Origin of the sequence: Nocardia colli (genome assembly GCF_008704205.1) — a bacterium.
Classification (GTDB): domain Bacteria; phylum Actinomycetota; class Actinomycetes; order Mycobacteriales; family Mycobacteriaceae; genus Nocardia; species Nocardia colli.
Map to the genome: position 1 here is coordinate 1 of NZ_VXLC01000016.1, position 115,343 is coordinate 115,343.

Below are 115,343 nucleotides of genomic sequence, written 5' to 3' on the forward strand. Positions count from 1 at the left end.
CATCGACCGCGTGAATCCGCCCGAGAGCCCACCTGCACCAGTTCCCTGTCGACCAACCATGTCGGTGGTTTCCGGGATAGTGCGGGTATGGGGGTCTTGGATGAACCGTTTCCTGGGTCTTGGGCGAGGGCAGCGGGGCTGGTCACGCGATGGGAACTCCAGCACAACTTCGTGCGGGTGTTCCCCGATGTCTACTTGCGCAAGGGGTGCACCCTCGACGCGGAGGGACGCGCCCGCGCCGCGGCGCACTGGGCGAAGGGCTCCGGTGTACTGATCGGATACTCGGCGGCAGCTTTACATGGCACTCGCTGGCTTGATCCGGACTATCCGGCGGAGATCGCGCGGACCGAACATTGCAAGCCGCCCGGCGGGATTCGCAGTGTGTGCACCGTCATCGAATCAGCCGAATGTTGCGAGATCGATGGATTCCGCGTGACAACGCCCGCGCGCACCGCGTTCGATCTCGGCCGGCGGTTGCCTCGTGCGCAAGCCGTGCCGATCCTGGACGCATTGTGCGCGGCCACCGGCCTGGATCCGCAGCACATCGAAAACGTGGCCCGCGTGCATCCCGGAACGCGTGGAGTCACACGCCTGTCGGCCATCCTCCAGCTGATCGACGCAGGCGCCGAGTCCCCGCCGGAATCGCACACACGACTCCTCCTGACCGACGACGGGTTACCCAGACCCACAACTCAACTGGTCATCCGCGATAGTTTCGGCGGGTTCGTTGCCCGTGTCGATATGGGCTGGGAAGAATGGCGCGTCGCCGTCGAATACGACGGCGCCCACCATTGGACCGACCCCACCCAGCGCACAAAAGACATCGACCGCATCGCAACCCTGGAATCACTGGGCTGGCGAGTAATCCGCGTCAACGCCACCCTCCTCCACCACCGCCCCCACGTAATCCTCGACCGAGTCCGCACCGCCCTCCGTGCTCACGGTTGGACAGATGATCACAAGGAACTGGTGTCGGTAAATCGCGAGAAGCCAACAGCATCAGTTCCTTGTGATCACGTGTCCAGAAGGAACCTGGCGAGGCGGGGGAGTGGACGTGGACGGGTTGGGTGATGTGCGGCTTACCAGCCGCCGGCGAAGAAGGCGGCGAGGGCGGGGGCGGGATTTGCCGCGGTGCCTGTGTTCGCTACTGCGACAACGAGTGTGGCGAGTGCCAGCACCGCCGTGAGGGTGCCGAACGACGCGAGCAGGCGCCGGGGGCGGCGGTCGGCGAGGCTGGTTCCGGCGAACCTTCTCCAGCACAAGACGCTCAGGGCGAGGAGGATGAGCGCGACGGTTGCGGCGATCACCGCCATCGCTGCGTGGTATCGGGCGAAGTCGCTGATCATCAGGTCGAGGATGAGGGATAGTCGGCCGCCGGCATTCGGGGAATCGGCTAGTTGTTGCCGGATCTGTTCGAGTGCGAGGGAGAGCGCGCTGTCGGCAGTGCCGTCCGTCAGCATCGGTAGTAGCGAGGCGAATGGTGCTACCGCGCCTTGAATATTCGCCATTACCAAGACTGTCGAGCCCAGTGCCAGCATTGTGGTGAAACCGGCCGCCGCTCCGAGGACGGCTCGCCCGAGCTCTGTGTGCCCGTCGGTGCGCAGGAAGGCTCGCCAGAGCCGAGCACCGAGCGCGACAAGGACGATCAGTAAGAGCGCCGCGATCGCGGCTTTGGCGATGTGATAGCGAAACCAGTAGTCCACCACCCGCGCCATGCTTGGCGGGAAGTCCCGTGCGCCTGCACTCCAGTACTCGACGAACGCCACCCGAAGCGCATCGCGGAGGTCGCCCTCCTCGGTGAAACCCCCGCCCGGCCCGTTCGCCGCCAACGTTCGCGGAGCGCGGACGAAGGCGGCGGCCAGGGCGATCGCGAGGATGCCGAGCGCCGCGGACGCGCGACCGACGCCACCTGCGGATCGTGTGGGGGGCGTGGAACTGCGCACCGGAACTCCTCGGTTCGATCCCTGCTGACGTTTCAGGCCAGCGCGGGCGCGACTTCCTTCTCGAACAGCTCGATGCCCGAGGTGTCGTAGGCGGCTTCGGGGAAGTTGAAGATGGCGTAGCCGAGGCCGAGCTCGCGGATCGGGGTGAGCCGTTCGATGATCTGTTCCGGGGTGCCGACGGCGAGGGACGGGCGGAACATGTTGTCGACGTAGGTCGTTGCCTGGTCGTCGCCGATCACCGAGGCCAGTTTCGCCTGGATCTCGGAAAGGCGTTCCTGCACTTCGGCTTCGGTGGATGCGATGACCACGTTGAAGTTCGAGGAACGCACGATGGCGTCGAAATCGGTGCCGACGTCGGCGCAGTGCGCGCGCAGGATCTCCGACTTGGCCGCGAATTCGTCCGGCGCACCGCTGAAGTTGGTGTACTGGGCGTACTTCGCCGCGATCTTCAGCGTCTTCTTCTCGCCGCCGCCGGCGATCCACAGTGGAATCCCGCCGTCCTGCAACGGAAGCGGCCGCACGATGGCCCCGTCGACCTGGTAGTGCTTGCCGTCCAGGCTGGCCTTGCCCTCGGTCCAGGCCTGCCGGAAGATCTGCACGCCCTCGTCGAGGCGGGCCAGCCGCTCACCCGCGCCGGGGAAGCCGTAACCGTAAGCGCGCCACTCGTGTTCGTACCAGCCGCCGCCGATGCCCATCTCGACCCGGCCGCCGGAGATCAGGTCCACGGTCGCCGCGACCTTCGCCAGGTAGGCCGGATTGCGGTAGCTCATCGCGGTGCACATCTGCCCGAGCCGGATTCGCGAGGTGGACGCCGCGAACGCGGACATCAGGGTCCACGCCTCGTGCGTGGCCTCCTCGGTCGGCACCGGGACGGTGTGGAAGTGGTCGTACACCCACAGGGATTCCCAGGTGTCGTTGGCATCCGCGCGTTGCGCGAGATCCCGCATCACCCGCCACTGGTCCGCCGGGTCGACGCCGACCAGGTCGAGCCGCCAGCCCTGCGGAATGAAGATGCCGAAGCGCACAGATCTCTCCTTCGTTGTTTGCCCCAAACCTAGTCAATCATCCCGTGATGGGCTGATCGAGGCGTGGCGCAGCGCAGTGCCCGGCCGAGCGTCGCCCGGCCGGGCACCTACCTGTCTACTCTCAGTTGCCGGTGAAGTGCGCCCCGGCGATGGACGTGGACGGCGCACCGTCCACCCCGACCGGGATGTCCCCCTCCAGCGTGGTGCGGTACAGCACCCGGGTGACGTCGAGATGATCGAGGTCGCTCGGCGCGAGATGCGCCGTCACCCGGTTGTCCCAGAACGCGATGCTGCCCTTCGCCCAGCGGAACCGGACGGTGTAGGCGGGGTTGGCCACCTCGTCGAACAGCAGCTTCAGCAGCGCGTCGCTCTGGTTGGGGCTCAACCCGATGATGCGGGTGGTGAAGCCCGGGTTGACGAACAGCGCCCGCTCGCCGGTCACCGGATGCACCCGGACCACCGGATGCTCGGTGACCAACGGCGCGGCGGCCACCTTCTTGGCGTAGTCGCTGTCCTCGTTCCAGACCGGCCTGCGCCCGCCGAACCGGTGCTCGGCGCGCAGCCCCTCGACGAACCGCTGCAACGATTCCGGCAGGTTCTCGTAGGCGGCGACCAGGTTCGTCCAGCCGGTGTCACCACCCTGTTCCGGCGCGATCTCGGCGCGCAGGATCGAGGCGGCGGGCGGGTTGATCAGCGGCGAGACGTCGGTGTGCCAGAAGTTCGTGTAGCTGAACTTCCGGACGCCGAAGCGCTTCTCGTACAGCCGGCTGTCCACGGCGAGGATCTCCGGGAACTCGGTCGGCGCGTCGGTGTCGTACGGGTGCGACGGGGTGACCGCGCCGAAGCGCCGGGAGAAGGCGATCTGCTCGGCGTGCCCGATGTGCTGGTCGCGGAAGAACAGCACCTTGTGCTCGAGCAGCGCCGCGGTGATCTGCTCGACCTGCTCGTCGGTCAGCGGCTCGCGCAGATCGACACCGGAGATGTCCGCGCCGATGTAACCGGCTACCGGGGTGACCTGGAGGGTGATCGTGGATGGTTCTTGCACCGTGGTCATGGGGACCTCGCTAGGGAAAAGTGATGTGGGGTAGGCGGGTTCGATCGTCGCGGCGACACGCGCTGCGGCACGTGCGCATGAAGTCGACCACCCGCCGTTTCGTCAACGGCGTCATGGCAATTCGGGTCCGATCGCGTAGCGCGCGCCCAGCGGGCCGCCGCCCCAGCCGAGCGACCTGCGGTAGCTGCCCAGCAGGCCGTGCTCGATCAGGTATGCCTCGTCGCGTTGAACATCTTCCGGCGCAAGGGGTTCCGTGCGTGCGGCAACGAACAGCGCGTCGGTGGGGCAGTACGCCTCGCACATGAAGCACGTCTGGCAGTCGGATTGCCGGCTGATCAGCGGGATTCCGTCCGCGCCCCGATCGAACACGTGGGTGGGGCAGACCTCGACGCACTTGTCGCATTCGATGCAGCGGTCGACCGAGACCAGTTCGATCATGCGGGCACCAGCCTCGACCGGTCGAGGAATGCCGGTTCCGGCGCGGTCCATACCTCGTCGAGTCCGCCGGTGATCAGCCGATAGTGTTGCGCCGGATCGGCATCGGGGAACTCCTGCCGGCGCGCCATGCCACGCGACTCGGTGCGGGCCAGCGCCGCCGTGTACATCCACCGCGCGTGCGCGGTCATCGCGGCCGCCGAGCGAACCTTGGACGGATCCGACCGGGCGAGCGTCAGACTCGTCCTGGCCTGCTGCCACATCTCGTCCAGCGTCGCCAACGCGGGCCGCAGCCGGTCGCCGTGCCGGAGATAGTTCTTGTCGTACGGCAGCACCTCCCGCTGGACCACCGCGACGATATCGGCGGGCAGCAGCTCGGTGTCCGGCTTTCCGGTGGGCCGCAGACCGACGCCGCCCGCCCCGAACCGTTGCCGATCATCGATCGAATCACCCTGCCGCCGGGCATATTCGGCCGCACCCGCGCCGGCCCAACTGCCCGACGACATCGCCCACGCGGCGTTGTGACTGCCGCCGCCGGTGAAGCCGCCGCAGATCAGCTCCCGAGTCGCGACGTCGCCCGCGACATACAACCCGGGCACGCTGGTCGAGCAGTCTTCACCGGCGACGCGAACCCCGCCGGTGCCGCGCACGGTGCCTTCGAGCAGCAGCGTGATCGGGAACCGATCGGTGAACGGGTCGATGCCGAGCCGGTCGAAGGTGAGGAAGAAGTTCGGCTGCCCCAGGCGCATCGCCCGGCGTTGCTCGGCGTCGGCCCGATCGAGCGTGCAGTACACCGGCTCGGTCAGCAGCGCCCGGGCGATGGGGGAGCGGCTCTTGCCCGACGCACCCGCCAGCACCGCACCGTTGCCCAGGTAGAAGGTGGCGAAGGAGTAGTAGGCGGTCTTCGTCACCGAGGTGAACTCGGGCGCGATGGCATACGCGTTCGAGAACTCCATCCCGGACAGTTCGGCGCCCGCCTCGACCGCCATCAGCGCGCCGTCGCCGGTATTGACGTTGCAGCCCAGCGTCTTCGAGAGAAACGCGCATCCACCGGTAGCGAGCACCACCGCGCGAGCGGTGATGTCGATCAGTTCACCGGTGGCCAGCCGTTGCAGGCGCGCACCCGCGACCGAACCCTCGGCGTCGGTGAGCAATTCGATCGCCGGCGCATGGTCGAGGATGGACACCCCGGCCCGCTGCACCCGAAGCCGTTGCCGCCGCATGTATTCCGGGCCCTGCACCCCGGTCCGCAGCGAGCGACCCTCGCGATCGGTCGGAAAGGGATACCGCCCGACCTCGGCGAGTTCGTTGACCCTGGCGTAGGTCTCGTCGAGTACCCGAGCCATCCATCCGCGATCGGCGAGATACCCACCCAGCGCTTCACGGCTCGCCATCGCCTTTTCCCGCAGTTCCGGCTCCGGCTGGACGTACCAGATCCCGGTTCCAGCTGCGGCCGTAGCGCCACTACTACCGCAAAAACCCTTGTCGGCCAGCACAACCGAGGCCCCTGCCGCCGCGGCCTTCAACGCCGCCCAGGTACCTGCCGGGCCGCCGCCGAGTACGAGGACGTCCACGGTCATGCGCTCGCCTCGGCCCGTTCCTGCGTGTGCCGGCTCGGCACCGCCCCGAGCCCGTAGTGCCCACGCAGCGTGTCCGCCTCGTAGTCGGCGCGGAACAGCCCGCGCTCCTGCAGGATCGGCACCACCCGATCGACGAAGTCCGCCAGTCCGCCCGGCAGATACGGCGGCATGATGTTGAACCCGTCGGCGGCGCCGTTGTCGAACCAGCTCTGCAATTCGTCGGCGATCTGGGTCGGCGTGCCCGCGAACGTCCGATGCCCGCGCCCGCCGCCGAGCTTGCCGATCAGCTGCCGGATGGTCAGGTTCTCGTTCGCCGCCAGCTCCTTCACCAGGGTGAATCTGCTCTTGTGCGTTTCGATCTCGTTCTCCGACGGCAACGGCGGCAGCGGCGCGTCCAGGGCGTGCTCGGTGAGGTCCACGCCGAGCATGGTGGACAGCTGACGCAGCGCGTAATCGGGCGAGATCAGATCGGTGAACTCCTGCTCGAGCGCCTGCGCCTCCTCGGTGGTGTCGGCGATGAACGGCACCAGCCCGGGCAGCACCTTGAGCTCGTCGGCCGAGCGACCGTACTTCGCCAGCCGCGACTTCAGATCGCGATAGAACGCCTGCCCCTCAGCCAGCGTCCGCTGCGCGGTGAACACCGCCTCGGCATGCCGCGCGGCGAATTCCTTTCCGCTCTCCGAGGATCCGGCCTGCACCAGCAGCGGCCTGCCCTGCGGGGTGCGCGGCGAGTTCAACGGTCCGCGGACCCGGAAGCGCGGCCCGTCGAAGTCGACGGTGTGCACCTTGTCCGGGTCGGCGAAGATGCCCGCCTCGGTGTCGAGCACGATCGCCTCTTCCTCCCAGCTGTCCCACAGCTGGTTGACCACGTCGACGAACTCCTGCGCCCGCTCGTAGCGCCGCGCGTGCTCGGGGACGCCGTCGTAACCGAAGTTGAACGCCTCGTCCTCGCCGGCCGAGGTGACGATGTTCCAGCCCGCGCGGCCGCCGCTGATGTGGTCGAGCGAGGCGAACTTGCGGGCCAGGTTGAACGGCTCGTGGTAGGTGGTGGACGCGGTCGCGATCAGCCCGACGTGCGTGGTGGCGGCGGCGATCGCGGCCAGCAGCGTGATCGGCTCGAACACCGCGAGGGTGTTGCGCTTGATCCGCGGGCCGACCGCCAGGCCGTCGGCGAAGAACACCGAATCCAGCTTGCCGCGCTCGGCGATCTGCCCCAGCTCCTGGAAGTGCCGGACGTCGAGCACGCGGTGCGCCTCGGTGCGCGGATGCCGCCACGCGGCCTCGTGATGCCCGACGCCCATCAGGAAGGCATTGAGGTGGAACTGTTTACCAGACATGGTTCTTCCTTGCGTTACGAGTGGACGGTCAGGCGTTCGGTTCGGTGCGCCAGCGGGAGAACCGGCGTTCCAGGGTGACGAGCAGGCCGTTGAAGGCCAGACCGAGCAGCGAGATGGCGATGATCCCCGCGTACATGTTCGGGATCTGGAAGTTCTGCTGCGCCGCGGTGATCAGATAGCCGAGTCCCGCTCGGGCGCCGAACATCTCGGCGGCGAGCAGCACCAGGATGGAACTCGCCGCGGCCATCCGCAGGCCGGTGAAGATGGACGGCAACGCGGCGGGCAGGATCACCTTCTGGAACAGTCGCAGCGGCGAGAGGCCCAGTGACACAGCGGATTTGATCAGCAGCGGGTCGACGGTGCGCACGCCGGTGATGGTGTTCAGCAGGATCGGGAAGGCGCTCGCGTACACCACCAGGGCGACCTTCGAGGTCTCACCGATGCCGAGAATCAGGATGAAGACCGGCAGCAGGGCCAGCGCCGCGGTGTTGCGGAACAGCTCCAGGATCGGGTTGAGGAAGTCCGCCACCGGCTTGTACCAGGCGATCGAGATGCCGAGCGGAATGGCCACGGCCAGCGCGATCGCGTAGCCGGCCAGCGAGCGGCTCAGACTGGCCGAGATGTGGGTCCACAACTCGCCGCTCACCAGCAGGTCGACGAAGGCCTGCGCGACCACCGAGAACGGGGGCAGGAACACCTCGTCCACCAGGCCGAGGGCCGGGGCGAGCTGCCACAGCAGCAGGAACAGCCCGATCACGATCGTCGGCTTGAACACCCGCCAGGCGAGGCGGCCGATCACCCGCACCGCCCGTGATCCGGCGTCGAACGACCGCCCCGCGGTGGGGCGCTCGACGGCGGGGCGCTCGGGTGCGGCCACGCTCACCGCGATGGTCCGCTCGGTGAAGTCCACTGCACTAGACATGGGTCAGCCTCTCGACATGTGCTTCGGTCGGGTTGTCCGACAGCGACTCTCGCTCCAGCGACGCCGCGCGCTGGACTTCGCTCTGCAGCAGCGTCCAGATCTCGTGCCGGTAGTCCCGGAACCGTTCGGAGGACCGGATGTCGCCGCCCGCCTCCCGGTCGATCTCGACGTCGACGACCGCCTTGATCCGCCCGGGCCGCGAGGTCAGCACCGCGACCCGCTGCCCGAGGTACACCGCCTCATCGATGCCGTGGGTGATGAACAGCACCGTCTTGCCGGTCGCCCGCCAGATGCGTAACAGTTCGTCCTGCAACGACTCCCGGGTCTGCGCGTCCAGCGCCGCGAACGGCTCGTCCATCAGCAGCACCTCCGGATCGAAGGCGAGGCTGCGCGCGATGGCGACGCGCTGCTTCATCCCGCCGGACAGCTCGTGCGGGTAGCGATCGCCGAATCCGGTCAGCCCCACCAGCTCCAGGTAGTGCTCGGCGATCGCGCGCCGCTCCTTGCGGCGTAATCCCTTGGCTTCCAAGCCGAATTCGATATTGCCGCGCGCCGTGCGCCACGGCAGCAGCGCGTACTGCTGGAACACGATGCCGCGGTCGAGACCGGGCCCGGTGATCGGCTTTCCGTCCAGCAGGATCTCGCCGGAGGTCGGCTTGCTCAGGCCGCCGAGCAGATCGAGCAACGTCGACTTGCCGGAGCCGCTGGGTCCGACCAGCACGAGGAACTCACCGTCGCGCAGGTCCAGCGAAACGTCTTGAATGGCAGTGAATTTCTCGTTCGACCCGCGGATGGCGAACTGCTTGTGCACCCCGGTCAGCGAAAGTTTGGCGCTCATTTCGCGGCCACCGCCTCGCCGGTCGGACCGCTCTGCGGGGTGTATGTGCCGTTGGCGTACGGGTTGTCCTTGTTGGTGAACAGATCGGTGGCCTTCAGCTGGCCTTCCTTCAGCTCACCGTTGCGGACCAGCCAGTCGATCCAGATCTGCAGCTCCTTCTGGTCGATCACCGCGCCCGGCACCGGGATTCCGGAGCTCTTCCAGTACTTGATCAGCCCGGTGTTCTCGTTGCGCCCGCGCTTCTCGATGATCGAGGTGAAGCGCGCTTGCACCTCCTCGCGCGGAGTCACTTGCAGCCACCGGGTCGCGCGGGCGGTGCCCTGCACGAAATCCTTGACCGCGTCCGGGTTCTTGGCGATGAAGTCGTTACGGAAGACGTAGGTGCCGTAGTCGAAGGTGCCGAACAGGCCCTTGTCGGTGAACAGCGGGTGGATGCCGCCGCGCTCGACCGCGGTCTCACGGAAGACGCTGCCCAGCGTGCCGACCTCGATCTGCCCCTTGCGCAACGCGTCCTCGGTGTTCGCCGGCGGCACCACCGTCAGCTCGACCTGCTTGATCTCCTTGTCGGACAGGCCCTGCTGGTGCAGCCACTCCCGGGTGATGAACTCGTGGTGCGCGCCGAGGGTATTGACGCCGACCTTCTTGCCGATGAGATCGCGAGCGGAATTGATGCCGGAATCGTCGCGGACGAAGTAGCCGGTGAACGACTGTTCGTCGGAGCCATAGGAACTGAGCACCGCGGTGACCTTCGCCCCGCCCGCGATCAGTTTCACCACCGCGCCGTTGAACGCGCTGCCGAATTCCACCTGATTCGTCGCTGCGGCTTGAATATTGGCCGGGCCGCTGGTGGTATCACCTTCCCAGCGCAGGGAGATCTTGCTGAAATAACCGAGATCCTCGGCCAATTCATAGGGCGAGACCTGACCGGTGGCGCCCTGATAGCGCAGCACGGTCTTGCCGTCGGCGGTGCTGCCCGGCTCGGACTTGCCGCAGCCTGCGAGCACGGAGACGCTGGTGAGCAGGGTGAGGGCCGCGGCGACCGCGCGGAGGGCGCGCCGTGGGGGAGTGGAGGTGGGCATGGTGGAAGTCCTTCGAATAAAAGCGCGTGCGGAAACGAAAACGGCACGGCAACAACAGAAGAGAGATATCGCGGCGAACAGGAATGCCGGAGTGGGTGAATGCCGGGAACGGCGTCAGTGGCGACAGATCCCGTGCGGCACCCGCATCAGGTCGATCGCGCGGCGGCGAATCAGCGCGGTAGGTATCAACTCTTCGAGACTTCCGTGAACTGTGGCGGGCGCCGGATTCGGTGCCCGTGGCCTTCTATGGTGTTGCCCGGCGCTGCCGCAGACAACGGCCATTCCACATTGTGAAAACCGCGGTGAGTTTAATTACGGCGTGTATATCGCCTGGGCGGAGCCGGTTTGCACGACGCCGCCGATGCGCACGGCGATCTGGCGCATCGCGGGCAGGATCTCCCGCATCAGCTCCTCGTTCAGCCGCGCCGACCGTGCCTGCACGCTCAGCGCGCCCCACACCTGCTTGTCCGCGCCGAACACCGGTACCGCGACCGATCGGATCGGATCGTCTTCGCCGTCGAACTCCTCGACCGCGAAACCCTTGCGGCGCACCAGATCCAGGTCGGTGGCCAGATAAGGCGCGCTGGGCAGATGGGCGAGCAGCGCCCGCCCCGACGCGCTCGAGCCCAGCGGTTGCCGCGACCGCGGCAGCTGATGGTTGCAGAACCGCACCGGCGGCCGCGCCTGCAACACCGTCACCGCGTCCCGGGCATCCGCGACGCTGAGGCTCGTCGTGATCCGGATTCCCGCCGCGAGCGCGTACATATGCGGTGCGGCCGAGTCGATGCCGAGCCTGGTCAGCGCGGGCCGCGCCAACGTCGCCAGCCCCTGCCCGACCCGATACCGATCGGTCGCCGGATCCTGCTCCAGCAACCGCCCACGCACCAGCGCCTGCGCCAGCCGATGCGCCGTGCTCACCGGAACTCCCGCTAGATGCGCGAGCTCACTGATGGACAGCTCCGGATCGTCACCTTCGAAGCAGTTCAGCAAATGCACCGCCCGCTCAACGGCCTGCGACCCCGAACGTGGTTGATCGGCAGTAGCCATAGTGCCCTCCTGGCTGTCCCACTCCAACCAACCCACTCTCCGCCCGCCCCACCCCTCCGAACAACCCTTCGACGCCGCCTGCGCCTAACCCCCCTCGGGCTTCGACCAGATCGAGACGTGTTTGCGGCTTTCGTTGGTGAATGGGGTGCGGGTCCAGTCGGACCAGCGGTTGTGTAGGTGCAGGCCGGCTAGCTGGGCCATGAGGTCCAGTTCGGCGGGCCAGACGTAGCGGAAGGGGATGGAGCGGTAGTCGCCGCGGCCGTCGGCCACGTCGATGTAGTTCGAGCTCATCTGCTGGGTGGCGACGTCGTAGCGGTCGAAGGCCCAGCGGGTGGGGCCGTCCTGGAACGGGACCATGGTCTGGCCGGGCGGCAGGCTGCGCAGGTCGGGGACGCCGACCTCGATGACGAAGCAGCCGCCGGGTTCGAGATGCGTTGCGGCATTGGCGAAACAGGCGACCTGCGCGGCCTGGGTGGTCAGATTCATGATGGTGTTGAAGACCAGGTAGGCGACGGAGAACGTGCCGTCGACGCGGGTCGTGGCGAAGTCGCCGATGGTCGTGCCGATCGCGGCGGCGTCGGGTTTGGCGCGCAACCGGGTGACCATCGCCGTCGACAGATCGATGCCGTGCACGGATATGCCGCGGCGGGCCAGCGGTAGGGCGACGCGGCCGGTGCCGATGCCGAATTCCAGAGCGCGGCCGCCATTCGCGAGTTCCGCGAGCAGATCGACCATCGGCCCGACGACGTCCGGCTCGAACAATTCCGCGTACGACTCGTCGTACTCGGCCGCTACCCGTTCGCCGAAGTGATCGTCCATCGCCGGAACGTATCGCGCCGAACCCACACGGCGCACCTGCTTTTCAGCGGTCGCGGCGCTGCCAGGTCGTCCAGTAGGGGTCCTCGGTCGGCGGAGAGTCGTTGGGCGGCAACACAACCGGATCCGGCTCGCCCTGGGTGATCTCCGGCGCGACCTCGTTGGTCGGATAGGGATGCGAGCTGTGCACCGGCGTGACGCCGGTCTTGGCCGCATGCCCCACCGGGTGCCCGGCGAAATGCTGTTCCAGCAGCTCCGCGCCGCGCAGCGTGCCGCCGGCCGCGGCGAACCCGGCGGCCACCGCGGCCGCACCCGCCCGGCAGGCCATCGCCTTGTCGATGCCGGTGCGCAGGGCCCGCACGGAGAGCCGCTTCGCCGGCACCCAGCTGCCCGCCTCGTTGCCGACCACCCGCCGCGCGACCTCGGACTGGCTTCGCCCGAACGGCACCACGCACACCGGAACGCCTGCCGCCAAAGCCTTTTGGGTGATCCCCATGCCGCCGTGCGAGACGACGACGGCGGCCCGATCGAGCAGCAGCTGGTGCGACAGGAACTCCTCGACCCGCGCGTTCGGCGGAACGGTGAAGGTCGCGGCGTCGATCGCGCCCGCGGTGACCACCGTGTACAGCCCGCTGTCGGCCAGCGCGTCCATCGCGGTCTGCGCGAGCCGGCCGTCGTCCTGGAACTCGGTCGAGCAGGTGACCACCGCCAGCGGCCGGTCGATCTCGTCGAGCCATGCGGGCGGCTCGTCCTCCGGCGCCCACAGTCCGGGCCCGATCTGCTGCACCGTCAGCGGCCAATCGGTGCGCACATCGTCGAACGGCGGCGCGGTGAAGTTCAGCGTCAGCGGCGGTTGCCGCAGGTAGTCGACGGCGTTCTCCAGCTGATCGAGTCCGTAGTACTGGCGCATGTGATTGAGCTGCGGCAGCACCTCGTTCCACCGGCGATCGAGGAACCAGTGCAGGCAGTTGTCGCGGACGCGGCCGATCAGGTCCGCGCGCGGGCGCAGCCCGGGCCCGAACGGCGGGGCGTCGCGGGACGGAATGGGCAGCAGCATCGAGGCCCACGCCGCCCACGGCAGCCCGCTCGCCGTGGCGAGGATCTGCGCGCCCGGCGCGGTGATGTCGATCAGCAGCGCGTCCGGTCGCTCGGCGATGATCGCGCTGCGCAGGGCCTGGATCTCGTCCGGGATGCGGGCGACCGACGAGCGGACGGCCGCGCGCAGCGTGGCGATGCGCGAGGTGGTCGCCCAGTCGTTGAGCCGGTCCTGGGTGAGTGTCGGCGGCAGCGTTCGCGCGGTGATGCCGAACTGCTCCAGCTCCTGCTCGCTGCCGGGCAGCGTCAGCATGGTCACGTCGTGGCCGCGCGATACCAGCTCCGCCAGCACCGGCGCGACCGGATACAGGTGTCCTTTTGCCGGTGAGGTGAATGCCAGTATTTTGGTCATGCTGACAGGCTAACTTGTGGCTAATGATCATGTCTGATGTCTGCCGATTCGTTATCGGCGGCTTATTACTGGCACGGCATATGGTTGGCCTGCTCGTTGTGCCTGATGTATGCGGATAACCCGAGGAATGCCGCGATGTCCAGTCTGGCGGGCAGGTAAGAATCGAACTCGAGGTTCGAAAAAGACGCATACGCATAGTTCGCTTCCGGCAAATGGTCAGCTGACTGTGTGGCGCGGCACAGCCCGGAAATTCACTCGCGCCTGCCCGGTCATCCGCGTCATCCTTGGATGCAAATGAATACGGATAGACAACATCGACTCGGTGTCGACTTCGGCCGAGTCATCCAGGGGGCGGCTTTGCAAGCCGGGGACGCGGACACCGTGTTCCTCGCCGGCGGACTCGACGAGGCCCTGCGCACCCCGCCCAGCCCCGGCGCCTTCGACGTCCTGCCCAGACTGGTCCGGCTCTTCGAGGGCCGGGCATGGGTGATCTCCAAGTGCGGGGAACGGATCGAACAGCGCACCCGGCAGTGGCTCGACCACCACGACTTCTTCGACCGCACCGGCATCCCGCGCGAAAACCTGCGCTTCTGCCGCAAGCGCGCGGACAAGGCCGGGCACTGCGCCGAACTCGGCATCACGCACATGATCGACGACCGGATCGACGTGCATCACGCGCTGCGCGACCTGGTGCCGCACCGCTATCTCTTCGGCGCGCAGCCCGATCCGGTGCCCGACTGGGTGCGCCACGTCCCCACTTGGCGCGACGCGGAGACCGCCGTCACAGCCACCATCAGGCCGCGGATGGTCGACTGACCAAGAAGCCCCGCTGTGGTGAACACTTCGCCGAAATGCCTGTATCCTGCACAGGGATGCTTTCGCGTCCGATCAACGTTTCAGTGATGGCGTGGGCTCGACCGGTCTGCGGCAGCGACGAGTAGGAGGTGGGGTTGTCATGCGCAACGAACCTCCCAGTCGAAGGCCGCGCGGCGTCGCCCCTTCGTATTCCTGAGTAATCAGCGACGGTGGGGACCGGCGCCCGCGGTGTGAATTTTCGCGCTCCCATTCACGCACGCGTATTTGCTGAGGACATCCCATGTCGCAGATCATCGAAGTACGTCCGTCGCTGTCCGAATCGCTGCAGGACATCGCCGACTGCCACCGGGTCGACGCCGCGCTCGCCTGGCTCGACAACCACCCGCCGCACGTCATCGCCGACCAACTCGCCCGGATGGACGCCGTCCAGGCCGGCATGGCGTTCCGGCTGCTGGACAAGGACTTGGCGCTGGCGGTCTTCGAAGAACTCGAACCGGTGGACCAGCAGCAGATCCTGCAGGGCCTGCGGGACCAGAGCTTCCGCGACCTGATCGAGGGCATGGCCCCCGACGACCGGGCCCGCATGCTGCGCGAAGCGCCCGCGAAGGTCGCCAAGAAGGTGCTCGCCGGGCTGAGCCCGCGCGAACGCCGGATGACCGCCGCGCTGCTCGGCTACCCGGAGGGTTCGGCGGGCCAGTACATGACCCCCGAGGTCGTCGCGCTGCCGCAGAACCTGACCGTCGCCGAGGCGCTGGCCACGGTGCGGGCCAAGGGCGCCAACGCCGAAACCGTCTACACGCTGCCGGTAGTCGACGCGGGCCGGCGGCTGACCGGCATCGTCGAACTGCGCGAACTGGTGCTCAGCAAGCCGGACACGATGATCGCCGAACTGGTCGTCACCGAACCGGTCTGCGCCCGCGCCACCGACTCCGCCGAGAAGGCGGCCCGGCTGATGCGCGAGACCAACGACCTCAACATGCCCGTCGTGGACAGCGAGAACCGGCTCGTCGGCCTGCTCACCATCGACGACGCGGTCGAGGTGATCGAGGCCGCGGACAGCGAGGACGTGGCCAGGCAGGCGGGCTCGGCGCCGTGGGCGGGCCACTACATGGCGGCCGGCGTGTTCCAGCTGGCCCGGTATCGCGCAATGTGGTTGCTGCTGTTGCTGTTTGCCGCGACCCTGACGGTCAGCGTCACCGACATGTTCGAGGGCACGCTGCAACAGGCCGCGCATCTCGCGCTGTTCATTCCGTTGCTCATCGGCGCGGGCGGCAACGCGGGCGCGCAGGCCGCGACGTCCTGTGTGCGGGCGCTCGCCGTCGGCGAGGTGCGGGTCACCGACCTGTTCAAGGTGATCTGGCGCGAGTGCCGGGTCGGCCTGGTGCTCGGATCCATGCTCGCCGCAGCGGGATTGGTGATCGGCGGCCTGTTCGTCGGGCCGCGCGTCGCGGTCGTGGTCGGCATCACCCTGGTGCTGATCTGCGGCTGGGCCGCCACCATCGGCGGCACCATGCCGTTGCTCGCCAAGAAGCTCCGGATCGATCCCGCGGTCGTGTCCGCGCCGATGGTCACCACCCTCGTGGATGCCACCGGGCTGATCATCTACTTCACCACCGCGAAGCTGGTTCTCGGCATCTGAGCCGACGCCACTGCCGCGGCCGCCCTCCGGGAACGGCCGCGGCAGTGCTGTTTAGCGGAACTACACGACACCGCATGAATCACTTCGGCTTGCTAACGTCGGGGCAATTCGCGAGGACGATGGTTGGTTGGTGGATGGGCAGCGGTGCGGACAGACGTCGGGAACAGATCGACCCGGGCAGTGAAAAGGTGCCTGTGCGTTGATGTTTCAATTACCCGACTTTCCGATGACGGCCGCGTGAGGGGCGAATGAGACAGATCTTGTTCTCGGCGATGATCGCGCTGGTGGTCTCCATCACCCTGACGCCATTGCTGATCAAACTCTTCACCAGGCGAAAGGTCGGCCAGGAGATCCGGTCTGACGGACCGGCCAGCCACCAGGCCAAGCGGGGCACACCCACGATGGGCGGCATCGCGATCCTGATCGGCATGTGGGCCGGGTATCTGGGAGCACATCTGCTCGGCGCCCGGCACGACGCGGAGGGGGTGTCCGCGTCCGGGCTGCTCGTCCTCGGCTTGGCCACGGCACTGGGCATCGTCGGCTTCCTCGACGACTTCATCAAGATCCGCAAGCGGCGCAATCTCGGCCTGACCGCGACCGGTAAATACATCGGCCAGCTCGCCGCCGCGATCGTCTTCGGCATCCTCGCCTTGCGTTTCCCGGCCAGCACCGGGCTGACGCCGGGCAGCCGGCACATGTCCTACGTCCGGGACGTGGAGACCGTGTCGTTCGGGTTGATCGGGTTCCTGCTCGTCGTCAGCTTTCTGGTGGTGGCCTGGTCCAACGCGGTGAACATCACCGACGGACTCGACGGACTCGCCGCCGGGTCGATGAGTTTCGCGCTCGGCGCCTACGTGATCATCACCTTCTGGCAGTACACCAACGCCTGCGCGGTGACCCCGGGCGCCGGTTGCTACGACGTCCGCGACCCGCTCGATCTCGCTGTGGTCTGCGCGTCCGGTGCGGGCGCCTGCATCGGATTCCTCTGGTGGAACGCGGCTCCCGCCAAGATCTTCATGGGCGACACCGGTTCGCTGGCGCTCGGCGGATTGCTCGCCGGCCTGTCGGTCACCACCCGCACCGAACTGCTCACCGCGGTCGTCGGCGCGCTGTTCTTCGCCGAGATCCTCTCGGTGCTGCTCCAGATCGTCGTCTTCCGCACCACCCGCAACCGGCTGTTCAAAATGGCCCCCTTCCATCACCATTTCGAACTCAGCAAGTGGGCCGAAACCACCGTCATCATCCGCTTCTGGCTGCTGGCGGGTATCTCCTCCGCGGTCGGCCTGATGCTGTTCTACGGCGAATACCTCGCCGCCATCGGCTGATCGACGGCGGCGAGGCGGGCTAGACCGTCACTCCGGGATGGCGACGCTGAGCGGGATGTTCAACCAGCTCGGCCGCTCCGGATCGAGCCGCAGGTGCTGCGGTGCGAGTTGGCTGTCGGCCAGAACCGGCATGGGCGGCAACCCTTTCGGGAGATTGCTGGCGTAGATATCGACGCGAAGCCGGTGCCCGGGTTGCAGCACCGCGTCGGTCGGATCGACGCCGATGTCCAAGGCCAGCGGCTCTCCGGGCGTGACGAGTTCGCGCCGGTCGAGGTCGAGGTAGTACTCGGGATCGATGTAATCGCCGTTGGGTGACCGGGTGCTCCTGGTGTCGTCGATCTGGCGCAGCGACGAAACCAGCTGTCCGGCACTGATTTCGCGCGAGCGGCCGTCGGGGAAGACGTCGTTGACGGTGACCACCCAGTAGCCGTCCGGATGGTCGAGGACGGTGTTGAGGTGGGCATTGATCGGGCCGGAGATCACCGTCGGTTCGGTCACCGGGTTGCTGGTGAAGGTGAGCCCGTTGAGTTCCCAGATCCGCGAATCCTGGTCGCAGGCCATGATGACGGACGGAACGCCCGCCCAGATGCGGGAGGTGTCGCGCGAGCACAGGCTCAGCAGGCCGGGTGCGACGGTCAGATCGGTGACGCCGGCTTGCCCGGGTGTGGCCGACAGGCTGCCGTCGTATTGCGCGTTCGTGGTGCCGGAATGGCGATCCTCGAGATACATCCGTCGATGTGTGCTTTGGGTGCGCGGAAACGATGGTGCCGAAGTCCATTGACCGCCTTGCTGTTTCAGGGTGATCGGATTGAACTTGTCGATCCCGTTGTCGATTCCCTTGAGCCACTTGTCGAACCACGCCCGCTGCAACACATCCAGGCGTGGCGGCATGCCGCTGTGCCCGAATCCGGCGAGACCGCCGCCCGAGTGGAATCCCTCGCCGACGATCAGCTTCTTGCGCTCCAGGGTCTGCGCGAGCTCGTTGTACGTTTCGGTCGGTGTGCTGCCGAAGACATCCCACCAGGCGCTGACCATGAAGGTCGGCGCAGCGATCTGGCTCATGTTCGCCTGCAACCCTTTTCGCCGATCCGAGTCCGGCTCGAGCAGGGCGCGGGTCTTCGGCGTGAGCTGACCGGTGTCCATCGCGGTGAACGCGTTGGCGACCACGTCCATGAAGGTGAGCGGGTCGGCCAGCCGGTCCTGGAACCAGCGCAGCTGCTGCGCCGGGTCGAATCGGCCGGCGATGATCGCCTCGACGTCCGGCGCGAACTTGGCCAGGTTCACCGCCAGCGGCCAGAACGCGGCGAAGCCGAATCCCACCGCGCCACCGGGGATCACGATGTCGTCCACCAGGTCGCCGCTGGCGATGTAGCTGAACACGGCCTTGATCGCGGGGTTGCCCCGGTCGGCGGCGCGCAGCCCGGCGATGCCGGTGGCGGAGGTGCCTTTCACCCCGACGGACCCGTCGCTCCACGACTGCCGGGTGATCCAGTCGATCACCTCGGCGGCGTCGTCGCGTTCCTTGCCGCCGAACAGCTGCCACTGTCCCTCGGAACTCCCGGTGCCGCGAATGTCGACATGCACCAGGTTGTAGCCGCCCTTGACCAGGTCGAAGTTGTGCGCGGCGGTCTGGAGCAGGCCGGCATCGAGTTGCCTGCTGAAATCGGTCAGGCCCTCCAGCCCGGAGCCCGGCGGCGCACCGACGGAGGCCAAGGCGGGCAGGAGCACGTCCTCGATGCCCGGGATCTGCAAGAGCGCGGAGGCCAGGTTGACCGCCATCTTGTTGTAGGTCTCGAATTCGACGATGGTCGGCAGCTTTTCGCCGGTCGCCCGTCCGTCGTTGCCGGGACGCTGGACATCGAGCTTGATCACGGTGCCGTCGCTCATGGTGACCGGTATCGCGAGATCGGAGAGGATACCGGAGTACGGCTGCGGCCCGTCGACCGCGGCCGTCCAAGCCGGCGCGTACTGCCCGCCGTCGATATCGGTGAACCCGTCCGGTGGCTCGGCCGTAGCCAGTGGGGTGAGGAAGGGCGCGCAGGTGATGACCGCGACGATCATCGTCGCTAGTGGGGCGAACCGCTTCGTTCTGGCGCGCAAGCTCATCTCGATCCGTTCCAAGTCGACGTTGAATCCCGGTGCTGGATCGCTGGTCTGCGCGGTCGCACGCCGTGACCCGATCTCGAGCCGCATGAGTATGTCCGGGTCGGCGGGGCGTGGAATTGCTCTGTGGCGACAAAGTTTTATCTTCCGCCGACAGCACCGGCTCCGCTACGCTCCAGCAATCGGGTCCGCCGGCCTCCTGCTGAGGTCGGCGACTCGGTCGGACCTAGGGGAGTCAGCGATGATGGTTATGACACGGGCCGCTGCCCTGCGCGGCTACCAGACGCTCGTCGATGAGCTCGGCGGCGACGGCGCGGGCCTGCTCGAGCGCCTCGGCATCGAGGCCGCCGGGGTCGACAGCGACGACGCCGTGATCTCCAGCGAAGCGGTGGGCTGGGCGCTGGAGCTGGCCGCGGCCGAACTCGGCTGTCCCGACTTCGGCTTGCGGCTCTCCGGTCGTCAGGCCGACACCGTGATCGGACCGCTGGCGGTCGCGCTCGCCAATGCGGCGACGGTCGGCGCGGCCATCGACTGCGCGTCGCGCTTCCTGTTCACTCAGCACACCGGTATTTCCCTCGCGCTGATCGACGATGCCCGGCCGGGCATCGTCGCGATCAACTTCCGCGATCCGGCCGAGTCCAACGGATTCGCCCAGGGCATCGATCTCGCTGCCGGGACCATCCATCGGATGCTGAGCCAAGCCGTCGACGGCGACTACGGCTTACGTTCGGTCCACCTGCCCCATCCACCGCTCGCGCCGGCCGCGCGCTACGCCGAATTCTTCGGCGCCGAAGTGCGATTCGACGCCGATACCACGCTGCTGCGGATTCCGGCGGAGTTGCTCGCGCGGCCGACCGTGGGCGGCGACGCCACCGTGTACACGATGGCCGTGCACTTCCTGACCGAAAAGTGCTCGGAGCCGGGTAACTCGATGGCGACCAAGGTCCGGGTCGCGATCGACGGATTGATCACCCGGGGCAGACCCGACATCGAGGCGGTCGCACGCACGCTGTCCATCCATGAGCGCACGCTGCAACGTGCGCTCGCGGGCGAGGGGACGACGTTCACCGAAGTCCTCGACGGCGCCCGCCGGGATGCCGCGCGTCGGTTGCTGTGCGAGACCGACATGCCGATGTCCCAGATCACCACGCTGATCGGCCTGCGTGAACAATCCGCATTCACCCGCGCCGCGCGCCGCTGGTTCGGCGCGACCCCGCAGCAGATCCGCCGCGCCGCCCACGACCGGCGCGGCGGTGCGGCGCGAGTCACGGTGCGGCGCAAGGGCGATGTCGTCGCGCTGACGAACAAGCCGGGCGTCCGGCCGGAGCCCGTCGCGCACGCTTGACCGTGTCGCCGAGACGCATCGTGGCACCAGAGCTTCGGATGTGCTGGGTCAGCCGCGTCGTGCGGCGAGCGCGGTCGCGCCGCCGGCGATCAGGATGAGGCTGCCCTCGATGGTGTGCACGATATTGCCGAAGGTGTCGACCGCCATCATGTGCAGGACGTGGTCGCCGCCGGTGAAGCCCAGCGCGGCGACGAGTAGGTAGAACGGGCCGCAGGTCCAGGTGTAGCCGGCGGCGCGGGCGCGAACGGGCGCGACGGCGAGCCCGGCCAGGCCGGTGAGCAGGTGGAACAGCGCGTGCCAGCCGTTGACGGTGACCGGGATGAAGCCGAGGAACTGGATCGTGCACGAATGCATGCTGCCGCCGAACGCCATGTCCGGATAGATGCCGAAGGCGATCACACCGTTGGTGGTGAACCAGGCCCCGGCCAGGAAAACGAAGAACTGCAACGGGGTTTCCAGCACGGCGGTGACATAGCGCAGGACCAGCAGACGGAAGGCGGCGAACGACACGGGGCGGTCCTCTCGGTCGGGTGTCCGGGAGTGCCGCGCACGCCCGCATTTCTAAGCCAGTCGTCCTAGAAAGTGGTTGTGAGTATGTTCTAGGACTACTGTCTTAGTCAATGGCCGAATCGGGAGGCAGCTAGTGGCGAAGGACACCCGGGCGCGGATGATCCGGCACGCGACGTTGCTGTTTCGCGGGCAGGGCTACGCCGCGACCGGCTTCCGCGAGGTGGTGGCGAAGGCCGGGACGCACCGCGGCGTCATCTATCACCACTTCCCGCGTGGCAAGACCGAACTGGCCGAAGAGGTCTTGGCGTTCATCGATGGTGTGGTCGGCCCGGCCATCGAAGCGGTGTGCGCGACCCAAGCGCCCATCCCCGCGATGCACGCGATCCTGGGCGGCGCGAAGCTGGCCATGACCGGGGGCGGTCATCCGCCGGGCTGCCCGGTCGCTGCCGTCGCGCTCGGCGCGGGCCCCGACGACGCCGAGTTGCTCGCCGCCGCCGGTGCGATCTTCCGGCGATGGGCGCGCCCCTTCCAGGAATGCTTGCAGCGCAACGGAATCGACGAGGCAGACGCCGCGAATCTGGCGACTCTGCTCATCGCCGGGCTCGAAGGCGCGCTCGTCCTGTGCCGGACCGAGGGCAACACCGATCCGTTGGACCGGGTCGCCGCCGGATTGGAACTGGCACTGCAGGCGTGAGGACCCTATGGGGTGATTTCCGCACCCTCCGGCGGCCATCTGGCCTCCTCAGGGTGCCTATCTGGTCGGTCGCGTTTGCTCGAACATTGGTTCGGCAGGCACCTTCCACCAGAGAGATCCGACCTTGACACACTTCATCAGCCGCACCGCAGCAGGATTGTTCTTCGGCGCCCTCACCGCCGTCGCCGCCGTCGTTCCCGCCACCGCGCACGCCGCGCAGCCGGACGACATCGTCACGATCCAGCAGGTGTCGAGTGGTCGCTACCTCGACGCCTGGAACGACGGGACGCACGACTACAACGTGGTCACTCGGCCGAAGCAAGGCGACACCAGCCAGCAGTGGCGCATCCACTGGGACGACAGCGGCACCGGCACCGGCACGGTGCAGCAGGTGAGCAGCAAACGCTACCTGGACGCCCACGAGATCGAGTCCCTCGACTACCACCTGGTCACTCGGCCCGCCCAGAACAACTCCACGCAGGTGTGGCACTTCAATTCCCTCGGCGGCGGGAAGTACACGATCCAGCAGGCGTCCAACAATCGGTACGTGGACGCGCACGAGTACGACGCGAAGGACTACGGGGTGGTGAGTCGTCCGGCGCAGAACAATCCGACGCAGCAGTTCGTGCTGGTGGTCGTCGGCCACTGAGATCGCCGCTGCGCCGCCGCATCTCCCCTCGGGTGCGGCGGCACAGTCGTGTGTCAGGACTTGGTGGGGTGCACGTGTGACCGCACGCCTTGCAACCCGAACAGGATGAGCAGTTCGACCGCTTTCCCGTCGGCGCTGCCGAGCCAGTGCGGCAGGGACGTGTCGAATTCGGCGGCTTCGCCGGGCGGCAGGATCAGGTCGCGCTCGCCGAGCACCAGCCGCAGGCGGCCGTTGAGCACATATAGCCATTCGAAGCCGTCGTGGGTCTGCGGCGTCGGTTCGAGCGGTTCCGGGACGGCCGGGATCATCATCTTGAACGCCTGCGTGCCGCCCGGTCGCCGGGACAGCGGGATGAAGACCATCCCGTAGCGGCGGATCGGTTTCAGGTGGATGCGCGGGTCGCCGGTGCGCGGGGCGCCGACGAGATCGTCCAGCGGGACGTCGTAGGTGCGGGCCAGCGGCAGCAGGAGTTCCAGGGTCGCGCGGCGCTGACCACTCTCCAGGCGGGAGAGGGTGCTCTCCGATACGCCGGTCGTCGCGGCGAGGTCGGCGAGGGTGATGCCGCGGTCGCGGCGCAGCGCGCGCAGTCGTGGTCCGACCACATCGAGCACGTCTTCGGTTTCCCGGTCCATCGGACCATCTTGCCGGAACCGCAATTTTTCGTGCCAGATCGAGGTGTGGCTGGCGAGACTGAACGGGTCTCGACAGTAAGGAGTCTCGATGAGCAGCACCGATGCGGTCGCGTTCTGGGACGGTGTCTACGCGGGCCGTCCGGCCGCCACCGATCCGCGGCCGAATGTCCGTCTTGCTGAGCTGGTTTCGGGTTTGCCGACCGGCGATGTGCTGGATCTCGGGTGCGGTGACGGGGGCGATGCGCTGTGGTTGGCCGGTCAGGGATGGAAGGTTGTCGCCGTTGACATCTCGGCCGTTGCGGTCGCGCGGCTGACCGGTCTTGCTGACGCCCGTGGCCTGGGTGAACTGGTCGGCGCCGAGCAGCATGACCTGCACAAGTCGTTCCCTCAGGGACAGTTCGACCTGGTCAGTGCCCAATATCTGCACACCGCGTTCGACCTGGACCGGGCGACCGTCCTGCGCGCGGCGGCGCACGCGTTGCGTCCGGGTGGGCGGTTGCTGGTCGTGGACCATGGTTCGACCGCGCCGTGGTCCTGGAACCAGGATCCCGACCTGCGGTATCCGAGTCCGCGGGAGATCGCCGCGGGTATCGATCTGGATCCGTCGGAGTGGCTGGTCGAACGGGCCGACGCGCCCCGCCGGATCGCGACGGGGCCTGGCGGGCGCACCGCCGAGGTCACCGATCACGTCCTGCTCATCCGCCGCGGCATCGGAGGTGACCATGCCGGCCACCTCGCGCCGTAAGCGCCGTGATGCTCCGCCGCCGCGGACCGGGAGCAGCGAGATCGACACTCTCCGTGGGTTTCTCGACTACCTCCGGGACTCGATCGCCGCGAAGGTCGACGGCGCTCCCGAACCGCAAGTGCGAACCGCCGCAGTGCCGTCGGGTACGAACCTGCTCGGTCTGCTGAATCACCTGACGTTCGTCGAGCGCTCGATGTTCCTGGGGGACAACGTGACCGACTGGCAGGCGACGTTTCGAGCAGCGCCGACCGACTCCGTGGCCGATGTCGTCGCCCGTTATCGGGAAGCGGTCGACCGAGCGAACGAGGTCCTCGATAGCTGCACCGATCTCACCGCACCCATCCCGCGACCGGGACGCCCTGCGCCCAGCGTCCGCTGGGCTCTCGCCCACATGATCGAGGAGACCGGCCGGCATGCCGGTCACGCCGACATCATCCGTGAGCTGATCGACGGCGCGACCGGGCGCTGAACCCCCAATCACCCTCTCCAGGAGAGAATTCCATGCGCACCGCACTACAGCCGCGCCAGTTTCGCCGATCCGCGCAAGCGATGGCGACCGTCGCGCTCACCCTCCTGCTCGCGGTCGGCGCCGGAGCCTGCGCCACGACGACCGCCGCCGAGGTTTCCGCCTACGCCGCCGCCACCCAAGGCGACTCGAAGTTCGAGCAGACCTTCGAGCACGAGTTCGCCGACGTCGACGGCGTCCGGATGCACTATGTGAAGGGCGGCACCGGCACGCCGGTGGTGCTGATCCACGGCTGGCCGCAAACCTGGTTCGGCTGGTGGCCGATCATGCCCGCGCTCGCCGAACAGCACACCGTCTACGCCGTAGATCTCCCCGGTCTCGGCGACAGCACCGGCTCACCGACCGGCTACGACAAGGCCACGCTGGCCCGCTACGTGCACACCCTGATCGCCGACCGTCTCGGCATCCGTGACGCCCGCGTCATCGGGCACGACTTCGGCGCTGCGGTGGCCTTCCAATACGCCGCCCAGTTCCCCGCGGATACGGCACGCCTCGGGTACCTGGATCTGCCCCTGCCCGGCCCGGCGATCGACGCGTCCACCTATCGGACCCTGAGCTGGCACATCGCCTTTCACGCTCAACCGCGGGTTCCCGAGGCGGTGGTCAGTGACGACGTCCGCGACTACCTGGCCCTGTTCTACCCCCAGGTCTCCTACGGCGGAACAGCTTTCGGCGGCACCTCGGACCACTCCCCGTTCACCGACACCGAAATAACCGAGTACGCCCGCACCTACAGCCGCCCCGAAGCCCTCACCGGCGGCTTCAACCTCTACCGCACCCTCGACAAAGACGTCACCGACACCATCGCGGTCGCCCCGACATCCGTCCCGACGCTGCTCATGGCCGCCCAAGGGCAGGTCGCTGCGATCCAGGCCACCGCCGCCCCGCGAATGACCAATATCGTCCGCGCAGTGGACGTTCCGCACGCCGGTCACTGGCTGGTCGAGGAAAACCCTCAGTTCGTCACCGACGAACTACTGAGGTTCCTGAACGGATAGCCGGGTTCCTGAATGGACGGGCGGGTTCCAGAGTGGACTGCCGGGTTCCTAACTGGACAGCCAGTTTTCGGCAATTCGCGTGATTTCCCGAATCTCTCGCCCAGACCGCCCGGTGGTGTCGGTGCGCGAGGATACGATCTGTCCGAACATCACGATGCGGTAACGGACGAGGGGAGGCTCGACCCATGGGTAGCAGCGGGAAGTCTTTGGAAGAGCGGGTGCACGAGCTGGAGATCTGGCGAGATCAGCAGATCACGCGCGATACTGTCACGGTGACCCGATTCGAGGACGAGTTCGGCGCCGTGCACTCGAGGTTGGATGACCTCGATGCCGGTATGGCCGGGATCCGCGCGAGCATCGGCGACCTCGATGGTCGGTCGGTGGCGTCGCGGTTGATCTCCATGAGTGTCGACATCGGCAACCTGGCAACCAGTCAGGAGTTGTTGAGCTGTCGTATGTCGACGGTGGAGTCGGATATCGGCACCATGAAGTTGGACATCGGCGGCATGAAGTTGGACATCGACGGCTTGAAGTCGGATGTCGGCGGCATGAAGTCGGATATCGCCCAGATCCTGGGCATCTTGCGGAAGCCCAACGGCAGCAGGTAGTTCGAGCGGGCAGATGGGTAGATAGAAGTGAGACCCCCACGGGTAGTGGGGGTCTCACGTATTCAATGGGTGTTAGGGGCGGTTGAACTCACCGTCGGTGACGCCTGCGGTGAAGGCGTCCCATTCTCCGGGGGTGAAGACCAGAGCTGGGCCGGTGGGGTTTTTGGAGTCGCGGACTCCGACCATGCCGCCGTCGAGATGTGCTATCTCGACGCAGTCTTTCGTGCCACTACTGCGCGTGCTCTTGAACCACCGTGCCTCGGTCAGGTCAACATTCATTTGTGTACTCCTTTGCAATATCGAGAATGAGTGCCTGGCTCTCCCTGTCACCAAGCGCCAGGCGTTTGATTTCCGTACATGCGTTACGATACGCGATGATCTCCTCTGAGCGCTCCAAATACATATCTCCGGTGAATCCTTGTACGTAGACCACGGGAGGCTCGGTTAGATATGCCGTCGAGTGCGGCGGGAACTCCAAAATTACGAACATTCCAACCAGTAGGCCTTGATAGAAGCCGGCCGTTGCGGGAACCACTCGCACTGAGACATTCGCGAGTTGCGTGACCTCGGCCAATTGATGCAACTGGCCTACCATGACGTCTGCACCACCGGTTCGGCGACGCAGCGCGGACTCGTCTATGAATGCATCGAGAGTGATTGGTTTGATGCCGGTCAGTCGAGCTTGCCGTTGGGTTCCAATCTGTACCGCGGTCTCAGCTTCTTCTGGCGACATGGTCGGGTATGCGGTCCAGATCAATGCTCGGCGGTATTCGGCGGTCTGCAACAGCCCCGGTATGAGCGCCGTTTGATACGAAACCACGTGGTGGGCGGCGTCTTCCAAGCTGACGAACAGCCCGAAGCTCTTGGGGATCGCGCTGTCGAACGCATGCCACCACCCCTTGGATTTCGTTTCCTCGGTGAGCGTCAACAGCACCTGCGTCAGCTCCGTCGACGCGTCATAGATCTCGCACAGCCGCTTGATGAACAACGGGTTCAATCTGATCGGGATCCCGTTCTCCATCCGCCAGAATGTCTGTTTGCTGACGCCGATCGCGCTGCGTGCGGCTTCCGCGCTCACACTCGCCGCTTCGCGGGCTCGGCGGAGCTCGCGGGCCAGTAGCCTGCGGGGAAGGGTCGAACCAGTTGTCATGGCTGCATCTCCGAAGGTCGCTAACGATGAGTTCATTCTGGAACCTCTGTATGGCAGCAACTTTGGAACCTTCCCGAATATTCGCCTGGCTCCGCCCCGGAAGGGTTCCGTCGGTGTGGCTGCGATGGTGCACTTGTATGTCCGGACCGCCGAACCGAATCGGCTTCCGGGGACATACAACCAGCTGACTGTAATGGAAGTTCGCCGATTGACCGAATTGCTCGGAAATGCACTACAACAGGAACATTCCAGAATGGAGTTCCCTTTTCGGAAGGGTGTTATTGAAAATGGATGAGGATTTGAAATGGCAGCTGGATGCCATGGAGAATCGGGACGCCCACCTGGAGTTCGGACTGTCGGTGCTCGCGGATCGAGCGCGGACGATCGATGAGCGACTGCGCTCGCTGGAGCGCGTGGTCGGTGCCGTCCGGTTCGATGTGGGCGGACTCGCGGCCGACAGTGGGGAGGTGCTGCGCCTGCTCCGAAAGGTCTTCGGCGAGGAGTAATTCGGCGGGCGACCCGCATGCGGGCCCCGGCACTGAAGGGAGTGCCGGGGCCCCGGGTAGATCAGTCGCCGAGGCCGAATCGTTCGGCGAAGCGGGACATCTCGTCGAACTGGTCCTCGGGATCGATGCTGCCGATGACGATCCGGGTCACCCCTTCGGCGGCCAGTCCGGCGACGCGCTCGGCGGGCATGTCGATCGATCCCCAGCGGGTGTATTCGAGCGCGTCCGGATCACGGCCTGCGGCAACGGCTTCCGAACGGGCGAGGTCGAGTTGAGCGGCGCGTTCGGCAGGGCCGAGCATCCCGCCGGGGAAGTAGCCGTCGCCACGTCGGCCGGCTCGGCGGGCGGCGGCTCGGCTGGAGCCGCCGACGTGGATCGGCAGCTGCGGCACGCCAACGGGTTTCGGGAAGCTGACCAGCGAGTCGAAGGCGAAGAACTCGCCGTCGAAGCTGACCCCTCCGCATCGCCGGACCACAGCAGTCGCAGCACGTCGATCGCTTCGTCGGTGCGCCGCCCGCGGGTGGCGAAGTCGACGCCCGTCGCCGTCGCTTCGCCCGGCAGCGTGCCCAACCCGACGGTCAGCAACCGCATCCGCCCGCGCGAGAGCACATCGATGGTCGCGAGACGTTTGGCCAGCAGCACCGGGTGCCGGTAGGGCAGCAGCAGCACGCCGGTGCCGAGCAGGAGCCGCTGGGTTGCCGCGGCGACGAAACTCAGGCAGTCCAGCGGATCGGGATAGGGGAGTGTGGCAGGCATCTCGAAGTTGCCGACCTTCGCACCCGGATACAGCGCGATGTGATCCGGGAGATACAGCCCCTCGAATCCGCAGGCCTCCGCATGCTGGGCGAAGGCGATGATCCGGTCCGGGTCGGCCCCGTAGAACGGTGTGCTGTAACTGATCGCAAACTTCATCGGTGTTCCTCGGCTGACGTGGGCAGCGACGATCGCGCAACCGGCCCATCGAGACCGGTTGCCGGACAGGAGGTCAGGAGAACTGGCAGGCAGGCGGCTGCTCGGCGCCGGCGATCCGGTCCTGCAATTGCCCCCGCAACGCGGCCAGCCGGGTGAGTGCGTCGTCCACCTCGTCGAGCTTGCGCCGCAGCACCGCGACCGAGTCCGGGCACACATCCCCGGAGCTGTGGCCGGCCCGCAGGCAGGTGATGAAGGGGTGGATGTCGTCCAAGGCGAAGCCGTCCGCGAGCAACGTCCGAATCTTGCGCACCACCGGTAGTTCCGTCGCGTCGTAGACCCGATATCCGTTGGTGGAGCGGCTCGCCCGCACCAGCCCGTGCTGCTCGTAGTACCGCAGGGTGCGGGTACTCGTGCCGGCCTGTTGCGCCAGCTCACCGATCAGCATCCGACCTCCTCCGAGCGACCGTCACGGCCACGCTAAACGTTGTCGCCGGTGTCAACGCAAGACGGCGGCGGAAGAATCCGCCGCCGTCTCAGCCGAGAGGTTCGCTCAGAACTCCCAGTCTTCGTCTTCGGTGTTCACGGCCTTGCCGATCACGTAGCTCGAACCCGACCCGGAGAAGAAGTCGTGGTTCTCGTCCGCGTTCGGTGAAAGCGCCGACAGGATGGCCGGATTCACCTCGGTCTCGTCCTTCGGGAACAGGCCCTCGTAGCCGAGGTTCATCAGCGCCTTGTTCGCGTTGTAGCGCAGGAACTTCTTGACGTCCTCGGTGAGGCCGACCTCGTCGTAGAGGTCCTGGGTGTATTCGACCTCGTTGTCGTACAGCTCGAACAGCAGCTCGAAGGTGTAGTTCTTCAGCTCCTCGCGCTCGGCCTCGCTGACCAGCTCCAAGCCCTTCTGGTACTTGTAGCCGATGTAGTAGCCGTGCACGGCCTCGTCGCGGATGATCAACCGGATCAGGTCGGCGGTGTTGGTGAGCTTGGCCCGCGACGACCAGTACATCGGCAGGTAGAAGCCCGAGTAGAAGAGGAAGCTCTCCAGCAGCGTCGAGGCCACCTTGCGCTTGAGCGGATCGTCGCCGTTGTAGTAGTCCAGCACGATCTCGGCTTTGCGCTGCAGGTTGCGGTTCTCCTCCGACCAGCGGAACGCGTCGTCGATCTCCCTGGTGGAGCACAGCGTGGAGAAGATCGAGCTGTAGCTCTTCGCGTGCACCGATTCCATGAACGCGATGTTGGTGTACACCGCCTCCTCGTGCGGGGTCAGCGCGTCCGGGATCAGGCTCACCGCGCCGACCGTGCCCTGGATGGTGTCCAGCAGCGTGAGGCCGGTGAAGACCCGCATGGTCAGCTGCTTCTCATCGGCGGTCAACGTGCCCCACGAGGGGATGTCGTTGGACACCGGAACCTTCTCGGGCAGCCAGAAGTTGCCGGTCAGCCGGTCCCAGACCTCGGCATCCTTCTCGTCGGGCACCCGATTCCAGTTGATGGCCGATACCCGATCGATCAGTTTCATCCTGCCTCCACACCTTTCCCGAGCCCGCTGCCGTGACGGATCTTCTCTCCCCGGGACACTACTCCTTGGGGGTGACAAGTCCGTGCAGCACAACACCTTGTGTCGCAGCGATGCATGTCACCGAGGCGAGAAACGCCGGGAGCCATCGCGTGCGGCCCCCATTCTGCGCCACGATCGCCCGAACAGCCACATCGGTGCGGGCGCGCCGCGCGAGATCGCCGAATGTTTGCTTGATCAGCCGCTACGTTGGGCCGAAAGGTGTACCCGCGTCTCGGAAGGAGTGTGTCTCATGACCAGTCCCGGACCCGTCCGGACCGGCCCGGTGCTCAACGACATGACCATCTTCGCCGGCGTCCTCATCCTCATCACCGGCCTGCTGCACCTATTGACCGCGATTGCCGCCATCGCGGGCCGCGACATCTTCGTCGTCACCAAGGACCAGGTCTTCCTGGTCGACGTTACCGCCTGGGGCTGGATCCACCTCGCGATCGCCGCCCTCGTCCTGATCGCCGGCTTCGCCATAGTCACCGGCAAAACCTGGGGCTACCTGGCCGGCATCGTGATGGCCGCGATCAGCATCCTCGACAACTTCCTCTTCGCCCCCATCTACCCCTTCTGGTCCCTCGTCATCATCGCCATCGACATCCTCATCATCTGGGCCCTCGCCCGCCAGTTCGCCATCCAGTAACCCGAACCCTCGGCCCCGGCAAGGCCTTTGACCTGCCGGGGCCGAGTCGTGTTCCTACCCCCGTGACGTGGCACGCCGCGCGGCGCTGGAGACTTGGCAAGACTTCTGAAAAAGTTCAGAATAGAGCCATGGTTACTGAGGTGCAGTGGAGCGAGCTACAACGCGACCCCAAGGCGGTCGCCAAGCTGGCCGATCAGGGCGACGTCCGGGTGCGGCGTCGTGATGGTGCGCCTTTGTTGCTGATTCGGGAAGACCGTGCTCAGGAGACGTCCGAAGGTTCGATCACCGCCGCACGCGCGCTGCGTAACGTACTGATTCACTTGCCTGCCGATATCGCGGCGCGTGCCCTGCTGGACGAGTTTCCGTGGGTCGACGTGCTTCCGCTGGAAGCCCAAGCACGGTTCGTCAAAGACTTTGCCCGTGCTTTCCAGGCCTCGGCGGAGCTGGGCCAGTGGTCCGTGCTCGCGCAGGCAATCGTGGAATGGCGAAGCACCGCGGCGATTTACGCCGACCCGGTCCTCGCTGAGCAACTGTCCGGTCCGTTGGACGACGACTTCGGTCCGGTGACCGAACCAGTGGGGGATTGAAGATGCCGGCCAAGCGGGGTGATCGGGTCGCGCCACCTGCGCGGCCAGGTGGGTGGGAGGCGCGTTTCGCGACCTCGGAAGCCGCGAAGGGGTGGGAAGACCTATGCCGGGCAGCACGATCCAACACGTGGGAGGCATGGATCGTGCTGACCGAGCGCCCGACTACACCAGAGAACTCTGCGCGCCAACATCGGCTCCGAGATCGCTTCGCTACGCGGGCAATTGGTGGACGAACCCTGGAACAGTGGCAATACGAGGTCACCGCCGGTGGCCGGATCTGGTACTGCCCAGATCCTGACGCGCGCATCGTATGGGTGGTTCTCGCGGGGTTGAGCCATCCCAAAGGGACCGAGTAAGTAGGTGGATCTGGCCGGCGCTACCTCCGGCTGGCGCGGCGGTAGCCGATGGTGGCGGGGATGGCGAAGAGGACTATGGCGCCTAGGGACCAGGTGAGGGTGAGGGTCAGGGGGCGGGTCAGGGGGCCTTCCAGGGCTAGGGCCTTCATGGCGTCTACGGCTACCGACATGGGTTGGTTGCGGACTACGGGCTGGATCCATTGGGGGTAGGCGGCCAGGGGGACGAAGCCGGTGCTGAAGAACATCATCAGGGAGGTGAGGATGGTGATGCCTTCTACCAGGGCGGCTTTGGCGGTGAAGACGGCTACCGAGGTGACGACGGTGGCGAAGGCCAGGCCGAAAAGCACTGGGATGAACAGGAATAGGAGGGTGGCGGGCAGGCCCTGGTGGAAGCGGAAGCCGAGCAGGTAGCCGACCAGGATGATGGCCAGGGTGCCGGCGAAGATGCGGCAGCCTTCGGCGAGGATGCGGGAAGCGAGGCCGGAGGCGCGGTGCACCGGTAGCACCCAGAAGCGAGCGAGTAGCCCGGCCTCCCGTTCGCGGCCGAGCAGGACCCCGCAGGAGATGGCGCCGGAGACGGCGCCGGTGATGGTGACCATCGGTACGGAACCGTAGAGCGCGCTCTCCCCGGTGAACTTCCGAATCTGCCCGCCGACAACGGTTTCCAGCATGATCAGCAGCAGGCACGGGATGATCAGGGCTTCCAGCAGGGTGATCGGGTTACGCACCCAGCGCAGCAACAGGCGTTGGGTCTGAATCAGCGTGTGCCGCACCAGCGATGCGGACGACACTTCGGAAACGGAACGAACATCTTCGGAGCGATCGGCCAGCAATGCCATTACGCCCTCCCCGAACTCAGACGGATAGTCAACGGCACACACACGACGAGAATGGCGACGGCCCAGGCCAGCGACGGCCCCATCAGCGACCACGTCACCTGCCCCGCGTTCCCGAGTGTGTCGCCTGCCAATGCGCGCAACGCGAGCACGAACTGCGACACTGGCTGATTGCGCACGAACGGCTGCACCCACGCCGGAAACTGATGTGCCGGAGCCAGGCCCGCGGACAGCATGCCGAAGATCAAGGGCGGCAACACAAGCGCCTGGGTGACCGCCTCCGGACTCCGCGACACCGTGCCGATCACGTCCGCGCCGAGCGTCAGCGCGGTCCCGATGAACATCGACAACAGCAGGAACCCGATGGTGTGCGCGGTATCCAGATAGAACCGGAACCCGATGACATACCCACAGGCGATGGCCGAACACAGCGACAGCGCCAGCCGGAAGATGTTGCCGGACATGCGCGCCGACGCGGGCACGAGCCGCCCGACCGGCATCGATCCGAACCGCCGATTGAGCCCGGCCACCGAGTCGGTGGCCGCACGGAAGGCCGCCGAGATGGCGGTGAACGCGGCCGCCTGCAACACGACGAGCGGCATCATGAACTGCGCGTAACTGCTGAACCCGGTGCCCGCGAACGTCATCACCGTCTTCAGCGGAATGTAGAAGCCGGCGGTGAACGTCGCCGGCGCCAGCAGCGAGGTCAGCACCTCACCGGTCTTGATCGACGGAACGATCAGCCGCGAGGTGAGCACCCACCACTGCCGCGCCTGGTCCGGTGTGGCCCGGACATCGGCCAGCCAGGAGCCGGTGGTCATGAGACCACCTCCACGTCAACAGCTTTCGCCTCGGCCCCATCGGCGGACGCGAGATGACCGGTCAGCTGGAGGAACACATCGTCGAGCGACGGCCGCCGCAACGCGATGTCGACCAGCTCCACCTCCGCCCCGTCCAACCGCCGCAACGCTTCGGCCAGTGTCTTCGCCCCGTCCGGTGCCGGAATGGTGATGCGGTCGGAGTCCGGGGTCAACGCGGCGCGATTGTCTTCCGGCAGTAGCGATCCGAGCGCGGCGGCGATGACATCCAGATCCTTCAGATCCAGCGGCACCACCTCGCAATAGCTGCCGCCGGTTCGCGACTTGAGTTCGTCCGCGGTGCCCTGCGCGATCACCACGCCGTGGTCGATGACGATGATCCGATCACTGAGCGCGTCCGCCTCTTCCAGGTACTGCGTGGTGAGCAGGGTGGTGATGCCCGCCTTCTTGAAGCTGCGCACCAGATCCCAGACACCTTGCCTACTGCGCGGATCCAGCCCTGTGGTCGGCTCGTCGAGGAACACCACGTCCGGCCGGACGACGAGACCACAGGCGATGTCGATGCGCCGCCGCATACCACCCGAGTAGGTGCCGACCCGGCGTCCTGCCGCGCCGACGAGATCGAACTCGGCGATCAACTCGTCCGCCCGAGCCCGTGCCGCCCGCTTGCGCAAGCCCATCAACCGGCCGAACATCACGAGATTCTCGTAACCGCTGAGCATGTCGTCGAGCGCGGCGTACTGCCCGGTCAGCATGATGGATTTGCGCACCGCCGCCGGATCGGTGACGACGTCGTGCCCGGCGACCAGCGCCCGCCCCCGGTCCGGCGCGATGAGCGTCGACAAGACGTTCACCATGGTGGTCTTGCCCGCGCCGTTCGGTCCGAGGATGCCGAGGATCTCACCCGGCGCGGCGACGAAATCGACTCCGCGCAAAGCTTTTACCGCGCCGAACGACTTCTCGACCCCTTCGACGACAACGCCCTGTTCGGAATTCATGCCTGTCCCTTCAAATGTTCATCGAGTACGCGCGCGATGATCGGCAGCACGTGCGGTGCGGTCAGCTCGTTGTGCGTGACTTCGACGTCGTAGTTGACGACGGCGCCGGTCGCGTACGGCCGCCAGCCGTCCGGACCGACGACGTCGGAGCTGTCCACGGTGGCGCTGAAATACAGCAGGTCACCGTCGAATACCGGCCGCTGGTAACCCGCTCGGGCCCGCGCGGCGGCGTTGTAGGACTCGGTCAGGCGCTCGATCATGTCCGCGTCGACGACCGTCAGCCCGCCGAGCCGGTCGCGGATGAGCTCCGCCGCCTCGCTCGCGGTGGCCTCGGCGGGCACATCGTGGATCCCGAAGATCGCGCCGAAACTGCTCACGAACGCGCCCGCCGTGAGCTGCTCGACCTCGGCACTGTCGACGTCGGCGGTATCGGAATCCAGCAGTGCGACAAGGCCGACGGAGTCGCCGGACGCTTGCAGCTTCGCCGCGATCGCGTGCGCGATCAGCCCGCCGAAGGACCAGCCGAGCAGGTGGTACGGCCCGGACGGCTGGAGGACGCGGATCTCGCGCACGTACCGATCCGCGAACTCCTCGATCGAGCTCAACGACGGTTCACGGCCGCTGAGGTCCGGTGCCTGCAAGGCGTAGATCGGCCGACCGGGCCGCAGCTTCTGCGCGAATCCCAAGTAGCTCCAAGAGATTCCGGAGGACGGGTGGATGCAGAACAGCGCGGGTTCGGTGCCGTCGGATCGGATGGGCAACACCACATCCAGTCCGAGGGTGGCCGCCAACGGTGGTTGGCCGGCCGCGACCGCCGCGACTTCCTCGGCGGCAGCTGCTGCCGCGGCCGGAGTGTCCGCGAAATCCGCTGCCGCGCGAAGCACATCGACCCAGAGACCGGCCAGCTCGGCGATGTCGCCGCGGTCGAGCAGGGTCTTCGGGAAGGTGAAGTCCGCCCGCAAGCGACCACCGACCACCTCCGTGCTCACCTCGAGGGCCGAAAGCGCCGGAGTCTCAGGATCTTCGACAGCGGACAGATCGCCGAACTCGTCGGTCAGTGTCCAACCGAGTCCGTGGAGTCCGGCAGGGACGTCGCCCGCGGTGTTCCGGGCCCGGTAGGTGAAGCTGACCTGTCCGGGAAGTCCCGTGCTCAGTTCCGGTGCCGTATCGGGATTGAGGTAGCGCAGCAACCCGAACCCGATCCCGTTGTCCGGCACCGACCGCAGTTGATGCTTCACCGCGCGGATCGCCGCGCCCATCGCCGGACCGCCCGCGAATGCCTCATCGAGGTCGACTCCCAGTTCGAGTCGCATCGGATAGACAGCGCCGAACGCGCCGATCGTGCGGTCCAGTGCAGTGCCGGGAATCGCCTGCCTGCCGTCACTTTCGAGCCGGACCACGACGTCGGTGCCACTATCGCCGGATCGGCGTGCACGCCAGCGCAACAGCGCCAAGGTGAGGGCAGCGAGCAGGATGTCGTCGGCCTTGCCCGCGAACTTGGCGGGCAGGGTGGTCACCACCGCAGCGGTTACCTCCTTCGACACCTCGCACCGCACGATGCGCAACGCGCGTGCCTGATCGACAGCCGGGTCGAGTGCCCGTGCACCGATGAGCGGATCCGCACCGGCGAGCACACCCTGCCAGTGTCCGAGTTCGAAAACCCGCTCGGCCGTGCGCGATTCGTCGACCAGCGCGTGCGCCCAGCGACGCATCGAAGTACCGGTCTCGGCGAGCACCGGGGCGTTACCGACCGAAACTTGCGCCCAGGCAGCCACCAGGTCCGGCAAGAGGATGCCCCAGGAAGCGTCATCGATCAGCAGGCGATGCAGCAACACGACGATCCGCCCCGCCTTGTTGCGGGTGCCGGCATCACCCATCGGATCCAGCCAGATGAACCGCAGCACAACACCGTTCGCCGGATCCAGCCGGTTCGACTCGGAATTCAGTTCCGCGACCAGGTATTCGCGCAGATCGACCGGATCGGCGGCGGCGTCGAACTCGATGCGATGCACCAGGGCGTCGACATCGACCGACCCCGGCTCCCGCACCACCAGTCGCCCGTCGTCGGTCAGCTGCGCGCGCAGCATGTCGTGCCGGTCGACGGCGGCCGCGAGCGTGGCCACCAGCTGCGCCCGTTCGATGCCGACCGGAAGCTCGAGCACCGCCGTGCGAGCCGAACGCAGCCGTCCGCCGCGCTCGAGCAGGTACCGCATCCGCGGCGTGAGCGGCACTTCGCCGACGCCACCGCCGGGCAGCTCGGGCAGTGCGGTCACCGCACCGTCGGCGTCCACCGCGGCGGCCAGCGCGGCCACGGTGCGATGCTCGAAGACCTGTAGCGGCGTGCAGCCGATGCCCCGCTGCTTGGCCCGGGTCACCAGCTGGATGGCGAGAATGCTGTCGCCGCCGAGCTCGAAGAAGGAATCGTCGACGCCCACCTTGTCGCGGCCGAGCAACTCGGCGACGATCTGCGCCAGCGCTTCCTCCGTCGCCGTCCGAGGCGCCCGGTACTCGGTCTCTTCGGCGCTGAACTGCGGCGCCGGCAACGCTTTCCGGTCGAGCTTTCCGACCGCGGTGAGCGGGATCTCGTCGAGGACGACAAAGGCGGATGGGACCATATAGCCGGGCAGGCTGTCCGCGGCGATGGCGCGCACCCGCGCGATATCGAGCTCCACGTTCGGTTTCCGCACCAGATAGGCCGCCAACGCGGTCGATCCGGACGGACCGGTGACACCGAGGGTGAGCGCGAAATCGACACCATCCACCCGGCCGAGCACCGCGTCGATCTCACCGAGCTCGATCCGCTGACCGCGCACCTTGACCTGGAAGTCGGTGCGGCCCAGGTATTCCAGCGTCAACGCGCCGGCCGGGGCTTGCACCCACCGCACGAGGTCACCCGTGCGGTACATGCGTTCGCCGGGCGCACCATAGGGATTCGTAATGAAGCGACCCGCGGTCAGCCCCGGCCTGGCGTGATATCCACGGGCCAGCGCATGCCCCGCGAGATACAGCTCACCGGCGACACCGACCGGAACCGGCTGCAACCGGCCGTCGAGCACCATGGCCGCCGCGCCGCGAATCGGCGGGCCGAGCGTAACCGGCGCGCCTGGGCTCAGTGCCGAACCTGTTGCCACAACCGTGAACTCAGTCGGCCCGTACAGGTTGACCATCCGACGGCGTCGTGCACCGCGCCGGCGCACGACGTTGCCTTGCTGGTCAGTGGCACCGGTGCCACACCAGCGCTCGATCAGCTCGGCACCCACCGCCTCACCACCCACGGCCAGCACCTGCACCCCCGAGACCTCCGCGGGATCGATGGTGGCCAGCGCGGACGGCGTGATCATCACGTGCGTGACCCGCTCCGCGTCGATCAACTCGGCGAGCGCGCTACCGCCGAACACCTCGGCCGGCGCGACGACCGAAGCACCGCCCCACCCGAACGCCATCAATGCCTCCAGGATCGACGCGTCGAAACTCGGTGAGGCAACATGCAACACCCGGGAGAACTCGTCGAGTTCGAGCAGATCACCTTGCGCGGCAACGAAGTCGGCGATGCCACGATGCGACACGGAGACACCCTTGGGCGTGCCGGTCGACCCGGAGGTGTAGATCAGCCAGGCCGGGTTGTCCAACCGGACCGGTCGCGGCAACTCCTTGTCCCGCAGCGGGCGTGGGCTCGCGGCCGACCAGCGTTCGACGAACCGCAGGTCGTCGAGCACGAGCCACTGCGTGCTGTCCGGCAGCGACGGCCGGTAGGCGACCGTCGTGAGGCCGACCCGCGCACCCGAATCGGTGAGCATGTGGTCGATCCGCTCGATCGGATGCTTCGGATCGACCGGCAGGAACGCCGCGCCGATCTTCGCCACCGCCCAGATGGCGGTGAGCAGATCGGACGAGCGCGGAAGACCCAGGGCCACTACCGTTTCCGGACCGGCCCCCGCGGCGAGCAGGAGCCGGGCGAGCCGGTTGGCGTACGCGTCGAGCTCGCGATAGGTCGTCGTATCGCCGTTGGCCACCACGGCCGGATGATTCGGATACCGGGCCACCGTCGCCGCGAGCAGATCGGGAAGCGTTGTCGTGCCGACGCTTTCGAATCCACGCACCGGGACCAGCGTCGCACGCTCACGATCATCGAGGATGTCGATGTCGGCGAGACGCACGCCGGGCTCGGCCAGCACGCTCGCGAGCACCCGCCGCCAGCGAGTGGCGAACGAGGCGACCGTGGCCGCGTCGAACAGGTCCGTGGCATAGGTCAGCACGCCGGCCAGCCCGGCCGGGCCCGACTCGTCGAACCGTTCCCGCAGGTCCAGCGTCAGATCGAATTGCGAAGCGCGCCGGTCGAAGTCCTCCACCTCGAACCGTAGTCCGGGCAGCTCCAGCACCGGCTCGAGGAAGTTCTGCAGCGACAGCGACACCTGGAACAGCGGATGGTGCGCCGTCGACCGGGTCGGATTCAACGCCTGCACCAGGCGTTCGAAGGCCACGTCGGTGTTGGCGAACGCGTCGAGATCCGCCGAACGGACCCCGGTGAGGAAGTCGAGGAAGCCGGCGTCCGGATCGACCCGCGTGCGCAGGGCGAGGGTGTTGACGAACATGCCGACCAGCTCGTCGAGCACCTGCTCGCCGCGGCCGGCCACCGGGGTGCCGATGACCACATCGTCGGTGCCGCCGAGCCGGGCCAGCAGCACCGCGAGCGCCGCGTGCACGACCATGAACACGCTGACGTTGTGCGCCGCGGCGAATGCCACCAGGCCGCTGTGCAATTCGGCGTCGACGGCGAACTCGACATCGTCGCTGCGCATCGACTGCACCGCGGGCCGCGGCCGGTCGGCGGGCAATTCCAGCACATCCGGCGCGTCGGCGAGCGTATCGGTCCAGAATCGAACCTGCTGTGCCGCCAGCGATTCCGGATCGTCCTCGCTGCCGAGCACCTCGCGATGCCACAGCGCGAAATCGGCGTACTGCACGGCCAGCGGAACCCTGGTCGTCTCCGCACCGGACGACCGCTCAGAGTAGGCGGCGACCAGATCGGCGGCCAGCGGCGCCATCGACGCGCCGTCCGCGCTGATGTGATGCACCACCAACACGACAACGTGCACCGAACCAGCCTCGGTGGCCGCCTGAGGGCCGCCCGAGAGGTTCGAATTCACGGAGTGTCCGGACGAGACGGCGGCCATGCCGGCCGATGGGCTCGAGGAGACCGCCGGACCGCCGCCGAACGGCCCGGACGACACCGGTCCGGAACCTACCGTGCGCGCGGACGGTACCGGCACATCTCGGCCTGCCGCCCCGTTGGCGTCCGTGGAATCGGGACTAGTGGCGATCCGGAACAATCCCACCCGCAGCGGCGGCTCTTTGGCGATGTCGAATCCGGTGCCCGCCAAGGCGCTGATCCGATCACGCAGGGCCGCACCGTCCTCGGTGTCGATCACAGGCATTGCGGGTGCGGCCGATTCGGTGCCCATGATCACCTGCCGCGGTCCCTCCGCGTCGGCCGGGTAAATGGTGCGCAGGCTTTCGTGCCGCTCGACCACATCGGCCAACGCCAGCCGCATCGCCTCGACGTCGAGTTCACCGGTCAACCGCAGCGCGACCGCGATGTTGTACGCGGGCGAGGCCGGGTCGAGCCGGTTCATCACCCACATGCGCTGCTGCGCGGGCGACAACGGCACGCGATCCGGCCGGATCCGCGGTGCGAGCGCGAAGCGTCCAGGCCGACCGCTACTCGCCGGAACCACCCGCGTGGACAACTGCGCGACGGTGGGCGCATCGAACAGATCCCGCAGCGCGATCGTCGAGCCGAGGGCCGAATTGACCCGGGCGACAACCTTGGTCGCGCTGAGCGAATTGCCGCCGAGCTCGAAGAACGACTGATCGACGCTGACCCGCTCGCTGCCGAGCACCTCACCGAACACCGCGGCGACCGCCCGCTCCACCGAGGTGCGGGGCGCGAGATAAGGCCGGTTGGTGTCCGAGAAGTCCGGCACCGGAAGGGCTTTGCGATCCAGCTTGCCGACCGGCGTCAGCGGAATCGAGTCCAGCACGACGAGATAACCCGGCACCATGTACCCGGGCAGCTCGCCCGCGATCTGCACGCGCAACCGCTCGGTATCCAGCTCGACGCCTTCGACCGGCAGCACATAGGACACCAGCACGGTCGCCCCCGCAGGCCCGGCCCGGCCGATCGTCACCGCGTACTCGACCTGCTCGTCCCGCGAGAGCACCGCATCGATCTCGCCGAGCTCGATGCGCAGCCCGCGAATCTTCACCTGGAAGTCGCTGCGGCCCAGGTACTCCAGCTCGTAGCCGTCGCTGCCGACCACCCAGCGCACCATGTCGCCGGTCCGGTACATCCGTTCGCCGGGCGCGCCGAACGGGTCGGCGACGAATCGGCTCGCCGTCATCTCGAACCGGTTGAAGTAGCCGCGAGCGAGCGCGGGTCCGGCCAGATACAGCTCACCGGCGACGCCGACCGGCACCGGACGCAACCAGGTGTCGAGCACCATGTTCGCCGCGCCGCGAATCGGCCCGCCGATGGTGATCGGTTCGCCCGCAACGAGTTCCGCCGGCCCGGTGGCCCAGATGCTGAACTCGGTGGGCCCGTACAGATTCACCATCCGCCGGCCGGCCGACCAGCGTTCGATCAGCTCCGGCGTCGCCGCCTCGCCGGCGACCGAGAGCACCCGCAGGTGATCGAGATCGTTCGGCTCCATGGTGGCCAGCGCGGACGGCGTGATCACCGCGTGGGTCACCCGTTCGGCGCGCAGCAGCCGTTCCAATTCGGTGCCGCCGTAGACATCCGGCGGCGAGACCACCAGCCGCCCGCCGGACCCGTGCGCGGTCAGCAACTCGAACACCGAGGCGTCGAAGCTCGGCGACGCCACCTGCAGCGCGCTGGCCGTCGGGTCCAGGTTGAGCGAATCACGCTGGGTGGAAACCAGATTCGCGATGCCGCGATGACTGAGCAGCACGGCCTTCGGCTTGCCGGTCGAGCCGGAGGTGTAGATCAGGTACGCCGTCTGGTCGATATCGATCGGGCCGCCGCGTTCCTCGTCGGTGATCGGGTCGGCGGAGACCGTCATGACCCGGCGGATGGTGTTGAGGTCGTCGAGCAGCAGCCAGTCGATGCTGCCGGGCAGGGTCTCGCCGGTCGCGGTGACCGTCACCCCGATGGGCGCCTTCGAGTCGGTGAGCATGTGCTCGATCCGCTCGACCGGATAGTTGGGGTCCAGTGGCGCGAAGGCTGCGCCGGACTTGGCCAGCGCCCACACCGCGACCACCGATTCCAGCGACCGGGTCAGCGCGAGCACGACGAACACCTCGCGCCCGACACCGCGGCTCAACAGCAGCCGGGCAAAGCGATTCGACCAGGCGTCGAGTTCGCCGTAGGACATGGTGAGCTCACCGGCGCTGACCGCGATGGCGTCGCCGTCGATCGCCGCACCGGCGGCCAGGATCTCCGGCAGGGTCCGCACCGGCAACGACTCCGGGCCCCGAACCGGAAGCAGCGCCGCACGTTCCGCGTCGTCGCAGTACTGCAACTGCGATACGAGGGCCCGCGGATTGTCCGCGAGCTGGGTGAGCAGCCGCACGAAACGATCCAGCAACGGTTGCGCCGCCGCGGGATCGAGCTGATCGGCCATGAATTTCAAGCTGACCCGCAGGGTGTCGTGCCCGTCGTCGCCGCGCAGCGGAATGACCATGAGGTTCAACGGATATGGCGTCGCGTCGGTGCCTTCGACGTCGAGCACCCGCATACCGGCGATGTCCAGGGCCTGCGAGAGGGCCTCGCGATCGATCGGATAGGACTCGAAAACGGTGAGGGTGTCGAATAATTCGGCGAGCCCGACCGCCTGGTGGATCGCGGCCAGCCCGACGTGCTGGTGGTCCATCAGCCGCGCCTGTTCGGCCTGCACGCGGGCGAGCAGGTCGACCACCTTCTCCGCCGGGTCGAGCCGCACCCGCACCGGCAGGGTGTTGATGAAGAGCCCGACCATCTCCTCGACCCCGGCCAGCTCCGGCGGCCGGCCGGAGACGGTGCCGCCGAACACCACATCGGTGCGCCCGGTGAGCATGGCGAGCAGCATCGCCCAGCTCGCCTGCACGAGCGTGTTGACCGTGGCGCCGGATTCGCGAGCCGTCGATTCCAACCGGCCGACGGTGTCGGCGGACAGATCGATGGACAGCATCCCGGTCTCGGTCGACTCGATGCCCGCCAGGGTGGGCACGGCGCGGGTCGGCGTATCGATCCCGGCCAGCGATTGTGCCCAGGCGGCAATGGATTCGGCGTCGTCCCGGTCGTCCAGCCAGGACAGGAATTCGCGATAGGAGTGCGCGGGCGGCAGCGCGGACGCGTCCCCCGAGGTGACGTAGAGCGCGAGCAGCTCGCGCACCAGCAGCGGCGTCGACCAACCGTCCAGCACCAGATGGTGATTGGTGAGGACGAACCGGTACGCGTCGGCGGCGGTGCGGATCAGGGTGAAGCGCACCAGCGGCGGCCGGGTGAGTTCGAAGCGGGTGCGGGCGTCCAGCGCGATCACCCGGTCCAGTTCCCGTTGCCGCGCTTCGGGATCGGCGAGGCTGGTCAGATCCACGTCCTGCCAGTGGATGTCGGCATCCGCGAGCACCAGCTGGCGCGGGCCGTCGTCGGTCTCGACGAAGGCGACCCGCAGGTTCTCGTGCCGAGCCACCAAGGCCTGTGCGGCGGTGCGCAACCGGTCCGCGTCGACGGTGCCCGCCAGGGTGAGCAGCGACTGCACGGTGTAGCCGTCGGCCGTGTCGGAGTCGTACAGCGCGTGGAAGAGCAGCCCGTATTGCAGCGGCGAAAGTGGCCAGACGTCGGCGAGATTCGGATAGCCGCGTTCCCAGGTGTCGATCTGCTGCTGAGTCACGGGGACCAGATCGAAGTCCGAGGGTGTGCGGCCGCCGGAGCCTGCGGACTCCGCGTGGCCGGCGAGCGCCCGCAGCGCCTCGGTCCAGAGTTCGGCGAGCTGAGCGACGTCGTCCGCGTCGAGCAGCCGTCCCGCGTAGGCCCAGGTGACTTCGAGGCCCGCGTCGGTGAGCACGGCGTTGATGTCGACGACCGCCGCGAGCGGTGCATGATCGTTCTGCGTCGCCGCAAAACGTTGCGGCAGCCAGGGTCCCGTCTCCGCGCCGGTGTTCGCGCGACCGAGGTAGTTGAAGCTGATCTGGGGGGTCGGGCTGTCGGCCAGTGCCGCAGCGGATTCGGCGTCGAGATAGCGCAGCATGCCGAAGCCGATGCCCTTGTCCGGCACCGTCCGCAGCTGTTCCTTCGTGGTCTTGATGGCGGTACCCGCGGCGGCCCCACCGGCGAACGCGTCGGTGAGATCGATCCCGGCCAGATCCACTGCCACCGGATACACGCTCGTGAACCAGCCCACCGTGCGCGCGACATCGGCGCCGGGCAGGATCTCCTCCGCGCGTCCGTGCCCCTCGAGGGTGAACAGTGTCGCGGTCCGTCCGCGCCACCGACCGACCGCCATCGCGAGCGCCGCGAGCAGCACATCGTCTGCGCCGCAATGGAATCGATCGGGCGCGGTACTGAGCACGGTCTGCGCGATCGCCGGATCGATGACGGTTTGATGGTGGGCCATGGTCGCGACGACATCGACGGCCGGATCGGGGAGCTCGGTGCCGAGCGCCGGATCGGGCGTCGCCAGGATCTGTTGCCAGAGCGGAAGTTCGGCGGCCCGAAGGCTCGCTTGCTCGGCCTGTCCGTGCGCCCAACGCCGGAACGAAGTCCCGACCGGAGCGAGCGCGCCACCCATGGCGGCGGTGGCCAGATCCGGCAGCAGGATGCGCCAGGAGACGCCGTCGGTCACCAGGTGATGCAGCACCAGCCACAGGACGGGCTCGGCCTCCTCGATGAGCACGAACCGCGCGACCACCCCGGCCGCCGGGTCGAGCAGGTCTGCGGCACGCTGCAATGCGCGCTCCCGCGTCTGCTCGCGGTCCGCACCCGCCGCGACGGCCTCCACCAGCGATTCGGCGTCGATGGCACCGCGCTGGGCCACCGTCCATTCCCAGCCGTCGGCACCGCGCCGCAGCGCCGACCGCAGCAGATCATGATGGTCGAGCAACGCCTGCACCGCCGCGACGAGCTGCCCCCGCTCGAAGCCGATGGGCAGGCCGACGAGCACCGCCTGGCTGAACCGCGGCCAGCTGTCACCCTGATCGAGCATGGCGTGCACGATCGGCGTCAGCTCGACCGCGCCGACCCCGCCGCCGGGCAGTTCGTGCACCACCTGTGCACGCACCTCGGTGGCGACGGCGGCCAGCGCGGCAACGGTCTTGCGCTCGAACACATCTCGCGCGCTGAGCCCGATGCCAGCGGCCTTCGCCCGCGAGACCAGCTGAATGGACACGATGCTGTCCCCGCCGAGCGCGAAGAAGCTCTCGTCGACCCCGACCGTGTCCAGCCCGAGCACCTCGGCGAACAGCGCCGCGAGGGCCTCCTCGCGCGGGGTGGACGGCGCCCGGCTCACGATCGTCCGGGCGCCGAAATCCGGGGCGGGCAACGCCTTACGGTCGACTTTGCCGAGCGGGGTGAGCGGAACGTGGTCCAGCACCATCACGACCGACGGCACCATGTAGGCCGGAAGCGTCTCTCCAGCAGCGGCTTTCAATGCCTCGGGGTGCACTTCGGCACCGGGCTTCGGCAGTACATACGACACCAAAGCGGTGGCACCAGCGGCGGTCTCGGCACCCAGGGTGATCGCGAAGTCGACATCCGGCTGCCGTTGCAGCGCGGCATCGATCTCGCCCAGCTCGATCCGGAACCCGCGCACCTTCACCTGGAAGTCGCTGCGCCCCTGGTACTCCAGCTCCAGTCGGCCACCGCGAGTGCTCCAGCGCACGAGGTCGCCGGTGCGGTACATCCGCGCACCGGCCTCGTACGGGTTGGCGACGAAACGCCCCGCGGTCAGCCCGTTGCGCCGGTGATAGCCCCGCGCGAGCCCGGCGCCCGCGAGATACAGCTCACCGATCGTGCCGGGCGGCACCGGTCGCAACCACGGGTCGAGCACTACCGCGGAGACGCCGCGGACAAGTCCGCCGATGGTCACCGGAGCGGCAGGCACGAGCGCCTGACTCAATGTCACGGTCACCGTGGTTTCGGTGGGCCCGTAGCCGTTCAACAGCGTGCGGCCGGACCACTTGGCCACCAGCTCGGGCGGGCACGCGTCGCCACCGACGATCACGGTGCGCAAGTCCGGCAGCGTCGCCGGATCCAGCGAACTCACCACCGTCGGCGTGACATTGAGGTGGGTGACGCGATGGGTGCGCAGCACCTCCGCCATCTCCTCGCCCGCGTACGCCGCGGGCGGCACGACGGCGAGCGTGGCACCGCTCGCCAGGGTCACCAGGATCTCCTCGACGGAGATGTCGAAGCTCGGCGATACCGCATGCGCCACAACAGAATCGGCCGTCACACCGAACCCCGCGGCAGAGCCGGTCGCCAGGTTCGCCAGTCCGCGATGCGAAACGAGCACGCCCTTCGGCAATCCGGTCGATCCCGACGTATAGATGATGTACGCGACCTGATCGAGGTGCATCGAAGCGACGGTGACCGCCGCCGCGTCCTGCTCGCTCACCCTGCGCGCGGTCGACTCGTCGTCGAGGATCAGCCAGTTCACCCGATCCGGCAACGACTTCCGCGCCGCGGCGACGGTCACTCCCGCGACCACGCCGCTGTCGCCGACCATGTGCTCGATCCGATCGGCGGGATAGGTCGGATCGATCGGCACGAACGCCGCCCCGGTCTTGGCCACCGCGATCATCGCGAGCACCGACTCGGCCGAGCGCGGAATCGAAATGGCCACGGTGCGTTCAGGTCCGGCACCGGCCGCGATCAGGACCCTGGCCAGACGATTCGTGTGCTCGTCGACCTGCCGATAGGTGAACGAGCTCGCCCCGGCCCGGATCGCCACCGCATCCGGATCGAGCGCCGCACCGGCCGAGAGGATTTCGGGCAAGGTGCGCGGCGGGACACCCGCAGGCCCACGGGCCGGCACCAACTCGGCCTGCTCGGCATCGGACACCACCGGCACCGTCGACAGCGCCGCCTCCGTCCCCGCCGCGAGGAACGCATGCAGGAACGCCAGGAACCGGCGGTGCTGCGCCGCCAATTCGGCGTCGCTGTACAGGTTTCCGTTGCCCTGGAAGTCGATGTGGGTGCTCTCGCCGCCGACCCCGGGATACACATTGACGAACAGGTCATCGATCAACCCGGAGGTGAGCACATGCAGGCGCCCGGTCACCGCACCGAGCTGAATCCTGGTGTCCACCATCATCAGATTCACCGACGGGCCGAACGACGCCGCCTCGTCCATCGGCCAGCCGAGATCGCGGAAGATGTCCTCCTGGCGATACCGCTGCCGCCGCAACGCCCCGGTCAGCTCGCCCTGCGCCGCCCGGATCACATCGCCGACCGTCGTGCTCGGCGTCAATCGCAGCCGCAGCGGCACGACATTGGCGATCATCCCACCGGACCGACGCAGGATCGCCGTGGTGCGCGCCGAAACAGGCAGGCTCAGAACAACTTCCGGCGCACCCGTCATTGCGGCGAGATACGCCCCGAACGCCGCGACCACCGTCGGTGCGACGCCCGAGGACGCCGCCTTCGCGACCCAATCGAGCAACTCCGTGGTCTCCTGCGGCAACGCACCCGCGACCCGGCTCGGATGCGCGTCGACCTCGGCCGTGCGACCGGCCAGGCTCACCGGATCCGCCATCCCGTCGAGATGCTCCAACCAGTGCTCGCGATCGGCCCCGAAGCGATCCGAATTGCGATACGCCAGATCCGCCTCGACGATCTTGCGCAGATCCTCGGCCTTCGCGGCGGGCGGCTCCTTGCCCTCGGCCGCCGCGTTGTACAGCTCACCGGTGCGCTGCACCACGGTCAGCGCGCCCATGCCGTCCAGCACGATGTGGTGGATCCGCGAGTACCAGTACCAGCGGTCGTCGGCGAGTCGCAGCATCGCGACGCGCACCAGCCGGTCTCTGGTCAGTTCCAGCGGCGCGTCGTATTCCGCGCGCATCCACGCGCGCGCGGCGGCCTCCGGATCGCGTTCGCCGCGCAGATCCAGGGTGAGCAGGCTGTCGTCGAGGGTGGTGTCGACGAACTGATACGGCTGGCCGTCGACCTCGAGCAGCCGCAGATATCCGGTGCCGAACTCGCGGCCCGCCTGCCGGGCGGCGTCGGCGAGCAGGTCGAGGTCGATCGGACCGCTCAACTCGACGTACTGGGCGATGGAGATCGGGGTGTCGCCGGCGATGTGCTGGGCGAACCAGATGCCGCGTTGCGCCGCCGACAGCGCGAAGGCGCCTTCGGGCAGAGCTCCGCCGGTCTCGAGGGGCGAGGGGAGAGGCTGTTGCATGAATAGTCCTACGTTCTTACCGCCCGCAGCTGCCGCGGAGTGACCGCCGCCTGCCACTGCGGTAGTGGTAGTACCCCGCCGCACAGCTCGCGACAGGATTCATTCTGAACCGATGACGTGTGCACCGATGCCGATTGCCGACATGTGCGGCAAACATGCCGCTGGGGCGCGCCCGAACGTCGTCGGATGCGCCCAGGGGGTCAGGCGGACATGGGCAGCTGGTCGGCCTCGGTGAGCGGCGCGTCGGAGCCGGCGAGGTAGCGCTGCAGGGTCGAGCGATCGTCGAGCACCAGCCAGGAGATGGCGTCGGTGAGCGCGCCGCGCTGCGCCTTGGTGGTCACGCCGAGCGTGGTGCCCAGCATGAACGTGCCGTCCGCGGCGGCCGGGACCGGCATGCCGCCGAGCTTGACGATGGCGCGCTCGGCGACGACGGACTCGATCTCGTCGTCGATGGCGATCGCGACCCGGGTGCTCGCGTTCGCACCGAGGCCGAGCAGCAGCCGGGCCAGCCGGTTCGACCAGCGATCCAGCTCGGCGTAGGTGAGGACGCAGTCGGCGGTGGAAACCACGACCGCGTTCGGATCGACCTCGGCGACGGGCCGCGCGAGCGGCAGGTGGCGGATGTTGTCGGCGAGCGTATCGGTCAGCGTGTGCATTGTGGTTATCCCTCGAAGTCTCGGTGAAGAGGTTCTCTTGCGTACCTCTAAATCTCGTCTACGAGGGGAAACTTCGACAGCAACCCAAGCGCTGGTGGTGGTACCTCCCAGGGTGGGGAAAATTCACCCCAGGGGGTACGGCGGAGCTAGTCGGTGACGAATCCGTTGAGCGTGCCGTTCAGATCGGTGAGCAGCGCGCGGGCGGCAACCAGGCCGTTGCCGTGCCAGACGGTGTCCTCGACGGCGAAGACGCGTTTGTCGGTCGCGGCGCCGAGATCCTTGAAATCGTCGGTGCGCATGATCTTCTCGCCGTGCTCCTTGCCCGCCGCACCGGCCAGGATCACGTAGATCAGATCGCCCTCCACCTTGGTGGCGAACTGGTCCGGTTCGACCGCGAAGGACGGGCCGCGCTGCGCGGTCGGCCGCTGTACGCCGACATCGCCGACGACCTGGCCCGCGAAGCTGTTGTTGCCCTGAACCTCGTTGGCGTCGGCGGTGAATCGCAGCAGCGAGGCCTGGGTCTGATTGGCGGAGATCGCGTTGCCGATGTCGGTCGCCTCGGTGCGGTAATTCTCCAGCGCGGTGTCCGCGGCCGTCTTGCGGCCCAATCCCGTTGCGAGCGCGGTGAATTCGGCCTGCCAGCTGTTGTTCGCGCCGACCAGCACGGTGGGCGCGATCGCCCGCAGCGCATCGTAACTCGTTGTGGCGGTGGGGATATCGCCGAGGATGAGATCGGGGTGCAGGTCGGCGATCAGCGACGGATTCGGCTGGGCGGCGGTGCCGACGCCGGGGATCTTCAGCACGCCGGTGCCGAGGTACGCGGGCTGCAGGTCCGGTCCGTCGAGGGTGACCGCGCCGACCACGCGCTCCCACAGGCCGACCGCGCACACCGCGTCCAGCGCGGAGGTAGTGAGCACGACGATGCGCTGCGGATCGGCGGGCACCTCGGAGACGCCGGCGGCGTGCGTGACCGTGCGGGTGCTGCCGCTCGCCGGATCGGGCGCGCTCGGCAGGGCGCAGGCCTTGGTGGTGTCGCGCTCGAGCCCGATGACGCCCGCGCCGGCGATGTTCGTGGTGGTGCGCACGATGCTGCTCGCGTCGTCGGGCTTGCTGGAGCAGCCCGCCGCGACGACGGTCGCGCACAACGCGGCCACGGCGACCGTCCGGCGCGCCACGCGGGCGGTGCCGGATCGGGGTGAAGCTGTGCGGTTTCGGGTGCGAACGAAGGCGCTCAGCGGCATGCGGGTGAGGGTACATGCGTGCGTGCCGGCCGAGCGGGACAGGTCAGTGCCGCCGCGTGCCGTTTCCCGCGTCGTGCCCGGGCCGGCGATTCCGGCGGCCGCGGGATCAGGCCTGGTCCCCGCCGATCCGGAACTCGGCGCCGGTGACATCGGTGACGGTCGCCAGCCTGCCGAATTGGCTGTTTTCGGCCGGTCGGACGACCGAACCGCCCAGCTCGACGACCTTGGCGACCGTCTTGTCCACATCGTTCGCGCCGAAGTACACGGTCCAGGCGCCCGGCGCCCCCTCGGGCAGGAACGCCGACGCATCGATGACGCCGCCCAGCATCGGGCTGTCCGAATGAATTGTGGTGTAGCGGAACTCGTCGGCGTCGGAGATGGTGAACGGGTCCTGCCAGCCGAAGACGTCGCGATAGAAGTTCAGCGCGGTGTCATAGGCGCGGGCGTGCAGCTCGAACCACGACGGAACGCCCTCGTTGTCGCCCCATTTCCCGCCGGTGACCAGTGCGTTCGTCTCGATGCCGCGGAACGTGCCCGCCTGCCAGACACCGACGCCCACCCCGCCCGCGTCGCCGAGCACCGCCATGCTGCCCAGATCGCCGACCGGCATCGGCGGCACCACCACGCCGCCGCCCTGCGCGACTGCCTTGTCCGTGGTCGCCTGGATGTCGGTGCTGGCGAGATAGATGGTCCACTGCTCGGGCGCCTCGGCGTCATCTTCGGTGTGCCCCATGGCTCCCGCGACCGCGAGACCGTCCTGCCGGAAGGTGACGTAGCCGCCGAACTCCTCGGCGCGCTCGGCGGTCCAGCCGAACAACTCGCTGTAGAAGGCGATGCTGCGGTCGATGTCGGAGGTGTAGAGGTCGATCCAGCAGGGATCGCCGGGCTTGGGCTGGTTCTGGTCGGTCATCGCTGGTCTCCTAGGCAGGGATGGAACACTGGTCACCGATAGAGACGCCTGCCGCGAACGAAACTCATCGCTGCCGCCGGTCCGTCCTCACCAACGCGGTGTCCGAACCAACGAAATACGACACAGAGTAGGACCCGTGCGGATTGCTGCGGCAGCACGGTTTACGATTCCAGAAGCGCAAGCGAACTGTCGTCTGTTCCGACACGGGGATGGATGCAAGCAGCGGAGCCTGCGGAGCGAACCTAAAGGCACCTTCAGGAGGATCAGTGACTGCGGTAGAGCCCCAGCCAGTCCAGCAGTTGGAAGCGACTCGGCCGTATCCGGCACGGACCGGGCCGAAGGGTTCGTATCTCTACAAGATGGTCACCACCACCGACCCCAAGGTGCTCGGGGTCATGTACCTGGTGACCGCGATGAGCTTCTTCCTCGTCGGTGGCCTGATGGCGCTGATGATGCGCGCCGAGCTGGCCCGTCCCGGCCTGCAGTTCCTCTCGCCCGAGCAGTTCAACCAGCTGTTCACCATGCACGGCACGATCATGCTGCTGTTCTACGCGACCGCGATCGTGTTCGGGTTCGCGAACATCGTGCTGCCGTTGCAGATCGGCGCCCCCGACGTCGCCTTCCCGCGACTGAACGCGTTCAGCTACTGGCTGTACCTGTTCGGCGGCACGATGGCGACCGCGGGCTTCATCACCCCGGGTGGCGCGGCCGACTTCGGCTGGACCGCCTACACCCCGCTGACCGACATCCTGCACTCGCCGGGCGTCGGCGCCGACCTCTGGATCCTGGGCCTGGCCGTGTCCGGTCTGGGCACCATCCTCGGCGGCGTCAACATGCTGACCACCGTCGTCTGCCTGCGTGCCCCCGGCATGACCATGTTCCGGCTGCCGATCTTCACCTGGAACATCGCCGTCACCAGCGTGCTTGTCCTGCTTGCCTTCCCGCTGCTGACCGCCGCGCTGTTCGGCCTCGCCTACGACCGTCATCTCGGTGGCCACATCTACGACCCGGCGACCGGCGGCGTGCTGCTCTACCAGCACCTGTTCTGGTTCTTCGGGCATCCCGAGGTGTACATCATCGCGCTGCCGTTCTTCGGCATCGTGTCCGAGATCTTCCCGGTGTTCTCGCGCAAGCCGATCTTCGGTTACACCACGCTGGTCTACGCGACGCTCGGCATCGCCGCGCTGTCGATCGCGGTGTGGGCGCACCACATGTACGCCACCGGCGCCGTGCTGCTGCCGTACTTCTCGTTCATGACGTTCCTGATCGCCGTGCCGACGGGTGTGAAGTTCTTCAACTGGATCGGCACCATGTGGCGCGGGCAGTTGACCTTCGAGACGCCGATGCTGTGGTCGATCGGCTTCCTGGTGACCTTCCTCTTCGGTGGTCTCTCGGGCGTCATCCTGGCCAGCCCGCCGCTGGACTTCCACGTCACCGACTCGTACTTCGTCGTCGCGCACTTCCACTACGTGCTCTTCGGCACCATCGTGTTCGCCACCTTCGCCGGCATCTACTTCTGGTTCCCGAAGATCACCGGCCGGATGATGGACGAGCGCCTGGGCAAGTGGCACTTCTGGACCACGTTCGTCGGCTTCCACACCACGTTCCTGGTGCAGCACTGGCTGGGTGCCGAGGGCATGCCGCGGCGTTACGCCGACTACCTGCCCAGCGACGGCTTCACCACGCTGAACACGATCTCCACCATCGGCGCGTTCATCCTGGGCGCCTCGATGCTGCCGTTCATCTGGAACGTCTTCAAGAGCTTCCGCTACGGCGAGGTCGTCACCGTGGACGACCCGTGGGGCTACGGCAACTCGCTCGAATGGGCCACCACCTGCCCGCCGCCGCGGCACAACTTCTACGAGCTGCCGCGCATCCGGTCCGAGCGTCCCGCGTTCGAGCTGCACTACCCGCACATGGTCGAGCGGATGCGCGCCGAGGCGCACGTCGGCTGGGGCTCGGGGAAGCACGCCACGGACGTCCACGAAGGCGCAGTGGCCACCAAGTAGGAATTTCAGCTACGACCACGAGTGTGCACCTGCTGGTGACAGCGGGTGCACACTCGTTTGTGCAGTACCGGAGCGACGTGACAACGAGGTCAAGCGCAACTTCTAACCTGGAGTGGATCAGTTGGCCGACACCACCGTTCTCGTCACCGTCACCGGACCCGACCGTCCCGGTGTGACGTCCGTGCTGCTCGCGGCGATGTCGCGGCACCACGTGAGCCTGCTGGATGTCGAGCAGGTGGTCATTCGGGGGCGGCTGACCCTGGGCGTGCTGGTCACCTGCCCGGGTGACCCGGAGTCGTTGCAGGACGAGCTCGAAGAGGCGATGAACACCGTCGGCGTGCACGTCGACGTGGAGGTCGGCGCGGCGATCGGCCGCGAGCCCATGTCCACCCACGCGGTGGTCATCCTCGGCGCCCCGGTGACCGCGCACGCGTTCAGCGCGGTGTCGCGGCAGCTGGCCACGCTCGGCGCCAATATCGACACCATTCGCGGAATCGCGGACTACCCGGTCACCGGGATGGAGCTGCTGGTCACCGCGACCGACACCGGAGCGGACACCGACTCGCGGCTGCGCACGGCGCTGGCCGAGGTCGCGGTCGCCGAACAGGTGGACATCGCGGTGGAGCGGGCCGGGCTGGCCCGAAGGGCCAAGCGGCTCATCGTGTTCGACGTCGACTCCACGCTCATCCAGGGCGAGGTGATCGAGATGCTCGCCGCGCACGCGGGCGTGGAGGAGGAGGTCCGCAAGGTCACCGAATCCGCCATGCGCGGCGAGATCGACTTCGGCGAATCGCTGCGGCAGCGGGTCGCGACGCTAGAGGGCCTGGACGAGTCGGTGATCGAGGAGGTCGCCGACCAGATCGAGCTGACCCCCGGCGCGCGCACCACGATCCGCACGCTGCGCAGGCTCGGCTTCCGCTGCGGTGTGGTCTCGGGTGGCTTCCGGCAGGTGATCGAGCCGCTGGCGCACGAACTCGAGCTGGACTTCGTGCAGGCGAATACGCTGGAGATCAAGGGCGGCAAGCTGACCGGGCGGGTGGTCGGCGAGATCGTCGACCGCGCGGCCAAGGCGACCGCGTTGCGCAAGTTCGCGGCCGAGGCGGGCGTGCCGATGGAGCAGACGGTCGCGGTCGGCGACGGCGCCAACGACATCGACATGCTCAACGCGGCCGGGCTCGGCGTGGCGTTCAATGCCAAGCCCGCGCTGCGCGAGATCGCCGACACCGCACTGTCGCATCCGTACCTGGATGCTGTGCTGTACATCCTCGGCGTCACCCGGCACGAGGTGGAGGCCGCGGACGCGCGCGACGGACTGATCCGCCGGGTGCCGCTCGAGCAGTGACGCAGGCGCGCTGATCGGTGCGCCGGTGTCGATGGCCGAGTTCGTCGGTCGCCGTCGGTAGGCTGGCGCGGACCAGGATCGTCGGGGCGAAATCGGAGGGTGCGTTGCGGAAATCTCTGCTTGTGCTGCTGCTCGGATTGGCTGTTGTCGGGTGCGGCAAGAACGATTCGACCGACTCGGGGGCGAGTTCCTCGGCCGCGCCGACGTCGGCGCCCGGCCCGGCCGCGGTGACCGCCACCGAGGCCGACAACGGGCAGGAGCGAAAGCTCGCCCTCGGGCAGTCGCTGGTGGTGACGCTGCCCGCGAATCCGTCCACCGGATATATGTGGCAGATCACCGAGCTGGACGCGAATCTGCTTCAGGCGCAGGGCGATCCGGGATTCAAGCCGGATCCGAACGTGCCGGTCGCGCCCGGTTCGGGCGGTGGTTCGGTGTGGACCTTCGTCGGTAAGGCCGCGGGCGTCACCAAGCTCTCGATGGACTATCTGCGGCCGTGGGAGCAGGGAATCGAACCCGCGCAAACGTTTTCGATGACGATCAAGGTGGAGTGATGTCGAGCATCCCGGAATGTGGTGCCGGAGTCCGGGACGCCCTGGAAAACCCTGAGCAGCCGGTGGAATTCGATGTGGAAGGGTTCCGCGTCCGGCACGCGGAACTCGCGCAGGGCTATGGCGGCGCGGGCGATCCGGACGACCCGGCCATGGTGCAGGCCATGCAGATCGTGCTGCACCTGCCCAAGGTGGATCCGCCGCCGCGCAGCGCGTTGCTGGCCGCGGCGGCGACCGCGTCGGTGGCGCTGTGCCTGGACCCGCGGGTCGGTCCCGGCGGCGAGTGGGCCGAGCGCTACCTGGCCTGGAAGCGCTCGCGCATCCGCAAGGTGAGCCGGCGGGCCAGGGGCGCGCAGTGGCTCGCGGCGAACGAGGTGGACGGCGTCACCGTCGAGGTCGACGGTGCGCAGGCGCGCGCGTTCGTACCCGGACCGGTGGGCGAGGTCGATCCGCGGATCCGGCGGTTGCAGATCGGCGGCACCGACCTCGAGCACGACGATCCGGGGCCCGCCGACCCGGAACTGCCGGTGCTGTGGGTCGATTCGCGGCTGGGCATGACGCTGGGCAAGGCGGCCGCGCAGGTGGGGCATGCCAGCATGTTGCTGGCGGGCGCGCTCACCGCGGAGCGGGCGCTGCACTGGGCCGAGCAGGAATTCCGTTGCTCCGTAAGGGAAGCCGATGCGCGACAATGGAAAGAGTTGGCCGATGAGGTCGCGCGCGGCACGGCGGTGGCGGTGCGCGACGCCGGGTTCACCGAGGTGGCGCCCGGCTCGATGACGGTGATCGCGGTGCAGGCCCGATCCTCGTAACCGCTGCATAACGCCCGCGCCGAAGGTGCGTTGCGCGGGTCGATTCGGGGTATCTCTCTGAGCAACTTCACCGAGGACGTTGTGCCCTACCCCCGCCGAGTCACCCAGGCGGAGGCTGGATATATCGGCATCGCGGCCTTGCCGACCGAAGGAAGGACCAGCTATGACGACGCTGCTGGTGATTCTCGCCCTGTGGGTGCTCCTGTCGGTTCCCTTGGCACTCATCGTCGCCCGGCTCCTACACAAGTCGGACGACGAGGACCACCACCATCCGGATCAACCCGACGACCAGCGCCTTCGCGATCTCTTCGCGCTGGGCCGCCGCCGCTGACCCGAGCGACACGCTTTTCACACCCGCCCGCGTTGGCGAGTAGCCGGGCCGGTGGGCCAAGATGGACCGCGTGCCGCAACCGGATCCCGATCTGCTCATCGATTTCACCGACGTCACCGTTCGCCGCTCGGGCCATACGCTCGTGGGGCCGGTCACCTGGCAGGTCGAGCTCGACGAACGCTGGGTCGTGCTCGGCCCCAACGGCGCGGGCAAGACCTCACTGCTCCGCATGGCCGCCGCCGAGATGCACCCGACCTCGGGCATCGCCCATCTGCTCGGCGAGGTGCTCGGCAAGGTGGACGTCAGCGAGCTGCGGCCGCGGATCGGCCTGTCCTCGGCCGCGGTGGCCGGGCGGGTGCCGCGCGACGAGAAGGTCAGCGACCTGGTGGTGTCGGCCGGCTACGCGGTGCTGGGCCGCTGGCGCGAACGCTACGACGACGTCGACACCGACCGCGCCATCAACATGCTGGAAAGCCTAGGCGCCGAACACCTTTCGGACCGCACCTACGGCACGCTGTCGGAGGGCGAGCGCAAGCGGGTGATGATCGCCCGCGCGCTGATGACCGACCCGGAGCTGCTGCTGCTCGACGAACCCGCCGCCGGACTCGACCTGGGCGGCCGTGAGGAACTGGTGGAACGGCTCGGCGATCTCGCCGCCGACCCGGACGCGCCCGCCATCGTGCTGGTCACCCACCACGTCGAGGAGATTCCGCCCGGGTTCACCCACGGACTGTTGCTCAACGAGGGCGAGGTGATCGCGCAAGGTTTGCTCACCGACGTGCTGACCTCGGAAAACCTCAGCGACGCCTTCCGTCAGGCGATCGCGCTCGACCGGGTGGACGGTCGCTACTTCGCCCGTCGCGCGCGCCGAGCCGGAAAGCACCGCCACCGCTGAACCGCCGCCCGTGACGGCGCTCACCAAGCGCGCGTTAGGGTGCAAGGGTGAGTGAGACAAAAGCGCCTGGTGACTCTCAGGCTGCGCCGCCCAAGGACGCGTCGACGGTGATGCTGGTGCGCGACGGCGCATCCGGTCCCGAGATCTTCCTGCAGCGCAGGGTGGGCGCGATGGCCTTCGCGGCGGGCATGACCGTGTTCCCCGGCGGCGGCGTCGACCCCTCCGACGGCACTGCCGACATCGACTGGGCCGGGCCCGAACCCGCCTGGTGGGCAGCGCGTTTCGCCACCACCGAACCGCGGGCCAAGGCGCTGGTCTGCGCCGCCGTGCGGGAGACGTTCGAGGAATGCGGCGTGCTGCTGGCCGGCCCGACCGCCGACACCGTCGTCGCCGACACCACCGGCTACCGCGATGCCCGCGGCAAGCTGGAACGCCGCGAGCTGTCGCTGGCCGGTTTCCTGGCCGCGGAGAAGCTGGTGCTGCGCGCGGATCTGCTTCGGCCGTGGGCGAATTGGATCACCCCGGTGGTCGAGCCGCGCCGCTACGACACCAGGTTCTTCGTCGCGGTGCTGCCACAGGGTCAGCTGGCCGACGGCGCCACCTCCGAGGCGGCCGAGGTGCAGTGGCGCACCCCGGCCGAGGCGCTGCAGCGCTGGCGGGCCGGGACCGACATCCTGCTGCCGCCCACCTGGTCGCAATTGGACGCGCTCGGTGAATTCGGTTCCACCGCCGAGATTTTCGCCGCCGAGCCGGTCATCGAGCCGATCATGCCGGTGCTCTCCGCCGACACCGGCGAACGCATGCTGAGTTTCCCGGACGGCGAGCGCTACTTCGCCGGCCTCCCGGATGCGAGCAGGCTCAAGGGATCCGTGCGCAAGTAAGGCGGCGCACGGCCGGTAGCGTGGCGTCCCATGGCCGAATTCGTGACCCTGGATCTGCTCGAGGGTGCTCCCGCGCGCCGCGTCGCCGTCCTCCGGATCGCCCGCCCGCCGATGAACCTGGTGAACGCGCAGCTGGTGCGGGAACTGGCCCGAGCGGCCGACACGGTGGCCGCGGACCCGACGGTGGCCGCGGTCCTGCTCTACGGCGACGAGCGCATCTTCTCCGCGGGCGACGACCTGACCGAGCTGGCCGGGCTGAGCGAAGGCCAGGCCCGCGCGATGGCCGCCGATCTGCAACGCGACCTCGGCTGTCTGGCCCGGCTCCCGCAGCCGACCGTCGCGGCGATCAGCGGCTACTGCCTCGGCGGCGGCCTGGAACTCGCGCTCGGCGCGGACCGGCGGATCATCGGCGACAACGTCAAGCTCGGCCTGCCGCAGATCAAGGCCGGGCTCATCCCGCTCGCCGGGATCCGGCGGCTGTCGCTGCTGATCGGTCCGGGACCGGCCAAGGATCTGGTCTACAGCGGTCGCTTCGTCGAAGCCGAGGAGGCGCGCACGCTCGGTCTGGTCGACGAGGTCGTGCCGCCCGACGACGTGTACACCGCCGCGCTGAACTGGGCCCAGCGGTTCACCGACGGCCCGGCACGCGCCCTCGCCGCCGCGAAGGCGGTGTTCGAGGCCGGGCCGCACGGCCTGGACCGTGCGCAGACCGAATGGTCTGATCTGTTCGGTACCGAGGACCGCCGGATCGGCACCGAGTCCTACCTGGCCGACGGCCCCGGCTCGGCGGCTTTCGTCGGTCGCTGAGCGGTCTCGGCGGTGATCTTCGCGACCCGGTGTGTGCCGGTCTGAGCAGCGGTTTGTCGAAGATCACCTGATCGGAACAGGTTCTTATCTGGCCAGCGGTCCAGCTGTGCTCGGAAACCATGGGCCGACAGCAGGCCGGATCAGCGGGTTTGGGTAGGCTTGGCCTCCATGACGGTACGTCCCGACGACCCCGCGCCTAACCCGCACGCCACCGAGGCAGAGGTCGAAGCAGCTCGCAAGGATACGAAGCTCGCCCAGGTGCTCTATCACGACTGGGAAGCCGAGACCTATGACGACAAATGGTCGATTTCCTATGACGAACGCTGCATCGAATACGCCCGCGGCCGGTTCGACGCGGCCGTCGGCCCGGCGCCGCTGCCGTACGAGCGCGCCCTCGAACTCGGTTGTGGCACCGGCTTCTTCCTGCTGAACCTGATGCAGGGCGGCGTGGCCAAGTCCGGCTCGGTCACCGACCTGTCGCCCGGCATGGTGAAGGTCGCGCTGCGCAACGCGGAGCACCTCGGCCTCGACGTGGACGGCCGGGTCGCCGACGCCGAGACCATCCCGTACGAGGACGACACCTTCGATCTCGTCTGCGGTCACGCGGTGCTGCACCACATCCCCGATGTCGAACTCGCGCTGAAGGAATGCCTGCGCGTGCTCAAGCCGGGCGGGCGCTTCGTCTTCGCCGGCGAACCGACCACCGCGGGTAACTTCTACGCCCGCTGGCTCGGCCGGATCACCTGGAAGGCCACCACCACCGTCACCAAGCTGCCGCAGCTGGCCGGCTGGCGACGCCCGCAGACCGAGCTGGACGAGTCCTCCCGGGCCGCCGCGCTCGAGGCGGTTGTCGACCTGCACACGTTCGATCCGAGCGAGCTGGAGCGGATGGCCAGCTCCGCCGGTGCGGTCGACGTGAAGGCGTCCACCGAAGAGTTCGCGGCCGCGCTGTGGGGCTGGCCGGTGCGCACCTTCGAAGCCGCCGTGCCGGACGAGAAGCTCACCATGGGCTACCGGCTGGCCATGTACAAGGCGTGGCTGCGCCTGAGCTGGCTGGACGAGAACGTCATGCGCCGGGTGGTGCCGCGTCAGTTCTTCTACAACGCGATGATCACCGGCGTGAAGCCCGGCTCGTCTGCCAAGTAGTGGGCTACGGCTTCAGCCGGGAGGATGTCGCCTACCTCGGCAGTCCGGCGGGTATCGCCGCGCTGACCGAGGTGGATCGGCTGGAGCTGACCCAGGCGTCGCACCTGCGTGATCTGGCGCGGGTGCGACGGGAATACGGTGATTCGGCGGCCGCGCTGGTCGAGACGGTGCGATTGCGGCGGAAGGCGGGGGCGAAGCTCGCCGACGCGGGGGACTGGTTGTTCACCGACGATGCGTTGCAGCAGGCGACGCCGACGGTGGTCGCCCGGCAGCGGGCCGCCAGGTTGGCCGGGCGGGCTGTGCACGACGTGACCTGCTCGATCGGCGCGGAACTGGCCGAACTGGCCCGTGTGTGTCCTGCGGTCATCGGCAGCGACTTGGACGACGCGCGGTTGTCGATGGCCGCGCACAACCTCGCCGGCCGCCGAAATGTGTTGCTCGCCAAGGCTGATGCGCTCGTGCCGGTGAGCAGGGGCACCGTGGTGATCGCCGATCCCGCGCGGCGCGCGGACGGCAAACGCACGCACGACCCGGCCAAGCTGCAACCGCCGCTGCCGGACCTGCTCGCCGCCTATCCCGGCCGCGACATCGCCGTAAAGTGCGCCCCTGGACTGGATTTCGATCGGCTCGACTGGTCCGGGGAAATCGAAGTGGTCTCCCTGGACGGCGCGGTGCGCGAGGCGTGCCTCTGGTCGGCCGGTCTGTCCGACCCGGCGGTCACTCGTCGCGCGACCGTATCGTCCTCGGCCGGACCATCTTTCACCCTCACCGACGCCGAACCGGACGACATTCCGGAACAGGAACCCGGCGACTGGATCATCGATCCGGACGGCGCCGTCGTGCGCGCCGGACTGGTCCGCCACTACGCCGCGAAACACGGCCTCTGGCAACTGGATCCGCGCATCGCCTACCTCACCGGCAATGCCGTCCCCCCGGGCACCCGCGGCTTTCGCGTCCTCGATCGCCTCGACTACCGCGAAAAGACCCTGCGCGCCGAACTCCGCCGCCACGACTGCGGCCCCTTGGAAATCCTGGTGCGCGGCGTCGAAGTCGATCCGGACAAACTCCGCCGCACCCTCAAACCCCAAGGCACCCAACCGTTCACCCTGGTGATCACCCGAATAGACCGCACCCCGACGGCCTTCCTCTGCACCGCCATCGCCGCAGCACCCCCGCCGCGCACCCTTTGACCTCCCGCGCACGAAGCAGCTAGCGATTTCCTGCGCGCCGCAACAATCAGTGCGCGGCGTCCATCTTCTTGATGATGCGCTGGATGGTGAGCCAGGTGCGCGTGGTCATGTTCTTGCCGTAGGTTTTTTCGAGCCAGCCCATGTATTCCGGTGTCTTGCCGGATTCGCGGTTGTCGATCACCGCGAGGAACGCGGCGCACGGCTTGTCGTAGCCGACGATTCGGGTGAGCGGGTCGAGCTGGCCGGGCAGTTTGCCTGGCTTCGTCTTGCGATCCTTGGCGAATGTTGCGACGAGGTAGGTGCCGCGCTCGTGAGTGAGGCCAGGAAACGGGTCGGTGTCGAGCAAAGCTTGCAGTTCGTCGCGAGTGCGGATGATCGTGCCGCCGGCGATGCCGAGTTCGGCGTTGAGCGCCTGCTGGATCCGGTCCTCGAGCCCGCTGACGTCGGTGTCCGCACTCTGGAACACTATGTTGCCGCTCGACAGCACCGACGCGACCTTCTCGAACCCTAGCCCCTCGAACACGCCACGCAACTTGTCGTTGGTCATGTTCGGGTTGCCCGGGCCGATCCCGCGCAACATGGCCGCGTAGCGGTTCACGCCGTCTTCGCGCCGTTCTTCTTGCGCTCGATATCTTCCAGCGCCGCAAGGTATTGCGCGCGTTCCTCGGCGCTCGCCTCCCAGGCGGCCTTGCGGTTCTTGACCACCTTGGCGGGCGCGCCGACGGCGATGCTGTAGTCCGGGATCTCCCCCTTGACCACCGCGTGCGCGCCGAGCACGCAGCCGCGGCCGACGCGCGTCTCGCGCAGCACCGTCACCTTGGCCGCGATCCAGGTGTCCGGGCCGATCCGGACGGGGCTCTTCACGATGCCCTGGTCCTTGATCGGCAGGGTGATGTCGTCCATCTTGTGGTCGAAATCGCAGATGTAGCACCAGTCGGCGACCAGCGTGGATTCGCCGATCTCGATGTCGAGGTAGGTGTTGACCACGTTGTCCTTGCCGAACACCACCTTGTCGCCGATGCGCAGCGAACCCTCGTGGCAGCGAATGGCATTGCCGTCGCCGATGTGTACCCAGCGGCCGATCTCCATCCGGCCCAGCTCGGGCGTCGCGTGCACCTCGACCCGCTTGCCGAGGAAGACCATGCCGCGCAACACGATGTGCGGGTTGGCCAGCCGGAACTTGAGCAGCCGGTAGTAGCGCACCAGGTACCAGGGCGTGTAGGCCCGGTTCGCGAGCACCCAGCGCAGCGACGCCACGGTCAGAAAGCGCGCCTGCTGCGGATCCCGGCGGCGCGATCCCCGCCAGCGCGAGCGCAACGGCGCGCCCCACATGCTCGTCACGAACGGATCTCCTGTCGTGGTCCAACGGCTGGTCGCCACGTCAGCGGCGACGGGTAGAGCATAACGGGCGCGGTCCGGCCCGATCCGGCCACCGACCGGGCGCCCGCCGAAGCGCAACGGCAGGACTCGGCACACGCGCGCGGACCGCTACCGTACAGTGACTGCTGCGCCGAGGGCGGCGCCCCCCGAATCCACACGCGTACACCCGAACCGGGTCGCTCCAGAGCTGTGGGTCGGCACGCTTTAGTCTCGTGCGAGCGGAAACGACGACAGGAGTGCAGCAGGTGCGAAGCGGCGTACTGGCTAGTTCCAGGTGGCGACCGTCCCGGGTGCGGGTAGTCGCGTCGCTGGCCGCGGTCGGTGCGCTGGCCTTGACCGGCTGCGGCACCGATGTCGACGACATCGCGGTCGGCCCCGGTAAGGGCTGGCCCGCCGCGTACCACGACGGGCGCAACGGCGGCAGCAGCCCGGTGACCGGCGCCAAGAAGATCGCGTTGAGCTGGACCCGCCCGATCGGCGGGCCGGTCGCCGAACCGGTCACCATCGGCCCCGACGGGCAGATGTTCCTGACCACGAACACGCCGACCTGCACCCTCTACTCCTTCCAGATGGCCACCGGGCGTAAGCGCTTCTGCAGCGGGCTCGGCCCCACCGCGATCGCGACGCCGTCGGTGGTGGACGGCATGACCAATGTCTACGTCGGCGACGACCGGGACAACGTCGGCGCGGTCATCTCGTTCAACTACCTCGGGCAGCCGCGGTGGCGCACCACGGTGGCCGGCGCCCCGGTCTCGACCCAGTTCACCGGCGACGGAAACCTGTTGACCGTCACCCAATCCGGTCAGGTCGACGTGCTGTCCCGGCAGACCGGTCAGCGCGTCGTCTCCACCCTTCAGCTGCTCGGCCAGCCGGACTTCCTGGACAACCCGAACCTCACCTGGCCCGCCGCCGGGCAGGGCCTCGACGAGTGCCGGGTCGGCGAGCCGCAGTGCCCGGTCGCGAACATCTCCGCGGTCGACACCGCGACCGGACGCTTCTTCGTCACGGTATGGAAGCCGGGTCAGCCGAACGCCGCGCTGGTCGCGCTTCGGTACGCGGACAACAAGATCCAGCAGGAATGGAGCGCCGACCTGCTGTTCGGCGGCAGCGCCACCAGCCCGACGTTGTCCGCCGACGGCAAGACCGTCTACGTGGGCGACAACACGAACCGGCTGATGGCGGTCAACGCGGCCGACGGACGCACCAAGTGGGTGCAGCCGCTGGAATTCACTCCGCGCGGGGGCATTTCGGTGTCCAGCGACGGCCTGATCATTCCGTCCGGCGACGAAGGCTATCTGCTCGCGCTGCGGGACAAGGGCGACGCGGCCGAGGTCGCTTGGGAGCGCAAGGATCTCGATCTGCGCGGCACCCCGGTGCAGACCGCGGGCGGCACCGGGTACACCGCGGCGGCGATCGGCGCGGGCCTGAATCTCATCACCTTCGACACCAAGACCGGCACAACCATCGACTCCGATGTGCTCCCCGGCGCGCAGGGCAGCACCACCGGCACGTCGATCGGCGCGCAGGGTGAGGTCATCGTCGCCACCCGCATCGGCGAGCTGTTCGTCTTCAAGCCCGAGCGCTGACCGCCCACGTGTGCCCGCGAGGCTGGCGTTGCCGCGCAAGTATTGGTGCGGCGCACACGAGATTGCCAGCGAAAAGGTGCGCATCGGGCTAACTACTGCGCGGCGTATCGATGACCGAGCCGATGGGGCGCGGACGGTGGGCCGTGCGAGCGATGGCGCGACGGAATCGGGCGTCGAGAGTGGCCGGGGTGTCCAGATCGGACCAGGTCCAGCGGGCGACTTCCCAACCGAGGTCGCGAAGGCGGTCCTCGCGCAGCTTTTCGCGGTAGAGCGTCCTCCCGGGGTCTTCGCCCGGGTTCAACTCACTGCCGTATTTCACCTTGCCGTCGAACTCGCCGATGATGCCCAGTTCGTCGAAGCAAAAGTCGACACGCGCGACGAATCTGCCGGCGTCGTCAAGGATCGTCGTCTGGAGTTCCGGTGATGGTAGGTCGAGGTCATTGAGGACGACCCGGCTGCGCGACTCACCGATACTTTCGCTGCGCCCGTCGAGCATTCCGATCGCACGCAGAGCGGCCCGATAGCCGGGACGTCTCGCCGCGTAAGTGAGTGCCCGACAGAAGGATTCGCGAGTTGATCCGAATTGCCGCGCGGCCGCGTCACCGATCGCTACCGCCTGTTGCAATCCGACGTTGCGTGCGATGTCGGCAATTGTGCGCGCCGGTGACAGAACGAGCAGCGACCCGACCTCGGCGACATCCTCGTCTTCGAACGGAGCGCAATGTACGTGCAAGTGCTTCCCGCGATGTCCACCGCCGCTGCGCTGCCGGGTGACATGCACTGTGTCGAGCGGCAATCCCCACAGCGGTAGCCCGTGGACGGCGGCTGCGGACTGGTGGCTGATCACGGCCGGCGCAGACAGATGCCCTGCCGTCGCATGAACAAGCACGTGGTAACGCGCTTCTTGATCCATCGCCCGGTATGACTCGGCCTCCAGATATGCCCCTGGCCGCAGCCGGAGCAAACCGCATCGAGCAATCAATCTCCGCAACTCACCGTCACTGAATCCCTTCGCCAACGCATCACGTCGCTGTATCGGTGTCGCCTCCATCCGCCCATAGTGCTCCCCCCGCCGCGCCCCCAACCGCCGAAAACCGCCCCCTGTGCACAACCGCCCACCTGTGGATAACGTTGGCCCCGCGCACATTTCGACGTCACGCGCATTCAATTGTCAGCAATTTCGCGCGCAGCGGGACAATCCGTGCGCGGCATCCGCCGCACGCAACGACGTGCGCGTTGCGAGGACGACTCGTGCGCGTCGGGTCCTGGGTTGCAGTCATTCGCCTGCAGCGCGCGGATCGTTCTGTCGCGCACGATTTCGCTAGCAGGTTCGTGCGCGGCGGGATGGAACGTGCGCGGCGGGATGGAACGTGCGCGGCGGGATGGAACGTGCGCGGCGGGATGGAACGTGCGCGGCGGGATGGAACGTGCGCGGCGGGGCGGAACGTGCGCGGCGGGGGTGCTCACCAGCGGTCGGGCAGCGCGGAAGGCGCCGCGCCGTGTTGCGATGTGCCGCGCATCGTTTGTCGTGCTGCGCACGATTTTGCTGGCAAGGACGTGCGCGGCGGGATGGAACGTGCGCGGCGGGATGGAACGTGCGCGGCGGGATGGAACGTGCGCGGGGGGAGGGGGTGTGCGCGGCGGCGGCCTAGAGCGGCTTCGGATCGCGTTCGGGGAGTGGGCGTTCGACGATGCTCGGCCGGCCGAGCGGATTGCGGACGCGGCGCTTGGCGGAGTGGTAGACCTGCGCGGTTTCGGCGGCGACCACATCCCAGGCGAAATCCGCGGTGAGGCGTTCGCGGGCGGCGTAGGCGCGGTCTTGCGCGGCGACCGGGTCGTCGAGGGTGGCGCGGGCCGCCTCGACCAGGCCGTCGACGTCGGCGGGGGCGAACGAGGCGCCGGTGACGCCGTCGATGACCGCCTCGCCGAGTCCGCCCGCGGTCGAGGTGATCAGCGGGGTGCCCGCGGCGGCGGCCTCGAGCGCGACGATGCCGAAGGGTTCGTAGCGGCTCGGCAGCACGATGGCGTCGGCGCCGTGCAGCCAGCCGAGGAGCTGGGCATGGTCGAGTTGCCCGGCGAAGTTCACCGCGCGGGCCACCCGGTGCACGCGGGCGCGCTCGCGCAGCCACTCGAACTGGGTGCCGATGCCGGCGATGGTCAGCGTGGTGCCGGGGTGCGCGCGGCGGATGCGCGGTAGCGCGGCGATCGCGTCCTGCACGCCCTTCTCGTATTCGAGCCGGCCGACATAGAGCAGCCGCGGCGGTCCGGTGCGCGGCGAGCGCGGCCGAAAGGTCCACGCGCCCACGTCGATTCCGTTGCGGATCACCGTCATCGGCACCCGCTCCGGGCCGTAGAGGCGTTCCACCTCGTCCTGCATCGAGGTCGAGCAGGTGATCAGCGCGTCGGATTCGTTGGCCAGCCACCACTCGACCGAATGCACCTGCCGGTTGACCTTGCCCGCGACCCAGCCGCTGTGCCGGCCGGCCTCGGTGGCGTGAATGGTCGACACCAGCGGCACGTCGTAGTACTCGGCCAGCGCGATGCCGGGGTGCGCGACCAGCCAGTCGTGCGCGTGCACCACGTCCGGCGCCCAGCCGTCACCGATGCCCGGCTTGCCCAGCGCGATGCCGGCCCGCACCATCGCGTGGCCCATGGCCAGCGTCCAGGCCAGCATGTCCTCGCCGAAATCGAAGACCGGCGGGTCCTCCGCGACCGCGACCACCAGCACACCCTCGGCGATGAAGGAGTGGGTGGGATGGGTCGAGGAGTCGGTGCCGGAGGGGCGGCGCGCCAGCACGACCACCTCGTGGCCCGCTACGGCCAGCTCGGTCGCCAGGTGATGCACATGCCTGCCCAGCCCGCCGACCACGACCGGCGGGTACTCCCACGACACCATCAAGATCTTCATGCATGTCCTTCTGCGCTGGACGCGGCGTGCTCGGCAGCCGCGGCGAAGCTTCCTCCGGACCCGGCGCTCCCGAGTCGTCGCGCGTCCACACCGGGGAAGAGTCCGTCAGCCGACCCCCATCCTGCCGCCAACTGCTGTGCTTTCGCGAGTTGACCCGCTCCGACGGCGGCCGCGATCTCCCGCACGGCGTGCGCGTGCCGGTGCGCGCGATCGCGCGCGTAGCCCGCGGCGGAGTCCTTGCTGACCATGAACGCCCAGTCGCTGGACACGGTGAGGATGGCCTCGCGCAGCAACTGATCGGCGACGTTGTCGCGCAGCGCGAGCGCGCCGTCGGCCGGGCGCATCTTGTCGACCGTGTCCAGGGTGAGCCGCACGATGTCGTCGTTGAGTTCGACCAGGTCCTGCACCTGATCCCCGGCCCAGACCCGCCAGTCCTTGCCCGAACCCCACGAAGAATCGGCCAAAGGCACCGGCTCCCCGACGAATCCGCGTTCCCGCGCGTCGGCCAGCGTGCCGACATCGACACCGGCTTCAGGCAGCGCCCGCAACACCTGGGCCAACCACTGCGGGCCCTCGTGCCACCAGTGACCGAACAGCTCGGTGTCGAACGCGGCCACCACCAGCGCGGGCCTGCCGATCCGCGCGGATTCGCTGACCAGTCGCTCGCGCACGGTCTGGACGAAGTCGTCGACATCGCGGCCGATCGCCGCGGCCGCGAGTTCCGGGTCGTACGGGGCCTTGTCCGGACCGGCCACGGTCTTGCCGGTGACCCGGGACGGCTTGAGACCCGTCGCGTGGTCGTAGTGATGAAAGTCACGGTAGGCGCTCTGGCCCGGGTAGCCCGATTTCGGCGACCAGACCCGGTAGCTCACCTGCAGATCACGGCCAAAAGCGACCACATCGGACTCGCGGACCGGGCGGCCGAGGGTGGTGTCGCCGCGCAGTGCGGGTCCGTCGACCATGAAATGGGTCACACCAGCGTCGGCGTAACCGATCTCCATGCCCGGTGTGTAGCCGCATTCCGGCGCCCAGATGCCGGTCGGCGTGTGCCCCCAGCGATGACGCGCGTCGCTCAGTCCCTCGGTGAGCTGGAACTGGCGCAGTCGCGGATCGAGCAGCGGCTGGAACGGGTGCGCCAGTGGGCCGCCGAGCAATTCGATGGTCTCGGCGTCGATCAGCTCGCGCCAGACCGGCGCCGCGCCGTGCCGCCAGTGCTGCTCGAAATCCGCCAGAGCCGCTGTGGCCAAACGATGTTCGTGCCGGCCGAGGGCGATGTTGCCGGCCATCGCCGCCTCGTCGGCGCGCAGCTGCCAGTTGCCGAGCCAGTGGTGCATGCCGGCCAGGCAGTGCGGGTCGTCCAGCTGGGCCGCCAGCACCGGCGTGATGCCGAGGCTGAGCAGATGCGAACGCCCTTCGGCGGCAAGCGTTCTCAGCACCTCGGCGACCGGGAGGTAAGACGCCGCCCAGGATTGGTAGAGCCATTCCTCGCCGACCGGCCAGCGGCCGTGGTGGGCGAACCAGGGCAGATGGGAGTGCAGGACCAGGCTGAACTGGCCGGGAACCGCCTTGTTCAAGGCTTCACCGCGATGGCGACCAGATCCAGGCTCGCGTCGATGTCGTCGGCGATCAGGGCGAAGTCGTCGATGGTGACGGCGGCGACGTCGGCGGTGAGGTCGGCCGGCCACGGTTCGCCGGCCAGCGCGCGCTCGATCTGCGCGTCGATGAACGAGCCACCGTGCTTGGCGTCCAACGCTTTCAGGCTCGCGCCGTGGTGCACGCCGGTCATCTGCGCGACCTCGAAGCCCGCGTCGAGCAGCAGTTCGGTCAGCTCGGCGGCGTTGAGCTCACGGGTGTGGAACGGGTTGAGCGGGGTGTCGCGGCCGGGGGAGAAGGTGATCCGGTTCGGCGTGCTGATCAGCAGCTCGCCGCCGGGGCGCAGCACCCGCAGGCACTCGCGCAGGAACTGGCCCTGGTCCCAAAGATGTTCGATCACTTGGAAATTCACCACGACGTCGACCGAGGCGTCGGGCAGCGGCAGTGCGGCCAGGTTGCCCTGGATCATCTCCACCCGCGGGTACCGCGCGCGCACGTGCTCGACCGCGCCGGTGTCGTAGTCCACGCCGGTGACCTTGGTGGCCACCGAGGCGATCATGTCCGCGCCGTAGCCTTCGCCGGAACCGGCCTCCAGCACGGTTTTTCCGGCGCAGCGGTCGAGCAGGCGGGCATAGGCGATCTCGTGTCTGCGGAACCAGTAGTTCTCCTCGGCAATGCCGGGGACGGTCCGTTCGCCGGTCAACGGCAGCGGTTCGACGGCGCCGATGGCGGTCGCCGGGGCGCCGGTCATACCCGTCGGGTCGTCCACTGCGGCAGGGATCACAGCCTCGCTCATCACTCCGACGTTACTGGTACTGAAGGTTTGCGGGATACCCGCACCCGTTCACCGGGATGCCCGTACCCAGTGTGGATGGGCCGTTCGGCGGGGGTCGCGTGGGTGGGCTCCAGCCCGGCACGATATCGCTGGGTCTGGCGTTGTGAGAGAGAAGCGGTTAAGTTACCCACGAGTAACTTAACGTAGGGTAGTGTCACGCCCTGAGCTACTCACACGGACGTACGGCGCCGCCTGTGCGACCACTCCATACGTGTAACCAGAACAGGAGGTCGACGAAGACCGATGCCGAACATCGTCGTACTCATCAAGCAGGTTCCCGACACCTGGTCCGAGCGCAAGCTGACCGATGGTGACTACACCCTCGATCGCGAAGCCGCCGACGCCGTCCTCGACGAGATCAACGAGCGCGCCGTCGAAGAAGCGCTGCTGATCAAGGAGGCGCAGGGCGGCGAGGTCACCGTCCTGGCCGCCGGTCCGGACCGGGCCACCGAGGCCATCCGCAAGGCGCTGTCCATGGGCGCCGACAAGGCCATCCACATCAACGACCCGGCGATCCACGGCTCCGACGCCGTGCAGACCGCCTGGGTGCTGGCGAGCGCGCTCGGCCAGGTCGAGGGTGTCGAGCTGGTCATCGCGGGCAACGAGGCGACCGACGGTCGCGCCGGTGCGGTCCCCGCGATCATCGCCGAGTACCTTGGCCTGCCGCAGCTCACGCACCTGCGCAAGCTCACCATCGACGGCGACAAGGTCACCGGCGAGCGCGAGACCGATGATGGCGTCTTCAAGCTGGAGGCCACCCTCCCGGCCATCGTCAGCGTGACCGAGAAGATCAACGAGCCGCGCTTCCCCTCCTTCAAGGGCATCATGGCCGCGAAGAAGAAGGAAGTGCAGACCTTCACGCTGGCCGATCTGGGCGTCGACCCGTCGACCGTCGGTGTCGCGAACGCGGGCACCACCGTCACCGGAGCCACCCCGAAGCCGCCGCGTACCGCGGGCGAGAAGATCGCGGACGAGGGCGACGGCGGCACCAAGATCGCCCAGTACCTCGTCGGTCAGAAGATCATCTGATTTCGCCGGTCTGAGACTGCTTAGGAGAGAACACAAATGGCTGAAGTACTTGTGCTCATCGAGCACGCGGACGGTGCGATCAAGAAGGTCAGCACCGAGCTCCTGACCGCCGCCCGCAACCTGGGTGAGCCGGCCGCCGTGGTGCTGGGCACCGCGGGCACCGGCGAGAAGCTGGCCGAGGCGCTCGCCGCGGCCGGCGCGGCGAAGATCTACATCGCCGAGTCCGACGACGTGGAGAACTACCTGCTCACCCCGAAGATCGACGTGCTCGCCGCGCTGACCGAGCAGGTCTCCCCGGCCGCCGTCATCGTCGCCGCCTCGGCCGAAGGCAAGGAGGTGTCGGGCCGCCTCGCCGCCCGCATCGGCTCCGGCCTGCTGGTCGACGTCATCGACGTGAAGTCGGACGGCACCGCCGTGCACTCCATCTTCGGTGGCGCGTTCACCGTCGACGCGAAGGCCACCGGCGACGTGCCGGTGATCTCGGTGCGCCCGGGCGCCATCGAGGCCTCCGCGCAGGCCGGCGCCGGCGAGAAGGTCACCGTCGAGGTGCCCGCGCAGGAAGACGGCGTGGTCAAGGTGACCGCGCGCGAGCCGATCGTCGCGGGTGACCGTCCCGAGCTCACCGAGGCGAACATCGTCGTCTCCGGTGGTCGCGGTGTCGGTTCCGCCGAGAAGTTCTCGGTCGTCGAGGAACTGGCCGACTCGCTCGGTGCCGCCGTCGGCGCCTCGCGTGCCGCGGTCGACTCGGGCTACTACCCGGGTCAGTTCCAGGTCGGCCAGACCGGTAAGACGGTCTCGCCGCAGCTCTACATCGCCCTCGGCATCTCCGGCGCCATCCAGCACCGGGCCGGCATGCAGACCTCGAAGACCATCGTCGCGGTCAACAAGGACGAAGAGGCCCCGATCTTCGAGATCGCGGACTACGGCATCGTGGGCGACCTGTTCAACGTCGCCCCGCAGCTGACCGAAGCGGTCAAGTCCCACAAGGGCTGATCCGCGACAGCTTTCCTCGAACGGCCCCGGGCTTCGGCTCGGGGCCGTTCGCGTATCCGGAACCTGCTGTGCGGGAAGGCGTTCCGATTCGCCGCCGCGGGTGCGATAGCCTGCGAGTATGGCTGTTCCTACCACCCGGATGCTGGTGCTCGCCATCGTCCGGCTGCTGCAACCGGTGCACGGATACGACGTTCGGCGTGAGCTGCTGTCCTGGCATGCCGACGATTGGGCGAATGTGAAGCCGGGGTCGATCTACGGGGCGCTGAATACCTTGCAGCGCGACGGGCTGATCGCGATCGAGGGGGTCGCGCAGGACGGGGCCCGCCCGGAGCGGACCACGTATCGGCTCACCGGCGAGGGGGAGAAGGAGTTCGGCGAGATGCTGCGCACGTCGTTGTACTCCGCCGAGCAGCCGAAGAATCCGTACTTCGCCGCGGTCGCGCTGTTTCCGGCCGCGCCGCGCGACGAGGTCATCGCCGCGTTGCACGGCCGGATCCTCAAGTTCGAGGCCGAACTGGCCTTCACCGAGCGGGAGGTGGCCCGGATCCTGGCCGGCAGCGGCAATCCCGCGGAGTCCGAGCCGCACCACGTGGCCGACGCGATGCGCCTGTCCGCCGACCATATCCGGGCGGATCTGACCTGGTCCCGAAAGACGTTGGAGCGCATCGAAACCGGTGAACTCGACGTGTGGGGCGGGGTGAACGGCGCGCTGGGCGCCTGGGAACCACCGATGTGATGATCAAGCCTGAATAGTAAAGCTTGACTATTTGGTCGATCGTTCCTACCGTAAGCGGTGTGGAAACGATCGACACCGTTCGTGGCCGCACACGCACCGCGGTCATCGAGGTGCGTGGGCTCGCCCGAACCTTCAACACCAGAACCGGTCCCGTCGAGGCGGTCAAGGGGGTCGATTTCGCCGTGCACGACGGCGAAATCCTCGGTCTCCTCGGCCCGAACGGCGCGGGCAAGACGACGACACTGCGGATGCTCAGTACGCTGATCGCGCCGACCGCGGGCGAAGCGGAGGTCTCCGGCGCGGATCTACGAACCGAGGCGCGACTCGTGCGGTCGCGGATCGGGTACGTCGCGCAAGGCAACATGACCAACGATCCCGAATTGGTGATCGACGAATTGGTCCTGCAGGCAAGGCTTTTCGGCCTGAGCAAGCCGCAGGCGACGCGCAATGCCGAGGAGCTGCTCGCCGCGCTCGACCTGGACGGACTCGGCGGGCGCAAGTGCGCGCAGCTGTCCGGCGGCCAGCGCAGGCGGGTGGACATCGCGCTCGGTCTCGTGCACGGCCCGAAGCTGATCTATCTGGACGAGCCGACCAGTGGCCTGGATCCGCAGAGCCGGGCCAATCTGTGGGAACACATTCGGGGACTGCGCGATCGGGGCACCACCATCGTGCTCACGACGCACTATCTCGAAGAGGCCGACGCGCTCTGCGACCGGCTGCTGGTGATGGACCACGGCGGCATCGTCGCCGAGGGCACACCCGACGAACTCAAGCGCCGCATCTCCGGCGATGTGGTCAGCATCGAAATCGCCGACGAGCAAGCCGATCTCGCGCTGCGGGTGGCCGAGGCCGTAGTCGACGTGCGGTCCGGGGTCAGAGCCGAGGATGCGGGAGCGACAGTGGTGCACCTGACCGTCGAGCGAGGCGACGCCGCCGTGGTGCCCTTGCTGCGGGCTCTGGACGAACGGGGGATCACGCCGGGCGCGATCACGGTCAAGCGGCCGAGCCTCGACGATGTCTTCCTCACCATCACGGGACGTTCACTGCGCGAAGGGAATCGGTCATGAGGTTCGCACACGACACCGGGCTGATCTTCTGGTCCCAACTGCGGAGCAATCTGCGCAACCCGATGTGGGTGATGATCGGCCTGTCGCAGCCGGTGCTGTATCTGGTGCTGTTCGGTCCGTTGATCAAGGGCATCGCGCCCTCGCTCGGCACCGACGTCGACCCGTGGAAGATCCTCACGCCGGCCTTGGTCATTCAGACCGGCCTGATGGGTTCGCTGTACGCCGGATTCGCGATCATCTCGGAGTTGCGCGCGGGTGTCGTAGAGCGGCAACGGGTTACGCCCGCCGATCGGGGAGCGCTGTTGCTCGGACGGGTGCTCAAGGACATGGTGGTGCTGATCGTGCAGGCCCTGGTTCTGGTCGGCGTCGCCGCGCTGGCCTTCGGATTGCGGCCGGACCCACTGGGTTTGGTGCTGTCGGTGCTGCTGATCGCGGTGATGGCGGCCGGTCTCGCGGCGGTGTCCTACGCGCTGGGCCTGTGGGCCAGGGACGAGGGCACGCTCGCCTCGGTGCTCAACACCCTGACCCTGCCGATCATGCTGCTGTCCGGAATCCTGCTGCCGATGGCCGTCGGACCGACCTGGCTGCAATACATCGCGAAGGCAAACCCGTTCTCGCACACCGTGGATGCCGCGCGGGCGCTGTTCCGCGGCGACCTCGGCAGCGCCGACGTCTACCTCGGCACCGGCATCACCGTGGCGGTTGCGCTGGTACTCATGGTGATCGGCGCCCGCAGCTTCGCCCGGGAGAACGCCTGAGCGAAACCTGCCAGGGCACTGACTGATTCATAACGGACGACCCCGAGTCGACGCTCGGGGTCGTTCCTTCGCCGGTCAGGGCCGATGCAGCCCGGCGAGCAACGTGGTGAGAATCGGTGAGCGGCGCACATCGCTGCGCAGCACCGCGGAGACCGGAATGCGCAGCTTCTGCTCGGCCAGCTTCAACACGACCAAACCCTCGGTGGAACTTTCCGCGTACAGCACCGTCCACGCGTCGGGCCGGTTGATCAGCTCCAACGTCGCGGTGTGATCGGGCGGAATCGGCGGACCGAACGTCGGCCCGGTGGGCAGCTCGGCGAACGCCGACCGAATCACGGTGTGCAACAACACCTGTTCCTGCTCCGGCGGCAGCAGCAGCGGATACCTGCTCAGATCCGACAGCGTCACCGTCTCCCTGGTGGCCAGCGGATGCGCGCTGGAGGTGGCGATCACCAGATCCTCCACCCACAGCTGCTCCACCTCCAGCCCGGGCTGATCGACGCTGCCGCGAATGAGCGCGAGATCGCAGTCGCCGTCGGCCACCGCGGTGATCCGCTGCCGGAACGGCTTGATCACGAACTCGATCTCCGCCTCGGGGTGCGTCGCGCGGGCGCCGGCGATCGCGGACAGCGAGCGGGTCGCGAAGGACATGTTGGCGGCGAGCCGGATCCGCGGGCCGACGGTGCGCACCGCCGCCCGGATCGCGGACTCGAGGCTCAGCATCTGTTTCGCAAGGGGAAGTAGCCGTGCGGTGGCGTCGGTGGCCACGACCGATCTTGTCGAGCGTTCGAACAATTGCACGCCGAGATCGCGCTCGAGCCGGGAGATCTGATGGCTGATCGCGGACTGTGAGATAAAGCACCTCGCGGCCGCTCCGCTGAAGCTGAGCTCCTCGCAGACGGCCACGAAGTAGGTGAGCTGCCGAAGTTCCACAGCGCCTCCGATTAATGACGGATCGAGATAAGAGTCATCTGAATTATGCGCCCTAACTCCTGAAATATCCTCGTTCCCGATGACGGTTGGTAATGAGAGAAGGAGGCTGTCATGCAGTACGTGGATGCGGGAATCGAAACCGCGGGTGTCGTCATCGTCGGATCGGGGTTCGGCGGACTCTCCGCCGCCAAGCAACTTGCCAAGTCGGGTATCGATTACGTGCTGATCTCCAGCACGCCGGAGCACCTGTTCCAACCGTTGTTGTACCAGGTAGCGACCGGTGTGCTGGCATCGGAGGAGATCGCGCCGCCGATCGCCTCCATTCTGCGCCGCCACCGCGAGGCCGACGTGCGCCTCGGCAAAGTGGTCGCCATCGATCCGGACAAGGCGATCGTCACCTATGAGCACGACGGCGAGCAGCGCCGGATCCGGTACGGCTCGCTGATCGCCGCCACCGGCGCCAGCCAGTCCTACTTCGGCCGTGACGATTTCGCCGAGAAGACCTTCTCGCTCAAGACCATCGACGACGCCAAACTCCTTCGCGCACAGATCCAGCGGGTCTTCGCCGAGGCCGCGGGTGCCGACGAGGAGACCAAGCGCAGGCTGCTGAGCTTCGTCGTCGTCGGGGCGGGCGCGACCGGCGTCGAGGTGGCCGGTCAGCTGAAGGAACTCGCGAAAAGGTACTACCACCAAGAAGTTTCGGTCACCCTGGTCGAGGGCGCGGGCGAGGTGCTGCCCCCGTTCGGCGGCGGGCTGTCGGAGTACGCGAAGAAGTCGTTGACCCGCACCGGCGTCGACGTGCTGCTCGGCACCTTCGTCACCGATATCGAAGAGGGCAAGGTCACCGTCAAGGACAAGAGCGGCGTCGAGCGCGGCATCGCGGCCGAGACCATCGTCTGGTCGGCCGGCGTACAGGTCGGCGGGTTCGCGAAGGTCCTCGCCGAGGCCACCGGTGTCGAAACCGACCGCGCCGGAAGGCTGTTGATCAATCCCGACCTCACTGTCGGCGGCTATGCCGACATCTACGCCATCGGCGACATGACCTCCTTGAACGGCTACCCGGGCCAGTCGCCGGTGGCCATGCAGGAGGGCAGGCACGCCGCGGACATCATTCGCCGAAAGAAGCAGGCGGGCACCGCGTTCAAGTACTGGGACAAGGGCAGCATGGCGGTGATCAGCCGGTTCAGCGCGGTGACCAAGCTGAACGACAAGATCACCTTCCGCGGCCTGATCGCCTGGTTCATGTGGCTCGCCGTGCACCTGTTCTACCTGGTCGGGTTCCGCAACCGGTTCGCCGCGGTGGCGTCCTGGCTGGTCGCCTTCATCGGCACCGGGCGGCCCGGGTTCGCCGAGGTGACCAAGGCCGCCGAGAAACCACGCGTCTCCGAGAAATCGGCCGCCTGAGGCCCGTTCATCCGCCGAAAGCCGCAGCGCGAACACCTCGCGCCGCGGCTTTCGCGATGTCGGCGATATGTCGAAATGTGTTCCACGCGAGGCGTTAAGCAGCTGAAAGACGCGGTTGCGGCGCGCGGGCGCGAACGGGGCGCGACGGTCCGGTGAACGCTCGGTGTGATCATCGTCTCGTTCACTAAACCGGCATCGGCGGGACACTTCGAGGTCGCTCCAGCGCAGTGTCCGGCTGGGTTCATTGACGATATGACTATTACGTCCGTGTTGACAGCCCCGGCGCGCTCGACGGACTCCGGGGTGGAACGGTCACGGTACTCGCTGGTCGTTTCGTCCGATGCCGAGCACCGCATGGCGGCGCAGCGACTGCGCTACGGCGTCTTCGCGAGCGAGCCAGGGTTCCACATCCCCGACAACGGCACCGGCCTCGACGCCGACCGTTTCGATGAGCACTGCGACCACCTGCTGGTTCGTGACGACCTGACCGAAGACTTCGTCGGCTGCTACCGGATGCTGCCGCCGGACAAGGTCGCCGCGGCCGGCGGTTACTACACCGCCACGGAATTCGATCTGGCCCAACTGGATCCGGCCGGCCGCCGGATCGTCGAGATGGGCCGCGCCTGCGTCGTGCCCGACCACCGCAACGGCTCGGTGCTGACCCTGATGTGGGCGGGCATCCTGCACTACATCCAGCTCACCGGTTACGACTGGGTGATGGGCTGCGTCTCGGTGCCGATGCAGGACAGCCCGGCCGACGAGCCCGGCGTGAACGTGCGCGGCGTGCGCGATCTGCTGCTCGGCCGGCACGGCTCGGATCCGGAACAGCGGGTGCACCCGCTGCGCCCGGTGGTCGTCGACGGCAAGACCCTCGACGACATGACCCCGCCCGCGCGGCCCAAGCTGCCGCCGCTGCTGCGCGGCTACCTGCGCCTAGGCGCGGAGATCTGCGGCGAGCCCGCGCACGACCCGGACTTCGGCGTCGCCGACTTCGTCGCCGTCCTCGGCCTCGACACGATCAACACCCGCTACCTGAACCGGTTACAGGACGCGGCCGCGACCTTCGACGGGGGACGGTGAGGACTGTGGTCTTCGACGCGCCGCCCGCCCAGGCCACCGCACACGCGTGGATGCCGTCGAGCCCGTGTGGGCCCGGCTGCATCGAGTCGATCGACCAGGTCGGTACCGGCCGGGTCGTCGGCAGGCTGCTCGGCGTCGCCGGGCTGCTGATCAGCTTCCCGGTGCTGAATCTGGTTACGCCACAGGGCAAGCGCGAACGCTTGCAGCGCGGTTACGCGCGGACGCTGCTGAGTTGTCTCGGCATGGAATTGCGGATCGTCGATCGCCGGATCGACCAGAACGGGCGCGGTGCTGTCGATGAGGGCAGCACCGCGCCCGCCGTTTACGCGCCGTCCGGCACCGGGGCGATGGTCGTCGTCGGGCACATCGGCTGGACCGACATCGTCGCGCTGGCCGCCGTGCAGCCGCTCGGCTTCGTCGCCCGGGCGGACATGGTCGACTGGCCGGTGCTCGGCAAGCTGGCGACGCTGATGCGGGTCATCCCGATCGAGCGGGAGAAGCTGCGCGCGCTGCCCGGTGTGGTGGCGCAGGTGGGCGCCCGGCTCACGGCGGGCGAGCGGATCGCGGTGTTCCCCGAGGGGACCACCTGGTGCGGTCGCGCGTACGGCAGCATGCGGCCCGCGCTGTTCCAGGCGGCCGTCGACACCGCGACGCCGGTGCAGCCGGTGCGGTTGCGCTATCTGGATCGGCACGGCGTCCAGTGCACGGTGCCGGGCTTCGTCGGCGAGGACACCTTCGCCTCGTCCGCGCGCCGGGTACTGCGTTCGCGCGGCATGGTCGCCGAGGTGGTGCTGGAGTCGGTGCAGGCGCCGGGCACCGATCGACGTGATCTGGCGCGCCGCTGCGAGGCCGCCATCCGCGGCGCGGAACTGTCGCGCCACGGTGCGCTCGACGCCACGGTGTGGATCGAGGCGGGCAAGACCCGGGTCCAGGATCCGTCGGTCGGTGCCGACGCCCCGGAGGTGCGCAGGCCACCCCGTCGCCTTCGCCCCGTTTTACGCGGCCGCGGCCGTCGAGTCGAGACGGTCGGCGGGTAGTCAACGTCGGTTCACGAAAGCAGCCGCAGGCAATTGCCTGCGGCTGCTGGTGGTCTGTTCGGCCGACCTACCGGGCGATCTGCAGCGCCAGGGTGGCGGCGGCCGGGACGAGGTACAGCACCGGGAAGATCGCGGTCTGGTACGAGCGGGCCCGGATGGCGGTTGCCGAGGCCAACAGGAAGTACGCGATCAAGCACACCGCCGCCGCGATGCCGATGGCCGGGATGAAGAAGCCGACGATCAAGCCGAGCGCGCCCGCCGACTTGGCCAGGGCCAGCCAGTTCCACCAAGCCCGCGGCACGCCGTACTGCTCGAGCGGCTCGACAACGAACTGCTTCTGCGCGGCCAGCGAGTAGCCCGAGAACCCGATCCACAGGGCAGCGAGCACACCGACGATGTAGTAAGCGACGTTCATTGTTCGATCCTTTGTTCTTTCGGCAGCGTGTCTGCCTGGTTACCGGGAAGACGACGCGGTGATCCGGGGTGTGACATCCGGGCCGCGGGATCCGGCCGAACGAGACGCAGGTCTCATTCGAGGAGATCGATCCCGCCGAGACGCACGGTGGCCGAGTGCCCGGACGCGCCGGTTGCGGGAATATCGGCGGCCGGTCGGCGGGTTGCGCATCGTGGGTGAATCGAAGACAAATCGAAGGCAGCGAGGGGACACCCCCAAGATGCGCAGGTCAACGCTGGGATAGGCTTTATCGGTCATGAAGGCGGGTTTCTCGGGTGCGGTCCACGGTGCGGCGGCCCATACGGTCTACCTCGATCATGCGGCCACCACACCGATGTTGCCTGCCGCGATCGAGGCGATGACGGCTGCGCTGGGCATCGTCGGCAACGCGTCGTCGCTGCACGGCTCCGGTCGCGCCGCCCGGCGGACGCTGGAGGAAGCGCGCGAATCGATCGCCGCCGACCTGGGCGCCCGGCCCTCGGAGGTCATCTTCACCTCCGGCGGGACCGAGAGCGACAATCTGGCGGTCAAGGGTATCTACTGGGCGCGTCGCGACGCCGACCCGCGCCGGACCCGGATCGTGGTCAGCTCGGTCGAACATCACGCGGTGATCGACGCGGTCGAGTGGCTGGAACGGCACGAGGGCGCCCGGGTGACCTGGCTGCCGGTGGACGACGAGGGCGTGGTCTCGCCGCGCGCGCTGCGCGCCGCGCTGTCCGCGAATCCCGACGATGTCGCGCTGGTGAGCGTCATGTGGGCCAACAACGAGGTCGGCAGCATCCAGCCGATCGGTGAATTGGCCGCCGTGGCACAGGAATTCGGCGTGCCCATGCATAGCGACGCGGTGCAGGCCGCGGCGCAGCTGCCGATCGACTTCGCCGCGAGCGGGTTGTCCGCGGCCAGCTTCGCCGGGCACAAGGTCGGCGGGCCGCACGGCGTCGGACTGTTGCTGCTCGGCAGGCAGGTGCCGTGTGTGCCGCTGCTGCACGGCGGCGGGCACGAACGCGACCTGCGTTCGGGCACCTCGGATACCGCGTCCGTGGTCGGCCTGGCCACCGCGCTGCACCAGACCGCGACCGAATTGGCCACGCGCACCGCGGAATTGACCGCGCTGCGGGACGCGCTGATCGACGGCGTGCTGGCGATCGCGCCGGAGGCGGTGCTCAACGGCGCGCCCGGCGAGCGGCGACTGCCCGGCAACGTGCACTTCACGTTCCCCGGCTGCGAAGGCGATTCGCTGCTGATGCTGCTGGACGCGGCGGGGATCGAATGTTCGACCGGTTCGGCGTGCACCGCGGGTGTCGCGTCGCCGAGCCACGTGTTGATCGCGATGGGTGTCGAACCGTGGCAGGCCCGCGGTTCGCTGCGTTTTTCGTTGGGGCACACCTCGACTCGCGCCGATGTGGACGCGCTGCTGGATGTGCTGCCCCAGGTTGTCGATCGGGCCAGGGCCGCGGGTCTGGCCGGTGCGAAGGGAGGTGTTTGATGCGAGTACTCGCCGCGATGAGTGGTGGTGTTGATTCGGCGGTGGCGGCGGCACGTGCTGTCGACGCTGGTCACGAGGTGGTGGGCGTGCATCTGGCGCTGTCCGCGTCGCCGGGCACACTGCGCACCGGGTCGCGCGGTTGCTGCTCCAAGGAGGACGCCGGCGACGCCAGGCGGGCCGCCGACGTGCTCGGGATCCCGTTCTACGTCTGGGATTTCGCCGACCGGTTCAAGGAAGACGTGATCGACGATTTCGTCGCCGCCTACGCGGCCGGCGAGACGCCGAACCCGTGCCTGCGCTGCAACGAGAAGATCAAGTTCTCCGCCCTGGCCGATCGCGCGCTCGCGCTCGGCTTCGACGCCGTGGTCACCGGGCACTACGCGCGGCTCGACGACGGCGTGCTGCGCCGGGCCGTCGACGCCGACAAGGACCAGTCCTACGTGCTCGCCGTACTGAACGCGCAGCAGCTCTCGCGCGCGATGTTCCCGGTCGGGGACACCCCGAAGCCGCAGATTCGCGAGGAGGCCGCCGAACGTGGGCTGGCCGTCGCGAACAAGCCGGACAGCCACGACATCTGCTTCATTCCGTCCGGCGACACCCAGGCGTTCCTCGGCGCGAAGATCGGCATCCGGCCGGGTGCCGTGGTCGACGCGGACGGGCAGAAGCTCGCGGATCACGAAGGCGTGCACGGGTTCACCATCGGTCAGCGCAAGGGGCTCGGGCTGCCGGGTCCGGCCGCCGACGGCAAGCCGCGCTACGTGACCGGCATCGATCCCGACTCCGGGACCGTGCGGGTCGGCTCGGTCGAGGACTTGCAGGTGTGGACCGTCGAGGCGGAACGCGCGATCTGGACCTCCGGCGTCACGCCGGAAGGACCGATCGAGTGCGTCGCGCAGGTGCGGGCGCACGGCGGCATGGCCTCCGCGGTGGCCGAGGCGGTCGGCGACGGCCTGATCGTCCGGTTGCGCGAGCCTTTGACCGGTGTCGCGCGCGGCCAGGCCGTGGTGCTGTATCGCCCGGATGAGCTGGGCGACTTGGTGATCGGCAGCGGGACCATCTCCGGGACCGGTGGGTCCGGCAGTGCGCCGGTCGGCAGCGACGCGGAGTCCGCAGCCACGCGGTGAGCTCGTCCTTCGTCTCGATGTGCGAGGGTTACCCGGAACCGACTGTCCCGCCGGCTCGCGCCGGTCGGCGAATCCGCCTGCCGCGCACACTGATCAGACCGCAACCGGGCTCCGGGTGCGCGCACCACGATCGATCGACGGAAGCTGACAACGGGTGTATCAGAACGCGAAAGGCACAGACATCGACGCAGCGGAGCAGCCGGTGAGCGGATTGCGCGGTGGCATCGCGACCGGCGTCGGCTCCTGGCCGGGCACCGATGCCCGCGAGGCCGCCACCACCGTGCTCGGCGAACTGCCGGATCTGCCGCACCTGGTGGAACTTCCGGCGCGCGGCCCCGGCGCGGACATGATCGGGCGGATGTCGGCGCTGCTGGTCGACATGCGTTTCGACACCACGACGCGGGGTTATCGGCTCGCCCCGCGGCCAGGGGGAGTGTCTCGACGTGCCCGGGATCTGCTCCGCGGTGACCTCGATGCGCTCGAAGAAGCCTGGGAGACAGCAGGTTTGGCTGGCTCCGGGCGCCCGATCAAGCTGCAGGTGGCCGGTCCGCTGACCCTCGCCGCGCAGGTCGAACTGCCCAACGGACATCTGGCGCTCACCGATCCCGGTGCGCTGCGCGATCTTTCGGAATCCCTCGCCGAAGGACTGGTGACGCACGTCACCGAGGTCCGCAGGCGGCTCGGCGCGGAAGTCCTTCTGCAACTGGACGAACCGTCCCTCACCGCCGTCCTCGAAGGCTCCCTGAGCGCCGTCAGCATGCTCGACAGCGTGCGCGCGCTGCCCGAACCCGAAGCCCTCACCATCCTGGACCGGGTCATCGCCACCCAGTCCGCCCCCGTCCTCGTCCACAGCTGCGCCGATTCCCCCGCGCTGCCCTTCCTCCGCAAAAGCACCGCCGCCGCAATCGGTTTCGACCTCGCCACGATCGCCACCCGCGACCTCGACAGCATCGGCGAACTCCTCGACGCCGGCAAACCCCTCCTCCTCGGCCTGATCCCCACCACCGCCCCCGCCGTCCCACCGACCTGGCGCGACATCGCCGAACCCGGCGTCCGCCTCATCGACCGCCTCGGCTTCCCCCGCCGTACCCTGTCCACCCAAATCCTGGTGACCCCCGCCTGCGGCCTGGGCTCCACTCCCCTCCCGTGGGCCCGCAAAGCCACCTCCCTCGCGACCGAGGTAGCCCGCGCCTACGCCGAAGACCCCGACTCGCTCACCTTCGACGAACCCTCCGGCGTCGCCTGAGCTTCGCGTCCCGCCGGTCGGCCGACCAGCTCGGTCGGCGCTGCGATCAGTGCGGCGACGTGCGGTAACACTGCCGGGAGATGTCGGTGGGCTGCGCTAATGTGCGTTGGGTGAGTGACAGCGGTGCGGTGAACAATGAGGCGGGCGCGGTGGCGGCGGCTACGGCGGAACAGCGCGTCGAGTGGCAGCGACTGGCGGACGAGGTGCGTGAGCATCAGTTCCGGTATTACGTGCGCGACGCACCGATCATCACCGACGGTGAGTTCGACACGTTGCTGCGGCGGTTGCAGGCGATGGAGGAGGAGCATCCCGATCTGCTCACTCCGGATTCGCCGACGCAACTGGTCGGCGGCGGGTTCGCGACGGACTTCACCGCGGTCGACCATCTCGAGCGGATGTTGTCGCTGGACAACGTGTTCGACTTCGACGAGCTGCGCACCTGGGCGACCCGGGTAGAGGTCGAGACCGGGTCCGGCCTGCACTATCTGTGCGAGGTGAAGATCGACGGGGTCGCGCTGAACCTGGTGTACGAGAACGGGCGGCTGGTGCGCGGCGCCACCCGCGGTGACGGGCGGACCGGCGAGGACGTCACGCTCAACGCGCGCACCATCGACGACATCCCCGGCGAGCTGACGCCCACCGACGAGTTCCCCGTGCCGACGCTGCTCGAGGTGCGCGGCGAGGCGTACATGCGGCTGGAGGATTTCGAGACGCTCAACGCCTCGATCGTGGCCGAAGGCAAACCGCCGTACGCCAATCCGCGCAACACCGCGGCGGGCTCGCTGCGGCAGAAGGATCCGTCGGTCACCGCGCGTCGCCGGCTGCGGATGATCTGTCACGGATTCGGCCGGATCGAGGGATACGCGCCGGCCTCGCAGCACGAGGCGTACCGCGCGCTGGCCGCCTGGGGTCTGCCGGTGTCCGAGCACACCAAGCTGGTGCAGGGCATCGATGCCGTCATCGAGCGCGTCGAATACTGGGGCGTGCATCGCCACGACATCGAGCACGAGATCGACGGCCAGGTGATCAAGGTCGACGAGATGGCGTTGCAGCGTCGCCTCGGCTCCACCTCGCGGGCCCCGCGCTGGGCGATCGCCTACAAGTACCCGCCGGAAGAGGCGACCACCAAGCTGCTGAACATCGAGGTGAACGTCGGCCGCACCGGCCGGGTCACCCCGTTCGCGGTGATGGAACCGGTCACCATCGCCGGCTCGACCGTCTCGATGGCCACCCTGCACAACGCCTCCGAGGTCAAGCGCAAGGGCGTGCTGATCGGCGACACGGTCACCATCCGCAAGGCGGGCGATGTGATCCCGGAGGTGCTCGGCCCGGTGGTCGACGCCCGCACCGGCGCCGAGCACGAATTCGTGATGCCGACCCATTGCCCGGCCTGCGGCACCGAATTGGCGCCGCAGAAGGAGGGCGACGCGGACATCCGCTGCCCCAACCAGCAGTTCTGCCCGGCTCAGCTGCGCGAGCGGGTGTTCCACGTCGCCGGTCGCGGCGCGTTCGACATCGAATCGCTCGGCTACGAGGCCGCCAACGACCTGCTGAAGTCGAACGCGATCACCGACGAGGGCGACCTGTTCGACCTCGACGAGGCGACCCTGCTGACCACCACGCTGTTCGCCAACAAGGACGGCGAGCTGTCCGCCAACGGAAAGCGCCTGCTGGAAAACCTGGACGCGGCCAAGAACCGGCCGCTGTGGCGGGTGCTCGTCGCGCTGTCCATCCGGCACGTCGGCCCCACCGCGGCCCGGATCCTCGCCCGCGAGTTCGGCAGCCTCGACCGGATCCAGAACGCCTCGGTCGAAGAACTCGCCGCCGCGGACGGCGTCGGACCCACCATCGCCGCCGCGGTCGCGGAATGGTTCACCGTCAACTGGCATCACGAGATCGTGGACAAGTGGCGCGACGCCGGCGTGCGGATGGCCGACGAACGTGACGAGTCCATCGAGCGCACCCTGGAGGGCCTGTCCATCGTGGTGACCGGCTCGCTGGAAGGGTTCTCCCGCGACGGAGCCAAGGAGGCGATCCTGATCCGCGGCGGTAAGGCCGCGGGGTCGGTGTCGAAGAAGACGGCATTCGTGGTGATCGGTGACTCGCCGGGCACGAAGGCCGCGAAGGCGGAGGAACTCGGCGTGCCGATCCTCGACGAAGACGGATTCCGATTGCTGCTGGAATCCGGCCCGGAGGCGGTGACGCCGGCGACGGCCAGCGACGATGCCGCGGCGGAAGAGTAAGCGAGCAGGCGGTATTCGCCGGCCGGCGAACAGTGCTTGACCTGAACTTCACTTCAGGTATGAGGATGGGCGGGTAGGCAACTACCAGGAGGTGCTCATGTCTCGTCCCACCGCACTGATCACCGGCGCGTCCGCCGGATTCGGGCTGGCGCTCAGTCGCGCACTCGTCCAACGCGGTTGGCGAGTGATCGGCACCGGCCGTCGCGCCGATCGGCTGGCGCAGGCAGCCGAGGAACTCGGCGCCGCGTTCATCGCGATCCCCGGCGATGTCACCGATCCGGCGCACCGCGCGCTGCTGGCCGAAACCGCAAGCAGCGCGGGGGAACTCGCGCTGGTCGTGAACAACGCGAGCCGGCTCGGCCCGAGCCCGCTGGCCCGCCTCGCCGACTATCCGCTCGACGAACTCGAATTGGTCTACCGGACGAACGTCCTCGCCCCGCTCGCGGTCGTGCAGTTCGCACTGCCGCTGCTGGCGCCCGGCGGCAGCGTGGTCAACATCAGCTCCGACGCCGCGCTCGAGCCGTATCCCGAATGGGGCGGCTACGGTTCATCGAAGGCCGCGCTCGATCAACTCACCGCGATCCTCGGCGCCGAGCATCCGGACGTGTCGATCTACGCGTTCGATCCCGGCGACATGCGCACCGAGATGCACCAGGCCGCGTTCCCCGGTGACGACATCTCCGACCGGCCCCAACCCGACACGGTGGTGCCCGCGCTGCTGCGGCTACTGCAGGAGAAACCCAAGAACGCGCGTTATGCCGCAGCCGATTTCGCGGTGGGGCACGCCTCATGACGGTCACGCTGGCGCAGCGCTCCTTCATCCTGCCGCCCGAACGCAATGCCGTCGCCCCACCGGAGGCGCGCGGCCTCGCCCGCGACGAGGTCCGGCTTCTGGTCGCCGGAGATCACCTCACGCACGCGCAATTCCGCGAGCTGCCGCGGCATCTGACGCCGGGTGACCTTGTGGTGGTGAACAATTCGGCGACCCTCGCCGCCGCGGTCGACGGCCGGATGGAAGGCACGCCGATCGCGCTGCACTTCGCGACGTGGCTGGACGACGGCGGCTGGGTGGTGGAGGTCCGCACGACCTCACGCACTCCCTATCCCGCAGAACAGCTTTCGGCCGGAATGGTCATTCAGCTACCGGAGGGCGCGCGAGCCACGCTCCGCGCGCCGTGGCTGCCCGGAGCCCGCCGGCTGTGGATCGTCGATGTCACCACCGACCCACGGTGCCTGCTGGACGTTTACGGCTACCCGATCACCTATTCGTATGTGCCGCAACGCTGGTCCGCGTCCTACTACTCGACGGTCTTCGGTCGCATCCCGGGCAGTGCGGAAATGCCCAGCGCGGCAAGGCCGTTCACCGAACGCCTGGTTCTCGATCTGATCGCGGCCGGCGTCGGGATCGCGCCGATCACTCTGCACACCGGCGTCTCCTCACCGGAGGCGGGCGAACCGCCGAGCCCAGAACGCTTCACGGTCTCGGATTCGACCGCCCGCACGGTGAACGATGCGAAGGCGGCGGGCGGACGCGTCATCGCCGTCGGCACCACGGTCACCCGGGCACTGGAATCCGCCGCCGACGAGTCGGGTCGCGTTCAGGCCGCACAGGGCTGGACCGAGCTGGTGCTCGGCAAGGATCGCCCGGCGCACGTGGTCGACGGGCTGATCACCGGCTGGCACGCGCCCGGTGCGTCACATCTGGATCTGCTGGTCGCCGTGGCGGGCGAGGCTACCGTCCACGAGGCGTATTCGGCCGCGCTGGACACCGGTTACCTCTGGCACGAGTTCGGCGACAGCGCGTTGCTCCTGCGCGGGCGGTAGTGGCCGAGCGGGTCAGTTCGGGGTGACGGACACGGTGGCGCTCTGCTGCCCCGCGATGACGAACCGGCCGCAGCTCCCGTTGCTCAGCTCGTGCCGGGTGGTGACGATCTGCTTCTTGTAGTTCAGGTAGCCGGCCTCCGCGACCACGTCGGCGCCCGTCATCGAGCACACCTTCGAGATCGTCTCGGCGCTGTAGGTCGCGGTCCCCGTCTGACAGCGGGGTTCGGCGTTGGCGAAGAAGATGCGCGCGGAGCCGTCGGCGCAGGTCTCGGCGGCGGCGTGCGGAGCGACCGCCACTACCGACCCCAAGGCGATGGCGCCGGCGATGGAGCTTCGGATTACCAGACGACGAACCGTCATATCGTTACCCATCAGTTTCGAACGTTTGCAGCAAGAACGGCACACGAACAAGTCGTGGCGTCCAGCATGCTAACCCGTAACCAGCGTCTTTGTCGGACGATCCGCTCGTACCACCCGGCAGTGCTCGTGCTATGCGCATCGGCTATCAATCCTTCTCGCGCCGTTCGGTGTGGCATCCGGCAAGCCCTGCTGTCGCGGCGTGGCGGCCGGGACGAAAGGATGGCGGGATGCTGCGCAGTTTTCAGGTGACGAATCACAGATCGCTGGCCGAGGAGCAGGAACTACGGCTGACCAAGGGCGGGGGACCGGTGGCGGTGCCGGTGACCGCGATCCACGGTTCCGCCGCGGCGGGCAAGACGAACCTGATCGACGCGCTCGCACAGATGCGCGACGCGGTGCTGCATTCGGTGACCGGCTGGGACCCCTACGCCGGACCGGCCCGGTCGCCACACCTCGGATTCCCGGACCGCCCTTCGGAATTCGTGGCCGGCTTCGTCGCCGAGGGCGTGCCCTACACCTACGGTTTCCGGCTCGACAACGCCGATGTGACCGCCGAGTGGCTCTACACCCAGCCCCGCTCGCGCAAGCGAATCGTGTTCGAGCGCAACGGCGAACAGATCAAGATCGGCCCGATGTTCGAGGCGGCGCGCTACGGGATCGCCGCGCTGGTGCCGCTGGTGCGGCCGAATGCGTTGCTGCTCAGTCTCGCCGGGCAGATGTACGCCGACGCGCTGGTGCCCGCGTACCGCTGGTTCGAGTCGATGCTGGAGGTGCAGCTCGGCCCCGCCGACCCCACCGCCATCGCGCATCGACTAGGTGGTCACATCTCTCGCTCGCCGGAGAACGCCGCGCGCCTGCTCATGCTGCTGCGCACCGCCGAGCTCGGCATCACCGATCTGCTCATCGCCGAGAACGACCCGATGTACGCGGACTACCTGCGCGACCTGGACGCCGACATCGCCGCGCTGGGCAAGCAGATCGAACTGTGCGCCACCTCGCCCGACTTCGCCGACCGGATGTTGCAGGAGAACGGCTTCACCCCCGTGCTGCTGGAGCGCGAGCTGACCAACCTGAAGGCCGCCAGGGACGCCCTGTACACGCGGATGGTCGCGCGGCGTGGGGTCGGCCTCGGCCTGGTGCACGACGGCATCGCCAACCCGTTCGATATCACCGACGAATCCACCGCGACCCAGTCGCTGCTGCGCGTGCTGCCGACCATGCTGGACGCGCTCGACTCCGGCCGCGTCCTGGCCATCGACGACATCGGCGCGCACCTGCCCGCCGAGGAAACCGATCGCCTGATCCAGCTGTTCCAGAACCCGGAAACCAATTCCCAAGGCGCTCAACTGATCTACACCACGAACAACCGCGCGCTGATCGATCGGAGCAACGGGCGGTCCTCGCGCACCCGCAGCGCGGTCTGGCAGGTCCGCCGCACCGAACACGGCACGAGCGAGCTCGCCACGGTGTAGCTGCGCGTTCGGCACGGCCGGGCGCAATAGCATGGGGCCATGTTGGAGTTCGGAATGCTGCTGATCATGATCCTCGCCGTGGCCGGGGTGGTCGCGGTCTATCTGCGCGGCCGCGGCACCTTCCGTTCCGCACCGGGGGAGACCGGCACGCTCTACGTCACCGGCGTGAGCCCGCGACCGGACGATGCGATGGGCGAGCAGTTCGTGACCATCACCGGCAACGTGACCGGCCCGACCGTGCAGGGCGCCGTCGTCTACGGCCGTTTCGCCTGGGACGTCAACGCGTGGCCGTCGATCGGCGATCTCATCACCATCGCCTACCCGCCGGGCAAGCCGGAACGCTGGCAGATCGTGCATCCCGGCGCGCGCCCCGGTCTCGGCTCCTGATCAGGGTGTGTGTCGTTGATCGTTGATGTCGGTTGGCGCGATGCCTGGTGCGGGCGTGCCGGAACGTTGGCAGGTGGTGCGGCCCCCGGGTCTCGGTTCCTGACCGGTAGGTGAGTCACGCATTTCGTGGCGAGGATCAGCGCTGGCTGGAGGGCGAGCGGCGCTATCTCGGGCAGCTGGCGGACGAAGGCATGTGTGACGTAGACCGTTCTACGTCGAATGGCACGATGCGTGGTATGGATGCGAACGCTGGTGTCGGTGGCGAGAACGTGGGATTGATCATTCGGACGGCCGAACCGGCCGAGTACGCGGCGATCAGCGAACTCACCGTGGACGTCTACGTCGGCGAAGGCTTCGTCCGCGCCGACACCCCGTACGCGGCCGAACTCGCCGACACCGAACATCGCGGCGCATCCGCACAACTGCTGGTGGCCACCCACGCCGGCCGAATCGTGGGATCCCTCACCGTCGCCCGCCCCGGCACCCCCTACGCGGAGATCGCGCGACCCGGCGAACTCGAGTTCCGCATGCTCGCCGTCTCGAAGACCGCCCGCGGCCTCGGCGCGGGAACCGCGTTGGTACGCACCGTGATCGACATCGCCAAGGCCGAAGGCTTCGAAGCCGTAGCCCTCACCACCATGCCCGCCATGACCGACGCCCGCCGCATCTACGACCGCTTCGGCTTCACCCCCACCCCCGACCGCGACTGGCACACCCCCGCCGGCGAACTCCTCACCGTCCTCCGCCTAGCCCTGGCGAACTAACGCCCAACAACCCACACCCATCCCCCGTCGGCCGAGAAGTTTGCTACCGAGCGGGACATGAGAACACGGCGACTCGCACTTTCCCGCCGCCACGTCCCGCTGGCCGCACTGGTTGCTGTCGAGCGGGACATGAGGGCGCGACTACTCGCACTTTCTCGCTGTCATGTCCCGTTGGCCGTAGTGGTTGGTGTCGAGCGGGACATGAGGGCGTCGTTACTCGTGCTTTCCCGCTGTCATGTCCCGCTGGCTGCTGTTGTTGCTGTCGAGCGGGACATGAGGGCGCGATTTCGCGTCTTCCGCCGTCAGGTCCCGTTGGTCGCGGGGATACCGTCGCACAGGCCTCGGCCAGCGAGGCTGATCGCACTTGCCATGCCCCCACGGCGGTTGCGCGCGGTTTCCTCCGCTATCTCCCATCGGCCGTGAGGTTGCTGTCGAATGGGACACCACGGCGCGGCGACTCGCACTTTCCCGCTGTCATGTCCCATTGGGCGGTAAGAGTTGTCGCCGAACGGGACTGGAACGCAACTACTCGCGCTCCCCCGCCGCGATGACCCGTTGACCGAGGTTGCTGTCGAGCGGGACATGAGGACGCGGCCACTCATACTTTCGCGCCGTCAGGTCCCGTTGGCGGCAGGGAGGCCGTCGAATGGGACATCAAGGCGTGGTTACTCGCACTTTGCCGATGCTGTGTCCCGTTCGTGGCAAGCGTTGTCGTCGAGTGGAAAGTTATGGCGTGGCTCCTCGTGCCTTCCCTCCGCTGTGTCCGGCTTCCTGCCGAGCTGTCGTCGAGCGGGACATGAGGGCGCGATTACTCGCGTTTTCTCGCTGTCATGTCCCGTTGGCCGAATCGGTTGTTGTCGAACGGGACTGGGGTGGGGCCGCTTGCCGTTCCCCGCCGCTACCTATCTCCCGTTGTCCGTGAGGGTTGGTGCCGAATGGGACATCAGGGCGTCGCCACTCGCACTTCCTGCCCTGATGTCCCGTTCGTGGCAAGGGAAGTTGCCGGGCGGGGCGTGACGGTGCGGTTACTCGTAATTTCCCGCTGGCATGTCCCGCTGGTTGGTGGAGCTGTCGTTGAACGGGACATCCGGGTGAGGTGGGTTGTCCGTTTTGATCATGTTCGTTTCGTACGTGCACTTTTGGCTCGCCCGTGGACCTTTGGCGAATGGTCAGCCGAGGACGGTGGCGACGATTCCGGCGAGGTAGCCGAGGCGGGCGACTTCCGAGGGGCGGAAGTCGGGGCCGCCGGGGCGGCCGAGCAGGAGGACCTTGCCGGTGTTGCCGAGCGGTGCGGCGGCGAGTTTGGTGTCCATGTCGCGCCAGATCTCCGGGACCCATTCGGATTCGGGGTCGAGGATGGCGGGCTTCTCCAGCGGCATCCACGGTGCCGAACCCGCTTGGGTCTCCGGCGCACTCGGGCTGCCGACCACGCGGTAGGCGCCCTGCGGGCCCATGTCGATGATGGTGCTCCAGCCGACCCGCAGCACCCGGGGCACGCCGTCGACGAGCACCTGTAATCGGTCGTCCTTGGCGCTGGCGACCTGGTCGATCAGTTCGAGTTCGCGGTGGGTGTCCAGCACGCCGGAGTACGGGCGGATGGAGTCGACGCGCACGTCGCCGATCGATTCGGCGGCGGTGATCAGGGTGTCCGGGAGCGCGCCCTGCGGCACCTCGACGACGAGGTCGTCGACGGCGAAGCCGGCGCCGCGTTCCACCACGTCCAACGAGAGGATGTCGGCGCCGACGGAGCCGAGGGCGAGCGCGAGAGCACCGAGGCTTCCCGGTCGATCCGGAAGTTGCACGCGGAGCAGATACGACACGTGCGTTCCTTTCCTAGGGCGGCCGAGGCTCTCAACGGATACCCGGGTCACGCAATACTTACACCCCCGCGCCCCAGTAATCGACTCGAAGCACGGCCAGTGATGTACGCCACGCGGCGATTTCGGGACAGTACGGCGTGTCGAGCTAGTGGGGAAACCGTGTCGTCGAATCGGATCCACCCGAATCGGCGTCATGCGCGGCACGCTCAGCCTACCGCCGGGCTCCGACAGGAGTGGCGGGTGTCGCGCTGTTGTGGCCGGGCCGCGCCCGATATGCGATGTTCAGCCGATTCGCCCGTATCCCTTTGTGTCCCTGAGTCGCGATCGCGCTAGGTCGAGACATCGCGGCGCGCGGCCGACGATCACACCGCACCGATCGGAAACCTCCGATCCCCGAATCCTTTGCGAGGCGACCGCGCGGGGCCGAGGTTGGCGGCTGCGTCATGCCGCAGCGGAGAGGCCGCGCCCGATCGGATGCGCGAGTCGACCGCCGATGCCGTATCCGCTGGCGGACATGCGATGCGACCGTGCTGGGCCGAGGCATGGGCGGCCGGTGTCGTGTCGGCGGCGGTGGCTAGGCTGTACGGGTTGTGTAGTTGCTATGCAATAGCGTCGTTTGTATACGCGATTACGTCGCGATGACGCGATGTGAACTGTTGAAACCGAAGCCGAAAGGGGTCCCGCGGTGCCCGCCATCTCCCGTGACGAGGTAGCACACCTCGCCCGGCTGTCCCGGCTCGCGCTGTCCGAAGCCGAACTGGATCAGTTCGCCGGTCAGCTGGATTCGATCCTGAGCCACGTGCGGACCATTTCCGAGGTCGCCGCCGCCGATGTCCCGGCCACCGCGTCGCCGAATCCGACGACCAACGTGACCCGGCCCGACGTGATCGTGCCCTGCCTGACCCCGGAGCAGGCGCTGTCCGGCGCCCCGGCGGCCGAGGAGCAGAAGTTCGTGGTTCCGCAGATCCTGGGAGAGTCCCAATGACTGACCTGACCGCGCTGTCTGCCGCTGAACTGGCCGGCAAGATCCACGGCGGCGAGGTGTCCTCGGTCGAGGTCACCCAGGCGCATCTGGATCGGATCGCCGAGGTCGACGGCGAGTACCACGCGTTCCTGCACGTGTCGGGGGAGCAGGCGCTCGCGGCCGCGGCCGCGGTGGATTCCGCGCTCGGCTCCGGTGCCGCGCCCGCCTCGCCGCTGGCCGGAGTTCCGTTGGCGCTCAAGGACGTTTTCACCACCACGGACATGCCGACCACCTGCGGATCGAAGATCCTCGAAGGGTGGGTCTCGCCCTACGACGCGACGCTGACCACCCGGTTGCGCGCGGCGGGCATCCCGATCCTGGGCAAGACCAACATGGACGAGTTCGCCATGGGCTCGTCCACCGAGAACTCGGCCTACGGGCCGACCCGCAACCCGTGGGACACCACCCGCATCCCGGGCGGTTCCGGCGGCGGTTCGGCGGCCGCGCTGGCCTCGAACCAGGCCCCGCTGGCCATCGGCACCGACACCGGCGGCTCGATCCGCCAGCCCGCCGCGGTGACCGCGACCGTCGGCACCAAGCCGACCTACGGCACGGTCTCGCGCTACGGCCTGGTCGCCTGCGCGTCCTCGCTGGATCAGGGCGGCCCGTGCGGGCGGACGGTGCTGGACACCGCGCTGCTGCACGAGGTGATCGCCGGGTACGACCCGCGCGACTCCACCTCGCGCAACGTGCCGGTCGCACCGGTCGTCGCCGCGGCCCGCGAAGGCGCCAAGGGCGACCTGAGCGGCGTGAAAGTCGGTGTGGTGAAGGAACTTCACTCCGACAGCTACCAGCCGGGCGTGCTCGAGTCCTTCGACGCCGCGGTCGCGGTGCTCAAGGAACTCGGCGCCGAGGTGATCGAAGTGTCTTGTCCGCACTTCGAATACGCGCTCTCGGCCTACTACCTGGTGATGCCGTCCGAGGTGTCGTCGAACCTGGCGCGCTTCGACGCGATGCGGTACGGCCTGCGGGTCAGCGACGACGGCCAGCACAGCGCCGAGCAGGTCATGGCGGCCACCCGGGCCGCCGGATTCGGCCCGGAAGTCAAGCGCCGCATCATGATCGGCACCTACGCGCTGTCCGCCGGTTACTACGACGCGTACTACGGCCAGGCGCTGAAGGTCCGCACGCTGATCGCGCGCGACTTCGACAAGGCCTACGAGCAGGTCGACGTGCTGGTCTCGCCGACCAGCCCGTTCACCCCGTGGAAGCTCGGCGAGAAGGTCGACGACCCGCTGGCCATGTACCTGTCCGACCTGTGCACCCTGCCCACCAACCTCGCCGGTCACCCCGCGATGTCGGTCCCGTCCGGGCTGAGCAAGGACGACGGTCTCCCGGTCGGCTTCCAGATCATGGCCCCCGCCCTGGCCGACGACCGGCTGTACCGCGTCGGTGCGGCCTACGAAGCCGCCCGCGGCGCCATCGCCTGACGGATAGGCGAACTCCGCACCCCCGCTTGGGACTTCGCGCAACGGTCAGCTAGCTGACTCGTGCAGGAGTCTCGACGGGGTGTGCGGAAGCCTCGGAGGTAACCCCGCTACTGCGCGGTTGAGTCGCGCCCTGGAGGTTGAGCCGCACCCAGGGGGTTGAGCCGCACCCAGGGGGTTGAGCCGCACCCAGGGGGTTGAGCCGCACCCAGGGGGTTGAGCCGCACCCTGGAGGTTGAGCCGCACCCTGGAGGTTGAGCCGTGCCCATGGGGTTGATGGGATGGCGGAACTTCGCAGACTTCCTTGAGACTTCGCACAGCCCTTCACTCGCGGAGGGCTGTGCGAAAGACGAGATAGGTCTGCGAGGTCGGTCTCCGCGGCTGCCGGGTGTGCCGAGACTTCAAGCAGGCCAGGTGAATTCGGGGTCGGCCGCGTAGTCCAGGCGGCGCTGGTCCAGTGCCATCGAGACCATCTGATGCGCGCCGGGGCCGATGATCTTGCGCACCGGTGGGTTCGGCTCGTTCACCAGCGCGATGAGTCCGGCTGCGCCGACCTTCGGTGCGGCCTCCTTCGATTCGGATTCGTAGTCGGTCGCCGGCGGTGGTGTGCTCGGGTCCGGGTAGTCGGGCATGCCGAGGATTCCGGTGCGCACCTGCTCGTATGCGGGTAGGGCGGTGCCGAACTTCATGCTGGTCTTCGCCCAGTCGGTGTCGAAGCCGCCCATTTGCGCGAGGGTGACCGCGATGCCGAACGGGCGCAGCTCGTCGGCGAGCGAGGCGCTGAAGCCTTCCAGGGCCCACTTGCTCGCGTTGTACAGGCCGAACAGTGGGAGACTGCCGACCGCGCCGACGGTCGAGATCTGCACGATGTGGCCGGAACCTTGTGCGCGCAGGTGTGGCGCGGCCGCCTGGGAAACCCACAGGGCACCATAGAAATTGGTGTCCATCTGGTCGCGGATCTGCGCCTCCGTGAGTTCCTCGATCGCGCCGACCAGGCCGTAACCCGCATTGTTCACGATCACATCGATGGTGCCCAGCAGTGCGAAAGCCTTGTCCACGGTGGCGATTACGCCGTCGCGGTCGCGAACGTCCAGCGGCAGCACCGTGAGTCGTGCGTCGGTGAGGTCGGCCATGGAATGTGGGTCGCGAGCGGTCGCGACGACGCGGTCGCCCTCGGCGAGTGCGGCCAGCGTGAATGCCCGGCCGAGTCCGCGATTAGCGCCGGTGATGAACCATGTTCTGGTCATGGGGTGGATCCTTTCGTCGCGAGACGATCCGTCTCGTTTCGAAAGGATGCCAAGCCGGTCGCCCACTGTCAAGACGAGACGGTTCGTCTCGTTGATGATATTCTGACCAGGTGTCCGACACCCCCAGCGCCCTGCGCCGCAGCGAACGAGCCCGCGCCGCGATCCTCGCCGCCACCGCCGAGCTCATCCGCGAACTGCCCTACGGAAAGCTGAGCGTGGAGGCGATCGCCGCCCGAGCGGGCGTCGGCAAGCAGACCATCTACCGCTGGTGGCCGTCCAAGGGTGCGGTCGTCTTCGACGCGATGCTCGAACTCGATTCCGGCCCAGACGGTCTCGCGCTGCCGAACACCGGCGACATCGCGGCCGACCTGCGTCTGCTGCTCCGCGGCTCGGTCACCGCCCTCACCGACCCCGGCTTCGAATCGTTCCTCCGCGCCATCTACATCGAAATCCAGCAGGACCCCGAAATCGGCGCCGCCTACCGCGAACGCCTCCTGCTCCCGCAACGCGCCGCTGTCGCCGACCGTCTCGGCGCGGGAGTGAAATCCGGCGAACTCCGCCCCGACCTTGACCTCGAGCTCGCCACCGACCTACTGCTCGGCCCGATCCAATCCCGCTGGTCGTTAGGTCTCGGCGGTCTCACCGAGTCCTACGCCGACGCGGCCCTCGACGCGGCCCTCGCCCACCTCCGTCCATAGCCGCCACCATCTCGCTCGCCACGCCGGGCAGGCACCGCCGCGCACGTGCGCCGACAAGTGCGACCCGCGCACGTGCTGTGCCGGCGCATGGGTCGCACTGCCACGCACGAGTCCTGCAGATGCGTACGAGATGGGCAGCCGCGCGCGAGTTAGGGAGCCGCGCACGGGTTAGGGAGCTGCGCACGGGTTAGGGAGCTGCGCGCGAGTTAGGGAGCTGCGCGCGAGTAAGGGAGCTGCGCGCGAGTAAGGGAGGCGCGCACGAGTTAGGCAGCCGCGCGCGAGTTATGCAGGCGCGCACGGGATTGCTGGCAATTTTGTACGCGGCTGCACGACTCGTGCGCGGGGTGGTCGGTTGAGGATCGTGTGGCTGAGGGCGGCCGGTCAGCTGACGTGCAGTGACTCGGCTTGCTTCTTGACGCCCGCGGTCATGCCTGCGAACCCGTGCTGAAGGTGCTTGCCGAGCAGGGCAACCACCACGGGCCGTAGCCAGCCGTCGAGTTCGAAGTGGGACTCGTAGCGGGTGCGGTCGTCGCCGAGTGGGGTGAGGGTGTGCGAGCGCAGGCTGTGCAGGGTGCCGAGGGGGACCGGCTTCATCGAATAGCTCAGTTCGTGGCCCGGGGTGTGCGAGCGGATGAATTCGCGTTGGCGGCGGGGGCGCGGGCCGAGGTTGACGACCATGTCGATCGGCTCGCCGGGGACCAGTGAGCTGCGGCATTCGCTGACGAAGGGGTTCCACTCGCCGTAGCGGGGGAAGTCGGTGATCACCTGCCAGACCAGGTCGGCAGGTGCGTCGATGTCCACGGTGGCGTCGATGACAAAGGCCATGGGCAATTAGAACATGTTCTATGTGGAGCCGCGGTCAGCACGTGCCCAGCGCGGTGCCCTGGTCGGTGCCGTAGCGGTGGCCGTGACCCGCGGGCGCGTTCAGGGCGGCGAGCAGGTCGGCGGTTGTCTGCACGAAGCTGAGCACCGGAAGCCATTGGGGCCGTGGCGCGTCCAGCCGGGTGCCGGTCAGGTCGGGTGCCCGCCACAGCAGGGCGGGGGACCAGTGCACCACCGGGTCGGAGCTGTTGGCCAGCACGGTCGCGCCGGCGTGATGCACCTGACCGGCGGGCGGCCCGGCCCAGAGGGCGGCGCAGGTGCGGCGATCCTGGTCCGCGTCGTCGGCGAAGACCGAGCTGCCGCCGATCGCGCCCAGGCTCTGTCCGTAGAGGTAGAGCTCGGGCTTGTGGTCGAGGGTGCGGATCCGGTTCTCGACGGCGGTGAACAGCGCACGGGCGGAGTCGACGGCCTGATCCCGGCCGAAGACGAAGGTCACCCAGCTCGGCGCGTAGGAGTACTGCAAGCCGACCAGGCTGACGTCGCCGCCGAACCGCTGATCGAACCCACGCACAGCGTTGCTGTCGATCCACCCCGAACCGGTCGGCACCATCACCACGAGGTTCGACCGCTCGAAGGCGCCGGAGCGTTCCAGCTCCCGAACGGCCAGCGCGACCCGGGATTCCAGATCGGGCGCCGAGTCCACGCCGACGTAGACCCGGGCCGGTCCCGCACCGCTGACGAACTTGCGCCCCTCCGCGCCGAGCGAGGACCAGCTCACCGCCGACTCCGCACTGCCCGACACGGCCTCCGAGACCGGTTGCACCAGAGCCGGATCCAGCGTCGCATTGGCACCGGCATAGGTCGCCTGCCGCCACCCGACCACCGCGGGCGCGGCGACCAGGTACAGAAATCCCGACACCGCCACGGCCAGCGAAACCCCACGCGCCCAGCCCAACTTACGCAGCATCCAGCCCACCCCGCGGGTGATCCCCACGAGCACACCGACGATCAGCACCGTTTCGATCAGCCAGCGCGGCCAATAGCCGGCCCCGATCGGAGCCGTGCTCATCGCCGCCCGCACCGTGTTCTGCCAATGCCCGGCCAGCGCGGCCGCCCCGGCGATCAGCGCCGCCATCGCGCCCAGCAACGGCAGGCGAACCCGCGGCAGCCGCCGATTGATGTCGAAACCCCAGCGCCGCACCACGAATCGAACAACCCCCGCGGCCCCCAGCGCGAGCGCCACCAGCAATCCGGTCAGAATTGCCTGCGCCCCCGGTGTCCGCGGCAGCAGTCCCGGCGACAAAGACGCCAGCGTGCCGACCCCGATCGCCAGCGTCGTTCCGATGCGCGGCCGCGAGAGACGTTGCACTGCGGCCGATGCCACGACACCGAGCTGTCCCCAGCGAGTTGAGTTCTCCCGCAACGGAGTCCGTGATCGTAGATCGTCGAACCCGAACCCGCCGGCCTCGATCCGGCCTGCTCTCGGCAATGTGCTCGTCATCGCGCAACCCCCAGTACCCCAGTCGAATTCACCAGCGCCGAGCCGGCGACCGGCTGAACGCGCTTCCTGTTCCGTACCGTCAGCACCGCACCGAGCCCGGCCAGCCCCGCACCGAGCACCCCGAGCAGCTTCCAGCTGGTCGACGAATCCGCCTCGGCCACACCGAAGCCCGACTCGACGACCGGCGCCCCGTAACCCTGCCGCCGCGAATTCAGGTCGACGAACGTGCTCGCGATGGCGGCCATGGCATTGCACCGGGCCCGGGAGAACGGATCGACCCGGCTGTCGCACGATTCGTGCATGTGCCGATCGAGGGTGCTGTCCAGCGCCTGCCGCGCCCACGGTCCGAGCGGCTCGCCGCGCTGCTCGGCGTAGCGCAGCAGGTCGTAGCCCAGGTCGTGCGCCTTGCACGCGGTCTCGAACTCGACCGGCAGCGTCACCGGCGACGAGCAGTCACCCTGCGGATTCACCACCAAGCCGTCCAGGGTGCTCGGCCGGTAACCGAACTGCGCGGCGAAGTCGTCCGGGATGGCGGCCAGCGACCCGGGTCCGCCCGAGGTCAGCTCGGTGACGGCCGCGCCGGCCATGGCGCTCTCGATCGGAGCGGGCGCGCTCGCGGCCGCGGCGTGCGGCGCGGGCGCCAGGAAGACGGTGGCCGCCATGGTGGTCAGTGCCGCCGCGGTCAGCGCGGCGGCCCGCCGGGTCCCGGAACCGGTTGCGGCGGAAGCAGAAACGGAGGCGCCTGCGGCCTGTGCGGACCGCGCCGCCGCGGGTCCTGCGTTGGTCGGTGTGCTCATGATCTAGACGCTAGGAATCCGCCCCGCTCACGGGCCTCACGCCGGGGACCGGTTTCGGTGCCCACGCCGCCGGGGGAGCCCGGTCACGGCCTCGCACCTGAGTACGGGGTACGAAATCACCCAGGGGTATGACGTGGCAGCACGCTAGACTTTCTAGGGTCGTAGGTATGAAGCAGCGAAGCCGTGCCCTGAGAAAGCGGATGAACGGGCGGATGTGGTTCGACGCGTTGACGGTGACGGTCGCCCTCATCTTCTTCACGGTGGCGTGGCCGACGCTGCACCTCACCCACGTGGTGCCGGGCGCGGTGCAGCCGTTCATCGCCGCGCTCGCCGCGTTCCCGGTCCTGCTGGTGCGGATCAATCCGGCGCTCGGCTGGGCGATCTCGGCCGGTTCCGGGCTGCTGATCTCGCTGGCGATCGCGCATCAGCCGAACAACGACATGCCGATGCAGGTCGTGCACATCCTGTCGCTGTTCGTGCTGTTGCTCGCGGTTGCGGTCCGGGGAACGGTGCCGATCATCGGCGTCGCCTGGGTCGCGACCTCGCTGCTGCTGGGCACCACGATGGTGAGCGAGGGCGCGAGCTCGGTGTGGGGCTGGCCGATCGCGCTCGGCGCGGTGGTGCTGTTCGGCCTGCTGGTGCGCTGGCTGGTGCAGTCGCGCAAGCAGTTGGTGCAGCAGGAAGAGGTGACCGAGGTCGAGCGGGCCCGCCGGGCGATTCTCGAGGAGAAGGCCCGCATCGCCCGCGACCTGCACGACGTGGTCGCGCATCACATGTCGCTGGTGGTGGTGCAGGCGCAGACCGCGCCCTACCGGGTGGAGGGCGTAACCCCCGCCGCCCGTGCGGAATTCGAGTCCATCGGCGCGACCGCCCGCGAAGCGCTCAACGAGATCCGCGGCATGCTCGGCGTGCTGCGCAGCGACGGTCAAGCACCCGAGCACGCGCCGCAACCCAAGGCCGTCGACGTGCCGACCCTGTTCGAGGGCGCGCTGCGCGCGGGTGTGCGGATCGCGTGGACGATCGACGGCCAGCTGGAGACCGTGCCCGACGCCGTGGGCCTGGCGCTGTTCCGGATCACCCAGGAGTCGCTGTCGAATGCGTCACGGCACGCGCCGGAGGCGCCGATCCAGGTGCAGCTGCGGGTCGGGCCGATCGTGGAGCTCATCGTCCGCAACGACGCCACCGCCACGGTCGCGCGTCCGGTCGGCAACGGCGGGCACGGCATCGCGGGCATGCAGGCCAGGGCGCTGGCCGTCGGCGGCGATCTGACCGCGGGCCCGAGCGCCGACGGCGGCTTCGAGGTGCACGCGCGGATTCCGCTGAGCCAGTCGATGACGCTTGACCCGGCGCTGCTGGGTCAAGCCGGTAACTGAGCCGTCTCGCTGATCCGGCGCATGCCCCCTTAGGGTAGGTCCGTGGCAATAACCGTGTTGATCGCTGATGACCAGGCGATGGTGCGGCAGGGCTTCGGCGCCCTGCTCGCCGCCCAGCCCGACATCAGCGTGGTGGGGGACGCGCCGGACGGCAAGGCCGCGGTGGCCGAGGCCAAGCGGCTGCGTCCGGACGTGGTCCTGATGGACGTGCGGATGCCGGAGATGAACGGACTCGACGCGGCGCGGCTCATCCTGGCCGCCGGGTTCGACCCGCCGGTGCGGGTGCTCATGCTCACCACGTTCGACATCGACGATTACGTGTACGAGGCGCTGAGCCTGGGCGCGAGCGGCTTCCTGCTCAAGGACGCGCCCGCCGAGGAACTGGTGCGCGCGGTCCGCGTGGTCGCCGACGGGCAGGCCCTGCTCGCCCCGACGGTCACCCGGCGGCTCATCGCCGACGTCACCCGCCGCCGCTCCGCCGCCCGGGCCAAGCCCGCGCCCGCGCTGGCCACGCTGACGCCGCGCGAGCGCGAGGTGCTGGAGCTGATCGCGAAGGGCATGTCCAACACCGAGATCGCGGAATCGCTGTTCGTCGCCGAGCAGACCGTGAAAACGCATGTCTCCAAGGTCTTTTCGAAGCTGAATCTGCGGGACCGCGCGCAGGCCGTGGTGCTGGCCTACGAATCCGGGCTGGTCACGCCGGGCTGAAATCCGGTCAGTGCGTGCAGGTTCCGCCGCGCAGCTCGCCGAGGTGGCGGCCGAGCAGCACGGACATCCGGGTCAGGATGGCGGTGGCGTCGTCGTAGGTGCCCGAATCGGCCTGCGCCGCAAGGGCCACGGCGACCATCCCGGACTGGGTCGGCACCACGCCGAACTGGCGGACCGTGTAGATGCCGGTGTCGTCGTCCGGTCCCCAGCCGCCCTTGAACGCGGAGCCCGCCAACGTGCCCAGGCCCCAGGACTGATCGGGCGTGATCTCCGACATCAGCTCGGTCACCTTGAAAGTCTGTGGCAGGCAAGGCAGCCGGGAGGCGAAGCGCACCTGGTTGGCCAGCGTCCATTCGGTCTGCCCGAAAGCCGTGTAGTCCAACTTGGTTCGCGGCCCGGCCACACCCGTGGTGGAGTCGCCGCCCTCGTCGAGCACGTCCTGCACCGCCTGCGCGGCCTCCAGGCCGTCGCCGAGCGACTGCCAGAGTTCTTCGGCCGCATCGTTGTCCGAGACCGTGATCGCGGCCTCGGCGTCCTCGAAGATGCTGGTGTCCGGATCGTGCCGCAGCGCCGCGATGGCCAGCGGGACCTTGATCGTGGACCAGGCGATGCCGCTGGTCCAATCGCCGAAGATGGTCATCCGGCCGCCGCCGACCGGCATGATCGCCAGGCCGACCTGGCCGGCCAGGGTCGGTTGCAGCTGGGTGAAGTCGGCGGCCAGCGAGTCGGGGATGGACACCGACAGGCCGGGCCGGAACGATCCGGCGGTGTCGACGATGACCGCGGGCCGATCGGACTTGTCGTGGTCACCGGGGAGCAGGGCGCACGAGGTCAGGCCGAGCAATGCGACCAGGGCCGTGCCGCGCAGCACACCGCGCAACCCAGATCCTGTTCCCGTCGACTTCACCACGCGTCCTCCCCACCACCATTGTGCGTGTCATCGCTGTCAGTCGGCGGTGCAAAATTTAGCTCATCGGGTCGACCCGATCGGCAACCGGGCGTAAGACGATTATGAACACGCCGTGCTTCGTTGACGTGACCATGATGTCTCCTCCATAGTTTCACCGATCTTCCCTGAGAATTCGAAACCGCGTGGCCACGGGGTTACCGGCTATGCTCCAAGCTCTGTATGACGCGCTCGGACGTGACATCCGGGGGCCGCGGTTGACCTGAAGGGAATGTGTTGCTGACCAGCGGTGCGGTTTTCGCCGGATTCACCATCGAGAAGCTGCTCGGTCAGGGTGGCATGGGTTCGGTCTATCTGGCGCGACATCCCAGGCTGCCCCGGCAGACCGCGCTGAAGCTGCTCAACCGCGAGCTGTTCACCGATACCGAGGTGCGGGCGCGGTTCGAGCGGGAGGCCGATCTGGCCGCGCAACTCGATCACCCGAACATCGTCGCGGTCTACGACCGCGGCACCGAGGACGACCAGCTGTGGATCTCCATGCAGTACGTCGACGGGGTGGACGCGGCCACGGTGAACCCGCACAACCTGCCGCCGGAGCGCGCGGTGCAGATCATCGAAGGCGTCGCCGGGGCACTGGATTACGCGCACGGCATGGGCGTGCTGCACCGGGATGTGAAGCCCGCCAACATCATGCTGGCCCGGTCCAGCGGCGGGCACAAGGAGCGGGTGTTCCTCACCGACTTCGGCATCGCCCGGCTGCGTGAGGATTCCACGCACCTGACCCAGACCGGCATGTTCACCGCGACGCTGGCCTATGCCTCGCCGGAGCAGATGACCGGCGCGCATCTGGATCACCGGTCCGACCAGTACTCGCTGGCGTGCGCGCTGTATTGGCTGCTGACCGGGATCGCGCCGTTCGACGCGCCCGCCCCGGCCGACATCATCCGCGGGCACTTACAGTTGCCGCCGCCGTCGGCGGCGGCTCGTCGAGCGGGTCTGCCGCCCGCATTGGACCTGGTCATCTCGGTGGCGATGGCGAAACGGCCGGACCAGCGGTTCGAGACCTGCCTCGACTTCGCCGCTGCCGCCCGGCAAGCGCTTTCCGGCACCGCGCCGTCGCTGCCCGCGCCGCCGTACACCGCGCCGCCCGCCCCGACCGTGCTCGCGCAGCCGCCGAGTCAGGCGCAGTATCCGGCGTCGCCGCCCTCGTACGCCACGGCCGCCCCGACCTACGTGCCGACGCAGTACCCGTCGAACCAGGTTGCCGGACAGCAGTTCCCGGCCTATTCGGCGCCACCGCAGAATTCCGTTGCCGGCCAGTCGTTCCCGCAGGGCAACGGCGGATACCCGCCCAATTCCGGTGCCGTCCAGGCCTTCCCGCCGATGGGTTACGGCCCGGCGAATCCGGGTTACCCGCCGCAGGCCCGCCGCTCGAACACCGGCCTGATCGTGGTGATCGTGCTTATTGTCGTGGTCGTGCTGGTCGTGGCCGGCGTCGTGATCGCGAATCTGAACAAGTCGGATCCGTCGTCCCCGCTCGACTTCGGCAAGACTCCGGCCTCGGATACCGCCGCGGACCCGACGACCGTGGCCAAGGCCTTCCCGAAGATCCTGCCGCAGGGCGTGGACACCCAGTTCGGCATCGGCAGCGGCAAGGGCTATCACGACAAGACCTGCTTCCTGGACACCGCCAAGGCGGGCGACAAGGTCTCCAGCGACGACGACGTGCCCGACTTCCCGAAGTGGGCGACCGGCTGGAACTGCTGGGGCGTGCCGATCAACGAACCCGACTACATCGTGGTCGCGTTCAAGACGCCGGACGACGCCAAGGCGGCCGTGCGCGACCTGCCGTCCAACACCAAGTCGACCGAACGCAACGGCGGCAAGTCCTACACCACCTACCGGTGGCAGAAGTCCGGCAGCGGCTTCCCGGATGGGTTCCTCGTGGTCAGTTTCGAAGCCGATCCGGCGCGGTCGAGCTACCTGCTGTTCGCCAAGGTGACGCTCACCGACAGCCAACCGGACTCCGGCTTCGGCCTGACCCAGTCGAAGTTCAAGGGGTGGTTCGCCGACTTGCCGCTGTAGCCGACGGGATTCAGTCGACCGCCAGCGCCTCCACGATCGGCATTCGAGCCGCCCGCAGCGCCGGCGGGATCGAGCCGAGCAAGGCGAGCGCGAGCGCCGCGGTTCCGTAGACCAGCAGCATCGGGCTCGGCCGGTAGACGATGTCGATGGTGAGCGCGTGCGCCATGGCGACGGTGGCCAGGTACTGCACGGCGATGCCGACCACGAGACCCAGTGCCGCGCCGACCAATCCGATCCCGGCCGCCTCGGCGAGCACCGAGCGCATCAGGAATTTGCGGTTGGTGCCCATGGCGCGCAGCACGCCGAGTTCGCGGCGGCGTTCGAGCACCGACAGCATCAACGTGTTCAACAGGGCCACCGTGGCCACCAGCACGACGATCCACAGGATGGCGTTGCTCATCGCCGAGCCCTGCCGAATGCTGGCCGCCGCCGCGGTGACCGCGTTCGCGCCGGTGTCCACGTGGATGTCCGGCGGAACCAGCTGCCGGATTGCCGCCTGCCCGGCCGCTCGATCCGCGCCCGGCGCGAAGTTGACGGTGACGATGGTCTCGCCGGGGCGCTGGTACCAGTTGCGCAGCAGCTCGAGGTCCATCATGACCACGCCGGAGACCGCCGAGAAGTACGGAATCACCTGCCGCACAGTCACGGTGTGCTCGCCGGTCGGCGTCGGCAGGGTCAGCTGGGCGCCGACGCCGACGCCGAGTGATTTCGCGACGTCACGCGAGATCGCCACACCCTGACCGGCGGATACTTGCGCGGCGACCGCGTCGTCCAGCATCCACATCTGGGTGTCGCGCGCGCTGGGCGGAAAGCCTTGCAGCATCACCCGGCCGGTGCCGAGGGTCGCGAACGCCATCTGCGCCGGGCTCACCACCTCGACGCCGGGGACCGCGGCGATCCGGTCCACCAGCCCGGCGGGCAGCAGCGGACCGGTCGGGAACTCCGCCAGCGAAGCCGGACTGATGTACAGATCGTTTTTAGCCAGGCCGTCGAATACCGCAGTGGCGGAATCGATCATGTTCTTCGACGCGCCGCTCATGGCGACCGTGGCGGCCACGCCGATCAGCACCGTCATCGCGGTCGCCCATACCCGCCGCGGCGCCCGCTCCAGCGTGGTCGCGCCGAGCGCACCGGGCGCACCGAAGGCGCGCGCGGTCGCCGCGGCGGCCCTGACCAGCGGCCCGGTCGCGGCGAAACAGAGCGTGACGGACGCGGCGAACGCGGTCGAGATGGCGGCGAGCGAATAGCGGCCCAGGTCCAGTTCGGCGATCACCACCGCCAGGCCGGCCAGACCGAGGCCGGCCACGATCGCCGCCCACCGCAGCAGCGGACTGGTCGCGTCGCTGCGGCCGACGCCCACCGGCAGCAGAGCCTCGATGGGTTCCACCTTGTACACCTGGCGCGCGGCCAGCCCGGCCGCGATCACGCTGGCCAGCACGCACGCGCCGACGGCGACCGGGATCGCGTAGCCGGGCACCAGGTATTCGGTGCGCGCCTCCACCGACGACATGATGGCGGCGGGCAGCTGCCCGATCGCCATGCGCCCCATGAGGATTCCGAGCAGCGCGCCGACCCCGCCGCCCAGCCCGCCGAGCAGCGCCGCCTCGGCGAGCAGATCGCGCACCATCGGCCCGCGCTTGCCGCCGATCGCGCGCAGCAGCGACAGCATCGGCCTGCGCTGGGCGATCGCCATGCTCATCGCGTTGTAGATGAGGAACGCCGAAACGATCAGTGCCGCAGCAGAAGCCATCATGGTCGAATACCGCACCAGCTGCACCGCGCCGCCCGCCTGCGCGGTGCGCAGGCTCGGGTCGGCGACCACCGCGCGACCGTCGACGACCTTCGTGAGCTCGGTGCGCAACGTGTCCACCGAGGTGCCAGGCGTGGGAATGACCTGAATCGAGTCCAGCCGCCCGACCCGACCGGTCACCTTCTGCGCGAGCCCGAGCGGCGCTGCGACGAGATGGCCGCCGTTGAGTTGCTTCGACGTCGCCGGGTCGAGAACGCCTGCCACGGTGACGGTTCCGGAGCCGAGGGTGAACTGCTCGCCCTCCGCGTGGCCCATCCCGGCCGCGACCAGCACCCCGTTCGGCACCGCGATCAACTTGCCGACCTGCGCGGTCATCGGCCCGGCCAGCTCACCGCCCAGCGCGCCGATGGTCTGATCCGCCCCGATCAGCAGCGCCCGATCGGATCCGCTGCCGATCTGCGCCCGCAGCATCGGCACCGCCTTGTCGACCCCGGGCGCGCCCGCGATCCGTTGCAGCAGTTGCTGATCGAAGCCCGCGTCGGTGACTCCGGTGACCTCCAGCGCGGCCCGGCCGCCGAGGCTGTGCGTGAGCCGGTCCACCGATCCGGTGACCGAACCGGAGATGCTCAGCACCGCGACCAGGAGTCCCGCCGACACCCCCATCACCACCAGCGACATCAGGGTCCGCCCGCGGTGCCCGAGGAGTTCGCCGATATTGAACAGCCGCAACCGATCCCATGCGGCGGCGATCACGCGGTGACCGACCGCTCGGCGGGGTCGTTCGCGCCGATCCGCCCGTCGCGCAACGTGATCACCCGGTCGCAGTAGGCCACCGCGCCCATGTCGTGGGTCACCATCACCACCGAATTGCCGGAACCGGCGATCTCGCCGAGCAATTCGAGGATGGACGCACCGGTCTTGGAATCCAGGTTCCCGGTCGGCTCGTCGGCCAGGATCAGCGGCGGATCCATGATCATCGCCCGGGCCACCGCGACCCGCTGCATCTGACCGCCGGACAACTCGGCGGGCCGGTGCCCGGCCCGGTCACTCAACCCGACCAGGTCGAGCAGCTCCAGCGCGCGCGGCTTGGCCTTGCGTAACCCGGTGCCGTCCAGCAACTTCGGGATCGCCACGTTCTCCCACGCGGTCAGCGTGGGCAGCAGATTGAAGAACTGGAAGATGAAACCGACCCGGTGCCTGCGGAATTCGGACTGGCGCTCGTCGTCGAGTGACCCGATCTCCGCGCCCTGGAACCGGATCGAGCCCGCGTCCGGCGTGTCCAGTGCGCCGAGCAGGTGCAGCAGCGTGCTCTTGCCGGAACCGGACGGTCCGATGATCGAGGTGAATTCGCCCGGTTCGATGCGCAGGCTGATCCCGTCGAGCGCGCGCACCGTCTGCCCGCCCACTCGATATTCCTTGGTGACCCCGGACAATTCGAGCATCGCCGGCTCCGGCATCGGTGCCCCACCCTCCGTTCGGTCGGTCAGCAGTTCCGTGTCGCGCACTACCGCGCCATGACTTCCGGCGCGTGGTGGCGGCGACGATACTGGGCATCGAGCACGGCGCGCAGCACCGGTTGCTCGGCGGCCAGCTCGAGGTAGGCCTCGAGCGCCGACTGTCCCTGGGCCGTCGCCTGATCCAGCTTCGCGTCGAGGTGGATGTTCCAGCGATAACGCAGCGCGAGCAGCAACCCGTCCGCATCGCCGAACAACCGCTGCAGCTCCGGGATTCCGGTGAACAACCGGGGATCGGCCGGATCGACGGCGGCGCGGGCTAGTACGGCGTGCACGATTTCGGTGCGGGCATGCTGATCTTTCCAGGACATGAGCCTCGCCTTTCCGTGTGACGCTGTGTCTCACGTTACGGACGAACGGGTCCGGTTGTCTTCGTGCCAGGGACCCGAATCCGTCTCCGCCCACGGTAGGAGAACCGACCCGCTCCTGGAACGATGTACGGGCCGCGACCGGCGGTTAGCCTTAGCCCATGGGTGTGATCGGCGTCTCCGCCCCGGCGCACGGGCCGAGGCCGATGACCCGCGCGTACCGGAGGTCGGTCGAGGGGCTGCGGCGCACCGGCGGCCGGATCGCCGACTTCGCCAGACAGCCGGTGGCCGCGTTCCTGCGCCGGGTCGAGGAACTGCCGTTCGACTATCCGCCGTCGGTCATCATCGCCGTCGATGTGGCGCTGATGCTGGTCGCGGTCGCCTCGGCGGTCCAGCGGCACAGCTACTTTCCGACCGCGCTTCCGATTCTGGCGGTGCTGCTGACCACGGCGTTCGGTCCGATGTACGCGTTGCTCGGGGTGGTGCCGCGGCCCGCGACGCTCGGTCTGTTCGCGATGGCGGCCGAGGCATTGTTCCTGGTCCAGCCGGTTTCACCGGATCTCGCGCCGTTCGTGCTGGTCGCCGCGGCGGGCGAGGTGTCGGCGATCGCGGGGATGCGGGTCAGCGTGCCGACCACCGTCGCGATGATGGTCGAACTGGTCTTGTTCGACATGTACGGCAATCTGTCCCAGGGCCTGCCGACCTATCTGGTCAGCATCGCGTTCGGCTGGATGGCCGGGGTGCTGCTGCAATATCAGCGCCGATTCCTCTACCAGGAACGCGGTTATCAGGACATTCGCGCGGCGCAGGCGGCCGACGAGGAGCGCCGCCGGATCGCCCGCGAGGTACACGACGTGATCGCGCACTCGCTCAGCATCACGCTGCTGCATCTCACCGCGGCGCGGCACGCGTTGCAGACCGATCGCGAGGTCGACGAGGCGGTGGACTCGCTGACCGAGGCCGAGCAGCTGGGCCGGCAAGCGATGGCCGACATCCGGCGCACCGTCGGGCTGCTCGACGCCCGACCGTCGAAGCACGTGCCGGAACCGGGCGTGGACGACCTCGAGAGCCTGGTCGGCGAGTTCGCCAGGGCCGGGCTCGATGTGCGCTACCTGTGCGCCGAAGATCTGCGCGCGGTCTCGCCGGCCGTCGGGCTCGCGCTGTATCGGATCGGGCAGGAGTCGCTGGCCAATGTGGTCAAGCACGCGCCGGGTGCGTCCGCGCTGGTTCAGGTCGCGGTGGACGCCACGGCGGCGATATTGACCGTGGACAACACGTTGCCCGCCGGGCTGCCGGCGCAGCGCGGCGGGGGAATGGGTGTGTCGGGGATGGTGCAGCGGGCCGAACTGCTCGGCGGGCGGATGGTCGCGGGCCCGTACGACGACGGCTGGTCGGTCCGGGTGGCCATTCCGCTCGCGCCGGTGCGGGCCGGATTCGTGTGCACGTCCTGGGCCGGTGGTCCGTCGGCGATACGGGAGGCGCAATGAGACACCACAGCGAGCCAGGAGCGGCGCTGTGACGGCGGCAGCGCCCGCAGGTGCCGAGGATGCGGTCACCGTGCTGGTGGTGGACGACCAGGAGTTGGTGCGCGGCGGACTGCGCCGCATCCTGCGCCGCCGCGACGGGTTCGTGGTCAGCGAATGCGCCGACGGTGACGAGGTGCTCGCCGCAGTGGCGGCCGAGCGGCCCGACGTGGTGCTGATGGATCTGCGGATGAAACGGGTCGGCGGCATCGACGCCACCCGCATCCTGCGTTCGCGCGCGGGCGCACCGCCGGTGCTGGTGCTGACCACCTTCGACGACGATCAGCTGCTCTCCGGCGCGCTGCGCGCGGGCGCGGCCGGGTTCATCCTCAAGGATTCGCCCGCCGAGGACCTGATCCGCGCGGTGCGGATGGTCGCGGGCGGCGGCGCCTGGCTCGACCCGTCGGTCACCGAACGCGTGCTGTCCGCCTACCGGACCGTCCGGCCGAGCCCGACCCGCACCAGCGCGCGGCTGTCGGACCTGACCGCGCGCGAGTACGAGGTGCTCGAATTGATCGGACGCGGCCGGGTGAACGCGGAGATCGCCCGCGAACTCGGTATTTCCGAAGTCACGGTGAAAAGCCATGTCGGACACATATTCGGCAAGCTCGAGCTGCGGGATCGGGCCGCCGCGATCGTCTTTGCGTTTGACCACGGGGTGGTGGCACCCGGAGAATCCACTCTTTGACGGGCAGGCGTCGCGAGAGTTATGCGTGCACTCCTGGCCCGGGATGTGGAGGATTGACGGGGTGGAGGCACCTGGGCCGAGAACCGGTACACGGTTCGGGCCGTACGAATTGCGATCGCTGCTGGGCAAGGGGGGCATGGGCGAGGTCTATGAGGCCTATGACACGGTGAAGGACCGGGTGGTGGCGGTCAAGCTGCTGCACGAGGAACTCGCCGGCGACCCCGCCTATCAGGTCCGGTTCCGGCGCGAATCGCAAGCGGCCGCGCGGGTTGCCGAACCGCACATCGTCCCGATCCACGACTGGGGCGTCATCGACGGCGTGTTGTTCATCGACATGCAGCTGGTGCCCGGCGTCGACCTGCGCACGCTGCTGCGCACAGCGGGACCGCTGAGCCCGGTTCGCGCGGTGAACATCATCGAGCAGATCGCCACCGCGCTGGACGCCGCGCACGCCGGCGGGCTGGTGCATCGCGACGTGAAACCGGCGAACATCCTGGTCACGGCCGCGGATTACGCCTACCTCGCCGACTTCGGCATCGCGCACACCGAGGGCGACAGCGCCGTCACGGTGGTCGGCATGGCCGTCGGCTCCTACATCTATATGGCGCCGGAACGATTCGACGTCGCCCAGGTCACCGGCCGGGCGGACATCTATTCGCTGTCCTGCGTGCTGCACGAGTGCCTGACCGGCGCGTCGCCGTTCCCGGCGGCCAGCATGAATGTGCTGATCCGGTCGCATCTTTCCGAGACGCCGCCGCGGCCGAGCGCCCAGCAGGCGGGCATCCCGGCCGGGCTGGACGCGGTGATCAGCCGCGGCATGGCCAAGGATCCGGCCGATCGATGGCCGACCGCCACCGCGATGGCGTTGGCCGCGCGGGCCGCGCTGTCGAGTGCGCCGCCGACGGGTACGGCCGAGCTGCCTACGACAGACGCAGCCGCGGACGCACCCGCGCCGAACATTCCGCCGCCGACCGGGCCGATGCTGGTGGTTCGCGCGCCGGGGGCGGTGCCGCCGGAGTCGACGGGGGAGATCTCCGCCGTGATCCTGCCGGGCGCGCCGACCGTGGTGCGGCCGACGGAGATCCAGTTCACCACGTTGTCGGAGCCGCAGGAGCCCGCGCCGCCGTTCGGTCCGCCCGCCCGATGGACGCCGGAACAGGGGCTGCCGCCGGTGCGGCCGTTCCCGGACGCGCATCTGTACGCGGAACAGTCCGGCGGGCAGGCGTATTCGGCGCAATCCGATGAGCCGCCGTACCCGGATCGGCCGGTCGGCCAGCCCTACCCGGACCCGGTCAGAGGACAGCCGTTCTCGGACCAGCGCGGCGGTCAGCCGTACCCGGATCAGCCCGGCGAGCGGTACCCCGATCAGCCTGGCGGTCAGCGGTATCCAGAGGTGGACAAACCGTTCTCGGCGCAGTCCGGTGGCTCGTCATACCCGGATCCGCGCGGGGGACGCCCGTACCCGGACGAGCCTGGCGGACCGTCGTATTCGGATCAGCCGGGCGGACCGTACCCGGATCCGCGTGGGGGACAGCCGTATTCGGATCGGTCGGGCGCACCGCACCCGGATCCGAGCGGGAGGCAGCCGTATTCGGATCGGCCAGGCGGACCGTACCCGGATCCACTTGGCGGGAAGCCATATTCGGATGAGCCCGAGCCGCCGTACCCGGGACGCCCTGGGGCGCAGGCCTATTCGGACCAGCCCACCGCATATATCGAACACCCCGGCGCGCAGGCCTATTCGCAGAGCGAGCCCTACGCGGGCGGGCAAGCGTATTCCGATCCGCAGCAGTACGAGACGACGCGATTCCCGGATCAGCCAGGTTTCCCGCCGCCCGCCGACGACTATCCGCCGGATCACTCGGCCACTCAGGCCTATTCGGCTCCGGGTGGTTACTCCGCGCCGGAGGCGTATTCCGAGCCGGACGAGTATTACGGCGCCGGTGGATATTCCGCCCACGGCAGCCACTCGCGCCCCGACCATCCGGCGCAGAGCAACTACGCGGCGCAGAGTGAATACGCGGAGCCGGGCTACGCGGACGACTACGACGACTATGGCCCGGAAGAGGATTCGTACGCCGCGACCGGCAAGCGCCGCTCCGTGGTGCTGCCGATCCTGATCGGCGTGGTGGTGATCGTGGTGATCGCCGTCGTCGGCGCGATCGGCTGGCAGGTGTTCACCTCCCGCAACGTCGCGCAACCGACCGACCAGCAAGCCGGTGCGCCGGTGCCCACCGCGAGCGCGCAGCCCCCGGCGCCGGGCAGTTCGTCGGCCCCGCCGGTCGCGTCCACGCCGGCCAAGCCGACCACGGTCACCCTGCCCGCCGGTGCCAAGCCATGCACGCAGGGCGGCTCCGCTACGGGCTCGTTCAGCAAGTCCGCCACCGGATCCGCCGCGACGACCTGTGCGTTCGCCGAGGAAGTCCGGCGCGCGTACGCCGAATCGAATACCGCGAACACGGTGTCGCGGGAGGCGCCACGCTCGATCGTGGCGACCAGTCCGGTCACCGGCCGGACCTACACGATGAATTGCCTCAGCGAAGGCCAGCTCGTCACGTGCAGTGGCGGCGAAAATGCGGTGGTGTATGTATATTGATCGACCCCGGGTGGCTCGTGTGCGAAAAGCATTGGGCTGCGCGGTATTAGCTGTATTCCTGGTGGCCGGATGCGGATCCGGCGGCGACGGTTCGGACGCGCAGGAGACGAGCATTACCGCGGCCGCGTCGCATGCGGACCAAAAAGGCTTGTCCATCACGGTTCCCGGCACGCTCGCCGCAGGCGTCGCCGAGCTTCAGGCGAGTACCCGCGGACATCTCGGCCTGGCGATCATGCCGGTCGGCGGCGACCAGGTGGTCAGCTTCGGCGACTGGACCACCGGTCCCGCCTGGTCGACTATGAAGGTGCCGTTGACGATTGCCGCGCTGCGGCTCTCCGGCGGCAGCCCGAGCTATGCCGCGTCGGCCGCGATCACCGCGTCCGACAACGCCGCCGCCGACACGCTGTGGCAATCGCTGGGCACCAATCAGGAAGCGGCGCAGGCGGTCCAGTCGGTACTGCGGGAGGGCGGCGACGCCAAGACCACGGTGCCCGCCACCCGGTCCAGGCCGGAGAACTCGGCCTTCGGTCAGGCGGATTGGTCACTCGCCGACCAGGTCCGGTTCGCCTCGCGACTGCCCTGCCTGCCGCAGTCCGCGCCGGTGATCAACCTGATGGAACAGATCCAGGCGGCTCAGCGCTGGGGTCTGGGCGCGTTCAACGGCGCCGAGTTCAAGGGTGGCTGGGGTCCGGACGCCTCGGGCGCGTACCTGGTCCGGCAGTTCGGGCTGATCTCGACCCCGAGCGGACAGCTCGCCGTCGCGTTCGCCGCGCAACCGGATTCCGGCGCGTTCTCCGACGGGATGACCATGCTGGACAAGCTCTCCACGGTTATCTCCCAGCACCTCAACGAGCTGGCCGGCGGTCGCTGCGCCGCCTGATCCGCCGAACTTGACCGGGTAACGGGTACCCCTGAGAATCCCGACGTACGGAAGTAGGCCGCAGGGCCGATGGTGCGCCGGGTCGCGCACGTGAGTGGAGGTGACGGGGTGGACGGACCGCGGACGAGGATCGGGACTCGATTCGGTCCTTACGAGCTGCGCTCGCTGCTGGGCCGCGGTGGCATGGGCGAGGTCTACGAGGCCTACGACACGGTGAAGGACCGGGTCGTCGCGGTCAAACTGCTGCCGACCGCGCTCGCCAAAGACCCGATGTACCAGCAGCGATTCCGCCGCGAATCGCAGGCGGCCGCGCGGGTAGGCGAACCGCACGTCATCCCGATCCACGACTGGGGCGAGATCGACGGCGTGCTCTACATCGACATGCGCCTGGTCCGCGGCCACGATCTGCGCTCGGTGCTGCGCGGCGAGGGACCGCTGACCCCGGCCCGCGCGATCGGCATCATCGAGCAGATCGGCGCCGCGCTGGACGCCGCGCACGCGGAGGGACTGGTGCACCGCGACGTCAAGCCCGCCAACATCCTCGTCACCGCCTCGGACTTCGCCTACCTGGCCGACTTCGGCATCGCCAGGTCGGCCAAGGATCCCGACATGACCGGCACCGGCGCCGCCGCGGTCGGCTCCTACAGCTACATCGCGCCGGAACGCTTCGAGAACGGACCGATCACCGGCACCGCCGACGTCTACTCGCTCGCCTGCGTCCTGTTCGAATGCCTCACCGGCACACAGCCTTTCCAGGCCAACGAGATGAGTGTGCTGATCCGCTCGCATCTTTCGATGCCGCCACCGCGGCCGAGCACCGTCCGGCCCGGCATTCCGGCGGCATTGGACGAGGTGGTCGCGCGCGGCATGGCCAAGCGGCCGACCGATCGTTACTCGACCGCGGGCGGGCTGGCATCGGCGGCGAAGTCGGCGCTGACCGGACGCGCGGTCGTCGCGGTGACCGAGTTGCCCACCGACCGAATGGGATTGGTGCGGCCGAAGGCGCCGCCCACGGTGGAGTTCCCGAATGTCGGATCGCGGCCGGCCATCGCGAATTCCCTTCCGACCGACTCGATTCCACGGCCGCTCTCGCCGAGTCAACCAGGGGCCAACCGGATCGTGCGACCGCCGGAACCGAGGCGTGGCGAGGTTGTTCGACGGGAACCGCATCGAGTCCAGGAAGCGAACCAGGGTCGCCCGGACACCGGCCCCAAACCGGCCGTAGCAGCACCGGCCGGAGCTGACGAGCCGGAGACGCCGAGTCCGGCGAAAAGCCGGTCCGGGGGCAAGTGGTTCAAGGTGGCCGGCGCGCTGCTCGTCGTGCTCGCGCTCGCCGGCGCCATCGGCTGGCTGAAGCGCGACGCGATCTTCCCCGGCCCGGCCGTCCCGACCCTCGCGCCGGTGCCGGACAACGCCAAGGGATGTGCGACCAAATATCCACCCGCGGGCCGCTTCACCTACTCCGCCATCGGCAACGTGTTCACCACCTGCGACTTCGCCGAGGAGCTCCGTAAGGCCTACAGCGAGGGCTCCGACGCCGACGGCACCCGGCAGGTCATCGCGTTCAGCCCGGCGACCCAGCAGAACTACACCATGGAATGCGTCACCCGGGACGGTCTGGTCACCTGCAACGGCGGCGAGCGCGCGATTGTGTACATCTACTGATGGCCGATTACTCAGGCTTCGCGGGGGTCGTCCTGCCGAGCGGGGCCCGGCGGGGCAAGATAGCGGCCATGCGCATCGGAGTCTTGACCGGAGGCGGAGACTGCCCTGGACTGAACGCGGTCATCCGTGCTGTCGTTCGCACCGCGAACGGCCGTTACGGCGACGCGATCGTCGGGTTCGAGGACGGTTGGCGCGGGTTATTGGAGGATCGAAAGATCCAGATCCACAATGACGACCGCACCGACCGGCTGCTCACCAAGGGCGGCACCATCCTCGGCACCGCCCGGACCAACCCGGACGTGCTGCGCGCCGGGCTCGGCCGGATCAAACGGACCCTGGACGACAACGGCATCGACGCGCTCATCCCGATCGGCGGCGAGGGCACACTCACCGCGGCCAGCTGGCTGTCCGACGAGGGCGTGCCGGTGGTCGGCGTGCCGAAGACCATCGACAACGACATCGACTGCACCGACGTCACTTTCGGCCACGACACCGCGTTGAGCATCGCCAGCGAGGCGATCGACCGGCTGCACACCACCGCGGAATCGCACCAGCGCGTGATGCTGGTCGAGGTGATGGGACGGCACGCGGGCTGGATCGCGGTGAACGCGGGCATGGCGGCCGGCGCGCACCTGACCCTGGTGCCCGAGGTGCCGTTCGACGTAGACGAGGTGT

General features: G+C 68.3%; 98 protein-coding genes and 1 pseudogene (1 of these 99 running past the window's edge). 54 read left to right on the forward strand and 45 right to left on the reverse strand.

All coding sequences use genetic code 11. The annotated features are described in order from the left end of the window. On the forward strand, positions 1–1,071 hold a 1,071-nt coding region (locus F3087_RS29440), incomplete at its 5' end, for a type IV toxin-antitoxin system AbiEi family antitoxin (protein ID WP_317983939.1). Positions 1,072–1,079: 8 nt separating this feature from the next. Here F3087_RS29440 and F3087_RS29445 read toward each other — a convergent pair. The 12 genes from F3087_RS29445 to F3087_RS29500 form a co-directional block, all read right to left on the reverse strand. Continuing rightward, positions 1,080–1,943 (reverse strand): hypothetical protein, encoded by an 864-nt coding sequence (locus tag F3087_RS29445; protein WP_223885443.1) that lies wholly within the window; start codon positions 1,941–1,943, stop codon positions 1,080–1,082. A gap of 32 nt (positions 1,944–1,975) precedes the next feature. Beyond that, positions 1,976–2,968 carry an LLM class F420-dependent oxidoreductase gene (locus F3087_RS29450; protein ID WP_150405350.1) on the reverse strand — a complete coding sequence of 331 codons (993 nt, stop codon included), beginning with the start codon at positions 2,966–2,968 and terminating at the stop codon, positions 1,976–1,978. A 121-nt stretch (positions 2,969–3,089) separates the two neighbouring features. Then, positions 3,090–4,022, reverse strand: a complete 933-nt coding sequence (locus tag F3087_RS29455; RefSeq protein ID WP_150405351.1) for a TauD/TfdA dioxygenase family protein — start codon at positions 4,020–4,022, stop codon at positions 3,090–3,092. A gap of 111 nt (positions 4,023–4,133) precedes the next feature. Beyond that, positions 4,134–4,460 (reverse strand): 4Fe-4S dicluster domain-containing protein, encoded by a 327-nt coding sequence (locus tag F3087_RS29460; protein WP_150405352.1) that lies wholly within the window; start codon positions 4,458–4,460, stop codon positions 4,134–4,136. Continuing rightward, positions 4,457–6,037: an FAD-dependent oxidoreductase gene (locus F3087_RS29465; RefSeq protein WP_150405353.1), complete on the reverse strand. Its 1,581-nt coding sequence runs from the start codon at positions 6,035–6,037 to the stop codon at positions 4,457–4,459. Before F3087_RS29465 ends, F3087_RS29460 begins: the two co-directional genes overlap by 4 nt. Beyond that, positions 6,034–7,374: an LLM class flavin-dependent oxidoreductase gene (locus F3087_RS29470; RefSeq protein WP_150405354.1), complete on the reverse strand. Its 1,341-nt coding sequence runs from the start codon at positions 7,372–7,374 to the stop codon at positions 6,034–6,036. The genes F3087_RS29465 and F3087_RS29470 overlap by 4 nt, the downstream gene beginning before the upstream one ends. 28 nt (positions 7,375–7,402) lie before the next feature. Then, positions 7,403–8,296 (reverse strand): ABC transporter permease, encoded by an 894-nt coding sequence (locus F3087_RS29475; protein ID WP_150405355.1) that lies wholly within the window; start codon positions 8,294–8,296, stop codon positions 7,403–7,405. Beyond that, positions 8,289–9,134, reverse strand: a complete 846-nt coding sequence (locus F3087_RS29480; RefSeq protein ID WP_150405356.1) for an ABC transporter ATP-binding protein — start codon at positions 9,132–9,134, stop codon at positions 8,289–8,291. Before F3087_RS29480 ends, F3087_RS29475 begins: the two co-directional genes overlap by 8 nt. Further along, entirely contained in the window at positions 9,131–10,213 is a 1,083-nt protein-coding gene (locus tag F3087_RS29485; protein WP_150405357.1) for an ABC transporter substrate-binding protein, read from the reverse strand. Before F3087_RS29485 ends, F3087_RS29480 begins: the two co-directional genes overlap by 4 nt. A gap of 312 nt (positions 10,214–10,525) precedes the next feature. Beyond that, positions 10,526–11,260, reverse strand: a complete 735-nt coding sequence (locus tag F3087_RS29490; RefSeq protein ID WP_150405358.1) for an IclR family transcriptional regulator — start codon at positions 11,258–11,260, stop codon at positions 10,526–10,528. A gap of 84 nt (positions 11,261–11,344) precedes the next feature. Beyond that, a complete protein-coding gene (locus F3087_RS29495; protein ID WP_150405359.1) occupies positions 11,345–12,079 on the reverse strand; it encodes a class I SAM-dependent DNA methyltransferase in 735 nt (244 codons plus the stop codon). A 43-nt stretch (positions 12,080–12,122) separates the two neighbouring features. Further along, positions 12,123–13,523 (reverse strand): glycosyltransferase, encoded by a 1,401-nt coding sequence (locus F3087_RS29500; protein WP_150405360.1) that lies wholly within the window; start codon positions 13,521–13,523, stop codon positions 12,123–12,125. Positions 13,524–13,817: 294 nt separating this feature from the next. On the opposite strand from F3087_RS29500, the gene F3087_RS29505 reads away from it, so the two are divergent. The 3 genes from F3087_RS29505 to mraY all read left to right on the forward strand — a co-directional run bounded on the left by F3087_RS29505 (position 13,818) and on the right by mraY (position 17,303). Beyond that, positions 13,818–14,339, forward strand: a complete 522-nt coding sequence (locus tag F3087_RS29505) for a hypothetical protein (protein ID WP_150405361.1) — start codon at positions 13,818–13,820, stop codon at positions 14,337–14,339. Between the two features lie 280 nt (positions 14,340–14,619). Next, the gene (gene mgtE, locus F3087_RS29510; protein WP_150405362.1) at positions 14,620–15,978 is read left to right on the forward strand and encodes a magnesium transporter; all 1,359 of its coding nucleotides are present in this window, start codon (positions 14,620–14,622) and stop codon (positions 15,976–15,978) included. A gap of 248 nt (positions 15,979–16,226) precedes the next feature. Continuing rightward, the gene (gene mraY / locus F3087_RS29515) at positions 16,227–17,303 is read left to right on the forward strand and encodes a phospho-N-acetylmuramoyl-pentapeptide-transferase (protein ID WP_150405363.1); all 1,077 of its coding nucleotides are present in this window, start codon (positions 16,227–16,229) and stop codon (positions 17,301–17,303) included. A gap of 27 nt (positions 17,304–17,330) precedes the next feature. Here mraY and F3087_RS29520 read toward each other — a convergent pair whose 3' ends face one another. Continuing rightward, positions 17,331–19,496: a CocE/NonD family hydrolase gene (locus tag F3087_RS29520; protein WP_223885444.1), complete on the reverse strand. Its 2,166-nt coding sequence runs from the start codon at positions 19,494–19,496 to the stop codon at positions 17,331–17,333. Positions 19,497–19,647: 151 nt separating this feature from the next. Here F3087_RS29520 and F3087_RS29525 point away from each other — a divergent pair, with 151 nt between their 5' ends. After that, positions 19,648–20,751, forward strand: coding sequence for an AraC family transcriptional regulator (locus F3087_RS29525; RefSeq protein ID WP_150405364.1), 1,104 nt, complete (start codon positions 19,648–19,650; stop codon positions 20,749–20,751). Positions 20,752–20,799: 48 nt separating this feature from the next. Here the strand turns inward: F3087_RS29525 and F3087_RS29530 are convergent, their stop codons facing one another. Further along, on the reverse strand, positions 20,800–21,261 hold the full coding sequence (locus F3087_RS29530) for a DUF4383 domain-containing protein (protein WP_150405365.1): 462 nt from the start codon (positions 21,259–21,261) through the stop codon (positions 20,800–20,802). Between the two features lie 133 nt (positions 21,262–21,394). Here F3087_RS29530 and F3087_RS29535 point away from each other — a divergent pair, with 133 nt between their 5' ends. Next, a complete protein-coding gene (locus tag F3087_RS29535; RefSeq protein WP_150405366.1) occupies positions 21,395–21,955 on the forward strand; it encodes a TetR/AcrR family transcriptional regulator in 561 nt (186 codons plus the stop codon). Positions 21,956–22,079: 124 nt separating this feature from the next. Next, a complete protein-coding gene (locus F3087_RS29540; protein WP_191094205.1) occupies positions 22,080–22,604 on the forward strand; it encodes an RICIN domain-containing protein in 525 nt (174 codons plus the stop codon). Between the two features lie 53 nt (positions 22,605–22,657). Here F3087_RS29540 and F3087_RS29545 read toward each other — a convergent pair whose 3' ends face one another. Continuing rightward, the gene (locus F3087_RS29545) at positions 22,658–23,236 is read right to left on the reverse strand and encodes a helix-turn-helix domain-containing protein (protein ID WP_150405368.1); all 579 of its coding nucleotides are present in this window, start codon (positions 23,234–23,236) and stop codon (positions 22,658–22,660) included. Positions 23,237–23,324: 88 nt separating this feature from the next. On the opposite strand from F3087_RS29545, the gene F3087_RS29550 reads away from it, so the two are divergent. The 4 genes from F3087_RS29550 to F3087_RS29565 all read left to right on the forward strand — a co-directional run bounded on the left by F3087_RS29550 (position 23,325) and on the right by F3087_RS29565 (position 26,113). Further along, positions 23,325–23,981 carry a class I SAM-dependent methyltransferase gene (locus tag F3087_RS29550; protein ID WP_150405369.1) on the forward strand — a complete coding sequence of 219 codons (657 nt, stop codon included), beginning with the start codon at positions 23,325–23,327 and terminating at the stop codon, positions 23,979–23,981. Then, entirely contained in the window at positions 23,959–24,450 is a 492-nt protein-coding gene (locus tag F3087_RS29555) for a DinB family protein (protein ID WP_150405370.1), read from the forward strand. The genes F3087_RS29550 and F3087_RS29555 overlap by 23 nt, the downstream gene beginning before the upstream one ends. Positions 24,451–24,482: 32 nt before the next feature. Further along, the gene (locus tag F3087_RS29560; RefSeq protein ID WP_191094206.1) at positions 24,483–25,505 is read left to right on the forward strand and encodes an alpha/beta fold hydrolase; all 1,023 of its coding nucleotides are present in this window, start codon (positions 24,483–24,485) and stop codon (positions 25,503–25,505) included. 185 nt (positions 25,506–25,690) lie between these two features. Next, the gene (locus F3087_RS29565) at positions 25,691–26,113 is read left to right on the forward strand and encodes a hypothetical protein (RefSeq protein WP_150405371.1); all 423 of its coding nucleotides are present in this window, start codon (positions 25,691–25,693) and stop codon (positions 26,111–26,113) included. Positions 26,114–26,185: 72 nt separating this feature from the next. Here F3087_RS29565 and F3087_RS29570 read toward each other — a convergent pair whose 3' ends face one another. After that, a complete protein-coding gene (locus F3087_RS29570; protein ID WP_150405372.1) occupies positions 26,186–26,392 on the reverse strand; it encodes a DUF397 domain-containing protein in 207 nt (68 codons plus the stop codon). Next, positions 26,382–27,299, reverse strand: a complete 918-nt coding sequence (locus F3087_RS29575; RefSeq protein ID WP_223885445.1) for a DUF5753 domain-containing protein — start codon at positions 27,297–27,299, stop codon at positions 26,382–26,384. Before F3087_RS29575 ends, F3087_RS29570 begins: the two co-directional genes overlap by 11 nt. Positions 27,300–27,550: 251 nt before the next feature. Here F3087_RS29575 and F3087_RS29580 point away from each other — a divergent pair, with 251 nt between their 5' ends. Continuing rightward, the gene (locus F3087_RS29580; protein WP_150405373.1) at positions 27,551–27,769 is read left to right on the forward strand and encodes a hypothetical protein; all 219 of its coding nucleotides are present in this window, start codon (positions 27,551–27,553) and stop codon (positions 27,767–27,769) included. A 61-nt stretch (positions 27,770–27,830) separates the two neighbouring features. On the opposite strand, the pseudogene F3087_RS47190 reads toward F3087_RS29580, so the two are convergent. From F3087_RS47190 to nrdF, 3 genes and pseudogenes are all read right to left on the reverse strand, one after another. Beyond that, positions 27,831–28,681, reverse strand: a pseudogene (locus tag F3087_RS47190) (TIGR03619 family F420-dependent LLM class oxidoreductase). Positions 28,682–28,754: 73 nt separating this feature from the next. Continuing rightward, positions 28,755–29,126, reverse strand: coding sequence for a MerR family transcriptional regulator (locus F3087_RS29590; RefSeq protein WP_150405374.1), 372 nt, complete (start codon positions 29,124–29,126; stop codon positions 28,755–28,757). A 105-nt stretch (positions 29,127–29,231) separates the two neighbouring features. Then, complete coding sequence (nrdF, locus tag F3087_RS29595; protein ID WP_150405375.1) at positions 29,232–30,194, reverse strand: class 1b ribonucleoside-diphosphate reductase subunit beta; 963 nt, start codon at positions 30,192–30,194, stop codon at positions 29,232–29,234. A gap of 289 nt (positions 30,195–30,483) precedes the next feature. On the opposite strand from nrdF, the gene F3087_RS29600 reads away from it, so the two are divergent. Continuing rightward, positions 30,484–30,882, forward strand: a complete 399-nt coding sequence (locus F3087_RS29600) for a DUF7144 family membrane protein (RefSeq protein ID WP_150405376.1) — start codon at positions 30,484–30,486, stop codon at positions 30,880–30,882. Positions 30,883–31,010: 128 nt separating this feature from the next. Continuing rightward, on the forward strand, positions 31,011–31,469 hold the full coding sequence (locus F3087_RS29605; protein WP_150405377.1) for a hypothetical protein: 459 nt from the start codon (positions 31,011–31,013) through the stop codon (positions 31,467–31,469). Positions 31,470–31,845: 376 nt separating this feature from the next. On the opposite strand, the gene F3087_RS29615 is transcribed toward F3087_RS29605, so the two are convergent. From F3087_RS29615 to F3087_RS29645, 7 genes are all read right to left on the reverse strand, one after another. Next, the gene (locus F3087_RS29615; protein ID WP_150405379.1) at positions 31,846–32,664 is read right to left on the reverse strand and encodes an ABC transporter permease; all 819 of its coding nucleotides are present in this window, start codon (positions 32,662–32,664) and stop codon (positions 31,846–31,848) included. After that, the gene (locus F3087_RS29620; protein WP_150405380.1) at positions 32,664–33,482 is read right to left on the reverse strand and encodes an ABC-2 transporter permease; all 819 of its coding nucleotides are present in this window, start codon (positions 33,480–33,482) and stop codon (positions 32,664–32,666) included. Before F3087_RS29620 ends, F3087_RS29615 begins: the two co-directional genes overlap by 1 nt. Then, positions 33,479–34,477, reverse strand: coding sequence for an ATP-binding cassette domain-containing protein (locus F3087_RS29625; RefSeq protein ID WP_150405381.1), 999 nt, complete (start codon positions 34,475–34,477; stop codon positions 33,479–33,481). The genes F3087_RS29620 and F3087_RS29625 overlap by 4 nt, the downstream gene beginning before the upstream one ends. Beyond that, a complete protein-coding gene (locus F3087_RS29630; protein WP_150405382.1) occupies positions 34,474–47,871 on the reverse strand; it encodes a non-ribosomal peptide synthetase in 13,398 nt (4,465 codons plus the stop codon). The genes F3087_RS29625 and F3087_RS29630 overlap by 4 nt, the downstream gene beginning before the upstream one ends. Before the next feature lie 200 nt (positions 47,872–48,071). Beyond that, positions 48,072–48,527, reverse strand: coding sequence for an AMP-binding protein (locus F3087_RS29635; RefSeq protein ID WP_150405383.1), 456 nt, complete (start codon positions 48,525–48,527; stop codon positions 48,072–48,074). Between the two features lie 146 nt (positions 48,528–48,673). Further along, a complete protein-coding gene (locus F3087_RS29640) occupies positions 48,674–49,768 on the reverse strand; it encodes an ABC transporter substrate-binding protein (protein ID WP_150405384.1) in 1,095 nt (364 codons plus the stop codon). Between the two features lie 106 nt (positions 49,769–49,874). Then, positions 49,875–50,678 carry a VOC family protein gene (locus tag F3087_RS29645; protein ID WP_150405385.1) on the reverse strand — a complete coding sequence of 268 codons (804 nt, stop codon included), beginning with the start codon at positions 50,676–50,678 and terminating at the stop codon, positions 49,875–49,877. A gap of 266 nt (positions 50,679–50,944) precedes the next feature. Here F3087_RS29645 and ctaD point away from each other — a divergent pair, with 266 nt between their 5' ends. The 10 genes from ctaD to F3087_RS29695 all read left to right on the forward strand — a co-directional run bounded on the left by ctaD (position 50,945) and on the right by F3087_RS29695 (position 60,636). Continuing rightward, positions 50,945–52,687 (forward strand): aa3-type cytochrome oxidase subunit I, encoded by a 1,743-nt coding sequence (ctaD, locus tag F3087_RS29650; protein ID WP_150405386.1) that lies wholly within the window; start codon positions 50,945–50,947, stop codon positions 52,685–52,687. A gap of 121 nt (positions 52,688–52,808) precedes the next feature. Further along, positions 52,809–54,029 (forward strand): phosphoserine phosphatase SerB, encoded by a 1,221-nt coding sequence (serB, locus tag F3087_RS29655; RefSeq protein WP_150405647.1) that lies wholly within the window; start codon positions 52,809–52,811, stop codon positions 54,027–54,029. Between the two features lie 104 nt (positions 54,030–54,133). Next, positions 54,134–54,580 carry a protease inhibitor I42 family protein gene (locus tag F3087_RS29660; RefSeq protein WP_191094207.1) on the forward strand — a complete coding sequence of 149 codons (447 nt, stop codon included), beginning with the start codon at positions 54,134–54,136 and terminating at the stop codon, positions 54,578–54,580. Then, entirely contained in the window at positions 54,580–55,386 is an 807-nt protein-coding gene (locus tag F3087_RS29665) for an aminoacyl-tRNA hydrolase (RefSeq protein ID WP_150405388.1), read from the forward strand. Before F3087_RS29660 ends, F3087_RS29665 begins: the two co-directional genes overlap by 1 nt. A 163-nt stretch (positions 55,387–55,549) precedes the next feature. After that, complete coding sequence (locus F3087_RS29670; protein WP_150405389.1) at positions 55,550–55,717, forward strand: transmembrane 9 family protein; 168 nt, start codon at positions 55,550–55,552, stop codon at positions 55,715–55,717. A 61-nt stretch (positions 55,718–55,778) separates the two neighbouring features. After that, entirely contained in the window at positions 55,779–56,612 is an 834-nt protein-coding gene (locus F3087_RS29675; protein WP_150405390.1) for an ABC transporter ATP-binding protein, read from the forward strand. A 110-nt stretch (positions 56,613–56,722) separates the two neighbouring features. After that, positions 56,723–57,493: an NUDIX hydrolase gene (locus F3087_RS29680; RefSeq protein WP_223885477.1), complete on the forward strand. Its 771-nt coding sequence runs from the start codon at positions 56,723–56,725 to the stop codon at positions 57,491–57,493. A 30-nt stretch (positions 57,494–57,523) separates the two neighbouring features. Next, positions 57,524–58,300 (forward strand): enoyl-CoA hydratase-related protein, encoded by a 777-nt coding sequence (locus F3087_RS29685; RefSeq protein WP_150405392.1) that lies wholly within the window; start codon positions 57,524–57,526, stop codon positions 58,298–58,300. Positions 58,301–58,468: 168 nt separating this feature from the next. Beyond that, on the forward strand, positions 58,469–59,446 hold the full coding sequence (locus tag F3087_RS29690) for a class I SAM-dependent methyltransferase (protein ID WP_150405393.1): 978 nt from the start codon (positions 58,469–58,471) through the stop codon (positions 59,444–59,446). Continuing rightward, on the forward strand, positions 59,446–60,636 hold the full coding sequence (locus F3087_RS29695; RefSeq protein ID WP_150405394.1) for a class I SAM-dependent methyltransferase: 1,191 nt from the start codon (positions 59,446–59,448) through the stop codon (positions 60,634–60,636). Before F3087_RS29690 ends, F3087_RS29695 begins: the two co-directional genes overlap by 1 nt. Positions 60,637–60,682: 46 nt before the next feature. On the opposite strand, the gene F3087_RS29700 is transcribed toward F3087_RS29695, so the two are convergent. Both F3087_RS29700 and F3087_RS29705 read right to left on the reverse strand, forming a co-directional pair. After that, entirely contained in the window at positions 60,683–61,234 is a 552-nt protein-coding gene (locus F3087_RS29700) for a DUF1697 domain-containing protein (RefSeq protein ID WP_150405395.1), read from the reverse strand. Next, the gene (locus F3087_RS29705; protein WP_150405396.1) at positions 61,231–61,977 is read right to left on the reverse strand and encodes an acyltransferase; all 747 of its coding nucleotides are present in this window, start codon (positions 61,975–61,977) and stop codon (positions 61,231–61,233) included. Before F3087_RS29705 ends, F3087_RS29700 begins: the two co-directional genes overlap by 4 nt. 284 nt (positions 61,978–62,261) lie before the next feature. On the opposite strand from F3087_RS29705, the gene F3087_RS29710 reads away from it, so the two are divergent. Continuing rightward, on the forward strand, positions 62,262–63,602 hold the full coding sequence (locus F3087_RS29710) for an outer membrane protein assembly factor BamB family protein (protein WP_223885446.1): 1,341 nt from the start codon (positions 62,262–62,264) through the stop codon (positions 63,600–63,602). Between the two features lie 88 nt (positions 63,603–63,690). On the opposite strand, the gene F3087_RS29715 is transcribed toward F3087_RS29710, so the two are convergent. The 4 genes from F3087_RS29715 to F3087_RS29730 form a co-directional block, all read right to left on the reverse strand. Then, positions 63,691–64,653, reverse strand: a complete 963-nt coding sequence (locus F3087_RS29715) for a hypothetical protein (protein WP_150405398.1) — start codon at positions 64,651–64,653, stop codon at positions 63,691–63,693. A 597-nt stretch (positions 64,654–65,250) separates the two neighbouring features. After that, entirely contained in the window at positions 65,251–66,510 is a 1,260-nt protein-coding gene (locus tag F3087_RS29720) for a glycosyltransferase family 4 protein (RefSeq protein WP_150405399.1), read from the reverse strand. Beyond that, entirely contained in the window at positions 66,507–68,084 is a 1,578-nt protein-coding gene (locus tag F3087_RS29725; protein ID WP_150405400.1) for a 1,4-alpha-glucan branching protein domain-containing protein, read from the reverse strand. Before F3087_RS29725 ends, F3087_RS29720 begins: the two co-directional genes overlap by 4 nt. Further along, complete coding sequence (locus F3087_RS29730; RefSeq protein WP_150405648.1) at positions 68,081–68,854, reverse strand: class I SAM-dependent methyltransferase; 774 nt, start codon at positions 68,852–68,854, stop codon at positions 68,081–68,083. Before F3087_RS29730 ends, F3087_RS29725 begins: the two co-directional genes overlap by 4 nt. A gap of 327 nt (positions 68,855–69,181) precedes the next feature. On the opposite strand from F3087_RS29730, the gene F3087_RS29735 reads away from it, so the two are divergent. The 5 genes from F3087_RS29735 (at position 69,182) to F3087_RS29755 (ending at position 73,521) form a co-directional block, all read left to right on the forward strand. Next, positions 69,182–69,967, forward strand: coding sequence for an electron transfer flavoprotein subunit beta/FixA family protein (locus F3087_RS29735; RefSeq protein WP_150405401.1), 786 nt, complete (start codon positions 69,182–69,184; stop codon positions 69,965–69,967). A 36-nt stretch (positions 69,968–70,003) separates the two neighbouring features. Further along, positions 70,004–70,960, forward strand: coding sequence for an electron transfer flavoprotein subunit alpha/FixB family protein (locus tag F3087_RS29740; protein ID WP_150405402.1), 957 nt, complete (start codon positions 70,004–70,006; stop codon positions 70,958–70,960). Positions 70,961–71,078: 118 nt separating this feature from the next. Continuing rightward, complete coding sequence (locus tag F3087_RS29745) at positions 71,079–71,696, forward strand: PadR family transcriptional regulator (protein WP_150405403.1); 618 nt, start codon at positions 71,079–71,081, stop codon at positions 71,694–71,696. 59 nt (positions 71,697–71,755) lie between these two features. Continuing rightward, complete coding sequence (locus F3087_RS29750; RefSeq protein ID WP_150405404.1) at positions 71,756–72,763, forward strand: ABC transporter ATP-binding protein; 1,008 nt, start codon at positions 71,756–71,758, stop codon at positions 72,761–72,763. Beyond that, positions 72,760–73,521 (forward strand): ABC transporter permease, encoded by a 762-nt coding sequence (locus tag F3087_RS29755; RefSeq protein WP_150405405.1) that lies wholly within the window; start codon positions 72,760–72,762, stop codon positions 73,519–73,521. The genes F3087_RS29750 and F3087_RS29755 overlap by 4 nt, the downstream gene beginning before the upstream one ends. A 75-nt stretch (positions 73,522–73,596) precedes the next feature. On the opposite strand, the gene F3087_RS29760 is transcribed toward F3087_RS29755, so the two are convergent. Next, positions 73,597–74,454 (reverse strand): LysR family transcriptional regulator, encoded by an 858-nt coding sequence (locus tag F3087_RS29760; protein WP_150405406.1) that lies wholly within the window; start codon positions 74,452–74,454, stop codon positions 73,597–73,599. 111 nt (positions 74,455–74,565) lie between these two features. On the opposite strand from F3087_RS29760, the gene F3087_RS29765 reads away from it, so the two are divergent. From F3087_RS29765 to F3087_RS29775, 3 genes are all read left to right on the forward strand, one after another. Beyond that, the gene (locus F3087_RS29765) at positions 74,566–75,858 is read left to right on the forward strand and encodes an NAD(P)/FAD-dependent oxidoreductase (protein WP_150405407.1); all 1,293 of its coding nucleotides are present in this window, start codon (positions 74,566–74,568) and stop codon (positions 75,856–75,858) included. A 252-nt stretch (positions 75,859–76,110) separates the two neighbouring features. Next, positions 76,111–76,938, forward strand: a complete 828-nt coding sequence (locus F3087_RS29770; RefSeq protein ID WP_150405408.1) for a GNAT family N-acetyltransferase — start codon at positions 76,111–76,113, stop codon at positions 76,936–76,938. Beyond that, positions 76,935–77,975, forward strand: coding sequence for a lysophospholipid acyltransferase family protein (locus F3087_RS29775; RefSeq protein WP_150405409.1), 1,041 nt, complete (start codon positions 76,935–76,937; stop codon positions 77,973–77,975). Before F3087_RS29770 ends, F3087_RS29775 begins: the two co-directional genes overlap by 4 nt. Before the next feature lie 67 nt (positions 77,976–78,042). On the opposite strand, the gene F3087_RS29780 is transcribed toward F3087_RS29775, so the two are convergent. Further along, positions 78,043–78,390, reverse strand: a complete 348-nt coding sequence (locus F3087_RS29780; RefSeq protein ID WP_150405410.1) for a DoxX family protein — start codon at positions 78,388–78,390, stop codon at positions 78,043–78,045. Between the two features lie 295 nt (positions 78,391–78,685). On the opposite strand from F3087_RS29780, the gene F3087_RS29785 reads away from it, so the two are divergent. From F3087_RS29785 to F3087_RS29810, 6 genes are all read left to right on the forward strand, one after another. After that, a complete protein-coding gene (locus tag F3087_RS29785) occupies positions 78,686–79,915 on the forward strand; it encodes a cysteine desulfurase family protein (RefSeq protein ID WP_150405411.1) in 1,230 nt (409 codons plus the stop codon). Continuing rightward, complete coding sequence (mnmA, locus tag F3087_RS29790; protein ID WP_150405412.1) at positions 79,915–81,039, forward strand: tRNA 2-thiouridine(34) synthase MnmA; 1,125 nt, start codon at positions 79,915–79,917, stop codon at positions 81,037–81,039. Before F3087_RS29785 ends, mnmA begins: the two co-directional genes overlap by 1 nt. Positions 81,040–81,250: 211 nt before the next feature. Next, on the forward strand, positions 81,251–82,285 hold the full coding sequence (locus F3087_RS29795; protein WP_150405649.1) for a methionine synthase: 1,035 nt from the start codon (positions 81,251–81,253) through the stop codon (positions 82,283–82,285). A gap of 110 nt (positions 82,286–82,395) precedes the next feature. Beyond that, positions 82,396–84,528 carry an NAD-dependent DNA ligase LigA gene (gene ligA / locus F3087_RS29800; RefSeq protein WP_150405413.1) on the forward strand — a complete coding sequence of 711 codons (2,133 nt, stop codon included), beginning with the start codon at positions 82,396–82,398 and terminating at the stop codon, positions 84,526–84,528. A 97-nt stretch (positions 84,529–84,625) separates the two neighbouring features. Continuing rightward, positions 84,626–85,321 carry an SDR family oxidoreductase gene (locus F3087_RS29805; RefSeq protein WP_150405414.1) on the forward strand — a complete coding sequence of 232 codons (696 nt, stop codon included), beginning with the start codon at positions 84,626–84,628 and terminating at the stop codon, positions 85,319–85,321. Next, positions 85,318–86,352, forward strand: coding sequence for an S-adenosylmethionine:tRNA ribosyltransferase-isomerase (locus tag F3087_RS29810; protein ID WP_150405415.1), 1,035 nt, complete (start codon positions 85,318–85,320; stop codon positions 86,350–86,352). Before F3087_RS29805 ends, F3087_RS29810 begins: the two co-directional genes overlap by 4 nt. Before the next feature lie 12 nt (positions 86,353–86,364). Here F3087_RS29810 and F3087_RS29815 read toward each other — a convergent pair whose 3' ends face one another. Next, complete coding sequence (locus F3087_RS29815) at positions 86,365–86,712, reverse strand: hypothetical protein (protein ID WP_150405416.1); 348 nt, start codon at positions 86,710–86,712, stop codon at positions 86,365–86,367. 227 nt (positions 86,713–86,939) lie between these two features. Here F3087_RS29815 and F3087_RS29820 point away from each other — a divergent pair, with 227 nt between their 5' ends. From F3087_RS29820 to F3087_RS29830, 3 genes are all read left to right on the forward strand, one after another. Continuing rightward, entirely contained in the window at positions 86,940–88,184 is a 1,245-nt protein-coding gene (locus tag F3087_RS29820; protein WP_150405417.1) for an AAA family ATPase, read from the forward strand. 39 nt (positions 88,185–88,223) lie between these two features. Next, complete coding sequence (locus F3087_RS29825) at positions 88,224–88,571, forward strand: hypothetical protein (protein WP_150405418.1); 348 nt, start codon at positions 88,224–88,226, stop codon at positions 88,569–88,571. A 236-nt stretch (positions 88,572–88,807) separates the two neighbouring features. Beyond that, positions 88,808–89,335 (forward strand): GNAT family N-acetyltransferase, encoded by a 528-nt coding sequence (locus tag F3087_RS29830; protein ID WP_150405419.1) that lies wholly within the window; start codon positions 88,808–88,810, stop codon positions 89,333–89,335. Positions 89,336–90,504: 1,169 nt separating this feature from the next. On the opposite strand, the gene F3087_RS29835 is transcribed toward F3087_RS29830, so the two are convergent. Then, complete coding sequence (locus F3087_RS29835) at positions 90,505–91,155, reverse strand: ACT domain-containing protein (RefSeq protein WP_014987212.1); 651 nt, start codon at positions 91,153–91,155, stop codon at positions 90,505–90,507. Between the two features lie 685 nt (positions 91,156–91,840). Between F3087_RS29835 and gatC the strand changes: the two genes are divergently transcribed. Then, positions 91,841–92,140 carry an Asp-tRNA(Asn)/Glu-tRNA(Gln) amidotransferase subunit GatC gene (gene gatC / locus F3087_RS29840; protein WP_150405420.1) on the forward strand — a complete coding sequence of 100 codons (300 nt, stop codon included), beginning with the start codon at positions 91,841–91,843 and terminating at the stop codon, positions 92,138–92,140. Next, positions 92,137–93,609 carry an Asp-tRNA(Asn)/Glu-tRNA(Gln) amidotransferase subunit GatA gene (gene gatA / locus F3087_RS29845; protein WP_150405421.1) on the forward strand — a complete coding sequence of 491 codons (1,473 nt, stop codon included), beginning with the start codon at positions 92,137–92,139 and terminating at the stop codon, positions 93,607–93,609. Before gatC ends, gatA begins: the two co-directional genes overlap by 4 nt. A gap of 398 nt (positions 93,610–94,007) precedes the next feature. Here gatA and F3087_RS29850 read toward each other — a convergent pair whose 3' ends face one another. Further along, positions 94,008–94,853 (reverse strand): SDR family NAD(P)-dependent oxidoreductase, encoded by an 846-nt coding sequence (locus tag F3087_RS29850; RefSeq protein ID WP_150405422.1) that lies wholly within the window; start codon positions 94,851–94,853, stop codon positions 94,008–94,010. A gap of 110 nt (positions 94,854–94,963) precedes the next feature. On the opposite strand from F3087_RS29850, the gene F3087_RS29855 reads away from it, so the two are divergent. Next, the gene (locus F3087_RS29855) at positions 94,964–95,551 is read left to right on the forward strand and encodes a TetR/AcrR family transcriptional regulator (protein ID WP_150405423.1); all 588 of its coding nucleotides are present in this window, start codon (positions 94,964–94,966) and stop codon (positions 95,549–95,551) included. 381 nt (positions 95,552–95,932) lie between these two features. On the opposite strand, the gene F3087_RS29860 is transcribed toward F3087_RS29855, so the two are convergent. From F3087_RS29860 to F3087_RS29870, 3 genes are read right to left on the reverse strand one after another with little or no spacing between them, the layout of a single operon-like run. Continuing rightward, entirely contained in the window at positions 95,933–96,376 is a 444-nt protein-coding gene (locus tag F3087_RS29860; protein ID WP_150405424.1) for an SRPBCC domain-containing protein, read from the reverse strand. Positions 96,377–96,410: 34 nt separating this feature from the next. Further along, the gene (locus tag F3087_RS29865) at positions 96,411–97,874 is read right to left on the reverse strand and encodes an alpha/beta-hydrolase family protein (RefSeq protein ID WP_150405425.1); all 1,464 of its coding nucleotides are present in this window, start codon (positions 97,872–97,874) and stop codon (positions 96,411–96,413) included. Then, complete coding sequence (locus F3087_RS29870; protein ID WP_191094208.1) at positions 97,871–98,671, reverse strand: hypothetical protein; 801 nt, start codon at positions 98,669–98,671, stop codon at positions 97,871–97,873. The genes F3087_RS29865 and F3087_RS29870 overlap by 4 nt, the downstream gene beginning before the upstream one ends. Before the next feature lie 167 nt (positions 98,672–98,838). Between F3087_RS29870 and F3087_RS29875 the strand changes: the two genes are divergently transcribed. Further along, positions 98,839–100,044, forward strand: a complete 1,206-nt coding sequence (locus tag F3087_RS29875) for a sensor histidine kinase (RefSeq protein WP_223885447.1) — start codon at positions 98,839–98,841, stop codon at positions 100,042–100,044. Between the two features lie 42 nt (positions 100,045–100,086). After that, entirely contained in the window at positions 100,087–100,752 is a 666-nt protein-coding gene (locus F3087_RS29880; RefSeq protein WP_150405426.1) for a response regulator, read from the forward strand. A 7-nt stretch (positions 100,753–100,759) separates the two neighbouring features. On the opposite strand, the gene F3087_RS29885 is transcribed toward F3087_RS29880, so the two are convergent. Next, the gene (locus F3087_RS29885) at positions 100,760–101,662 is read right to left on the reverse strand and encodes a serine hydrolase (protein ID WP_150405427.1); all 903 of its coding nucleotides are present in this window, start codon (positions 101,660–101,662) and stop codon (positions 100,760–100,762) included. 270 nt (positions 101,663–101,932) lie between these two features. On the opposite strand from F3087_RS29885, the gene F3087_RS29890 reads away from it, so the two are divergent. Beyond that, the gene (locus tag F3087_RS29890) at positions 101,933–103,744 is read left to right on the forward strand and encodes a serine/threonine-protein kinase (RefSeq protein ID WP_223885448.1); all 1,812 of its coding nucleotides are present in this window, start codon (positions 101,933–101,935) and stop codon (positions 103,742–103,744) included. Between the two features lie 10 nt (positions 103,745–103,754). Here the strand turns inward: F3087_RS29890 and F3087_RS29895 are convergent, their stop codons facing one another. Genes F3087_RS29895 through F3087_RS29905 form a run of 3 tightly spaced genes read right to left on the reverse strand, consistent with a single transcriptional unit; the run spans position 103,755 to position 107,319 of the window. After that, complete coding sequence (locus tag F3087_RS29895) at positions 103,755–106,247, reverse strand: ABC transporter permease (protein ID WP_150405429.1); 2,493 nt, start codon at positions 106,245–106,247, stop codon at positions 103,755–103,757. After that, the gene (locus F3087_RS29900; RefSeq protein WP_150405651.1) at positions 106,244–106,951 is read right to left on the reverse strand and encodes an ABC transporter ATP-binding protein; all 708 of its coding nucleotides are present in this window, start codon (positions 106,949–106,951) and stop codon (positions 106,244–106,246) included. The genes F3087_RS29895 and F3087_RS29900 overlap by 4 nt, the downstream gene beginning before the upstream one ends. A 47-nt stretch (positions 106,952–106,998) precedes the next feature. Next, entirely contained in the window at positions 106,999–107,319 is a 321-nt protein-coding gene (locus F3087_RS29905) for a hypothetical protein (RefSeq protein WP_150405430.1), read from the reverse strand. Between the two features lie 158 nt (positions 107,320–107,477). Between F3087_RS29905 and F3087_RS29910 the strand changes: the two genes are divergently transcribed. From F3087_RS29910 to F3087_RS29935, 6 genes are all read left to right on the forward strand, one after another. Then, positions 107,478–108,803, forward strand: a complete 1,326-nt coding sequence (locus F3087_RS29910; RefSeq protein ID WP_150405431.1) for a sensor histidine kinase — start codon at positions 107,478–107,480, stop codon at positions 108,801–108,803. 28 nt (positions 108,804–108,831) lie between these two features. After that, positions 108,832–109,527, forward strand: a complete 696-nt coding sequence (locus F3087_RS29915; protein WP_223885449.1) for a response regulator — start codon at positions 108,832–108,834, stop codon at positions 109,525–109,527. A gap of 136 nt (positions 109,528–109,663) precedes the next feature. After that, on the forward strand, positions 109,664–112,123 hold the full coding sequence (locus F3087_RS47515) for a protein kinase domain-containing protein (protein ID WP_449583806.1): 2,460 nt from the start codon (positions 109,664–109,666) through the stop codon (positions 112,121–112,123). Positions 112,124–112,142: 19 nt separating this feature from the next. Then, a complete protein-coding gene (locus F3087_RS29925; protein WP_223885450.1) occupies positions 112,143–113,003 on the forward strand; it encodes a class A beta-lactamase-related serine hydrolase in 861 nt (286 codons plus the stop codon). A gap of 108 nt (positions 113,004–113,111) precedes the next feature. Continuing rightward, positions 113,112–114,668: a serine/threonine-protein kinase gene (locus F3087_RS29930; protein WP_223885451.1), complete on the forward strand. Its 1,557-nt coding sequence runs from the start codon at positions 113,112–113,114 to the stop codon at positions 114,666–114,668. 68 nt (positions 114,669–114,736) lie between these two features. Beyond that, positions 114,737–115,343, forward strand: the 5' portion of a protein-coding gene (locus F3087_RS29935) for an ATP-dependent 6-phosphofructokinase (protein ID WP_150405434.1). Its footprint extends 428 nt past the window's final position; only the first 607 of its 1,035 coding nucleotides appear in the window; its start codon is at positions 114,737–114,739; the stop codon falls past the right edge of the window.

Coding starts and splice junctions, on each gene's coding strand:
- F3087_RS29455 (WP_150405351.1), bottom strand. CDS start 4,022: ATGACCACGGTGCAAGAACCATCCACGATCACCCTCCAGGTCACCCCG.
- F3087_RS29460 (WP_150405352.1), bottom strand. CDS start 4,460: ATGATCGAACTGGTCTCGGTCGACCGCTGCATCGAATGCGACAAGTGC.
- F3087_RS29465 (WP_150405353.1), bottom strand. CDS start 6,037: ATGACCGTGGACGTCCTCGTACTCGGCGGCGGCCCGGCAGGTACCTGG.
- F3087_RS29470 (WP_150405354.1), bottom strand. CDS start 7,374: ATGTCTGGTAAACAGTTCCACCTCAATGCCTTCCTGATGGGCGTCGGG.
- F3087_RS29475 (WP_150405355.1), bottom strand. CDS start 8,296: ATGTCTAGTGCAGTGGACTTCACCGAGCGGACCATCGCGGTGAGCGTG.
- F3087_RS29480 (WP_150405356.1), bottom strand. CDS start 9,134: ATGAGCGCCAAACTTTCGCTGACCGGGGTGCACAAGCAGTTCGCCATC.
- F3087_RS29485 (WP_150405357.1), bottom strand. CDS start 10,213: ATGCCCACCTCCACTCCCCCACGGCGCGCCCTCCGCGCGGTCGCCGCG.
- F3087_RS29490 (WP_150405358.1), bottom strand. CDS start 11,260: ATGGCTACTGCCGATCAACCACGTTCGGGGTCGCAGGCCGTTGAGCGG.
- F3087_RS29495 (WP_150405359.1), bottom strand. CDS start 12,079: ATGGACGATCACTTCGGCGAACGGGTAGCGGCCGAGTACGACGAGTCG.
- F3087_RS29500 (WP_150405360.1), bottom strand. CDS start 13,523: ATGACCAAAATACTGGCATTCACCTCACCGGCAAAAGGACACCTGTAT.
- F3087_RS29505 (WP_150405361.1), top strand. CDS start 13,818: ATGAATACGGATAGACAACATCGACTCGGTGTCGACTTCGGCCGAGTC.
- mgtE (WP_150405362.1), top strand. CDS start 14,620: ATGTCGCAGATCATCGAAGTACGTCCGTCGCTGTCCGAATCGCTGCAG.
- mraY (WP_150405363.1), top strand. CDS start 16,227: ATGAGACAGATCTTGTTCTCGGCGATGATCGCGCTGGTGGTCTCCATC.
- F3087_RS29520 (WP_223885444.1), bottom strand. CDS start 19,496: ATGCGGCTCGAGATCGGGTCACGGCGTGCGACCGCGCAGACCAGCGAT.
- F3087_RS29525 (WP_150405364.1), top strand. CDS start 19,648: ATGATGGTTATGACACGGGCCGCTGCCCTGCGCGGCTACCAGACGCTC.
- F3087_RS29545 (WP_150405368.1), bottom strand. CDS start 23,236: ATGGACCGGGAAACCGAAGACGTGCTCGATGTGGTCGGACCACGACTG.
- F3087_RS29550 (WP_150405369.1), top strand. CDS start 23,325: ATGAGCAGCACCGATGCGGTCGCGTTCTGGGACGGTGTCTACGCGGGC.
- F3087_RS29555 (WP_150405370.1), top strand. CDS start 23,959: ATGCCGGCCACCTCGCGCCGTAAGCGCCGTGATGCTCCGCCGCCGCGG.
- F3087_RS29560 (WP_191094206.1), top strand. CDS start 24,483: ATGCGCACCGCACTACAGCCGCGCCAGTTTCGCCGATCCGCGCAAGCG.
- F3087_RS29565 (WP_150405371.1), top strand. CDS start 25,691: ATGGGTAGCAGCGGGAAGTCTTTGGAAGAGCGGGTGCACGAGCTGGAG.
- F3087_RS29570 (WP_150405372.1), bottom strand. CDS start 26,392: ATGAATGTTGACCTGACCGAGGCACGGTGGTTCAAGAGCACGCGCAGT.
- F3087_RS29575 (WP_223885445.1), bottom strand. CDS start 27,299: ATGAACTCATCGTTAGCGACCTTCGGAGATGCAGCCATGACAACTGGT.
- F3087_RS29580 (WP_150405373.1), top strand. CDS start 27,551: ATGGATGAGGATTTGAAATGGCAGCTGGATGCCATGGAGAATCGGGAC.
- F3087_RS29590 (WP_150405374.1), bottom strand. CDS start 29,126: ATGCTGATCGGTGAGCTGGCGCAACAGGCCGGCACGAGTACCCGCACC.
- nrdF (WP_150405375.1), bottom strand. CDS start 30,194: ATGAAACTGATCGATCGGGTATCGGCCATCAACTGGAATCGGGTGCCC.
- F3087_RS29600 (WP_150405376.1), top strand. CDS start 30,484: ATGACCAGTCCCGGACCCGTCCGGACCGGCCCGGTGCTCAACGACATG.
- F3087_RS29605 (WP_150405377.1), top strand. CDS start 31,011: ATGGTTACTGAGGTGCAGTGGAGCGAGCTACAACGCGACCCCAAGGCG.
- F3087_RS29615 (WP_150405379.1), bottom strand. CDS start 32,664: ATGGCATTGCTGGCCGATCGCTCCGAAGATGTTCGTTCCGTTTCCGAA.
- F3087_RS29620 (WP_150405380.1), bottom strand. CDS start 33,482: ATGACCACCGGCTCCTGGCTGGCCGATGTCCGGGCCACACCGGACCAG.
- F3087_RS29625 (WP_150405381.1), bottom strand. CDS start 34,477: ATGAATTCCGAACAGGGCGTTGTCGTCGAAGGGGTCGAGAAGTCGTTC.
- F3087_RS29630 (WP_150405382.1), bottom strand. CDS start 47,871: ATGCAACAGCCTCTCCCCTCGCCCCTCGAGACCGGCGGAGCTCTGCCC.
- F3087_RS29635 (WP_150405383.1), bottom strand. CDS start 48,527: ATGCACACGCTGACCGATACGCTCGCCGACAACATCCGCCACCTGCCG.
- F3087_RS29640 (WP_150405384.1), bottom strand. CDS start 49,768: ATGCCGCTGAGCGCCTTCGTTCGCACCCGAAACCGCACAGCTTCACCC.
- F3087_RS29645 (WP_150405385.1), bottom strand. CDS start 50,678: ATGACCGACCAGAACCAGCCCAAGCCCGGCGATCCCTGCTGGATCGAC.
- F3087_RS29665 (WP_150405388.1), top strand. CDS start 54,580: ATGTCGAGCATCCCGGAATGTGGTGCCGGAGTCCGGGACGCCCTGGAA.
- F3087_RS29670 (WP_150405389.1), top strand. CDS start 55,550: ATGACGACGCTGCTGGTGATTCTCGCCCTGTGGGTGCTCCTGTCGGTT.
- F3087_RS29675 (WP_150405390.1), top strand. CDS start 55,779: ATGGACCGCGTGCCGCAACCGGATCCCGATCTGCTCATCGATTTCACC.
- F3087_RS29680 (WP_223885477.1), top strand. CDS start 56,723: ATGCTGGTGCGCGACGGCGCATCCGGTCCCGAGATCTTCCTGCAGCGC.
- F3087_RS29685 (WP_150405392.1), top strand. CDS start 57,524: ATGGCCGAATTCGTGACCCTGGATCTGCTCGAGGGTGCTCCCGCGCGC.
- F3087_RS29690 (WP_150405393.1), top strand. CDS start 58,469: ATGACGGTACGTCCCGACGACCCCGCGCCTAACCCGCACGCCACCGAG.
- F3087_RS29715 (WP_150405398.1), bottom strand. CDS start 64,653: ATGGAGGCGACACCGATACAGCGACGTGATGCGTTGGCGAAGGGATTC.
- F3087_RS29720 (WP_150405399.1), bottom strand. CDS start 66,510: ATGAAGATCTTGATGGTGTCGTGGGAGTACCCGCCGGTCGTGGTCGGC.
- F3087_RS29730 (WP_150405648.1), bottom strand. CDS start 68,854: ATGACCGGCGCCCCGGCGACCGCCATCGGCGCCGTCGAACCGCTGCCG.
- F3087_RS29735 (WP_150405401.1), top strand. CDS start 69,182: ATGCCGAACATCGTCGTACTCATCAAGCAGGTTCCCGACACCTGGTCC.
- F3087_RS29740 (WP_150405402.1), top strand. CDS start 70,004: ATGGCTGAAGTACTTGTGCTCATCGAGCACGCGGACGGTGCGATCAAG.
- F3087_RS29745 (WP_150405403.1), top strand. CDS start 71,079: ATGGCTGTTCCTACCACCCGGATGCTGGTGCTCGCCATCGTCCGGCTG.
- F3087_RS29755 (WP_150405405.1), top strand. CDS start 72,760: ATGAGGTTCGCACACGACACCGGGCTGATCTTCTGGTCCCAACTGCGG.
- F3087_RS29765 (WP_150405407.1), top strand. CDS start 74,566: ATGCAGTACGTGGATGCGGGAATCGAAACCGCGGGTGTCGTCATCGTC.
- F3087_RS29770 (WP_150405408.1), top strand. CDS start 76,111: ATGACTATTACGTCCGTGTTGACAGCCCCGGCGCGCTCGACGGACTCC.
- F3087_RS29780 (WP_150405410.1), bottom strand. CDS start 78,390: ATGAACGTCGCTTACTACATCGTCGGTGTGCTCGCTGCCCTGTGGATC.
- F3087_RS29785 (WP_150405411.1), top strand. CDS start 78,686: ATGAAGGCGGGTTTCTCGGGTGCGGTCCACGGTGCGGCGGCCCATACG.
- mnmA (WP_150405412.1), top strand. CDS start 79,915: ATGCGAGTACTCGCCGCGATGAGTGGTGGTGTTGATTCGGCGGTGGCG.
- F3087_RS29805 (WP_150405414.1), top strand. CDS start 84,626: ATGTCTCGTCCCACCGCACTGATCACCGGCGCGTCCGCCGGATTCGGG.
- F3087_RS29810 (WP_150405415.1), top strand. CDS start 85,318: ATGACGGTCACGCTGGCGCAGCGCTCCTTCATCCTGCCGCCCGAACGC.
- F3087_RS29815 (WP_150405416.1), bottom strand. CDS start 86,712: ATGACGGTTCGTCGTCTGGTAATCCGAAGCTCCATCGCCGGCGCCATC.
- F3087_RS29820 (WP_150405417.1), top strand. CDS start 86,940: ATGCTGCGCAGTTTTCAGGTGACGAATCACAGATCGCTGGCCGAGGAG.
- F3087_RS29825 (WP_150405418.1), top strand. CDS start 88,224: ATGTTGGAGTTCGGAATGCTGCTGATCATGATCCTCGCCGTGGCCGGG.
- F3087_RS29830 (WP_150405419.1), top strand. CDS start 88,808: ATGGATGCGAACGCTGGTGTCGGTGGCGAGAACGTGGGATTGATCATT.
- gatA (WP_150405421.1), top strand. CDS start 92,137: ATGACTGACCTGACCGCGCTGTCTGCCGCTGAACTGGCCGGCAAGATC.
- F3087_RS29850 (WP_150405422.1), bottom strand. CDS start 94,853: ATGACCAGAACATGGTTCATCACCGGCGCTAATCGCGGACTCGGCCGG.
- F3087_RS29860 (WP_150405424.1), bottom strand. CDS start 96,376: ATGGCCTTTGTCATCGACGCCACCGTGGACATCGACGCACCTGCCGAC.
- F3087_RS29865 (WP_150405425.1), bottom strand. CDS start 97,874: ATGACGAGCACATTGCCGAGAGCAGGCCGGATCGAGGCCGGCGGGTTC.
- F3087_RS29870 (WP_191094208.1), bottom strand. CDS start 98,671: ATGAGCACACCGACCAACGCAGGACCCGCGGCGGCGCGGTCCGCACAG.
- F3087_RS29875 (WP_223885447.1), top strand. CDS start 98,839: ATGAAGCAGCGAAGCCGTGCCCTGAGAAAGCGGATGAACGGGCGGATG.
- F3087_RS29900 (WP_150405651.1), bottom strand. CDS start 106,951: ATGCCGGAGCCGGCGATGCTCGAATTGTCCGGGGTCACCAAGGAATAT.
- F3087_RS29905 (WP_150405430.1), bottom strand. CDS start 107,319: ATGTCCTGGAAAGATCAGCATGCCCGCACCGAAATCGTGCACGCCGTA.
- F3087_RS29910 (WP_150405431.1), top strand. CDS start 107,478: ATGGGTGTGATCGGCGTCTCCGCCCCGGCGCACGGGCCGAGGCCGATG.
- F3087_RS47515 (WP_449583806.1), top strand. CDS start 109,664: ATGGGCGAGGTCTATGAGGCCTATGACACGGTGAAGGACCGGGTGGTG.